We start from the raw sequence: 105,024 nt of genomic DNA, 5'->3' as shown, positions 1-105,024 counted from the left end.
AAAAGCGGCATCGTCATGACGACCTGTTGCGGTTGGCCTTCGATTTTTTGCAACTCCCGTCCGACCAGGAGATTAAACTTTTGATCGGTCCCGCCAAGCTCGACATCGGCCTTCAACGCGACAGAATCATATCCCTGAATCAGCGGATATAAGAATTCATGGATGCCGATCGGCTGCAGCTGCTGGTATCTTTTCTGGAAATCATCCCGCTCAAGTATCCGCGCAACAGTGTACTGCGAGGCCAATCGGATCAGCCCTTCCGCGTTCATCGTCCCAAACCACTCGCTGTTAAAACGAATTGTGGTTTTCTTCGGGTCGAGCACCTTGAAGATTTGAGCTTTATAGGTCTCCGCATTTTGGAGCACCTGTTCTCGGGTCAACTGTTTTCGCGTCTCGGATCGTCCGCTTGGGTCCCCGATCATTCCGGTAAAGTCACCGATTAAGAAAATGACCTCATGTCCTAAATCTTGAAACTGCTTCATCTTCTGAAATAAAACCGTATGCCCCAGATGAAGATCGGGCGCCGTCGGATCGAACCCGGCCTTGATTCGGAGGGAACGCCCTTCGGCTTTCGACTTTTTCAGTTTCTCAAGCAGCTCTTTTTTTTGAATGACCTCGACCGCCCCACGGAAGAGAAGCTGCCACGACGGGTCGATTTCATTCGGCTCTTTTTCACTGTTCGTCATTGGATCCAAATATAAGGTAAGGCGCTAGTCGACTTAATTTCTTAGGCCCGATCCCCTTCACCTCAAGAAGATCCTCCACCTTTCGAAAGGGCCCCCGCTCTTCGCGGTATCGAACAATTTCTTGGGCTAATTTCGGCCCAACGGCGGGAAGCGTTTCAATGATCTCGACAGCGGCGCTGTTCAGATCCACTTTCTCCACCGAGGGCGCCGGGCCCCGACTGGAGAGGAGAGAAGGGGACGGATCAGATGAGAAGATCGGCGCGGTTAAGACAGGCACGGACGACAGCTCGCCGTCGGGAGGAAAGCTCCCCGCCCCTCTCTCGGCCCATGTCCTGAACCAGAATGCGGTGGCTATGATAATGGAGAGGAGAGCAACCTTGAAAAAAGATGGGTGCGACTTGAACAGATCTCGGCCATTCCTAATGAGCCTCTTTCTGAAGGAACGCATCATACTCTTTCGCCGTCATGAGCTTTTCGACCTCTTTCGGATCATTCATCTCAATCACCACGATCCACCCTTCGCCATAAGGATCCTGGTTGATCAGTTCCGGTTTTTCTTTCAGCTTCTCATTGACGGCAACCACCTTACCGCCGACCGGCGCGTAAAGCGGAGAGGTCGTCTTTGTCGATTCAATTTCGGTGATTTCATTTCCGTATTGGACGTTCACCCCCGTTTTGGGAATCTCGAGATAAACAATATCGCCCAACGCCTCCTGGGCGAAATGTGAAATCCCAATCGTCGCCTTCTTTCCTTCCGCTCGGACCCACTCGTGTTCTTTATGATAACGCAAATTCTCAGGAATCATGGAAGCCTCTCGGTTAATAATCTAAACAAAAATTCGGGCAGCACCTACTGCTAGCCCAGAATAAAATCAAGGAGAGATCGGGCATGGCGCACCGAGTGTGAAAATCCGAAATCAACAGACGGCCTTCAGCGCCGGCCCCATCTATAAGATGATAGATATAAACCAGCGGTGAATGTTTTGTCAAGGACTTGGAAGGATGATCCCTTGGAAAGGGGATCTCATCACTTCAGAGAGCAACGCGCGATCGTTCGAGGTCGGCTGCAGCCATATGTCTTCTGGCCGAATCGCATATTTCGACATTGTATCGGCGAGAAGCGCCACCCCTCCGGGAGCCGACTGCGGGAAAATCAGGTGGATGTCATTCTCAGCCCGTTTGATATCGAGCAGATCGACGGAGGTCTCCGCAAGGCCTTTTACAGGATGGGTGAGGACGATTTCAGGAAAAACGGCTCCCCACAACATGTCGGGCCGGCGCAGCCGAATTTCCGTCTGGAGATCCTTTACAAAGTCGCTCAAAAAGCGGCTCCTCCAACCGATCCAATGCCAGAATTGAGATCCTCGTCCATCCCTCGTTCTCCCGACCGACCCGGCCGCCACAGAGGCGGGATCGATCGATTCGGAAAACAGGCTCTCATAAAGGCGAATGGCGGAAGGGGTCCATCCCTCTTCGGAGCCGTACGATAAATCGCTGATATAAACGCCGTCAATAGGATAACGCGCCAGATCCCGATAGAGGTCCGACACCATCTTCTTCACTTCCGTGTTGAACAAATCGAGTTTTTCGATGGAATGGAGCTCTTGTTTATTCGGATCATATCTGATATCGCGCCACTCCGGACGGGCCTGCGTCGCCCAGCGCATTTCCCGGATCGGCAAGACCGCTACGACGCGAAATCCTATCCGACGGGCCGTCTCTGTCCATTCACGAAGCCGATCGGCCAACACAGGAGCGCCTGAAGCTTGAAAGAAAACGCCGCTTCTTCCGGGCGAATTATTGAAAACTGGGATAATGACCGTATTCGCCCTTCTCCGAAACGCCCGGAGATAATCTTCCATCTCCCATCCGGACAAGGGAGACCAGATCACCGCGACGATCTTTTGGCCCGGCTGATCGAGCCGGGAGAGGAGAAAGCGCGCCTCCTCTTCGTGTAGGCTCTTCGGATAATTCTTCAGAAAAAGTCGAAGTTCCCGAATCGCCTCCGGCTTCTCACCCGCCGCATCGTATGTCCTGGCCAACAGCCACTGCGCTTCACTCAAAAGCGGAGAGCCGGGATACGACGCGATAATCCTCAAAAACCGTTGCTTCGCCTCCGAATAACGGCTCGCTTCAAAAGAACGAATCCCCTCGACCAGTTCAGCCCACCCCTGGTCATCGGTCTGAATGGACCGGGTCGGCGGCCGGACACACCCCGAGATAAAGGCCGCGAGAAAAAACCCGATCACAAAAACGCGAAAGAACATTCCCAAGAGAGTCCTTATTCTAATAAGAAAATGGAAATAGATGCCGGGCGCTAAAGGCCTTGCTCGACCGTCTGGGCGAGGGAGGTTCCGGCGAGAAAGGAGGAACCCCATGCAAGGTGATCCGACAGATCATCTTTCAGCAGAATGACATTCCTTAAATCCTTCGGCTGAAGGAAGCTCCAGGTCCCTTTCGAAATTTCGCGCGATTTGCCGCGCCACTCCGTCTGAAGCGTTTCGAGGGAAGACGGAAGCTCCCGCTTGCCGACTGTGCCGGCGACCTCCTCGATTTGCGATTTGGAAAAGGGCATCAGCCATTGAAGTCGATCGAGCACCCTCTTCCGGACCGCTTCGATTCGATCCGCCGTGACCTCCACGCCTGGGCGGAAAAGCGCCGTGACAACCAGCCCTCGGACACCGGCGGAAAATCCCTCTTCCTCCTCCGGCAGACTGAGGCGGAGGACCAACAGGTCTTCGACATCGGGGGGAATCTCTTCCCCCCAGGTCATGAGAAGACTCTCTTTCATCGGCGCCGGAATCCATTCGTTGCGAAGGGTAAAACAGAAATGAACGGGGGAATTCGGCGGAGGTTGGACGAGAATGAGGTGTTTGGTCGGAATCCGCGTCCCATCCTTCAGGACGATTTCATCGATCCGCTTCCCCTTTGTTTCGACCTGGGTGACGGTTTTGTCTCCGACCACCTCCCCTCCCCACCCCTTGATCAACTTAACGAAAAAGGAGATGAGCGTCGACGCGCCCCCTACCATCCGAACTCCCCCTTTGGATAGACTCCAGGTCAGAAGAATCAGATCGTAGGTCGAGATGCCGGTCAGCGGCCGTCGAAAAGCAAAGAGCGCTTGGAGATCGAGATATTCGAGAAATTCCTCATCAAAAGCGAAGGGGACGAGGAATTCCGTCGCGGGCTTCTTCTTATAACTTTGAACCGCCCTCTGAAAATCAAATTTCTGCTTCCAGGCCCCCAATCGGTCGACCAGTCCATGGATTTCCACCTGGGAGAAACGGCCCAGATAGGGCGCGAGGGCCGGCGTCTCTTTCTCGATCTCCTGAAAGAACGATTTAATTTTTTGGAGCTGGGGGCCGAACTCCCGTTTCAGCTCGTCGAGGTATTCTTCATTTTGGGAGGAGAGATCGATCCGATGCTGGGATTGGACGATTTGAAGAAAGGGAAGGGCCCGCTTGAATAAGAACCCTTCCTTTCTTAAGCTGGGAATGGGGAGGGGAAGCTCCGAGAAAAAACCTTCCATCGCCCCCCCTTCTTCAAAACCGAGATAGAGGAGGGGCCCCTGGGCAAACCGAAAGAGAGGAGAGGGGAAGTGAACCTCGGTCCCCGACAGGACGAGGACCGATCTCCCCCTTTTCGCCAATGCGGCGGCGGCAGCCAGTGACGTCAGGCTGCACCCCGCAAAAACGGCATCATACTTTTTTCGTTCTGTCATGATTCAACGAACGAGATCGAGTCGACTGAAGAAAAAAGGAATTTCAACGGCCGCCGATGTGGAGGAATCGGAGCCATGAACGGCATTTGCTTCAATGCTTCCTGCAAAGTCGGCCCGGATCGTCCCCTTATCGGCCTTCTTCGGATCGGTCGCTCCCATCAGGGTGCGATTCTTCGCAACGGCGTTTTCTCCCTCCAGCACCATCGCCACAACCGGCCCCGAACTCATAAAGGTGGCCAAGCTATCGAAGAAGGGGCGCTCCCGATGGACATCGTAAAACGCCTCCGCTTCCTTTTTCGTTAAATGACGCATCTGAATCGCGACAATCTTGAGTTGCGCGCTTTCAAACCGCTTGATGATCTCTCCAATGACATTCTTAGACACCGCATCCGGCTTAATAATCGAAAGTGTTCGCTCAGACACCGATCCTCCTTCTACTTCAACATGACGCGTCCTCAGAGACGCGGGAATACAACCTGAGAAATCGCGGGTAAAGATACCCCAAATGTGCCCCTAAGTCAATCTTGACGTTTCGTTTTACTTTCCCTAAGATCCGTCCGAGGCAGCGAAGAATCGGAGACGAGATGAACTCCAAGACGACATGGCGGCTGCTCTCCCATTTACCTCAGCCGCCCGAGATGAACATGGCGATCGATGAGGCGATCGCGACCGCCTTTTCGAAAGGTCAGGTCCCGCCGACCCTCCGTCTCTACGGCTGGGCCGTTCCCTCCGTTTCGTTCGGCTCCTTTCAGAAGTGGGAGCCGGAATGGGATGCGCTCATGGCGGGGGGGACGCACCACTTCGTTCGGCGGATGACGGGGGGCCGGGCGCTTCTTCATCATCGGGAGTTGACCTACTCCGTTGTCGCATCAACGAAAGATCCGCTCTTTGCCGGAGGGATCAAGGAAACTTTCTATACGATTGCGAAAGGGCTCTTGGCCGGATTGGAATCGCTCGGCGTCGAGGCCGAAGTGTATGCCCCTCCCCGCTCGCAGCGACTCGAACGACCCTCGAATTCCCTCTGTTTTGCTTCGACCTCCTGGTACGAAATCACCGCCCAAGGGAAAAAGCTGATCGGAAGCGCGCAGCGGCGATGGACGAAACATTTTCTGCAGCATGGATCTTTGATCTTGAAGAAAGAATCGGACCGGAGTTTCTCCTCCGAAAATCAGATCAGCCTTGATGCGCTTCTTCCTCTCCTGCCCGACGATGAAACCCTGTTTGCGGCGATGAAGGGAGGGTTCGAATCGGCTCTCTCAATCAATCTGGAGATGGGAAGCCTCACCCCGGAGGAAGAAGAAGTCGCCGCCCGCCTCGTCAAAGAAAAGTATGGAAATCCCGCCTGGACCCTTCGGAGAGAAACCTCTTAGCCGCTGCATCTTCCCTTATTCGGGCTTTATTCAGGCAAGCGGGTGCAGAACGCTTTATAGGCCTCGATACAATCGAAATCGCCGTTCGGACAGACCATCCCGACCAGCTTCAGCATACAATCTTCCGGTCCGGTCATGTTGGGCGGAGGCTTGAGGATCTTTTTAGGAGGAGGTTGCGCCGCGATGTTCTCGACCAGATTCATCCCGTCTTCGGAAAGATCATCCGGTTTTTCTCTCCCGCGAAACTCGATCTCCCCCTGCTCCTCCTCCCCTTTTTCGGGAGGGAAGACGGGAAACTCTCTCTTCCCTCCGAAAGGGTCGTCCCCCTCGTCAACGTCGTTGGGAGAAAGGAGTTCGATATCGAGATTGCTCGGGCCGCCGGACCCCTTCCGATCGATCAGGACCAGAAACGGATTGCCGAAGAGATAATAAAAGACAATGTAATGGACCATCACCGAATAGAGAATGATTCGAGGGAGATCCTCTTTGGCGGATTGATGCAAATCGAGGAGACGGGATTTCATCGAGCGGCCCTGTTATCTCTCACATCATATCAGGCGTAAAGAAACGGTTTCAAGCGTATTGCAATACGCCCCTACGCAACGCAAATTTAACTTCGATCGGCATGGACAAGTTCGGGCGACGTTCGAACCCCTTCCGTCTCCTCCGCCTGCCGTTTTTTCGCAAAAAAGGTATATGCCGTCGGAATGATGAAGAGGGTCAGCAGCGTCCCCAGGCTCATCCCGCCGACGACGACCCACCCGATCTGCTGGCGGCTCTCCGCCCCCGCCCCCTTCGCCAGCGCCAACGGGACCGCGGCGAGGACCGCGGTGATCGCCGTCATCAAGATCGGACGCAGCCGGAGGACCGACGCCTCGATCACCGCCTCCTGCAGCTCTTTTCCCTGCTCCTGAATCTGGTTGGCAAACTCGACGATCAGGATCCCGTTCTTGGTCACCAGGCCGATCAGCATCACCATCCCGATCTGGCTGTAGACATTCAGCGTCCCCCCGGTAAGCCAGAGCGACAGCAGCGCCCCGGTCACCGCCAGCGGCACCGAGAGCATGATGACGAACGGATCGACGAAGCTCTCGAACTGCGCCGCCAGAACCAAATAAATGAAGACCAGGGCAAGGACAAAGGCGAAGTAGAGGCTCGCCCCCGCCTCCCTGAACTCCCGCGATTGGCCGTCGAGATCGGCCTTCGCCGTCGCCGGGAGGATCTCGGCCGCCGATTTTTCCAGAAATTCGATCGCCTCCCCCAAGGAATAAGTGGGGGCCAGATTGGCGGAGATCGTCGCGGAGCGAAGCCGATTGAAGTGGTTGAGCTCTTTGGGAGCAACCGTCTCTTTCACCTGAACCAGATTCGAGAGCTGCACCAACTGCTGATCCTTTCCCCGGACGAAAATCGAGGTCAGATCGGCCGGATTGGTCCGGTCCTTGTCGGCCAGCTTGATAATGACATCATATTGCTCCCCCTGCTCCTTGTAGCGGGTCACCTGGAGCCCGCCGAGGAGGGTCTGAAGGGTCCGGCCGATCTCGTCGACCCCCACCCCGACGTCGGCCGCTTTGTCGCGGTTGATCGTGACGTTTAATTGCGGCTTGTTGAGCTTCAGGTCGCTGTCGATGTTGGCGAGATCCGGATTGGCGCGCATTTTCTCCATCAGCCGATCGGTCAGAGTTTGAAGCTCCTCATAAGAATTCGCCTGAATGACGAATTGCACCGGGGGATTCCGGAAGTTCTGCCCGAGAGAGGGGGGATTGACCGGAAACGACAATACCCCCGGCAGGCCGAACATCTTCGGCCCCAGCGCGGCGGCGATCTCCTGCTGCTTCCGCGTCCGCTCCTCCCACGGCTTCAGGCTGACGAACGAGAGGGCCGAATTGACCGGGTTCGGCCGCTCGAGACCGGGGGCGATAACCATAAAGTACGTCTTGATCTCGGGGACGTTGGAATAGAATTCCTCCACCTGCCGGGCATACTTGTCGGTGTAGGCCATCGTCGAACCTTCCGGAGCGATCATCACCCCGATAATCGTCCCGCGGTCTTCGAGCGGCGCCAATTCCGATTTGAGCAACATGAAAAGGAGAACGCTCGCCCCCGCGAAGATAAACCCGAGCAAGACCACCAACCACCGCGCCCTCAACGACCCGGCCAGGAGCCTTCGATAGCCGTTATTCATCGCCTCAAACCAGCGCTCGGTGACGGTGTAGAACCGGCCCTGCTGCGCCTGATGCTTTAAGATTCTTCCCGACAACATCGGGGTGAGGGTCAGCGCGACAAAACCGGAGACAAGGACCGCCCCCGCCACGGTCAGGGCGAACTCGATGAAGAGCCTTCCGGTGGTGCCGGTGATAAACGCCAGCGGAACGAAGACGGCCGAAAGGGTGATCGTCATGACGACCACGGCAAAGGCAATCTCGCGGCTCCCCTCGAGCGCCGCCTGACGCCGCGGCATCCCCCCCTCGATCCGGCGGTAGATATTCTCCATCATCACAATGGCGTCGTCGACCACCAGACCGATCGCCAGCACCAGCGCCAGCAGCGTCAAGATATTGACCGAAAACCCCATGATGTACATAAAAAGGAAAGCGCCGATCAGCGAGACGGGAATGGCGATTGACGGGATCAGGGTCGCCCGGAACGACCGGAGGAAGAAGAAAATCACCAGGACCACCAAAACCATCGCCTCCGCGATCGTCCGGTAAACGGCGTTGATCGACTTGTCGATGAAGACCGAGCTGTCGAAGGCGACCTGCAACCGCATCCCCTCCGGAAGCCCCGCGCTGATATTCGGCAGCTCCGCCTTGATCCCCTCGGCGACTTCCAGGGTATTGGCGGTCGATTGTTTTACGATTCCCAGGCCGACCGCCGGGTTGCCGTTGACCCGGACCGCGTTCCGGTCGTCCTCCGCGCCGACTTCGGCATAGCCGACATCGCTTAAGCGGACCGGATAACCGTTGACCTCCCTGAGAATCAGCCGATTGAATTCATCCGGCGTCTTCAAGTCGGTCTCAGTCAAGACCGTAAATTCGCGGAACCGGCTTTCAATCCGGCCCGACGGCACATCGACATTCTGCGCGCGGAGGGCCATCTCGACATCACGCGGGGTCAATTGAAACGCCGCCAGCCGGTCCCGGTCCAGCCAGATCCGCATCGCGTAGCGGCGCTCGCCCCCGATGATGACGGTCGCCACCCCGTCGAGCGTCTGAAGACGGTCTTTCACAAAGCGATCGGCATAATCGGTGATCTCCAGCGGGGTATGCCGATCGCTGGAGAAAGCGATCCACATCACCGCCTGGGCGTCAGCTTCGATCTTCTGGACGATCGACTCCAGCGCCTCCTCCGGAATGGTCGCCCGTCCGCGCGCGACCCGGTCGCGCACATCGTTGGCCGCCGCGTCGGGATCCCGATTGAGGACAAACTCGATCGTAATCTGGCTGACCTCCTCCCGGCTGATCGACTTCATGACTTTGATCCCCTCGATCCCGGCCAGGGCGCTTTCGATCGGCCGGGTGATCTGGCTCTCGATAATTTCGGCGGAAGCACCGGGATAAACAGTCCGGACCGAGACAACCGGCGGGTCGATCTTCGGATATTCCCGGACGGAGAGGCGCGTGTAGGAGATGACGCCGAGCAGGGTGAGGACCAGGCTCATCACCGTCGCGAGGACGGGACGACGAATCGATATCTCGGGCAAATACATTTCTACCCTCCCGCCGGCGCCTTTTCAGGCGCGGCCTCTGCGGCCCCCACGGTCATCACCGGGGCGCCGTCGAAGAGCTTCATCTGCCCGGCGGTGATCACCGTCTCCTCCGGGCCGATCCCTTCGACAACTTCCACCCGGCCCTCTTTCCGAAGCCCCAGGCGGACCTTCGTCAATACCGCCTTTCCGTCGACCACGCGGTAGACGAATTTATCTCCTCCCATCGGGACCACCGCCTGTTCGGGAACGAAGACGGCATTTTCCCGCTCGCCGAGGAGCAGCGTCACGCGGGCGAACATCCCCGGACGGAGCACCCCCGCCGGATTCGGCACCCGCGCGCGGACGAGAACGGTCCGCGTCGCATTGTCGATCCGCGAGTCGATCGCATAAATTTTCCCCTCGAAGAGCCGATTCGGGTAGACGTCCACCCCGACTTGAAGCGACTGGCCGTCTTCGATCCGGTTCAAGTAGATCTCCGGGACACGGAAATCGACCTTGATCGAATCGGTATCTTCCAGATTGACGATCGCCTGGCCCGGCTGAACAAAGTCGCCCGGACTCACCTGACGGAGACCGAGTTGGCCGCTGAAGGGGGCGCGGAGGATCGATTTGTCGAGGCGCACCTGCGCGAGGGAGAGGCTCGCTTCCGACTCCTTTAATCTCGATTCGGCCTCATCGTACGCCCGCTCGGCGATCAACCCCTCCGGGCGCAGCTGTTTTGCCCGCTCGAAGTTCATCTTGTTCAGCTCGACGACCGCTTTGATCTGATTGAGCTGGGCCTGGAACTCCTCCGAATTGATCGTGAGAAGAACGCTCCCCTTCGTCGCCCGCTCCCCTTCTTTAAACCGGATGGCGGTGATCCGGCCGGCGATCTCCGACCGAATCACCGTCGATTCATTCGCCTCCAGGGAGCCGACGGCGGTGACTTCCAACCGTCCCGTTCCGGTCTGAACCCGCGCCGCCTCCACCGGCATCGCCGGAGGACCCGCGGGGGCCGTCTGCGGCCCCGAAGCCTGAGGCGGCTTGGCGTCGGACTTTCCCCCCTCGCCGCATCCGGCGAAAATCAGGAGCAATAGTAAGAGCGCCCCTCCCTTCTTCAGTGTCACATACAATCGAAACCAATATTTCATGAACACCGCTCCCTACTCTTATGGAACCTGCGGATTGCCTGTCGGCCCGCTTGAACCTTCATCATCCCGCCCCGTTTTCGGCGGCATTAAATCCAGGAAAACGCCGACCGCTCTTTCCACCTGGAGGATCGCCACCTCCCGGTCATATGTGGTGTTCGTGAGCTGCCGCTCCGCGCTGATGAGGGTGGCATTCGCATCGAGGACGTCGATGTTCGTGGCAAGACCTACCGCAAACTGCCGGGAGATCAGCGAAAAGTTCTCACGCGCAAAGGCGACCTGCGCCTTCAGGACATCGAGCTGAGAGGTAAGAGCATTCAGGTTCAGCAGAGAGCGCCGCACCTCGACGGAAATTTGATCCGACAGAAACGATTTTTGCAAGAGCTGTTGACGATGACGTGACCTCGCTTGCGCCAACTCCGCGACCCGCAGGCGTCCCTCAAAAATGGGGAAGCTGAGGCTGAGGATCGCCGATCGATCGTTGGTGGTCAAAAAGGAGGTTTCCGGGTCTTGATCGATCCAGTTGTACCGTCCCTGTAGGCTGAGAGACGGGAAAAAAGTCCCCTTGGCGATGCTGATCTGCTCTTCGGAAATCTTGACGTTCGTCGACTGCAACGCGAGATCGGACCGCCGTTCGTGCGCCGTTTTGACCCACTCCGCCTCGCTCTGCTCCGAGAGGGTTAAGGAGGGAGGATCGGCGAGGTGAAACGGCCCCTCGATCCGGGCGAAGAGCGCCAGTTGATCTTTCGTCGTTTCTTGGTCGTTTCGGGCCCGGATCAATCGGGCGCGGGCGTCGGCCAGCTCCGCCTCGGCGCGCAACACCACCGTCTTGATCGCCTCCCCGACCCGAAAACGTTTCTCGGCATCGCGAAGATGGGCCTCCAACCGTTTGACCTCATTCTCCTCGATTTCGACATTACGCTGCGCCTTGAGCGCCTCGTAATAAGCGCGGGCGACATCGAAGAGAATATTTTCGGTGGTCAGACTGAGGTCGAGCTTTCCCCCTCGGACACCGAGCTTCGCGCTCCGATAGGCGGCCGACGCCCGGCCGCCGGTGTAGAGCGGCTGATCGATCGTCAGGTTAAATTGTTTTTGCTCTTCGGGGAGCAAGACGCCGAACGGCCCTTGTTTCGCCTCCGCCCGGCGGAGATAGCTCGCTTCGGTGTTGATGCTGGGATAGAGAAAGCTTTTCGCCCGGTCGATCTCCCGCTCCGCCTGCAACAAATTCTCTCGGGAAATCCCGATCTGCTCGCTTTCGGCCATCGCGGAGCGATAGGCCTCTTCGAGCGTGACGACCTCCTGCGCAAATCCCTGAAAAGGATCGACGATGATCAGTTGAACCAACACAAGAAGAAAAACGCCCCTCCGGATCATGATTCACCTTCTCCCATGTTTATAGGTCTCGCTTGAACGTTTTAATGGACAACAGAAACATCACCAGTGTGAAACCGATCAAATAAAGGATATCTCCCCGGATCGCCTGCCAATCGGCCCCTTTGAAGAGGACCGATTTTAATGCATGGACCGAGTAGGTCTCCGGATTGACCTTGCTGAACGCCTGGAGCCATTTCGGGAAACTCTCCACGGGGTAAACCGCCCCGCTCGGAAAAAAGAAGATGACATTGAGAAAACCGCCGAGCAGACCGACGATCCGGGGATGATCGACCCGGGAGAGGAGGGCGCACATCATGCTCAAGAGCCCCATCGCCGTTAAGACGATCACCAGGACCACCGCCGAGAAGGAGGCCGCCCCCCCGGCGACCGGCACCTCGGTGATCCATATCCCGGCGCCCAAGACCACCAGAGAAATCAGCGTCGTCACCAGCACCCCGCTGATCAGAATGCCGAGGATCATATCGATCTTCGTCAACGGCGTCGAGAGGTAGGCTTCGTGGACCCCCAGGAATCGGTCCATCACCAGATTGAACGCCCCGGTGATCATCGTTCCCATGAAGATCGCCATGATCACCGCCCCCGGCACAAGCGAGGCATCGTAGTCGATTTTTCGATAAAGCTCGATCGGATACATTTGCGGCGTCCTCGGATCGGACCGGATCGGAAGCGCATCTATTTTCAACGAATTGAACGCCTCCGAGAGGCTCTGCTGCAGCGCCGCCGCCGAGACGCCATCGGTATTGTCGAGGACCAGCCCCACCTGCGGGACGGTCCCCCGATCGATATTTTTTGAAAAGTCGGGGGGAATCACCACCGCCCCTTTGAACGTTCCCTCTCGCACCCCATCCTCCGCCGCCACCGGATCGGAAAGATACACCAGCCGGAAGGTGCTCGGTCCGGTCTCGATGGAACGGAGCCGGTCGAGCATCCGCTCGGCATACGGCCCATGATCCTGATCGACAAAGGCCAAGGGAAGGTTCTTGAGACTCCCCTGAAACGAGTTGCCGATGATGAGCAAATAGACCATCGGCAACAGAATGCTCGACAGAATCGCAATCGGATTCCGGAGAAATTTTCGAAGATCCCGTTCAACAAAAGCAAGGATGCGCATTGTCATAGAAAAACGTTCATCGTGAATCGATAACGATCATCTTCCCCATTTTCTCGGCACCCCGGCCCCGATGAAGTAGCTGACCTTTTTGGTATCCTCGGTCCGGATCGAGCGGCCGGTGTAGTGAATGAAGACCTCTTCGAGCGTCTGCTGCTTGACGCTGATCGATTGAACTTTCAGCCCCTGTTTCTGAATCGCCTCCATCAGGACCGGGACCGACTGAGCCCCCTGATCGGCAAAGACACGGAGCAGTCCCTCTTCAACGACGACCTTGTGGACCGAAGGAAGCGATTCGAGAGAGGCCGGCAGCCCTTCCCGCTCTCCTTCGATGGAGATCTCGATGATGTCGCTTCCGGGAATTTTCTTTTTGAGATTCTCCGGGCTGTCCATCACCACGATCTTGCCGGCATCGATGATCGCGATCCGTTCGCAAAGAAGGTCGGCCTCGTCCATATAATGGGTCGTCAAAAAGATCGTCAGGTTTTCATTCTTTCGAAATTGTTGTAAAAGGTCCCAGACCACCCGGCGCGACTGCGGATCGAGGCCGATCGTCGGCTCATCGAGAAAGAGAATCTTGGGACGGTGAATCAACCCGCGCGCGATCTCCAGCCGGCGCCGCATCCCCCCCGAGTAAGCCGCGACGAGATCGTCCGCCCGCTCCGTCAAGCCGACCCGCTCGAGAAGGTCCCCGATCCGCTCGCGCCGCTCTTTGTCGGGAACCTGATAGTACTTTCCATAAATGTCGAGGTTCTCCCGGCCGGTCAAATCAAGATCGGTCGTCATCGCCTGGGAGACGACACCGATCGACCGGCGGACGGCGTCCGGCCGCTTGGCCACGTCATGCCCCGCGACGATCGCCTCCCCCTCCGTCGGGTGGATCAACCCGGTCAAAATCCGGATAAGTGTCGTCTTGCCGGCGCCGTTGGGACCGAGCGATCCGAAACATTCGCCGAACGGCACGGTCAAATCGATATGATCGAGCGCGTTGAATGCGTCGTATCGCTTCACCAGGTTTTTGACGATGATCGCATTGGAGGCTTCGTTCTGAATCACGGGATCCTACTTCATCAACTTCGGCTCGGTCTCGACCGGCCCGACCGCCTGCCGCCGGCTCCGCCACCCTTTTACTTTCACAGCCACCCGATCGGCCACAACATAAAACGCCGGGACCACGAAAAGACTGAGCACGGTGGAGACGATCATCCCGCCGATGACCGCCATCGCCATCGGAGAGCGAACTTCCGAACCGGAGCCGAGGGCCAGCGCCGCCGGAACGGCCGCCATCATGGTCGCCACCGACGTCATCAAAATGGGCCGCAGCCGGACGGGGCCGGCGCGAAGCATCGCCGTTGCGGCGTCCAACCCTCCTTCTTCCCGGATCTGAATGGCGTAGTCCACCAGGATAATCGAGTTTTTCTTGACGATTCCCATCAAAAGGAGAAGCCCGATCATGCTGAAGATGTTCAAGCTTTTTCCGGCAATCAAAAGCGCGATGGCGGCGCCGGCGATCGAAAGGGGAAGGATCGTCAACACGGTGACCGGGTGGAGAAGCGAGTTGAACTGCGACGCCAGGATCATATACGCCACAACGACCCCCAACAAAATCGCGAAAACCAGGCTCCCCATCGATTCCTGGAATGCCACACTCGCCCCCCCTAGCACGGCGTGGTATCCGATCGGCAACTCCTTGGAGAGCTGCTTCACGAGGGTGAGCGCTTCGTCCTGAGAGCGGCCCGGCGCGACATTGGCGAAAAAGGTGATCGCCCGCTCCCGATCGCTTCGTGTGATCGCCTGGAGGGCGGGACGCTCCTCATAGGTCACCAGCGAAGAGAGCGGAATCAGCTCGTCGGTGGCGCTTCGGACCCGAAGCCGCGACAGATCCTCCGGACGGGAGCGCTGGTCGGCCAGGAGTCGCAGCCGGACGTCGATCCGCCGCCCCTCGGTGCTGTATCTTCCGACCCGGAGCCCGCCGACCATCGCATTGATCGTCTGTGCCACCTTCTCGACCGAGATCCCCAGGTCGGCCGCGCGGGCCCGGTCGGGCGAAATCCGCAGCTCCGGCATTCCGACCTGATAATCGCTGTCGAGATCGATCACCGCGCCGCTCGCCGAAAGCTTCCGCTCGATCTCCCGGCTTACCTCGACCAACCGGTCCCAATCGGATCCCCGGACCGAAAACTCCACCGGGAAACCCCGCTGCGCGGTGAACCCCTGTTGGGAGAGATCCTGGACCACCGCCCGCACCCCCGGGTAAGAGTTGATCTCCTTTCGGATCACCGCGGCGAATTCCGCCTGGCTGAGGTCGCGCTCCTTGGGAGGAACCAAGGTGATGAACATGACACCGGTATTGACGCTGCCGCCGCCGAATCCGCCAACGATCGCATAGGCCCGGGCCACTTCCGGCCGGGCGTTCATGAAGGCCTCGGCCCGATGGAAAATTCGATCGGTCTCGGCCAGGTTGGACCCGACCGCAGTTTGAAGCCGGACCAGCAGACGGCTCTGATCCTGAGAAGGGACGAACTCTTTCGGCAATCGGGTCAATACTAGGAACGAGCCGGCGAAAAGGACCGCCGCCAGACAGAGGACGGCCACCGGCCACCTCAGCCCGCGCGCGAGCAGCCCGCTGTAGGCGCGGGCGAGCCACTCGAATCCACGATCTCCCCACTGACCGAGCCGGCTTCGACCCTCCCGCGAGGTGGAGAGAAACTGGGCGCAGCGGGCCGGCGCCAGGGTGATCGCCTCCAGATAAGAGAGCATCACCGCCACGCTGAGGGTGACGCCGAACTGAAGGAAGAACCGTCCGATGACCCCCTTCATGAAAATCACCGGAATGAAGATGGCGATGACCGCCAGGGTCGCCGCCAGCGCGGCGAACTTGATCTGCTCCGTCCCCTCTCGCGACGCGCGGACCCGGTCTTTCCCCTCTTCCGAATGGCGGAAGATGTTCTCCAGAATCATGATCGCGTCATCGACGACGATCCCGACGGCGAGCGACAGGGCCAGCAGCGTAAAGGTGTTTAGCGTGAATCCGAGGAAGTAGATCGTGGCGATCGTTCCCAACAGCGACATCGGAATGGCGAGGACGACATTCAGGGTGCTCGACAGAGAGCCGAGAAAAAGCCAGCAGACGACCGCCGTCAAGATCACCGCCATTACCAGCTCGAACTCGACCTCATGGACCGACTCTTCGATGAATCGGGTGGAGTCGAAGTTGACCCCCAATTCCATCCCTTCCGGGAGGGTCGGCCGCAGCTCTTCCATCGCCTGTCGGATCCCCTGGGCAAGCGCGACGGCATTGGCCCCCCGCTGCTTCTTGATGCCGAGCCCCTGCGCCGGGGCGCCGGCGACCCGCGAGAGCCGGCGGATGTCCTCGAAGCCGTCCTCCACCAGGGCGACGTCCTCCAGATAGACGGGGGCCTCTTTCGTATTGCCGACCACGATCCGCCGGAAGGTGGAAAGCTCGAGCGCTTCCCCCAAAATCCGGACGTTCACCTCACGCCCTTCGGTTTCAATCCGCCCGGCGGGAAGCTCGACATGCTCCCGCTGAAGCGCCTCGATGACGTCGGTCACCGTCAGCCCCTTTTCATCGAGCCGGGTCGCGTCGAGCCAGACGCGGATGTTCCGCTCGACGAATCCCCCCATGATGATCTCGCCGATTCCCGGAACGGTCTGCAGCTTTTCCTTCAGCCGATAGCGGGCGAAATCGCTTAAGACCCGCGGCGGAAAAGGGCCGGAGAGGCCGACCCACATGATCGGCTGATCTTCCGGGTTGGTTTTTGAAATAACCGGAGGATCGATGTCTTCCGGCAGGCGCCGTTGGGCCTGGGAGACCTTGGACTGGACATCCTGCATCGCCAGATCGACATTCCGGGCGAGGTCGAGCTCCACCGTGATATTCCCCCCGCCCTGTCGCGACGAAGAGGTGATCGACCGGACCCCTTCCACCTGAACGACCGCCTCTTCGAGGATCTCGATCACATCGTGCTCGACCACCTCGGGGGCGGCCCCTTCCCAGGTCACGTTGATCGAGAGGGTCGGGAAGTCGACGTCGGGAAATTGGCTGATGCCGATGCGGGTCGCCGCGATCCCGCCGAAGACGACGGTGGCGGCCATCAACATCCAGGCGAAAACCGGTTTTTTGATGCAGATGTCGGTGAGATTCATCGCTGCTCCCCTCCGCGATTCGGATCGGCGGGGGTGCCGCCCCCTTGCTCCGGTCTCGATGTCGGTCCGCCGGAGGGAGTTTCCTCCTTCCCGGAGATCCGAACCTGCGCCCCGTCCCGGAGCGCCTCCGCGCCCCGGATGACGAGCACCTCACCCGGTTGGACGCCGGCGCGGACCTCGACGCGGCCTTCCGCCGTCCGCATCCCCAGGGTGAGGACCCGCTCTTTAGCAATCCCCTCTTCCACCACGAAAGCAAGGAAACCCTTCTCGCTGGGACGGATCGCCGTCTGCGGGATCACCGGGGTCTCCGCCGTGACTTCCAATGGGATGCGGACCTCGGCAAAGGTCCCCGGACGCAACTCCTTTCGGTTCGGATCGTTCACTTCGCCCGTCACCGCGACCATCCGCGAGGCGGAATCGGCCGAACCGGCCACATGGGTCAACACCGCCGAATAGGTCCGCTGACTCCCCCGAACGGTAAAGCGGGCCGACATCCCGGGACGAAGCTCCGCCGAATCTTGCTCCGGCACGCGGAAACGAAGCAGGAGCGGCTCCCGTCGAATCAACGTGGCCAATACTTTTCCGGGCTGGACATACTCTCCGGTTTGAACGGTGCGGGTCTGAATGATGCCGACAACCGGGGCCTTGGTAAAGGCGTCCCGGAGGTTGAGCTCGGCGATCTCCAGCGCGGCGCGCGCTTGGGAGAGCTCCGCCGAAGCGGTCTGAACGCGGGTCCGAAAGGTCTCGATCTCTTCCCCGATGATCAGCCCCGGATTTTTCTCATTCACCGCCTCCCGGCGGGCCAACGCCGCCTCGGCATCGACCTTCGCCGCTTCGGCCTTATCTAACACGGCGCGAGCCGATTCGACCGCCAACCGAAATCGATCCGGCTCGATCTCAGCGAGAATTTTGTCCGCCTTGACCGTTTCTCCTTCGCTGAAGTGAACCCGTTCGATCATGCCGGCGACACGCGCCGTGACCTGAACCGTTTCGAATGCTTCAACCGACCCGACCGCGGTCACCTGATATTCGACCCGGCGGCTCTCGACCTTCTCGGTCTCGACCGGAAAGGCGACCGGCGGTTTTCCCCCCTGCCGTCCCTTGGCCGTAGAAGAGCCGGCATTGTCGGCACACGCCGTCGCCGTCAAAATAAACGTAAGAAGCAACAGGGCCAAGATCGGGTTTTCAGACCTCACGGGGTCACCTCCATTCCAAAGGGATCAAATCCAAGGGCGGCTCGCAGATTCAGATGCGAAAGCCCCTGTCCATAACGGGCCTGCACCAGGGCGACCTCCGCGACAAAACGCTGAAGATTGGCGTCGGCCACCTCGAGGGCGCTTGCCAGCCCCTGTCCGTAGAGAACAGCGACCTCCTCCGCATTCCGCTCTCCCATCTGAGCCGCTGTGGCCGCCTGCCGGGTCGCCGTCCGGTTGCTCTCCAGGTCGACGAGGGCGCGGTGGACATCGAGGGCCACCCGACGCCGCGTCGCCTCCACTTCCAATGCCGAACTTCGGGCCAGGGCATTCCGCTCGGCCCGATCGGCCTGCCGCTCTCCGCCGTCGTACAACAGCCAGGTCAGATTCAGCCCGATCAGCCACTCGCGGCTTCGGCTCTCGGCCTCGGAACCGGCCTCTTGTTGAAACTGTCCGGTCAGCCCCAAGATCGGGATGATCCTCCGAGACGGCTCCTCTGCAAAGGCGCGCAGCGCCTCGGTCTGCTCATGACCGGCGGCAAGATCGAGCCGGCGCGTCTGCGCCTCCGCGACCAACCGTCCCGATTCGGCCATCTGGGGAGGGTTCAGCAACGCGTCGGGGAGCACCAACGCGCCCCGAACCTCGGAGACGATCAAGAACCCCAGCTGCAGACGGGCCAGTTCGGCCTCTCCGCGGGCCAACGTCGCTTCCCTTTCCGCGTTGGCCAGCTCCAGCTCGGCCCGGGTGACGTCGTTCGAGCTGACGAGTTTCGCCTCAAAACGGACCCGGGTGTCCTCGAGCGTCTCCCGGGCGAAGGCCTCCCTCCGCTCCGCAGCCGCTTGGACCTGTTCGACGCCAAGGGTTCTTAAGAAAGCATCGGCCGCCTCAAACGCCAGAATACGTTTATCCTCCTCGGTGCTGAAGCGGGCCGCGACATGCTCGTGTTTGGCCTGGCGATAAAGCGGAAAAGCCCGCGCATCGAAGAGAGGGAGGTTCAATGTAATCGTCCCCAACAGAGACTCGGGATCCCGATCGAACCGGCTCCCGTCGTCTTCGCCGTCGTCAAAACCGCTTCGAGAATATCCACCGGTGGCGGTGAGATCGGGGAAAAAGAAAGCGCGCGCTTTTTTCACCCGGGCCGCCGCCGCCGCGAGCTGCGCGTCGGCGATTTCTGTTCGTTCGTTCCGTGTGAGGGCGAGCCGAACCGCCTCTTCGATCGTCAGCCCTTCTTCTTGGGCCGAGGCCGCATCGATTGAAGAAAATCCGAAAAGGCTCATCAGAGAAAAAACCACCCAAAACCTCCCGCCGGCGCTCAAGCCGGCCGCTCCCATCCGCCGAAGCTGCATCCTTTGTTATTTCTCCATCTCGTTGACGAAAATTCGCACTCTCGCCGTCATCCCCGGCTTCAACAGCCCCTCCGGAGAGAGGGCGCGGACCTTCACGCGAAAGGTCTTGATGTCCTGCCTTCCCCGGGTGACATCGCGCTGCGTCGCAAATCCCCCCTCCGCCCCGACCTCGGAGACCTTTCCCTCAAATGCCCGATTTGGAAGAGAGCCGACGAAGATCTCCGCACGCGCGCCGATCCGCACTTTGCCGACCTCTCCCTCTTCCAGGTTGACCCGCGCCCAAACCGAATTCGGATCGATCAACGTCAGGATCGTCGCCCCCGGCGAGACCATCTCCCCGGCTTCGAACGCTTTTAAGGTCACTACCCCTCCGATGGGAGCATGAATCTCCGTCTCTTTTAACCGGATCTCAACAAGGTTGAGATTGGCCTGCCGCTGTTTTAGCTCCGCCGCCGCCGATCGCGCCTCCGCCTCCGCCGCCTTCAACTCCGCGCCGGCCAATTCCAGCCGGGTCCGGGCGCTGTCCCAGTCGGAATCGGAGACCAATCCCTCCTGACGGAGGGACGATAGGCGATCGATGGTCCGCCGGGCGTCTTCCAACGTCGCTTTTGCCTTTTCGATCTGGGCGCGCGCGTTGACCAGGCCCGCCTCCCCCCGCTGGACGTTCGCCTCCGCTTGGGCCACCTGGGCCGCGATCTCCCGCTCATCAAGACGAACCGCCACGGCATTCACCGGAACGGGATCTCCCTCCTCGTAGGGAAGGGACTCGATCCGCTCGGCGATCTTCGAGCTGAGATGGACCTCCGTCGCCTCGATGATCCCGACCCGCTCGATGTAATTCGATTCAGGCGGCTTTCTGAAAAAAGGAAAGGCGGCAAAGGAGAGAACCAACGTGAGCAGAATGAAGAGGACAATCATCGTGCGGGTTTTCATCGGCGCTTGTCCCGGGATCGGCGGTTTTAATTCTCACACTTTTTGATGCCGCGAAGGAATACATCGATCAAACACTTCAAAAAATGCTCCGGCGGAACGTCGGTGACGGTCTTGCCGAGCAAGATCTCTTGAAATAAAAAAAAGGCGACGAGCGATCCGCTGAACTGGCGGGCCAGCAAAACCGGCTCCATTTCACGGATCTCCCCGCGCTCCATCCGCTTCTTGAGGAAGGCACCGAATCGGAGCATGTTGTTTTCGTAGATCAATTTCGGAATGAAGTAGTCTTTATCCTTCTCGAAAAGACGGGCCTCCGCCAGCATGAGGGTGAAGATCTCTTTGCGATTCCGGAGGTTCTCCAGCAGGTGGGCGCCGATTTTCAAAACCGCTTCCTCGATCGGCAGCGACTCGACCTGATCGATCTGCTCGAAGACCACGCCGTCGCAGACCGACCCCTGAACGATCGCCTTTAGAAGGTCTTTCTTTCCCTGAAAGTAATGATAGATAAGACCTTCCGTAATCCCGGCCTCCCGGGCGATGTCGCGGATGCTGGTGGCATCATATCCATTTTCCGAGAAAAGCCGGAGGCTGACCTCTAGAAGCTCTTTTCTACGGCGCTCCGCTTTGTCCGACCGGGATGTTTGAGGTTTGGAAGGCATGATAATCCAATTTACTAAACGTTTACTCAGTAGTCAAGTGAATGTTATTTATTTGACAAAAGGGAAGAAAAAAGTATTATATGCTTGAGGTTGAGGCATTCGCTGGATGCTTAATTTTCTTGTCAGAATGGAGCCAAGATGGGTCGAACAGAACGATTTCCTCTCCGGTTCGCTTTTTTCTTATTCGCTTTTCTTTACCTTTATTCCACCCCTTCGGTTGTAAATGCCTCTCTGGAAACAAGCCATCCTTCTCCGGTCGATTTGGTTGAATCGACTTCGGAGGAAGGGGCCGTCGCCCCTCCTGACCGATCGACCCCTCTTGAAGAGATTGAAGAAGAGGAGCACCTTCCCGAGGACTTTTTTGACCTTCTGACGCTGGAGCTGCCCCCTGATGCACTCCCTTTTTCCATGCAGACGATCATGGCAGACCCCTCCGACCCCTCTATTACTTATGATGTTCCGATGGTCTTTAACGAGCTGGTCAATGATTACATCGTTTTTTTCCAGACCCGGTTGAGAGATAAATTCGAGCTCTGGCTCGCCCGCTCCGGCCAATATACCACGCTGATGCGGGACATTCTACGGGAGCATCAGCTTCCCGAAGATCTGGTCTTCCTTTCTCTGATCGAAAGCGGGTTTAACCCGAAAGCCTTTTCCAGGGCGAAAGCAGCCGGCCCCTGGCAATTCATCAAAGGGACTGGGAAAAAGTATGGATTGCGGATCGATGACTGGATCGATGAGCGGAGAGATCCGGTCAAATCGACCGTCGCCGCAGCGAAATATCTCAGAGATCTCTATGGCCTGTTTGGATCGTGGCCCCTCTCGATGGCTTCCTACAATGCGGGAGAGGGAAGAATTATGCGCGCCATGGCCCGAACGAAGGCGGAAGATTTTTGGGAGCTAAAACAGTCGCACCATATCCGTCTTGAGACAAAGAACTATGTCCCGAAATACATGGCGGCGACGATGATTGCGAGGAACCCGCAGAAATATGGATTCTCGATCGAATATCATCCCCCCTTCACTTACGACGAAGTGGAAATTCCGAAGGCGACGGCGCTGAGGACAATTGCGAAGGCGGCAGGGGTCACGGTGGCCGAGATTAAAGCGTACAATCCCGAATTGAAAAAAGAGTCGACCCCGCCGCGTTATCCACGTTATCGTCTGAAGCTCCCGACCGGAACGCGCGAAACGTTCCTGGCAAACTTTTCTCCGAATTCAAAGATGGAACCGAAGTCGACCGAGGGTCAGCGGCATCGCATTTCCAGGGGAGAAACGGTCAGCTCGATCGCCAGGATGTATGACATCAGCATCGAAAGCCTGCTTCTGGCGAATGGATTGAATCGAAAGAGCACCATCCGGGCGGGAGACTATCTGATCATTCCGACAGAGAAACACCGCATTTCGACTGGAGAGACCCTCAGCTCAATCGCACGAAAGTACGACGTCAGCGTCGGAAGTCTTCTGCGAGCCAATCACCTGCGAAGAAACAGTACGATTCAGGCGGGGCACTACCTGATCATCCCCACCGAAGACTGACCTTTCCCATTTGAGGCCGATCCGTTCCTGATTATTTCTTTCCCGTTTCCGCCGGGGCGGATGCGCCCGCCGGGGGAGTCGTTCCTTTTGTCGGTTCCGTTGCGGAAGGGGCCGGCGTCGATGCGGTCGGGGGATTCAGGAGATCCATCCGGACTTTCGCTTCAACCCCCCAGGGAGACTTTTCGAAACCCTCTGAAACCTTTTTATAGATCTCCACCGCCTCGTTCTTTTTGTCGCTCATTTCCAAGGCGCGCGCCAATTCAAAACCGGCTTGGTCTCTGCTGTTGCCCCCCTCCGCTTCATAAGAAGCCCGGAAGTGCTTCAACGCCGATTCGGGATTTCCTTTTTTCTGGTAGAGATACCCCAGCTTCAGATGCGCCAAGGAGGCGAGGTTTTTTTCGGCAGCATTTTTTTCCAGGAAAGCAAGATAACGCTTCTCCGCCGCATCATAATCCTTGAGTTCAAAATAGACGTTGCCGCTTTCATACGGCGCCATCCGCGCCACGTCGGTCCGGGGATGCTTTTCCACGATTTCATCATAGAGGCTGGCCGATTTCTTCAACCGTTCCGTTTTGTCCATGATGTCCGGCTCAGGCTCCGGCTTTCCTTCCTCGATCGGCTGCGGAAGCGGCGGGGGTTCATGGAAGAGCCGGAACGCCTCCGCTTCAATCGCGGCGGCTTTTTTCTCGGTGCGCTGGTTCACGAACCAACCGGCACTGAAGATGGCAATGAGCGCAAGCGCGACGCCGATCCCCCCCCAGATCCATTGCGGATGGGATCGGACCTGCTCGACCAACTCCTCCGATCGGGTGACCAGGCGAAGCGGCGCTTCATCCCTCTTCTTTTGAACTCGAATTTTATGGGGCATTAAAAGACTCCTTTGATCAAAACCGAGCTATCCTATGAAAATGGGGAGCGATTGTCAAGTAAACGGTGGACGAAACGAAGGACTTTCCGACTTTATCGCGGAGTCGCCCGAGGCGGCCCATTTATTGACAAGCGCAATGGCCCGTGGTACCTTGCCATTTCATTCCCGCTGATTTTACCATGAAACCCTCGAAAACGTCGCGTGATCCGATGAAGAAAGAAGAAACCGCTCCATCCGCTCCGCACACGCGTGCGGATCAAAACTCGCCACCGAAACGTCTCCTTCACCATGATGCGTAGACTCATTCAAGCGATCGGTCTCGATACCTTCTCCCCCTTCTATAAAGATCCCCCCTTTCTCCTCGCCCTCGGCGCAGGAGGTTTCTTTTGGCTTCTTCTTGCTCAGGTTCAGCCGCTCACGCCGATGGCGCCGCGCCAGATCTTCTCGATCCCTTTTTTATTCCTGGTCGTTTGGCAGCCCTGGTTTGAAGAGATCCTTTTTCGCGGTTTCCTCCAGGGAACGTGGGCCGACCATCCCTGGGGAAAGCGCTCCTTTTTTGGTATCACCGGCGCAAATGTGCTGGTCTCGCTTTTATTTACGATGATGCATTTCTGGACCCACCCTCCCCTCTGGGCCGTCTCCGTTTTTTTCCCCTCCCTCCTCTTCGGATACTTTCGGGATCGCTACGGAAGCCTCTACCCCTCGATCTTCCTCCACATGTTCTACAACGGGGGATATTTTTTTCTGACGGGACTCCCTAGTTAACTGGAAAAGGCCTTTTTGTTGACAAAGAAACCAGGGGCGTATAGAATCGGACTCGCCCTAAATTACTCATTTTTTCACTGAAATCACGATCTCATGAAAACAATCGGCATCGTCTTAAAACCCGATCATTCTCAGGGGAAAGCCGTCCTTGAGAAGCTGATCCCTTGGCTTCAACAACAGGGGAAAGAAGCCCTCACGGTCGATGTCGCCAAGAAAACCATCCCGCGCTCCCTCGACATGCTCATCGTCCTCGGGGGAGACGGAACCCTCCTCTCGGCGGCGCGACTGGTGGAAGCGCTCGATATCCCGATTCTCGGGGTGAACCTCGGCAGCCTCGGTTTTTTGACGGAGGTCACGCTGGATGAGCTCTATCCGACCCTCGAGAAAATTTTCAAAAACCAGTATGTCCTCGATCCGCGCTTGATGCTCAAATCGTTTATTCGGCGCGGCGGGAAAGAGATCCCTCAACCGCGGGTCTTAAATGATATCGTCGTCGGTCACGGAACGCTGGCAAAGCTGATCAAGCTGGAGATCACCATCAACAACCAATTCGTCACCTCGCTGCGGGCCGACGGTCTGATCATTGCCACCGCCACCGGCTCCACCGCTTATTCTCTCTCCTCCGGCGGGCCGATCGTTCACCCATCCGTCGATGCCGTCATTCTCACCCCGATCTCCCCCCATATGCTGACCAATCGCCCGATTATCATTCCTTCTAACGTTGCGGTCGACGTTGTTTTGAAAACCGCCGAGAAGGGCCCCCACGTCACGGTCGACGGACAAGAGATCTTTCCGCTGGAAGAAAACGACATCGTCCATATCGAGGCCTCGGAGCGGCGGCTCAAATTAATCCAATCCCCCCATCGGAATTATTATCAGGTCCTCCGGCAAAAATTGAAATGGGGAGAGGGGTAATGCCCGATCGCACCGGATCGCTCCGGACGGCGGCTTTCCTCCGCCCGATTCTATTTCTTTCCGCGACCCTTCTCCTTTTGGCCGCCGGGATCGGCCGGGGGCAGCCCCTTCCCCCCCCCGAAGCGGCCTCCCTCTGGACCGGCTGGCAGATCGGCCAGGTGGTGATCCGGGCGTTGGCGGTCCAAGGGGACGAGGTTTGGATCGGGACATCAAACGGCCTGATCCGCTTCAACCGGAGGAGCGAGACGCATCAGATCTACAATACGAAGTCGGGGCTCCTGTCGAACGTGGTCGTCTCGATTCGATTCGATTCGAAGGGGTCCGCTTGGATCGGCACCTACGGCGGCGGGCTGAGCCGGTTCGACGGCGGCGCGTGGGAGCACTTTACCCCTTATGGACGGGGCCCGAAGACATATGGCCCCGAGTGGGTCCTGTACAATCCGAAAAACGGATTGGGCGACCTCTGGGTCTATGATCTCCTCTTCGAGCCGAACGGAACGATGTGGGTCGCCACCTGGAAAGGGGCAAGCCGCTTCGACGGAAAAGGTTTTGTGACCTATACGATGGACGACGGCTTGGTCGATAAATGGGTCTACACGATCGAACGCGAGCCCTCCGGGGTCCTCTGGTTCGGCACCGAGGGAGGGGTGAACCGGTTCGACGGAAAAACGATGAAAGGATGGACGCACCGCGACGGACTCGGCGCCGCGGTCGGAAATTCGAAAGCGAGTCCGCCGTCCGGCGATGAATACGAAGAGGGACCGGCGCATCACCAGCAAGACCGAAAAGAAAATCAAGAGGCCAACCCCAACTATGTGATCTCCTCGGCGATCGACGGCGAAGGGACCAAATGGTTCGGGACCTGGGGGGGAGGGCTTTCTCGTTTCGACGGAAAGCGCTTCAAAAATTACACAACCGCCGACGGTCTGGCGGGAAACATCGTCAACGCCATCGAGATCGACAAACAAGGGGTGATGTGGATCGGCACCAATAAGGGGGTCAGCCGGTTCGACGGAAAAAGCTTCAAAAATTTTAACACGATGAGCGGCCTTTTAGGAGATTACGTCTATTCGATTGCGATCGATCCCGACGGGAACAAATGGTTCGGGACCTTCGGCGGGGTCAGCCGATATTCGGGAAGGTGAGAAACAGGCCGCTTCAGGAGCAAAGGAGGGAATGGAGATGGACGAAGTCGAGGCAGGACGGGCAAAGTTCTTGGAAGTTCTCAAAAAGATCGATCCGAAAGCCGAAGGGGTCATTCCGGTTCGCTCGACCAACAACAATTTCCTCATCTCCCTCTCGAAAGGAAGCGCGAGGAAGTTCATCACCGTGACGGAAGATGATCTGATCGACATGGTCGATGATGATTTGATCTGCGAAGGGGTCGAAACGCAAATCAGGGAAGCGCTGGAGGCAATGAGAAAGTCGGGATGACGATTCAACCATCGCGCCCTTTCGTTCCGATTGGAAAAAACCCTTGTTAAACCGATGAGAAAATCCTCAGTTTAGGACAGGCATTCTCGCCCTTATGTAATTCTCCGATCTCTGCGTCTCCTTCAACCGATGATCGCTTGGCGAGGGGCAACAACTCCGCCCTTTTCCAGGTGCACCTTGAACGATCGCATGACATCATGGGAATCCGCATAGAACAATGAGGTGGTAGAATGTTTATCACCCATGAAAAACAGTATCCATTTCACAATTCGTTAGGAGGGATCGACTCAGAATATGAATACGTTGTCTCTTGGGATCGAAGGATGGAGTTACGCCGACCTCTATGATCCCCTTCGGCTGAAGGAACTGGCGGAAATGTTTTACCGATCGGTTGAAGCGTCCGATCCCGATCTCGGCCGAAGCTACGCGGCATACCGTGAAAGCGGGGGGAAAGGGATCTCCGCCGTCGACGAATCGAACCTGATCGTGGCGCTCGCTCCCCACCTGGACCGATTCGTCTCGCGCCTCTTTCGAATCGAGCCGGCCCTCTCCATAGAAGTGCAACGGGCCGAGGCTGAAAAGCCGATTTTCGACTTCAAGCGCGATTTCGTGATCAAGCGGGCGTTGAAAGCAATCCCTTCTTCCGCCGTGGCGGAGTTCGACCTCAAAAAGCTCGATCGTCAGATGGAGATCTTGGAAGCGGTCATCGCCCCCCAGGTGCAAGGAGACCGCGAGCGGTCAATCGCCGTCGCCGCGGTTCAGTTGATGGAGATCGAACGGGATCTGATCCGAAAGGCCAAAGGACAGCAGCAGGTCGATGCCGAGCCGGGCCGGAAGCGGCTCGCCGAAATCTGCGACCTGCTCCGGAGCGATCCGGCGCGCCGCCCGTTTTTCGAAGACCGTCTTCCTTCCCCCTCTGCACTCGATTCAATCCCGACGGCGGCCGAAGCGGCCACCCGTCTCCTTCAGATTCCGGAGCAGTGGGTCGCCCTCCATGCCCATCGGGCCGATGCGAAGACCCGCGTCAAAGAGTGGGTCTCGTTCCGTTTCCCGGAGAAGATCGACTTTATGCATCTGGTGGAGGCCCACCCGATCAAGGAAGACCTTCCCGAAGCGATCCAGGGACCGGAGAAGCACCGGCGACGGCGGGACGGGTTCGTCCTGACCGACCCCCGTTTCAATCTCCGCCAGGTCTTCAACGAGGTCCACTACTGCATCTTCTGCCACGAGCGGGAGAAAGATTCCTGCTCCAAAGGCTTCATCGAGAAGGACGGAAAAATCAGAGAGAACCCCCTCGGCATCCCCCTGACCGGCTGCCCGCTCGATGAGAAGATCTCGGAAGCCCAGTTGCTGAAGCGGGACGGCGCGACGATCGGGGCGCTGGCGACGATGATGATCGACAATCCAACAATCCCCGCCACCGGCCACCGGATCTGCAACGATTGCATGAAGGGATGCGTCTATCAGAAACAGGAGCCGGTCAACATCCCCCAGATCGAGACCCGAATGCTCACCGACTGTCTCGATCTGCCGTGGGGGTTCGAAATCTACAATCTCCTCACCCGCTGGAATCCGCTCAACGTGAAGCGCCCTTATCTCCTTCCCTTCCACGGGAAAACGGTCCTGGTTGTCGGAATGGGTCCGGCCGGTTTCACCCTGGCCCAGTATCTCCTGAATGAAGGATTCGGTGTTCTCGGGATCGACGGCTTGAAGATCGAGCCGCTTCCGAAAGAGTGGGTCGGCGATGGGAAAACCGCTCCCAAACCGATCGAGTGGGTCTCCGAAATTTACGAATCTCTCGACGAGCGGATCATGGCCGGATTCGGCGGGGTCGCGGAGTACGGCATCACCGTCCGGTGGGACAAAAACTTTTTGAAGCTGATCTACCTCTCCCTCGTCCGAAACGCCCACTTCCGGGTCTACGGTGGGGTCCGGTTCGGTGGGACCTTGACGATTGACGACGCCTGGCGGCTCGGCATCGACCACATCGCCGTCGCCACCGGAGCGGGGCGTCCGACCATCGTCGAAATGAAAAATAATTTGATCCGCGGCGTCCGAAAAGCGAGCGACTTCCTGATGGCGCTCCAGCTGACCGGCGCGGCGAAGCGGAGCAGCATGGCGAACCTTCAGGTGCGGCTGCCGGCGATCGTGATCGGCGGGGGTTTGACCGCGACCGATACGGCGACGGAGCTGATGGCCTACTATCCGCTGCAGGTGGAAAAGATCCGGGAGCGTTACGAGGCCCTCCGCCGGGAGTTCGGCGATGAGCGCATCTGGTCGATGTACGACGCGGAGGAAAAAGAGATCTTGGAAGAGTTCCTCACCCATGCCGAAGAGTGCCGGCGCGAACGGGCGCGGGCCGCCGAGGCGAGGGAAGAGCCCGACTTCACCCCCTTGGTCCGGTCTTGGGGGGGCGTCTCGATCCTCTATCGAAAGAGCCTGTCCGACTCCCCGGCCTATCGTCTGAATCATGAAGAAATCGTCAAGTCGTTCGAAGAGGGGATCTTTTTCGTCGAGAACATGAGCCCGGTGGAGTGTGTTCCCGACGCACACGGCGCCGTCAAGGAAGTCACCTTCGAGCGTCAGAAAAAAGACGAGAAGGGAAAGTGGCGCGGCTCGGGCGAGATCGTCCCCTTCCCGGCGCGGAGCGTCTTCGTGGCGGCCGGGACCTCTCCCAACATCATTTACGAGAAGGAATGGCCCGGGACTTTCCAGCTCGATAAGAAGAATAAGTTTTTCCAGAAATACGAGCCGAAGTGGAACGGGAAGCCGGGGCCGGAGCTGATCCAGATCGAAGGATGGGATACCGTCGCAACCGACGTCCCGAGCCTCTTCACGTCGTACCAGAACGAAGGGCGCTACATCACTTTCTACGGAGACAATCACCCGATCTATGCCGGGAATGTCGTCAAGGCGATGGCGTCGGCAAAGAAGGGCTATCCCTACGTCGTCAAACTCTTCGAGAAAGAGATCGCCGCGATTGATCCCGCCAGACAGCCGGCGCGTGAAACGCAATTCAAGACACTGGCGCAGACCCTTGAGGAAAGCTGCATGCCCCGCGTCCATCAGGTGAACCGACTCACCCCGACGATCGTCGAAGTGGTGGTGAAGGCCCCGTTGCAGGCACAGAAGTTCGAGCCGGGCCAGTTCTACCGTCTTCAGAACTATGAAATCGAATCCCCCGTCATCGAAGGGACCCGTTTGTCGATGGAGGGAATCGCCCTCACCGGCGCCTGGGTCGATAAAGAGGCGGGGCTTCTTTCGTTGATCGCCCTGGAGCTCGGCCACTCCAGCCGTCTCTGCGCCGCCCTGCGGATCGGCGAGCCGGTGGTCGTGATGGGACCGACCGGCTGCCCCACCCATATTCCGGAGGGGGGTGAGACGGTCGTCCTGGCGGGGGGAGGCCTCGGCAACGCCGTCCTCTTCTCCATCGGAAAAGCGCTCCGGGCCAAGGGGAACAAGGTGATCTACTTCGCCGGATACAAAAATGGAGCCGATGTTTTCAAAATGGACGACATCGAGATGGCTTCCGATGTCATCGTCTGGAGCTCGGACATTGTCCCGGCGACGCAGCCCCGGCGGCCTCAGGATAAAAGCTTCGTCGGAAACATCCTCCAGGCGATGCAGGCCTACGGCGAGGGAAAGCTGGGCGAAACGGCCGTGCCCCTTCGCGACGCCGACCGGATCATCGCCATCGGCTCCGATCGGATGATGGCGGCGGTCAGCCGGGCCCGTCATACCGTCCTGAAATCTTATTTCAGGGAAAACCACACGGCGATCGCCTCGATCAACTCCACCATGCAGTGCATGATGAAGGAGGTCTGCGCCCAATGTCTCCAGCGCCAGGTCGATCCCAAGACCGGCGCGCAGCTCGAACCGGTCTTCACCTGCTACAACCAGGACCAGAAGATGGACGAGGTCGATTTCCCAAACCTCAATGCCCGCCTCAAACAGAATTCCGTCCAGGAAAAACTGACGAATTTGTGGCTCGATTACCTGCTGAAGAAAAAATCGCTCCACCGAGTTTAATTCCACAATTCCCCCTATGGGAGGCCTTCTAAAAGTGAAGGCCTCCCTTTGATCCTCCCTCTTTTTGTCCCTGAAAACGGGTCCAAGACGTTGCAACTAGAAGTCCCATCCCCTATCAACCTTGTTGATAATGCTTGACGAGAGACTTTTAGGCTGTGTATAAATATCTATTTGCGTTTTCCCAACCACTCACTGAGGAAGCGACGATGAAGGTAGCGATCCCTAAGGAAATTCTGGATGGAGAGCGGCGGGTGGCCGCGACTCCCGAAACGGTCGATAAAATGGTCAAAGCAGGACTGGAGGTCTGGGTCGAATCGGATGCCGGCGCGGCAGCCATGTTCCCCAACGCTGACTACGAAAAAGTCGGCGCCAAAATCGCCCCCGACGCCGCCGCGGTGTATGCCGATGCCGATCTTATTTTCAAGGTCCAGCGACCGCTTCAAAACGAAAAGCTTGGAAAACACGAAACCGAGCTGATGAAGGAGGGGGCGATCCTGACCTCCCTGCTTCAACCGTTGAATTATCCCGAGGCGGTCCAACGGCTCGCCGCCCGAAAGGTGACGGCGCTCGCCGCCGACCTGATCCCTCGAATCACCCGCGCCCAACGGATGGATGTCTTAAGCTCGATGGCGAGCATCGCCGGTTACAAGGCGGTTCTTTTGGCGGCCGCCGCATTCGGAAAGATGGTGCCGATGATGACCACCGCCGCGGGAACCCTTCCCCCCGCGAAAGCCCTGATCATCGGGGCCGGGGTCGCCGGGCTGCAAGCCATCGCCACCGCGAAGCGCCTCGGGGCGACGGTTGAAGCCTTCGACACCCGCCCGGCGGTGAAAGAGCAGGTCAAGAGCCTCGGGGCCGAATTTGTCGAGCTCGACCTCGGCCATGAACAGTCGGAAGACGCCGGAGGATATGCCAAGGAGCTCTCCGCGGAGTTCTACAAAAAAGAAAAAGAGCTGATCCATCAGCATGTCAAAGGGGCCGACCTCGTCATTACGACCGCGTTGATCCCCGGCAAGAAGGCCCCCCTCCTGATCACGGCCGACATGGTCAAAGAGATGAAAAAGGGATCGGTCATCGTCGATATGTCGGTGGAGCAGGGGGGAAACTGCGAGCTGAGCCGGATCGGCCAGGAGGTCGTCGAGAACGGGGTGACGATCATCGGCGCGACCAACCTCGCGAGCACCGTTCCGGTCCATGCCAGCCAAATGTACGCAAAAAACATGTTCAATTTTCTCTCTCTTTTCTACGCCAACAAAACCCTCAAGCTTGACGTCAACGACGAAATCATCAAAGGATCGATGGTGACCCATCAAGGAGAAGTGGTCCATCCCGTCGTCAAGCAGGCGATGGGCAAATAGGAGATATACAATGGAGTTATTGACCTCGATTACCATTTTCGTTCTGGCAACGTTCCTCGGCTATGAAGTGATCCTTCGGGTTCCGCCGCTGCTTCACACCCCCTTGATGTCGGGATCGAACGCGATCTCCGGAATCACGGTGGTCGGCGCCATCATTGCCGCCGGAACGGAACAAACCGATCTTTCAAGCATCCTCGGCTTTCTGGCGGTGATCTTCGCGACCATCAACGTGGTCGGCGGGTTCATGGTGACCGACCGGATGCTGAAGATGTTCAGAAAGCAAGAGCAATAAGGAGGGGGTGTGGCTACTTATCTCATCGAAATTCTCTACATCATCGCTTCAGTCCTTTTCATCCTGGGGCTGAAGTATTTGGGCGGGCCGACCACCGCCAAGCGGGGGATGTTTCTCGCGCAAATCGGAATGCTGTTGGCGATCGTTGGGACCCTTCTCCAAAGGGAGGTCGTCAGCTTCACCTGGGTTATCGCCGGAATCGTGATCGGCAGCGCGATCGGAGCGGTTCTGGCGACGAAGATCCAGATGACCGCGATGCCGCAGATGGTCGCCCTCCTCAACGGCTTCGGGGGGATCGCCTCCGCCTTCGTCGGGGGCGCGGAGTATCTCCGGACCATGCCGGAGATCAACGCGGCCGGAATGCTCACGATCGGCCTCACCGTCTTGATCGGCGCGATCACCCTGACCGGCAGCGTGATCGCCTTCGCCAAACTGCAAGAACTGATGCGCGGCGCTCCCGTCGTCTTTCCGGGCCAGAACGCCTTGAATGCGGTGATCGGGGTCGCCTCCCTCGGTCTGCTCGTTTATCTGATCGTCGCGCCGGGAAGCCTTCCGGCGTTTATCGCCCTTTCGATTCTCGCGTCGGTGCTCGGCGTCCTCGTCGTCCTCCCGATCGGGGGGGCCGATATGCCGGTCGTGATCTCCCTGCTCAACTCTTATTCGGGAATCGCGGCGGCAGCGAGCGGCTTCGTCCTGCACAACGACGTCTTGATCATCAGCGGGGCGCTGGTCGGCTCTTCGGGAATCATTCTCTCGAACCTGATGTGCAAAGCGATGAACCGCTCTTTGACCAACGTTCTCTTCGGCGCCTTCGGCCAGGTCCAAGCCCCCGCCCCCGCGGCGCCCGGCGCCCAGGGCGCTCCCGCGGAGAAACCGAAGGTTTGGAGCGGCAGCCCGAAAGAGGCGGCCGAGGCCTTCAAGCGGGCAAAGCAGGTGATCATGGTCCCCGGCTATGGGATGGCGGTCGCCCAGGCCCAGCATGCCGTCCGGGAATTGGCCAACCTTCTAGAGAAGGAAGGGAAAACCGTCAAGTATGCGATCCATCCGGTCGCCGGCCGAATGCCCGGCCATATGAACGTTCTTCTGGCCGAGGCGAACGTCCCCTACGACCAGCTCATCGACATGGACGACATCAATCCCGAATTTCCGCAAACCCAGGTCTCGCTGGTCCTCGGCGCGAACGATGTCGTCAACCCGGCCGCGAAGACCGATCCGAGCAGCCCGATTTACGGCATGCCGATTCTGGACGTGGAAAACTCGGAGACGGTCATCGTCATCAAGCGGAGCATGAACCCCGGCTTCGCCGGAATCGACAATGCCCTCTTCTATCGCTCTAACACGATGATGGTTTTCGGGGATGCCAAGGGAACCGTGGAAAAGATCACGGCGGCGCTGAAGGAACTCGGATAGGACCTGACCAACATTCCGATCGCTTTTACAATGGCCGCGAAAGCGGCCATTGTTGTTTTCCGGCCGTGCCTCCCCTTATACTAGAAGGTGTAAGGGGAAATGACATTGTCCAAGAAGTGGTACTGGCTGATCGGTTTTATTACTCTCTTTGCGCTCATTGCAGTCATCGTCGGCTTTTTTATCGACGAGCCGCTTCGCCGATACATGGAGCGGGAAGCAAACAGGAACCTGAAAGGGTACACTGTCCGCATCGGTGCTCTCGATTTTCACCCGATCAGCCTTTCGCTTGATTTAAAGGATGTCAAAATCGCGCAAGAGGCCCATCCTACCCCGCCGATGGTGTCGATTCAAAAGGCGAGCGCAAGCCTTCAGTGGCGGGAGATTCTCACCGGCGATATCGTCAGCAATTGGCGCATCGAACGTCCCATCCTCTACCTCAATTTCAAGCAGGCTAAAAAGGAGACGAAGGACACCACCCCGGTTGAAGAACGGGGCTGGCAAGAGGCGGTGAAGGCGATCTACCCCGTCGTGATCAATCTTTTCGAAATTGTCGACGGCCAAATCACCTACTCGGACAACAGCCCGCTGAAACAGGTCCGTATCCATGACCTCCAGTTCAAAGCGGAGAATATCCGAAACGTCCGCGCCGAAGACGACAACGAACGCTACCCCTCCCCGGTCCATCTAAAAGCGACCGTTCTCGACACCGGAAAGATGCGGATCGACGGCCACGCCGACTTTCTCTCAAAGCCGCATATGGGGGTGAAGGGAGATGCCGTTTTAGAGGAGGTCAATCTTGAAGTGTTCGAACCGTTTCTGAGGCAGATCAATATCGCGGTGAACGGGGGAACCGGATCACTCGACGGCGCGGTTGAATTTTCCCCCCACGCGAAGGTGGTGGAGCTGGAACGCCTCTCGATCCGGAACACCCGGGTCGATTACATTTACAATCCCCAATCGGGCGCCACCCAAAAGGTCGAAGAAAAAACGGTGAAGACGGCGAAAGAAGCGGGTGAAACCGCGAAAGCGCCGGAGGTTCTGTTCAAGATCAACCGATTTGAAATCCACGACAGCGACGTCGGATTCGTTAACAAGAGCACCGATCCAGACTATCGGCTCTATGTGACCGAGACCCAGTTTCGTCTTACCGAGTTTAGCAACCACAAGACACGGGGAACGAGCGAAGCAGATCTAAAAGGAAACTGGATGGGGAGCGGAAATCTCGGCGTCTCGGCTCAGTTCCGCCCGGAGAAACAAGGCCCCGACTTCGATCTCGCCATCATCATGGAAAAGGCGCAGCTCCGCTCGATGAACAACCTTCTGCGCGCCTATGGTAATTTTGACGTGAAAGAAGGACTCTTTTCGTTTTACATGGAAGTGGGGGTGAAACACGACGAAATCAGCGGCTACGTCAAACCACTCTTCAAAGATCTCAAAGTTTACGACAAGCGCCAGGACAAAGATAAAAAACTTTTCCGTAAATTATATGAAGGGCTCGTCGGCGGCATCTCGAAGCTCCTGGAGAACCGGCCGCGCGATGAAGTCGCCACCCAAGCCGACATTTCCGGAAAGGTGGAAGATCCGGAATCAAGCACATGGGAGGTGGTGGTCCGCCTGATCCGGAACGCTTTCTTCCAAGCGATCCTGCCTGGATTCGAAAGAGAAGTGAGCGGAGATCGGTAGAGCCCGGTCCGGTCTTCTTTCTCATTGCTGAGGCAACCGGGGTGTGTTAAGATTTCGCCATGCCGTCTACCTCATTTCCAAGCCGCTTAGGCCTCATTGAAAACCTCCGCAATTATCTTCTCGCCGGCCAATGGTCCGCGATGTTCGGCGGCCCCATGATCGGCAAAAGCACCCTGGCGCGGCGCCTTGCAGGAGAATTGGACGACGCCGGGGCAAAGGCCGTTTCTCTTCAACTTCCGCTGTTGATCTCCGATTCGGCCTTCTGGCCGCTGCTTCTTGAGGCCCTTCTTCACCAGGGGATCGGACCGGCCGCGCGTAATCCCTTCAAGAAGCCCCCCGCGTCACTCCCCGATCTGATGTCCCAGCTTCATCATCTCTACGAGAGGGCCCCGTCGGAAATCGCCGCCCGTCCGGTCGTCCTGATTTTGGACGACTGCGATCACCTCCTCCGCCACGAAACAATCATCCCGCAAATCGTCAATCTGGCTTTGGAATCAACCCTCCCCTCGATCCAGGCGATCTGCTGGGTGGGGGGGTCCGCTTTCGCCGATTGGATCGCCGCCCATCCTGGGACATTCAAACAGCCCCTTCGTCTATACCCCCTTTCGGTCATTCCGATCCGGGAGGCGCGGAAGATTATTCGGGAACAGCTCGGGCCGGCGAAACCGGTCGAAGAGATCGATCGAATCTGGAACGAAACCGGCGGCCACCCCCTTTTGATGGAGCGGGCCTTCAACCGGCAGGAAACCCCTTCAACGAAATCGCTTCGAGACCAGCTCCGGCAGACGCTCCGCCCCGAAGACGAAGGGATCCTCGACCAGCTCGACCCGGGAGGACGATGGATGATCCTCGACGCGTTGAAGGACAACAAGGGAGGGAAGATCCCGAAGCCGGCCCTCGACCGTCTCTGCATGCTCGGCCTGACGGTTCGGACATTGATCGACGGCGTCGCCGCCATTCGGATCACTTCTCCCCTCTTCGCCCAGGTAACCAAAAAATGATCGAGAGGCAGTCCGAACATCAAACGATCGAAACGCTTCGATCGATCTACCCGATCTTCAAGCAAGAGGTCTACAACCGCCGCGGCGCGATGATGCAGATCGCGCGAAGCGGAATGCTGACCTTCGTCTCCCTCTCCGTATTGGCCGTTCTCCTCTCCGGCGGACGCCTGATTCATCCGGGCCTCAAGGGGCTGGCTTGCGTCGGCGTCGGTCTGGTGACTTTCTTTCTCATCGATCAGATCAGACAAGAGAAATCCCGCCACGAGCGGGCCAAGCGGCAACTGATCCTCCTCGAACAGCAACTCCAATTCTTCGAGCCGGGGGCGTACGTCCAGGATGTCCCGCTCTATCCGACCGAATGGCAAGACCGGCCGTCGATCGACCGGGGGTTGGTCTTTGCAACCGTCGGTCTGGTTGCGACCGGCAGCCTTTTAGTATTGGCGATTTTGCTCGTCTAGTCCGCGGAGATCGCATTAATGATCCCCGAAAGAAGATTCGCCGTCGATTCCGACGAATACCCCTTTCGAGATCACTGGCTCGAAATCGAAGGCGCCCGGATGCACTATATCGATGAAGGAACCGGAACGCCGGTCCTCCTCCTTCACGGCAACCCGACCTGGTCCTACCTTTATCGGAATATCGTCAAAGCCCTCTCCAAGGAGACGCGGCTGATTGCGCCCGATTATTTCGGCTTTGGCTTCTCGGACCATCCGCTTCGATTTAGCTATACCCCCGCACAACATGCCGAGTGTGTAAACGCCCTCATCAATCATCTCGGGCTGACGAACATCATTCTGGTCTGCCAGGATTGGGGCGGGCCGATCGGACTTTCAATTGCCGCAGAGCGGCCGGGTGACTTTGCGGGGCTTGTGATCCTGAACACATGGTGTTGGCCGCCGACGTTCGATGCAAAGATCTTTTCATTCATCATGGGAAGCGATCTGATTGGAAGGTACGTGACCATTAAGCGGAACTTCTTCGTGGAAAAAATCATCCCCGGCGGGATCTTCCATAAAGAGAACATCACATCAGCCCTGCTCAAAGCTTATTCCGATCCTTTCCCGACGGAAGCCTCTCGCGTTCCGGTCTGGATTTTCCCCCGCGAGATTCGGCGCTCGGCCATGTGGCTCGCCCAGGTCGAAGCGAAACTTCCCGTTCTTCGAGACAAGCCGATTGAGATGGTCTGGGCGATGAAAGATGTGGCATTTGGAAAGAAGAAGATCCTCGATCGCTGGCGCCGGATCTTCCCGAACGCAGAGGTCGAAGAAAGAAACGATGCCGCGCATTACCTTCAGGAAGATCGGCCCGATCGAATCATCGCCGCGATTCGAAAGGTATTGGCGAAAGTTCATCGATAACACCCGACTCCTGAACCATCGCGTAAAGGAACTGATCGATTGTCCGGCCGTCCTTCGTAATACTCTTCCGAAGCCGCGCTTCACAGACGTAACCTACTTTTTCCAGCACGCGCATCGAAGCCCGATTCCACTCGAAGACCCCCGCATCAATTCGGCAAAGATCAAACGTCTTGAAGGCATGCTCAGTCACGGCGCGGAGCGCCTCCGTCATGATGCCGCGTCCCCAAAACGGCTCCCCGAGCCAGTAGCCGATCTCGGCCGACCGCCGGAAAACATCTTTCCGAAGTTCAAATCCAATTCCCCCGATCGCATCGCCGTCGAGAATCAAGGCGAACTGCGTCTGAGGAGAGGTCTGGCCCGGTCCCTGAATCCACCACTCCGCATCCGCAAGGATGTAGGGATGAGGAAAGCGATCGCGCAGATTGATCCAAACGTTCCGATTGTTGGCATACCGGACGAGCGGATCTTCGTCGCCCGGTCTCCACTCTCGAAGCAGAATTTGATCGAGTTCTATTTCCAGAGCCCCCTCGCTAAAGACATTCGAAATTTACCGTTCCTCCGAATTGGAGTGCTCACTTTTACATCCCACACGCAAAGGAAGGGGATACTTTAACATTCGCGGCCTCTTGGGATCGCCCCAGAGCGGGGCGAGTTCCGCCAGCAGCGGCGCAACCGGATCGCGGCCCTTTTCCTTGCTGTAGCGCTGCACCGCCGACCAGGTCTGAAGAAAGCCGCCGAACTGATCGAGTGTGAGGGGGGATTCGAGCGAGAAGAAAGGGGTCCGCAACTCGGTAAACGCAGAGGGAAAGGAAATTGACCGATATCCTTCCTCGATCATCTTCCGCTCCGGCGGCCAGTATCGTCCGACGGTCTCTGTGTAGAAGCGAAGGACGATCCGGTCGATCTCCGGATCGATCGTAAAGAGCTGATAACACCAGACGGCGAGAAGCCCACCGGGGACCAAGACCCGCTTCACCTCCTGAAAGAAAGCAGGGATGTCGAACCAGTGTAACGCCTGGGCGACGGTGACCAGATCGACCGATTCGGGCTCCAGTCCGCTCTTCTCGGCAGGAGCGACCCGATAGTCGACACGCGGGTTTGGAAGGGCGTGGGCGATCTGCCCGGCGCTGGCGTCGGTTGCAATCACTCGTTCGAAGTGTTTCGCCAGCCCAATCGCCGCCTGGCCGCTCCCCGTCGCGCAATCCCACGCCCGCGCTCTTCGCGGCGCCGCATCCGCCAAGTAATGGAATAGCGTCTCCGGATAACGGGGTCGAAAACGGGCGTAGCCGGCGGCGGTTTCCGAAAAGTGATCTTTGAAAGACATTTGATTTCGTCGCGCTCCGAGATAGATGGGCTTACGGCAGCAACGTTGATTCCAGTCTCTTTAATTTAGTATAGTGAGGATGATCTCATCAAGGCCATATTAATGTTGTTCCGATTCCGGCGGGAGGAGAAATCGATGGCGATGAAAATGATTCATGTCGAACGGATCGAAAAGGCCGAAGAGCCGCTGGAGTTTTGCGTCATCGTCGGCGAAGAACAGAGCGAGACGAAACACGAGGTGACAATGGCCGAATCGGTCTACAAGAAGTTGACCAACGGGAAGGTCACCCCGGAGCGTTGCATTCAGGCGGCGTTTCAGTTCTTGCTCGATCGGGAGCCGAAAGAATCGATCCTCTCCCGGTTCGACGTGACGGTGATCTCAAACTACTTCCCCAGCTTCGAGCGGGACCTCGGCAAATATCTCCACCCGTAGCCTTTCAGCTTTACGAGAGCGCGCCCCTCTCCCGCAGCAGAGCGGCCATGACATTGTGCTTCCCCGTTGTCGCCAGATCCAGCGGCGTCTTACCGTTTTCCGCTTTGGCGTTGACGTCGGCGCCATGATCCAGCAGAAGCTTTGCCAGGTTGATTTGACCGTGAATCGCCGCCTGATGGAGCGGTGTCCATCCGGCCGCCTGCCGTACATTCACATCCGCGCCATGCGCCACCAGCATTTCGGTGATCGCCAACGAAACCTCCGGTTGACGTTGTGCCAGCGCGCTGTGAAGCGGACAAACACGCATCGGATTCTTCGAGGCGGCATTCACATCCGCTCCCTTCTTAACCAAATAGGCCACGACCTTCGGATGGCCGAAAAACGCCGCAAGCCCCAGCGGCGAGAACCCATCGGGGGAGACGGCGTTCACCTGTGCAGGATCTCCTTGAATGAGATCCTGCACCCGCTTTAATTTTCCGAGGGCAACCGACTCGAAAAGATCCGGCTCGGATTGAAACTGAAGAAGGAGATCGACCACTTCTTGTCGGCCATGATAAATCGCCAACATGAGCGAAGAGACGCCGTTTTCATCCCGGGTCTGAATGAGGAGGGGATCTGATTCGAGAAGGGTTTTGATTCTGTCGGCGTTGCCGGATTTAGTTGCTTCGAGAAATTCTCTTTTAAAATCCATCAACAGCTCTATTATTAATAAGAGATAATCTTGGCGGCCATCTTCACGCATTAACCTTTCTTTGTATAAGCCAGATCACATCAGGAGTCAAGCTCATTCAGGCTCGCTGTCATTCAAGCTCGCCCAACCTTATCCAATATTTATGAGCTATACGCTTAACCAATAAGTCAACTTGTTCCCTATACACCCTACCCCCCCTTTTGTCTTGACGTTTTTACCCCATAACATTAAAATCTTCCCATGCCACAACAAAGCTTTGTCCACCTCCATCTTCATACGCAATATTCCCTGCTGGACGGCGCCAATCAGGTCGATCCGCTGATCGAGACGGCGAAGGGATTCGGGATGCCGGCGGTCGCCATCACCGATCACGGCAACCTCTTCGGCGCCATCGAGTTCTATCAAAAGTCGAAGAAGGCCGGGCTCAAGCCGATCATCGGCTGCGAGGCTTATCTCGCCCCGCGCAGCCGGTTCGATAAGGAAGGTGCCGGAGCGGACGACGACTACAACGAGATCGGCGGCTCCAACCCCTATTACCATCTGATCCTCCTGGCGGCCAACGAGACCGGCTACAAGAATTTGATGAAGCTCCTCACCATCGCCAACCTCGAGGGCTACTACTACAAGCCGCGAATCGACAAAGAGGTCCTCCGCAAACATAGCGAGGGTCTCATCGGACTCTCCGCCTGCCTGCGGGGGGAGATCCCCTATCTCCTCGCGCGAGGCTACGAGAAAGAAGCGGTCGCCGCCGCGCATGAGTATCAGGAGATCTTCGGGAAAGAGAATTTCTTTCTGGAGATCCAGGACAACGGTCTCGATCTACAGAAAACTGCAAACCGCCAGCTGATCGACCTGTCGAAGAAGAACAACATTCCGATCGTCGGCACCAACGACTGCCACTACCTTCATAAGGAAGACGCCCGCGCCCACGACATCATGCTCTGTCTTCAGACCGGGAAGACGGTCAACATGCCGAACCGGATGCGCTTCGAGACGCAGCAGCTCTACTTCAAATCACCGGAAGAGATGATCCGCGGCTTCCAGGAGGTCCCGACGGCAATCAGCAATACGCTGCGGATCGCCGAGATGATCAACCTCGACCTTCAGTTCGGCACCTTCCACCTGCCGCATTATGAAGTCCCCGCCGGGACCAGCCGCGAAGCCTACATCGCGGCGCTCGCTCAGCAGGGGCTGGAGCGCCGGTTCGCGCAGATGAGACCCGACCGGCAAAAACTCCGCCCCCTCTATGAAGAGCGGCTGAAGAGGGAGCTCGATGTCATCAACAAGATGGGGTATGCCGGCTATTTCCTGATCGTCTGGGACATCATCAACTATGCACGCACGTCGAATATTCCGGTCGGCCCGGGGCGCGGCTCGGCGGCGGGAAGCCTCGCCGCCTATGCGCTCGCGATCACCGACATCGACCCGATCGAATATGGGCTGATCTTCGAGCGCTTCCTCAACCCGGAGCGGATCACCCTTCCCGATATCGACATGGACTTCTGCATGGACCGGCGCGAAGAGGTGATTCGCTACGTCACACAGAAGTTCGGCGCCGATCATGTCTGCCAGATCATCACCTTTGGGACGATGGCGGCGAAAGCGGCGATCCGCGACGTCGCGCGCGTGCTCGAGCTGCCGTATGCCGAGGCCGACAAACTCGCCAAACTGATCCCGAATGTCCTGAACATCACCTTGGACGATGCGCTCATCCAAGAGCCGCGGTTGAAGCAAGCGGCCGAGGCCGATCCGAAGGTCGGCGAGGTGATCGATCTTGCGAAACGGCTCGAAGGGCTCGCCCGCCATGCGTCCACGCACGCGGCCGGGGTGGTGATTTCGGCGGAGCCGCTGACCGACCATGTTCCCCTCTACCGCGGGAGCAAGGGGGAGACGGTCACCCAATACGCGATGGGCGACATCGAGAAGATCGGCCTGGTGAAGTTCGACTTTCTCGGCCTGCGGACCTTGACGGTGATCGACCACGCCGTCCGAATTATCAACGAGAAACGCGCTCCCGAGCAACCGCTCGAAATCTCCCAAATCCCGATGGATGATCCGGAGACCTACAAACTCCTCGGATCGGGCGAAACAACCGGTATCTTCCAATTGGAAAGCGCCGGGATGCGCGATCTGCTCGTGAAGATGAAGCCGGAAAACTTCGAGGACATCGTCGCCATCCTCGCCCTCTACCGTCCCGGCCCGATCGGAAGCGGCATGGTCGACGACTTCATCAAACGGAAACGCGATCCTAAAAAGATCCAATACGAGCTGCCTCAGCTGGCCGACATTTTGAAGGAAACGTATGGCGTCATCGTCTACCAGGAGCAGGTGATGAAGATCGCCAACGTCTTGGCCGGCTTCTCCCTCGGCGACGCCGATCTGCTCCGGCGCGCCATGGGAAAGAAGAAACCGGAGGAGATGGCGGCGCAGAAGGCCAAGTTCATCGACGGAGCGGTCAAAAACGGCCACTCGAAGACAAAGGCGGAGAAGATCTTCGACCTCATGGAGTACTTCGCCGGGTATGGCTTCAACAAATCGCACTCGGCGGCCTATGCCTTAATCACCTATCAGACCGCCTATCTGAAGGCCCACTATGCAAATGAATTTATGTCGGCCATCCTCACCAGCGAGATGGGAAACGCCGATAAAGTGGTAAAATATATCACCGAGTGCCGGAACATGGGCATTCAGATCTTGCCGCCCGACGCCAATGAAAGCGACCGCGATTTTACGGTGGTCCCGGGGGGGATCCGGTTCGGGCTGGCGGCGATCAAAAATGTCGGGAGCGCCGCGGTCGATGTGATCATCGCCGCCCGGAAGGCCCAGGGGCGTTTCACCTCGCTTTTCGACTTTTGCCGGCAGATCGACATGCGCAAGGTGAACAAGCGGGTGATCGAGGGACTGATCAAATGCGGGGCATTCGACTCGACGGGAGCAAAACGCTCGGCGCTCACCGAGGTGCTCGAACGGGCGATGCAAGAAGGAACGCAGCAGCAGAAAATTAAAGAGGCGGGACAGATGACGATTTTTGGAAACGGCGCCGAGGGCGAGGCCTCGGCCGTCGCCGATCCGCCCCTCCCCGACATTCCGGAATGGGAGGATGCCCACATCTCGAAGCTTGAAAAAGAGGCGGTCGGGTTTTACATCACCCGCCATCCGCTGACCCCGTTCATCGAGTTGATGAAGAAACGGTCGGCGACCCCGACCGAAGCGTTGGCGGCGATTGAAGAGGACCGCGAGGTGCGGATCTGCGGGGTGGTCGTTCAGGAAAAGGTGGCGACGACCAAGCGGGGCGACCGGATGGCCTATCTTCGGATAGAGGACTTGACCGGATCGGTCGAGGTGATCGTCTTCCCCGATCTCTATCAGACCTCCGCCCCTCTCTTCCAGCAGGACATCCCCCTTCTTATTAACGGGATGCTCGACCGGGGCGACAAAGGCTTAAAACTCAAGGCGACTATGATTATGCCGCTAAACGTGGAAGCATCCCGAAACGTTGAGACATCCCGGCAGGACGTCTCGACAGGTGCGCCGTCGGAAAAATCGGAGAGAATCTCCGCATTCCCCGCGCGCCCCTATCTGATTCGGCTTTCCGCAGAGGCTGTTTCTCCCTCCGAGCTGACGCAGCTCCAAGGGATCCTGCAACGCTACCCGGGCTCGGTCCAGGTCCATTTGAAGATCGCCATCCCGGAACCGTCCGGGTCGTTCAGCGAATCGACGATCGCGGTCGATCCAAAACTCAAGGTCGACGGTTCCGACCGGCTGACAAAGGAGCTGGAGAACCATTTTGGAAAAGGGGTTGTCGTCCAAACGACGCCGGCTGCCCTACCATTCTGAGGTCAACGTGAACGACTTTTTGGAATTCGAAAAACCGATATTAGAGATTCAGGCCCGGATCAATCATTTAAAAGATGTTGTGAAAACCGAGCCGCGGCAGGGCGAAGAGATTAAGAAGCTCCAGAAAAAGATGGAGGCGCTGCAAGAGGAGATCTACTCCAAGCTGACCGCCTGGCAGAAGACACTCATCGCCCGGCACTCCCAGCGGCCGAACACCGACGACTACATCGAAATGTTGTTTGAGGATTTCACCGAGCTGCACGGCGACCGGCTCTACGGCGACGACAAATCGATCCTCACCGGCCTCGCCCGATTGGATGGACGCTCCGTCGCCGTGATCGGCCATCAAAAAGGGAAAACGGTCAAGGAAAGGATTACGCGGAACTTCGGCATGCCGCACCCCGAAGGATACCGAAAGGCGCTCCGGATCATGCAGCTGGCCGAGAAATTTAAAAAGCCGATCATCACCTTCGTCGATACGCCCGGCGCCTACCCCGGCGTCGGCGCGGAAGAGCGCGGGCAATCGGAAGCGATTGCCCGAAACCTGATGGTCATGTCGCAAATTAAAGTGCCGATTATCTCGGTGGTGATCGGGGAAGGGGGAAGCGGAGGGGCGTTGGCGATCTCGGTCGCAGACCGCCTTCTGATGCTGCAGTATTCGATCTACTCGGTGATCTCGCCGGAAGGGTGCGCCGCCATTCTCTGGAACGATGCCGCCAAAACAGCCGAAGCGGCCGAGGCCCTCAAGATGACGGCACAAGATCTCTTTCACTTGAAGGTGATCGACGAGATCATTCCGGAGCCTCCCGGCGGGGCCCACCGCAATCCCTCAAAGATGGCCGAAGGACTTGCCAAAACCCTCTCCAAACATCTTCGGGAACTCGAATCGCTCCCTCAAGAAGAGCGCCTTCAGGCCCGGTACAACCGTCTTCGAAAGATCGGAACCTACTCGGAGGAAGCGTCCCTACCGAAGGCTCCTCCCTCCTCCTGAACCGCCGCCTGAACCACCTGAGCCGCCGCCGGTCGAACCGCCGCTGCTAGGTCCCCTCATTCCGCCACTTCCGGTACTCCCGTTCCAGCGAGGTGCCGTGTTGAAACCACGCAGGCTGCGCGATCCCGGCTGGACCCTTCCGTCTTTGACGATATAATACGGATAATAAGGATAGCCGTAAAAAAAACTGGAACCGAAAAAGAAGCTCGGATAAGGATCATAGAAGTAGCGCGGATAAAAGGGATCGTAATAGCCGTAAGGGGCGACTCTGGCGCCGCCGTAATAGTCGGCTCGAACGGAGGTCCTCGCCCCCGTGTGGCAACCGGCCAAAGCGGTCACCCCGATCAGTAAAAAAATGAACAGTGTTCTCTTTATCATGTTGCTCCCTGTTGTTTAAAAGCCGACCCGGATTCCTCCGGTCAGCGAATATTGATCAAACATACTCCCCTCGATGAAAAGGGCCGCCCGCTCCGAGGGGGAAAGATAATAGAGCGTTCCCAAAAAGATTCCGAAGGTGTCGTCGTTATCGAGATCGAGATCGACCCGCTGGGCGGTGGCGTTGATCCGATCCTTGCCGCTGACGACTGAGAACTGAATCCCGCCGTACGGCTCGAATTCAAAATGCCTCCCCATCACCCCGATCTTGAGCACATGCTCCAGCCAGTCGATCTCCTCCCGAACGTTTTCATTGGCCAACTCAATCACATTACCGCTCGCGTCGACAATCTGAGGGCTAAAATTGACCTCGTCGTCGACTTCGTATTTGAGAAAGTGATAATCGACAAAGATGTGATAGGGCCGCCTCGGATCTCTTTCACGGAAGAGAATTACGCGAGCCCCCCCGCCGTATGCCGTTTCGAAATCGGAGCTGAAGCCGAACTCATCGATTTCCAGATCGCTCCCTCCGATCAGGCCGTAGATCTCGACCGGGTCGATCACCTGAATACTCAGCTTGCCCAACAGCCGGAGCGATTCCGCCGATGCGATCTCTTCAGGAAAGTTTTCGCCTAAAAATTGGGTCGCCTCTTCTTCTACATCGCGCTCGAGCACTTGGAAGAACGCTTCGAAATGAATCCGACTGTCTTCATTGTAAGCGGCCGCTTTTCCGGGAACCATCAGAGGAAGTGCAACCAAAAGGAGCAGCATGAAACCCTTCGCGTACGACATCGCCCACCTCCTAGAAAGAGTTTTGATCTATTCTAGGCTCTTCAAAAATTTGTTGTCAATGGCCGAAGGCGGGTAACAGTGTCGGTACTCGACGGATGGACGGCAGGAAATATCGGCTCGAACGTAAGCGCGATCACCGCAATCGGAAAGAGTTAAGGCAGCTTGGATGACGAAGAAAAATGGATCGGCGCTTAGGCCGATTCACTCCCCTGCGATGGATTGGACCCGCTCAGGATAGGCTCTTCTTCGAGCGGCTCCGGCGTTTCCGCCTCGGCCATTATTTCGGGAGCTTCAGGAGAAGCCCCTTCTAGGGAGAGCTCTTGCGTTGAATCAGAGATTGCTTCCGATGTTTCTGAATAGACCTCTCCTTCCCGTTCCGCGTCGACCACCTCCGAGAATTCTTTGAGGGTCGGAAGGCCGGTGATGTCGGCAAGGCCGAAGTACTGGAGGAATTCGCGGGTGGTGCCGTACATCATCGGTCTGCCGGCAACTTCTTTTCTGCCGACGATCTTGATCAGCTTTCGCTCCATCAATGTCTTCAAGACGCCGGCCGCATCGACGCCGCGGATCTGCTCGATCTCGGCGCGGGTCGCCGGCTGCTTGTAGGCGATGATCGCCAGCGTCTCCAATCCCGGCTTCGAAAGACGGGCCGCCGCCTTTACTTTCTCCATCTCTTTGATCCAGGGGGCCATCTCGATCCGGGTGGTGATCTGATAACCGCCCGCCACTTCGACCACCTGGAGTCCCCGATTCGACTGGGCGTAATCGAATTTAAGCTCCTCCAGGAGGGCCCTGATCTTCGCCTTATCGACCGCGGTGAGGACGTCATGAAGCCGATCGATTGTGATCGGATCGCCCGAAACGAACATCAATGCTTCTATGACCGGCTTTATCTCATGATCTTCCATCCTACTCCACCTCTCCCGAAAGATTTTTTGTTTTGAATAAGCGAAGCGGCCCGCAAACATCTCCCTGAACCACCCGAACCAGGCCGAGACGAATGATCTCCAGAAGCGCCAAGAAGGTGACCACGACGGAATGGCGCGTCCGGATTCCCTCAAAGAGATCGTCAAAGAGAATGCTTTCGATCGTCCCCATCCGCTCCATCAGAAACTGCATTCGATCTTTGACGGTCAGCTCATCGATCGTGACCTGAAGCACTTTTTTGTCGGGAATTTTCGCCAGAACATTCTTCAAGGCATCGAGAAGGTCGTAAAGATCGAGATCGACCAGCGGAACTTCCTCGGGAAGGAGCTCGGGAGAGGGGGAAGGCTCTTTTCGGAAAATCTCCCGCCAGAGGCTCTCTCTCTCCTCCAACTGTTCGGCCGCATCTTTAAATTTCTGATATTCCAGAAGGCGCGCCACCAATTCGCGGCGCGGATCTTCCTCGTCGGCTTCTTCTTCCGCGGGAGGCAGGAGTGTTTTCGATTTGATGTGGATGAGGGTCGCCGCCATGACCAGAAATTCCCCGGCAATCGAGAGATTGAGGGATTTCATGAGATCGAGCGTTTCAATATACTGCTGGGTGATCAGCGCGATGGGGATATCGTAGATATTGATCTCGTTCTTCTTGATGAGATGAAGGAGGAGTTCGAGGGGTCCCTCGAATGTCCCGACTTTTACTTCATATGCCGCTTCTGATTCCATCCAACTCCGTATACATCTGAAGTGACCATTGATAAACCTAGATTAAATGAGGGTTACGATTGATAAATCTTTATATCATTAGAAAGCCTGCGAAGCAAGGAAAAAATCAAGGGATGGTGGGAAGAAAAATAGGATGACCCAACATAAAGTATTCTGTGATGGAATGGACGTCCTGGAACTTCGTTTCAGATCAGCCCCGAAAGGAGGACTTTTGCATCCTGGAGATCGTCTTGACGAACCATGAGACGCGCCCCCATCGGGGCCGGTCCGGCGCCCGGTCCGAAGATTCCGATATCTTCGGATTGGATCAGATAAGGAATCTCCCCCTGCTTTAAGATCTCCCCTGCCATTTCCGCTTCCATCCGAGATGGAAAGCGATGGAGAAGGATGAAATCCATCTTTGATCTCCAACATTTATTGGGCCGATATGGAAAACTGAACCTATTATGGCACTCTCAATCATAATTCACAAGCGACAGAGAAGACGGCCTCATCTATTCGGGTGCCATCCTTTCGGAGGATAGGAAACTCTTTTTCGATTTTGCTAAGATAATCCCAAGACAAGGAGGAAAACTATGAGTATTCTCGGCTGGATTATCTTTGGAGCAATTATCGGCGTCATCGCAAAATTTTTGATGCCGGGTGATGATCCTGGCGGAATCATCGTCACGATTTTGCTCGGCATCGTCGGTGCGCTGATCGGCGGTTTCATCGGTCGGGCGCTCGGAATGTATGGGCCCGAACAACAAGCGGGCGGCTTTATCATGTCGATTCTCGGGGCGATTCTCGTGCTCTGGGGATATCGCGCAACGATTGGCCGCAGAACCGCTTGACGAGGAAAATTAGACTGTCCCAGATAAGCCGGTTGCAGGGAGCGATTTAATAGGAACCGTAAGGTTCTTATGAAAAAAGCTCCACGTAACCGGCTTCTTTTTTCCCTATTTCGTTCCTCTGCTTTACCTTCCCTGATCGATTAAAAAACTAAGGCAACCTCCCCGATTTTATGGTAGACTTCCGGCAGTTTCCCCCTAAGGTCATCTTGACTCCATGTGTGCATGAACGCTTACGCTTGGTCCTCACTGATCACTCTTCTTTCCGTCCTTTCTATTGGGATTGGTGTCCTCCTCCATCACCCCGAAGGAAAGGTCAATCGTCAATTTGCGCTTTTCGCATCCAGCATCGCGATCTGGGCGGGTGGTCGTGTTCTTTACCTTACGACTCCGGATTACGAAACAGCACTGTTTTGGGTCCGCTTCGCCGTCGCTGGAGTCATTTTTATTCCGACTTTCTTCCTCCACTTTGTGTATGCCTTCTTACACATAAGGCGTGACAGATCTCTTTTTCTTTCTTACGCAGCCTCGCTACTCCTTCTCGCCGTTAATTTCACACCATGGATGATTCAAGGGGTTTCCGTTAAATATCAATCGTCCTTTTTCGCAGATGCAGGGCCTCTTTATCCTTTGCTCCTGGTTCTCTTCACGATTAATCTCTCCCTCGGGTTCAACCTTTTGAGAAGACGTTACCGTCTTACCTTCGGACCGGAGCGGAACCAAATACGCCTCCTTTTTTGGTCGACACTTCTCGGTTTCGGCGGCGGCACAACCAATTTTTTAACCGACCTTAGTCTGGAAATATACTCACTCAGCGCTTACGCGACTTACCTAGTTCCTGTTTATGCCGCTCTCCTGATGTATGCGATCGTCAGACACCATCTTCTCGATGTTCAGATTGTGCTCCAAAACAGTATGGTTTATTTTGTCACCTTCCTCATCACAGCCATCCCCTTCTTCCTCTTAACCGCTTTCTTTCAAACCGTTCTTCCACTCAAAGCAGCGAATGTCACAACATTCATTCTGTTTATCTCCATTCTCCTGGTTTTCTCAAACATCAAACCACTCACACAGCAATGGGTAGAGCGGTCTATTTTCCGAGAGCGATACCGGCATTATCAGTCGATCCATGATTTTAGCGAGTCGATGGTTAAACTTCTTCACCTTGACGATCTTACTGAAAAACTCTTCAGCATCCTGTCGGAAACGTTGCGCCCCCAATTGATTTCTTTTTTTCTCCCGGACGGGAAGGGAAACTTTCAGTTTCACGGAGTACGAAACTCCGAAGACCCTACAGCGCCCAATCACATTTTCTCCTCGCAACATCCTCTCATAAGAGAATTACAGAGACAGAAGAGAATGCTGGTTTGCGAAGAAATGGAGTGGACAGGGGACTCTTCCGAAGCGCTCGAAGAGATGCGCAAACTCGGCTGTTCTCTTTCTCTTCCATTTATTTTTGACGACCACCTCATCGGGATTTGTCATTTGGGACCGAAAAAAAGCGGAAAAAGTTATTCCCCCGCCGAGCGATTCATGCTCCAGACACTTTGCGCCAATGCCTCTGTTGCCTTCGAGAATGCCCGGCTCTTCAGAGAAGTGAATCGGCATGCAGAAGAGAAGATCGAATCAATCGGGGTCCTTGCGGGGGGAATCGCGCACGATTTTAACAATATTCTCACAGTGATTATGGGTAACATCTCCCTCTCCAAAATGCAGACCGATCCGGGAAAGGAAACGTTCAACCTATTATGCCAGGCTGAAAAAGCTTCCCTCCGTGCCAAGGATTTGACACAGCAACTGCTGACCTTCTCTAAAGGGGGCGCCCCCCTGAAGAAGATCACCTCAATCACTCCGCTGCTGATGGACCGCACCGACTCCGCCCTGAGAGGAACAAATGCCCGGTGTGAGTTCTCCCTGCCGGAGAATCTCTGGTCGGTAGAAGTCGACGAGGGACAAATCAGCCAAGTGATTGATCATCTTGTAGTGAACGCGCAGGAGGGAATGCCGGAAGAAGGAGGTATTATTCGGATATATGGAGAAAATGTAACGATCACCGAGGGAAGATCGATCCATGGTCTCTCATTGCTGAAGGAGGAGAAATACGTAAAAATAACGGTGGAGGATGAGGGTGTCGGCATACCGGAAGAGAACCTGCATAAAATCTTCGACCCCTATTTTACCACCAAGATCGGCGGAAGCGGATTAGGCCTTGCAACAGTCTATTCTATTATTAGAAGACATGAGGGTTTCATTGAGGTCAAATCCAAAGTGGCAATCGGAACGACTTTCGATTTTTATCTTCCAGCCTCACGGAAAAAACCCTTTCCTCCAAAAGAAATCCAAGGGCCTCCTCATCGTCATCAGGGAAGGATCTTACTCATGGACGATGAAGAGACATTACGATACGCGACCGGAAAATTACTGGTTCACTTCGGTTTTGAGGTTGAGTTTGCTAAAGACGGCACAGAAGCCCTTACCATTTATAAGAAATTCCAAAAGCGCGGACAACCTTTTGACGTAGTGATTATGGATTTGACGATCCCCGGCGGAATGGGAGGCAAAGAAACAATCCAAAAACTCCTTGAGTTTGCTCCCCAAGCGAAGGTCATCGTCTCAAGCGGTTACTCAAATGACCCGGTCATGGCTGATTTTAGAAAGTACGGTTTCAAGGACGTTGTTGCAAAACCATACAGAATCGAAGAGTTGATTGTAATCCTGCACAAGCTCACCACTGGAGAGGACAGAGGACAAATGAGCCTTCCCTCTCCGCTCTGTTGATTATTAAAACACACGCTAGTTTTATATTACAAAACCGCTAAATAGTTACCTACGTAAAAATAGCTTGAATCTCTATTTTAATTCTGTTAGAATGTGACCCATATCACATCCTCATCATTCTTCTCGATTTGATTCCTGGTAGGCACTTCGAACTCCATCACTAAACTCCAACGGGACGACATCTTATGTTAGAGTTGACAACCCTTGATTTACATAATTTTATTGATTCCTAGGAGAAAATTATGGCAACTCATTTAAAAACGATCTCAAAGATAAAAGAAACCCCAAACAAGAAGATCGGGAATAAATTCATCTTCCGGAGAAGGGTCTATCTTTCCGATACAAACGCTCAAGGAAACGTTTATTTTGCCAAGTACTTTGAGTGGCAGGGAGACGCACGAGAAGAGTTTTTCCGCTCGGCCGTTCCCATTCATGAATCATTTTTCTCGGCTGGGTATCGGCTCCTCACCGTTGAAGCATCACTTGAATATAAGGGAGAAGCGAAACTTTATGATGAGGTCGAAATAACAGTAACGGTAGGTTGGATCAAAAGGGCGAGCGCCGAACTCAGGTTCGTCTTTTCTAATGCAGGAACAGCGAAAACCATTGCAGTCGGAAAACAAATTATTGCTTCCGCCGGAAAAGATGGAAAACCGGTAGCAGCTCCTCAAGCGATTAGAGATCTTCTCCTTCCTTACTGCGAGTCACTCCCTAATCCCTAGGAAATTTTCTTTCGATAATTTTATTTTACCTCTAGATTTCAATTTCCTAAATGTGCTACTTATTAAGTTTAGGGTGCCGCACATTCTTTTTCTATTTCCTAATCACGCTCTACTTTTAGTAAATACATCGACTGATGAATGCTTACGCATTATCCTCCTTCATAACCTTTGTCTCAGTTTTCTTCATTGGAATCGGTGTCTTTCTACATAGACCCGAAGAAAAGGTTAACAGACAATTCGTCCTCTTCTCGGCCAGCATCGCAGTCTGGGCCGGAGGGCGTGTGCTCTATCTCACCACGCCAGATGAGGAGACTGCGTTATTCTGGGCCCGGGTTACGATTGCAGGAACGGTCTTTATCCCTTCTCTCTTTCTCCATTTTGTCTCCGCCTTTCTACAAGTACGCAATCGTTGGCCGCTCTTGCTCTCCTATATGGCATCCATCTTCCTTTTTACCGCCAACCTCACTCCATGGATGGTCCAAGCCGTTTTAATCAAACATCAATCAGCCTATTTTGTCGATCCTGGTCCGCTTTATCCTCTGCTTGTCGTCTTTTTTACCGCCGACCTCTTGGATGCTTTTTACCTTCTTCTAAAACACCATCGCTATGCATCAGGCCAAGAAAGAAATAGAATTCGTCTCCTCTTCTGGTCTACCTTGATCGGCTTCGCAGGAGGAACAACTAACTTTTTGCCTGATTTCAACATGGAGATTGATTCCCTAAGCGCTTACGCGACCTATCTTATTCCCTTATATGTCGCCACTCTCACTTATGCCATCATCCGCTATCGCTTCTTTGATGTCGAAATTGTTATTCAAAAAGGAATCGTCTATTTTCTCACCCTGCTCGTCACAGCGATTCCCTTCTTTCTTTTGACTGAATTCTTTCAGCGGGTTCTCCCCCTTCAAATCGCCAACATTGCCAGTTTTTTCCTTTTTGCTGTCATTCTCCTCGTCTTCTCGAACATCAAACCACTGACGCAACAATGGGTCGAGCGATCGATTTTTCGCGAACGGGCACGCCATTATCAGTCGATTCACGAATTCAGCCAATCGGCTGTTCAGTTCCTCCACCTCGAAGATCTGACCGAGAAGTTTTTTACCATCTTGGTAAAAACGCTTCATCCTAGTTCGATTTCTCTTTTTCTTTCAGACGGGAAAGGGAATTATGGTCTCCATCGGACCACCGGACATGATGAGGATTCGGTTGACGTCCTCATTATTCGTGAACATCCTCTCGTAAAAAGGTTGGAACGGCAGAACCGGATTCTCTCCCTTGAAGAACTTGAGTGGGAAGAAGCGGCGCTTCCTCTGACTAAGCAGATGCGGGATCTCCGGAGCGTTCTCTGTATTCCTTTCAACTTCGAAACCCGTCTGATCGGAATCTGTTACCTTGGCCCAAAGCAGAACGGACACCCCTATTCCCAAGCCGAGCTTTTTATGCTTCAAACACTCGCCGCGAACGCCTCCGTTGCTTTCAAGAACGCCCAGCTCTTCAAGGAAGTCAGCCGGTACACCGAACAGTTCGGAGCGATCGGTCAGGCGATTAATCTCAGCCCCGACGTCGACCAAATTTTCGATCTCCTCCTCCGGGAAATCCAAAAATACACCCCCTTCGACTGGGGGAGCATCGCCATCTACAAAGAGGAAGGAGAAGTCCACTTTTATCGGGTGAAGGGAAGAGAAGGAAATCCGCTGCCGGAGAACTACACCTGGCCCCTGACCGATCTCAACCTCCTCTCGCGTCTGACCCTGAAGCAGGAACCGCTTCTTCAGGCCGATCTATTCGGGGAAGATGTCTCGGAGTCCGAGCGCAAACTAGCGAGGACCGGCGTACGGTCGTATCTCATTCTCCCTTTGTTGGTGCGGGGGAAATTGATTGGAACATTGAACCTATGGAGTGCGAAGGCATTAGAGCGGCCGGCGCAGGCGCTTGAATTCGTAGTTCCTCTGACGTATCATCTCGCCCCTTTCCTGGAAGTGGCTCGGCTCTTCGAAGGAATGAAGCGGGCCAACGAGGCGCTCCGGATGAAAAGCATCGAATTGGAAGAATCCCAACGCCGGCAAACACGATTCTATTCGTTTATCACGCACGAATTGCGAACCCCTCTCAACTCAATCATCGGCTATCTCTCCTTGATCCTTAACGGAACCTATGGACCGATCGAATCAAAACAGGTCTTTCCGATGAGTCGAATCAAGGAAAACGCAAATCTCTTGGGGCAGTTGATCAACGACCTGCTCGATCTTGCCCGGATCGAATCAAAGGAGATCTCTCTCCATCTGGAAGAGATCGAGCTGGAGCAATTCGTCACGAAAATGGCGATCAATCTCGAACCGCTCTTCCTGGAGAAGGGAATCGAGCTTCAGGTGGAGATCGACTATCCCGGAATGCTCTACTGTGACAGCATCCGCCTGAGGCAAATATTTCAAAACCTTCTCAGCAACGCCGCCAAATTTACGGAAAATGGTTTTGTGCGGATCTCTGCGACGGAAATCCCGGAGCGAAACGGCGTGCTCATTCAAATCAGCGATTCAGGAATCGGTATTTCCGAAGATGATCTCCCCCACATCTTCGATCCCTTTTGGCAAGGGACGTCCGAATCCCAGCGGACCTCAAAAGGGAGCGGACTCGGCTTGGCGATCGTGAAAAAGTCGGTGGAAATCTTAAAGGGAGAAATCAACGTCTCCAGTCATCCCGGCCAGGGAACCACATTTACCCTCTTCCTCCCACGGCAATATCCGGGGGGCCAATTAAAAATCGCCTAATCGTTCACAGATTGAACCCCTTCCGTTCATGCGATCCGGCGCCCGGTCGCGAGCCGGACGACTAAAATCACCAGGGCCGCGACAAGCAACATATGCAGCGCGCCGCCGAGCGTGTAAGAGCTCACGACGCCCAGCAGCCACAACACCAACAAAATAATAATGATCGTTTCCAACATCTCCATTCCTCCGAGGGTGAATGCACCGGCCTCCCCTTTTGTTTCAAGGGAAAACCCTCCCGCAAAAAGCGATCTCTACTTTTAGTATATTCAAACCGGGTAATCCGATGCAATTCCATGAGATCGATCGGACCGCGAATATCCGATCGTGCCCTTGACACGAGATGATCCATTTCTCTATGCTAAAGGCGACTCGGCCGCTTACGCTGAACTCCTTCGCAACCATTGAATGATTCAATCCATGAGAGATCATCCCGATCAACACACTATACGGCCCGCCTCCCTGAACCGAAAAATCTGCGGGACCATGATCCCCCTTTTTTCCATCCGGACCGAGACGAACTTCGGTATAGGAGAAATCCTCGATCTGCCCCCGCTGATCGATTGGATGGCCGATCACCATCTTCATCTGCTCCAGATCCTTCCGGTTTATGAAACCTCTCCGATGGAGACAAGTCCTTATCAAGCGTTGAGCGGCTTCGCGCTCGATCCAATTTATCTTTCCCTGCTCGCCTGGAATGATTTCAAGAAAAGCGATGCCGCCAACGGGACTTTCTCCTCCCCTTCCACGCAAGAGACGCTTCACCGATTACGTGCGAATAAAGATGTCTCCTATGAAGCGATCCGCCGACTCAAAACCCCCCTCATGGAGCAGACGTTTCGCTATTTTCTCGATGAAGAGTGGAAAAAGAACACCGACCGCGCGCGAGCGCTCCAACGATTCATCGACGCGCATTCCGACTGGCTCGAGGATTATGCGCTCTTTCGTCTCTTGAAAGAAAAAAACGATTGGCGCTATTGGAAGGAATGGCCGGCCCCTTACCGGAACAGAAGCAAACCGGAGTTGAAGAAGCTTCAGGACCAGGAGGAAGAACGACTCCTCTTCTTCAAATATCTCCAATGGGCCCTCGCGGAACAGTGGAAGGAGGTTCGGGAACATGCCAAACGGAGAAACGTTCTCCTCATGGGAGATCTCCCCTTCCTCGTCAGCGGAGATAGCGCAGATGTCTGGAGCCATCCCCATTCATTCAGCGCCGTCGATACGGTGGGGGCCCCGCCCGACGTTTTCAACGACAAAGGACAGGACTGGGGTCTGCCTCTCTTCAATTGGAATGTGATGGAAAAGAGGAACTTTCTCTGGTGGCGGCTTCGGATCCGGCAGGCCCGGAAACAGTATGATTTGATCCGGCTCGATCATGTCGTCGGATTTTATCGAGTCTGGGTGATTCCCAAAGAAGGGTCGCCCCATTTCGAACCGAGTGAAGAGAACGAGCAGATAAAACGCGGCCGACAGCTTCTTAGCGCAATTATCGAAGAGGCGGGAATGTGTATCCCGGTCGCAGAGGATCTCGGCGTCATTCCCGACTTTGTCCGCGAGACGCTTGCTGAATTTAAAATCGCCGGGCATAAAGTGCTTCGATGGGAAAAACGCGATCAGGTTTACTTAGATCCGAAAGATTATCCATTCATCTCACTGGCCACCACCGGCACCCACGATACCAGCACGATCATGAATTGGTGGGATGAAACCTCCCTGGAAGAGCGGGCTGCTTTCCTGGCCATGCTGGATGAAGGTTTTAAAATGACGCCGGAAGAGCCATTCTCGGATCGCTTACACCAGGCGATCTTAGAGCGGCTGATTCGCTCGGGGTCGAGTCTGGTTCTCTTTCCGATCCAGGATATCCTCGGCCTTCCCGATCAGATCAATATTCCCGCCACCGTCGGCCTGCATAACTGGCGCTTCCGACTCCCGGCCCCCCTCCACGAGCTCGACCGCATTCCTCCCTTTCATGAAAAGTTGACTTCCTTCACCTCTCTGATCGATCGGCATCTGCGCTACGCCGGATCAGAACCGTTGCTTGCCCCTCCCTCACCCCCGTAAAAACACCTGCCTCTTGACAATGACCCGCGCTTCTTATAAAGTACGTGAAAATAAACCAACCAGTCGGTTTTATGGGCCTGAAGGGCGAAACAACGAAACGAAAGATCCTTGAAACAGCGTGCAACCTGTTTTATTTAAGAGGATACAACGGCACCAGCATCGACGATATTCTCAAGGCGGCCAAGGTTAAGAAGGGGAATTTTTACTTTCACTTCAAAAGCAAAGAAGATCTCGGCTACGCGGTGATCGATGCCTACGCCGCCAGAACGATTCCGCTGCTTCAAGAAACGTTGAAACAAGATGGAAACCCGCTCCGCCGGCTCTTTGAGCTTTTTCGAAAACAAGACGGTCGGATGAAAGCCTCTCAATATCGGGGAGGTTGTCCTTGCGGAAACCTGGCGCTGGAGCTTGCAGACCACCATGACGGCTTCAGACGGCAGCTGGAAGCCATCTTCGATGCCTGGGCGCGGGAGATCACGCTCATTCTGAAACAAGCGCAGAAGGAAGGAACGTTGGAAGAGACGGTCAATCCGAAAGAAATGGCCCACTTGATCGTCGCCGTGCTGGAGGGAAGCACCCTCTTGGCCAAGACCAAGAAATCGGGCGAGGTGTATCGCTCTTGCGTGAAGAGCCTTGAATCTCTGATTAAGGGTTCAACGTCCAACAAGTCGCACAAATAGACAGAGGTGACCAGGAGGAAACGACATGGACTGTCCACGATGCAAAAGCGTCATGATTGAAGAACGATTCCAAGATATCAACGATGATACCGGGAAGATCCACTTTTTCGGGTATCGATGCCTCTCCTGCGGGGAAATTCTCGATCCGGTGATTGCCCGCAACAGAAGTCATCGGCCGGCCCGGCCTCTGCGAGGGAGAGGGCGGCATGTCAAGCCGGTCGCGGCTTGACATGCACCGCCGCTCAGGCGCTCTAAGCCTGCGCTTTCCCGCCCAAAAACACTTCGTCAAGAAATACGATACATCCGTCCTTCGACTCACCCGCTGATCACGGGCGCGTATTCCCTCTTCGGAACCGCAAGTAAAGCAATTCATTTTTAGAATACGACGATAATGATTGACAAGTTTACAAAAGGAAGGGTAGGCTAAACTTACAACCTATTGAGCCGATCTGCTAAGGAAACCTTAATGATAAAGGGCCGGGGAAGCAAATTAAATCCTCCGAACCGATTTGAGAAGACACATCGATTCGTCGAGGAAGAAGAAAGCGGACTCACACTGCCGGTCACGCAATTCCTTCAAGATTGCTCTCGAACGATCATCGCTTACAATAATAGCCCCGATGTCGGTTTTGAGGCGAGTATTAACCCTTATCGCGGATGTGAACACGGATGTGTTTACTGCTATGCGCGCCCGACTCACGAGTATCTCGGGTATTCGGCCGGTCTTGATTTTGAGACAAAAATCTTGGTGAAGGAAGACGCCCCGCTTCTGCTGCGCAAGGAGCTTCAGAGCCCCGCTTGGAAGCCGCAAGTCTTGGCCATGAGCGGGGTGACCGATCCGTACCAACCGATTGAAGGAAAGCGCCGACTCACACGTCAATGCCTTGAAGTCCTCCTTGAGTTCAGGAATCCGGTTGTCGTTATTACGAAGAACCGGCGGGTCATCCGCGATATTGACCTGTTATCTGAGTTAGCTCGTTTCCAATCGATTGCCGTATTCCTTTCGATCACAACGTTGAATAAGGATCTATGCAGCATCCTGGAACCGCGGACCTCTCCACCGGAAAGGAAACTCGAGGCCGTCTCGATCCTCGCGAAAGCCGGTATTCCGACCGGTGTTCTCATTGCGCCTATTATTCCCGGCCTGACCGATCATGAAATTCCGAACATTCTCCGTTCCGCCGTGGCTGCGGGAGCCGCCTTTGCCGGAATGGTTCCTCTCCGTCTTCCCTATGCCGTTGCATCGCTCTTCGAGACATGGCTGGAAAAACACCTTCCGGATCAAAAAGATAAAGTCCTCAATCGAATCCGATCGATCCGGGGTGGAAAATTGAACGATCCACGGTTCGGCAGCCGTATGGAAGGAGAAGGAATATTTTCGGATCAGATCAGGAGTCTTTTCGACCTTGCGTGCCGGAAATACGGGATTGCAGGGCGGTCTCCCCTACTCTCAACTGCGCACTTTCGCTCCTCCCAACCGGTGCAAGAGAGTCTTTTTTAATGAAAATTGATGCGAAATGCGGAATTTATCTATTTTTCACTTGAAAGACGGTCAAAAATTTTGTACGCTCTCAAGCGTTTCCTAAGCTCTGCCGCTTGATTGCGTTCGTTCATGAGAGGGAGGTTCTTTTGAAGAAATTGTGGTTGGAATTTGATATTTCCGGAACGCTTGGCGATGACGCCTGGGTCGATTTAGAGCAGCCGAAGGGTTTTATTGACGGAGGCATCTCCAAAGAGTCGGCGCAATCCGGATGCAATCATCCGATTGATCTTCCCCATTCAGAAGGAGAATGGCGGGAGGCGTGGGTTCAGATTGAAGATCTTCACGTCGAAGATGCGATTCGTTTTTACAAGGAAAAAGAGCGTGTTCTTTCGGTTGAAACGGATGCCTGAGAATCGATTCAGGAAGACGATCCTAGAGTTTCAGGTAACCTCTCATTGCTTGACGAAGTAATAATTTCGATAGAAGATCAGCTCGTTAATTGACTCCCTAATATCATCCAACGCTAAGTGGTTTCCCTTCTTCATCGGCGGCGGTGGTCCGTTCGGATACCACCGTCGGACCAGTTCCTTCAGGGTGCTCACATCCACATTTCGATAGTGAAGATACTCGAAGAGCGTCGGCATATACCGTTCTAAGAAGCGTCGATCGTGCCCGATCGAATTGCCGCAGAGAGGAGAGGTCCTTTCGGGACAGTAGTGCCGGATGAATTCGAGCGTCATTTCCTCCGCCTGCCTGACATCGATCGTGGACGATCCGACCCGCTTCAGAAGACCCGATTTGGAATGGGTATCCCGGCTCCATTTTTCCATCGTCTTCAACGCCTCCGGATCTTGATGAATCGCGATGGCGGGCCCTTCGGCCAAAATATTGAGCTGGCTATCGGTAATGATGGTGGCAATTTCGATGATCGCACAACATTTGGGGTCGAGCCCGGTCATTTCGAGGTCAAGCCAAACCAAATTCGAGTCATTCTGCAGATGGGACACAAACACCTCTTTATTTAGAATTTTGACCTAAGAATTATCGTATTCGGGCCGAACTGTCAAGAAAAGAAAAACAAGTTTCAGGCTTTCTCCACGATGAGGTTCAACCAGCGCCCCTTGCGCTCCCGGTTGCACACCGTCTTCAGCGAAAGGATCTTCCAGCCGGCCCGGGTGAATACCTGAGCCAACGCATCCTTCTTCCAATAGGAAAAGTACCTCCCCGGAATCCAACCCTGCGTTGCGAATCCCTCTCCCTTTCCATGGGCGAAGGTCGCCCCGAATTTCCCGCCCGATCGAATACGCTGTCGCAACGCGACCAAAACGCGATCCAGTTTTTTCTTTGGAAGATGAATCAACGAGGCGGCCGCCCAGATTCCATCAAACGCGTCAAACCGGAAAGGCATCGCCTCCAGATCGGCCATGACCAAAGAAAGACGGCGGGAGCGCCTGCGCGCGTGAGCGAGAAACGGCCACGTCCCGTCGAGCGCGATCGGACGGAACCCCTCTCTTTGAAGATAACGGCTGTCCTGCCCCGGACCGCAGCCGAGATCTAAAATCAGAGCCCTCTTCGGAAGAGGCTCCGCCCACTCTCTCAGCAACGGCGGAACACGATAGGTTCGGCCGCGGTCCCAATGCGCCAGATAATCATCCGCCCCGGCCGTATACGATGCGAGGGTTTTCCGACTCGGCCCAGGCTTCCTCTTTTTTCGATCTTGATTTTGACGAGGCATTTGCATTATTTTGCAGATATCCTTAACGGCACACGATTGCGAGAGAGCGGAAGGAACCGAATCGATGCTTGAGAAAACGCCAGAAGATACCGGCGAGGGAAACCCCCTTTTGCCGCAAGCCGCTTCGACTCCGGCGCCCGCTGTGATTCAGGAACCACCCGCCAATCCGGCCGGCGGCCGCACCCTGATTGTCGATGGAGCCGATCCCCAATCTTACCCGAGACCAAGCGCCGCGCTAAAGGACGCCAAGCCGGAGGATCAGGTCTTCATACGACCCGGGGTTTATGAAGACAAGATTTTTCTAATCCACAAACCGGTCCGGTTAATCGGCGCGGGCCGAGATACCGTCCAAATCTTCAGCCGCCGGGGCGGCCAGCTCTACCTTCAACACGTGCCGGAAGGGCTGATCAGCGGAATCACCTTCCGATACATCGGGAGCGATCCCCATTCGGCCATAAATGTTCTCGATTCGGTCTGCACGATTACCCAATGCCGAATTACGGAGGGGGTCCTCTCCGGCATTGTCGTCTACGGTCCCGAATGCCGTGCGACGCTGACCGAAAACGAAGTCTGCTACAACCGCGAATCGGGAATCTTTATCTTCGCCGGAGCGCGGCCCTACATTTCCAAAAACGACTGCTTCGGCAACCACCACTTCGGCATTGCGGTGCGCGATCCGCAGACGCGTCCCGATCTGGTGCGGAATCTCTGCCGAAAGAACATGCTCAGCGGCATCCTCCTCTTCTATCATGCAGAAGCGATGATCCTGGAGAATACCTGTCGCGATAACCACCATTGGGGACTCGTGACCACTCCGGAGTGCAAGAGTTCTCCCGATCGAGAAGCGTTGGTTTCGGCCAATCTCTTCATCCAAAATCCCCGGGGTCCTCTCTTCATTACCGAGGAGCCGCTGGCCGAAATCGGCCGTTAAATCCGGCCGCCTTGTTCCGAGGAGAGAATCAGCTTGACTCATTTTTCAAGACGGATCGGAAAAACCGCTGACCTTGCGCCATCATCGTTTCGGAAAGCTCGGAGAATAAAATCCCGCCGATAATCAGCCCCCCTCCCAGCATCCCCCATGTTCCCATCGTTTCCTGAAGAAAGAAATAACCCAAAGCGGCAGCCCAGAGCGGCTCGACGGTAAAGATCAGCGCGGCGCGGGTCGGCGTCGTGTCCCGCTGATAGCGGGTCTGAATATAACCGGTCACTACCGTCGCAAGAATCGCCGTGTAGCCGAGCGCGAATAATGCCCCCTGCGTCGGCCTGAACACCGGCGGTTCGAAAAAAGGGAGGAGAATCCAGCCGCAGACGGCGGGAAAGGATATCTGGAGGAAGGTCATCAGAAGAAAATCATACCGCCGGGTCGTCCAGTCGAGCAATACGATAAACAGGCCGAACACAATGGCGCAGAGCAGGGTGAGAAGATCTCCCCGGTTCAATCCTCCCCCGGAGGGATTCGTCAAGAACCAGAGACCGACCGAAACAACAATCACTCCCACGAGATTTCCCCATCTCGGACGCCGTTTCAAAATGAGCATTTGAAAAAGAGGGGTGAAAATGACCATCATCGTGGTGATGAAGGCCGACTTCGACGTCGTGGTCTCTTTTAAGCCGAGGGTCTGCAAGAGGAAGCCGGCAAAGATAAGAAACCCGAGAAAACACCCCCAGAAGATCGACTTTCGATCGGCACGAAGAAGCGCTTTCATGCAGAAAGGAAGAAGAACAAGCGTTGCCAGGGTAAACCGGATCGACACCATCAGAAGGGGGGAGAGATCGACCAGACCCTGTTTGATGATGACAAAGGTTCCACCCCAAATAAATGTCGTGGCAAAAAGAAACCACTCCGCCCGTCCTTTCGCCGTCACGGCTCGAACGTTCCTTTCAAAAAAATGGTTTTATGATTTAGGAAAAGCGCGCATCGCGGATTCGACTGAGGCTCTCTTCTTTGTGAACCCGCTCGTCATAGCCGATCTGACGAACCGCATCGGCCATCGATGTGAAATCCCCGAAGTCGGATTGAAACGCGCTTTCAAAGGGCTCCGACTCCAACTCCGGATGTTCTTGAACGTAGCGCATGTACTCATGCTCGGCATGGTCTTCGAACTGCGCATTCAATGCGTAGCTCATGGAGGGACGAACGACATATAAAAACCAGCAAATATGATAATAGAAAAAAGCGATAATCTGAGGAATGATTCGATAGAGGAGAAAGTTCTCCCGAATCTGCAGACGATGTACCCACTCTTCCAAAATCAGAAGATGCCACTGCTCATTGTCCTGCTGAATTCGGCTCTCTTGGATCCGATCAAAAATCCTTCGCGCAAAATCGGCCTGCTTGTAAGTGTGGGTAATCGCGATATAAGCAACATGCTCCCACGCCTGATAGGGGACCCGGGCGATCACCTCGAGCACCTTAAATTTACTAAGGCTTCTCCCCTTCCCGTATATTAGGTCCATCACCACAAAAAGGACCTTCGCGAGAAACCCATAATGCAGCTTCTGAGCGGATAGGGTATTTTCTTGCTCTTTCCTCAGCTGCTCGGCAGTCAGTCTTTCCATTCAACTTCCTTCTCTAATGGAGCCATTGAAACAAACCGGATCTTTACAAGTATAATGCCGGAACGCTGAACGATCAACCTCCCCCTCTGCGTCATGGAGAGATCTCTGGCGGGAAGATCGGGATCAGGAGAGGCAAATCAGGTATTTAGGAGCATTAATGAGTCTTCTTTAATTACGGAATATTTAAAAGACGGCTCCTCCGAGGATCGATCAGGTCGCTCAATGGGCTTTTGTAGCCGCCGAACTCTTGGATCTCCCTGAGCAGCGGAATATGCTCAATCGGTTCGTCGTCTTTTCTCTCCCACGAAAGGGTGCAGCGGGAGGTCGCCTGCTTCAGCGTCTCGATTAATGAGACACCCCCTTTCCATCCGGAGGCATCCGACGCCGAGCAGTGAAAGAGAACCCGTTTTTCCAGATCTGTCTTTTTGAAGAGGATCTCTTTGAGGGCCTCCGCCGACCAGCGCCGGGGAGCATCAAGAACGATTCTGATTTGATTTCGCTCCGACGCGTTCTTGAGCAGGTGGAGTTGAATCGTCCCCTCTTCCAGCAATGAGCGAAGCTGCTGCATCACTGTCCTCACCAACACCCCGTCAGGAAGCGAGCTGATCGAGAGGCGGGTCCGGGCCCCCTCCATCTCTGTCTGGATGTCGGCCCTCAGGATCAGCTCCCCTTTTCCATCCGCGTAGAGCGCGCGGACGGCGGCATGTCCGCCGACCACCCCGCCGGAGGCGAAGTCGGGTCCCGGCAGAAACTCCATCAGCTCATCAAGCGGCAGCTCCGGCGCTTGCCGGATCTGCTCGAAGGCGGTCCAAAGCTCTTCCAAATGATGCGGAGGGATCCGCGTTCCATCGGGCAAGCTCGCGCCGTTCAAAAGGGCGAGGGGAAGAAGCGGGGCCTTTCCGACCGGCATAACGATATGGGAAAAACGAGAGAGCCGAAGCTCGACATATTCGGGTCCCTGGGGGACCTCATCATGCGGATCGCCATACATCCCGCGCAGCTCAAAATGGGGATACCGACAGCGCCACGGAAGACCGAGCTGAAGGATCATCCGGTAGGCATATCCAAGGCTGTTCGGGGGATACGACTCGATCGGCTCGACGTAAGAGCTAAGGGCCTCGCAATCATATTCAAAGTCATTCTCGTCCATCTTCCAATCGTTGAGCGCCAAGACCTTGAGAATATCTTTCGCGTTAATCAAGATCCGATCATTCGGCGCTTCCGCGCGGCAGATATCGATCAACCGCCGCTGAAGCGGGGTCAGCCCGTCTAAAAAGAGAAAATCATCCATGTGGTCCCCTTTCTACGGAAAACCTTTTCCGAAGGAACGATTCTAACCCACTCTCCTTCCCCTTGTCATGCTCTTTCTTCTTTTTGCCAGCATCGGTCAAACCAGATCTTCTTACAGTGAACTCTGCCGCTCTTAAGATGTTTTCACTGCATATTTTAGCTTGACAATACTGACGGAAATCACTAGGATATCCCGCATCGGGTTAATCGAGCGCACTTTTTTCACCCGCGAGAAACCGCACTTCAGTTCAAACAGGATGCGAAGAAGAGCACTTCCCGATGGAAACACTCCTCACACAGGCCACCTCTCATGAATTCCAATAAATCGAGCAGCATCATTGTAGTTTTATTTTTTATCTCTGCCTTAGGAATAGGGGCCTGCGGGAGTGGCGACGGTGGAGGCACCTCGACCCCCACGGAGGTCAACTACACCGGCAAGACCGATCCGGCTCACATCACCGGCGAGAAGGCCAATCTCCTAATAGCGAACGTCCTCACCGGACCCGGCACTCTCGCTGTTTCTAAACCGAGCAACGCGTCGGCGGCACCACGTTCGGGGCAACCTCAGTTACTCTCCCGCTCGTTTATCGCTCAAACTGCTTCGGCCCGCCGCGCCTTCCTTCAATCCACCCAGGCATTGATGAAGACCTCGCTTGCTTCGGCCGCCCCGAATCCGGTGAATGAAACGGAGGATTGCACCTCCAGTGGCACGGTAACGATAACCGGCGCTATTAACGATGACGGCACGGGCACGCTCAAGTTTCATTATGTCGATTGCGATGACGGTGACGGTTTCATGACCAACGGCGATGCGACTTTCCAAGTTGATGCGGTCGACCCTGGCACGGGAATCATACTCGACGGCACAATTCAATCTACCGCACTGAGGACAGAAGACTCACTTTCTGAAGTCATTTTCAACGGCTCAATACGCAGCCAAGTCCTACTCTCTGATCAACGTGAAATCCTAATCGTCAACGGAATTTTTAAAGACAGCCGCTCCGCCAAATTATTCAAGTTGGAAAGCGTCGTCATCGTCTTCGTTTACGATGATTACTTGAATCCAACCAGGCACACTGAAAGCATCTCCGGTCGAATCTATGATTCGGTGGAAGGTTACGTCAATATCGCCACCGGCTCGCCATTGATCTTCAGCAATGAAGGATTGAATTTTCCGGACGACGGCGGCCTGCTGGTGATCATTGGCGCCGAGGGTTCACGGGCGCGGTTGCTCGCGATATCTGCGAGCAAGGCACGCATCGAAGTGGACACCGATGGTGACGGGATTTTTGAAACGGCGGCTTTTTATTCGTGGACGAACCTCACGGGCGCGCCCTCCCCCAATGAGCCTCCCACAGGCATCGTGACCCTATCTCCCGCCATGCCGAAAAGAGGCGACACCCTCACGGCAACGGTGACTGCGTCAGACCCGGAAAACGACCCGTTGACCTACGCCTACGCATGGACACGTAACGGAACTCCGATTGATGGCGCGAATACGCCGACACTCGACGGGAACCAATTCGTTAAAGGAGATATTGTCACCGTTATCGTCGGTCTTTCCGATGGTTTAGGCTCAACCTCAATTATCGCCTCAATAACTATTGGCGATTCGCCACTCGTTGCTGAACCTACAAACCCAGTTAACGCGGCGTATGGAGTTCCCTTGGAACTCCAGTTAGGAGTGAGCGATCCAGATGGGGACTCCGTCTCTTATCGGCTCGCTTATGGCCCCGGGGGTATGCGAATTGATCAGACCGGGAAGATTTCCTGGACACCCACCGGTCCCATGTTTGATGAAACGTTGGAAGTTCATTTCGGAGTACGCGCCACCTCGGGGGAAATTACAGTCGAAACTGCCGGCACCATTACGGTGACTGATCCGGGCCATCCCAAGCCTCTGGTACGCACAGGCATTCAAATCCCAGCTGCTCCAGATGGCATCGTGATCGCCGATTTTAATGGCGACCTGAAGAATGAGGTCCTGATTACCAATCAAAACCTCCTCTATACTTTAATTTTTGACGGTACCAACTATGTACAGAATTGGGTCTACCCCTTCGACCTCACCTCAATCATGGCCATTACTGCTCATGACCTCACCGGTGATGGCCACCCTGATATGATCGTTGGCGTTAGTTCTGGGATTATAATCTTGGATGGTGTCAACCGAAAAATTGTTAAAGAAATCACCGATGGCTATTCCTTCCGTTCCTCGATTCGCGTCATCGACATTGACAATGACGGTGGGGAAGAAATTATTTACCTTGGCTTCGGTGATGACTCATTTTCCTTTCTGCAAACCATCAATGTTTATGATGCCGACACTCTTCGGCAGGAGTGGCAGTCACCTCCTCTTGACCTAGGACCTTCCCTGGCAATCGGGAATGTTGATAATGACCCTACGTTGGAGATCGTTACTTCCAATGGTTACGTTTACGACGGTGCAACCCATGAAAATCAATGGGCCTATGGGGCCGGATTCGGCGCTCTTGTTGACACGGGCGATCTGAACAATGATGGTGTTGAGGAGATCGTCAGCAATGGCCTTCAATTCATACGGGTGTATAGTGCCGTTTTGAAATCACCTCTTTGGGAAATCCAGCGTGAAGTAAGTGCTTTAGTAGTAACGAATATCGATCATGATCCGCAGGCCGAAATTATCGTTGCTGATCGCCCTCTCGGAGATGTAATCGCGTACGATGGATCTAGAGGGGCCGGCTCTCAAGAGTGGAGCATTAGTGAACAGAATTATGGAGTGTGGAGTATTACCGTCGGCGATACGGACAACGATGGATCACCAGAGTTTGTATGGGGAGCGGGTGTTGAGGACAGCCTTCCGGATTCTCTCGTGATTGCTGGGTTAAACCCCTCAATCCAGGTGGAGTGGACGAATGGAACAAGATTTGATAGGTGGTTCGACGGAACAGCCCTTTTGCAACTTGATGGACCGTTCGTCGGCGGACATTGGTTAAGCACTTCCACTGGACAAAGACAAGCCATATTCGCATCACCTCGAAGCAATTCAGGCCATGGCGGCACACGTTTAATAGGTATTGATCCGGTCACCGGGAATTTCACCACTAGTTCTGAAATCGGAACTAACTTTAGTGGCATCGCCTCCCTTAGTGGAGCCGATTATGATGGCGATGGCGTTGATGAAGTGTTCCTTACAACCTCAAGCGCATATGATGGCTATTTCACAGTCTACGATTTTATCCGCGACTTGCCAGAGTGGACTTCTGCCGCCAATCTCGGTATCGGACGGGCGGTCACCCGCGGAGATTTGAACCGGGACGGACATGACGATCTGATCGCCTTAACGGTTGATGGTTATATCTATGCCTACGACGTTTTCAATTCAACACTAATTTGGAAGAGCACCCAACTACCCAGCTATGGCGCTTTTGACTTAGAGGTTGCAGACCTAGATGGAGACGGCGCTTTAGAAATCATTGCCACCGCCACTGAGTCCCTATTGGTTTACAAGAAGCAAGGAAACGTCTACCTTTTAAATATGTTAATCGGTGTAAACGCCGGCAACCACTTGGCAGTAGGTGATCTGGACAGCGACGGGACACCAGAGATCATCATTACCTCTTCCGCTTATGATACAGCCGTTTTCATCTACGATGGAGTGACTTTTGATCTAAAAGGTCAATACACGCTTTCCGTCCCGATTTCCGAATTGGCGGTTCCCCTGGATGGAAGCGGCAACCTCTTAATCGGAACTTCCAAAAACTCTTTCAACTCTTCATTCGAAACGTCAGCTAAACTCATCACGGTCGATGGGATGACCGGTACAATAATTTGGAGTTCCCCACCATTGCTCGGCGACATTGTACCCAACAGTCTCTCTTTTGCCGATATTAACAATGATGGAGCACAAGAGCTAATCTTCGGGACGACCCGTGCTATGTACATAACCCAATAGAGATCAGAGGGTTTAGATGACTTCATTTCCAGGGTCCAGTCCCTTCCGACTTTCCTTCCCCTCCACTAATTATCTCTTCTCCCCTTTGAACTCAACGCGGGTTGTGCTATAAAGAAGACTATCCGAGGAACCCAATTGACCTTCTGGAACAACATCCCCAAACCGATCGTCGCCCTCTCCCCCATGGACGGGGTGACCGATCCCTGCTTTCGGCGGATCGTGGCGACCCACGGGAAACCCGACCTGATTGTGACCGAGTTCACCAGCGTGGAAGGAATCCTCCATGGCGCCGAAAGCGAGTTGGGCGGTTTGGTCTTCGATGAAATCGAGCGCCCCATTGTCGCTCAAATCTACGGCGCCAAACCGGAATCGTTCTTTCTGATCGCTCAGCTTGTCTGCGAATTGGGATTCGACGGCCTCGACATCAACATGGGCTGTCCCGCCAAGGCGGTTTCGTCCAAGGGATGCGGGGCCGGGCTCATCGCCGATCCCCCCCGCGCGAAAGCGATTCTCCAGGCGGCCCGGCAAGGGATCGATGCCTGGGTGGCCGGCGGCGCACTTCCGATTGTCGATCTTCACCCCAAAATCGGTGAATGGCTTACCCGCAGAAAAGAGGCGGGACAGCTCCCCCCTTCCGAGCGGCGTCCCCTCCCCGTTTCGGTCAAGACACGGATTGGCGTCAATCGCGTCGTCATCCAAGAGTGGGTCTCCCACCTGTTGGAAGAAAAACCGGCCGCCATCTCCATCCATGGCCGAACCCTGCACCAGGGCTATCGCGGCGCCGCCGACTGGAAGGCGATCGCCGAAGCGGCCTCCATCGCGCGCGGCTCCGGCACATTGATCCTTGGAAACGGCGATATTCGATCGCTCAACGAGGCCGCCCAGCGCATTCGGGAAAGCGGCGTCGATGGGGTCCTCATCGGCCGGGCCGCCCTGGGAAATCCGTGGATCTTTCGAAAAAAGAGCCTTCTCCGCGAGGCACTAAGCCATCACGAACGGGAACTCATCCCGGACGAGCCGGCCTCTCCCCTGGAGCGGCTGGAGGCGGCGCTGGAACATGCCCGCATCTTTCAAGAGAGCCGTCCTCTCTCCCGGTTTGCAGAGATGAGAAAACATCTCGGTTGGTACTGCAAGGGATTTCCCGGCGCAAGCCAGCTGCGAGAGAAGCTGGTCCGTGTCCGCAACGTCGATGAGGTCGAAGCGCTGCTCGCCCCCTTCATGAGCGAAGTTTCATACCGATGAGCCCTCCTTCCGGCGCCCGGCGAGAGATCATCCTCGCCTCAACTTCTCCCCGCCGCAGAGAGATCCTCTCCCTTCTCGGCCTCCCCTTTCGAATCGTCCCTCCTGATTTCGAGGAGATCCTCAGCGAAAGGCGGTCTATTGCCGAAGAGGTGACTGCGTTTGCCGAAGGGAAGGCCCATTCGGTCCTCAAAGAATTTCCGGAAGGGGTCATTATCGGGAGCGACACCCTGATTGAGTGTGAAGGGGAAAAGGTCGGAAAGCCGCGCGACCCGCAGGATGCCAAGCGGATTTTGCGCCGGTTAAGCGGCCGCTCTCATCGAATTTTGACGGCGGTCTCCTTGATCGATCTGCATCAGCCCCCTACTGAAACAAGCGTAGAGACCATCCGGGTCTTGATGAAGCCTATCGCTGAGGCTGAGATCGACCGTTATGTCGCGGCCGGTGAGCCGCTCGATAAGGCCGGGGCCTATTCTCTTCAGGGGGAAGGGCGGCGCTTTATCGAACGGCTGGAGGGGGACTATTTGGCCGCCGTCGGACTTACCCTCAAACCGATCGTTTCCTTTCTCCGAAGGCATGCGATTGCCGTCCCGCTCGACCTGGAACGGCTCTATCGTGAAAGGGATTTCCTAAACTGGAATACGTTTTAGAGGGGGGGGGTGCAAATCAGAAAATTCTGTGTTATATTCACGGTTGAGGAGAGGCGACACACCTTTCCGAGTCCCCAACGCCTTGGGGGCGGCCTTCCGGGCGGCGATCGGCGCGACGATTCGGAGGGGGGCAAGGTCTGGGCCTTGCCGCAACGTTCCACGCCGGCGGAAGGAGGTGGTCCAGTGGGCAGTACGAACCCTACGGCAAGTGAGGTGGCGGCGTCCTGATTGACGCGTCACAGTACTAGGTAGATGCTAGGGACGCATGTCCCCGGCGCCACCGAAACCCGGAAGCGCGGTTGCTGTAGCCGCTTTGAGATCGAAACGATCTGCTTCCGGGTTTTTATTTTTAAGCGCATGCCAGCCCCCCCTTCTTCAGCCTTAAAATCAGTTGAAAATTGTTGATGCCAAAAGGGGGTCTCTCTGTGTATAATGGCAGATACAAACAGGTTAAGGAGACCCAAAATGTCTGAAGAAAAGGCAAAATCGGAAAAGAAACAGGAAGAGACGCAAGACAAGAAAAAGGAAGAAAAAAAGAAAGAAACCACCCACATCCCCCTCCGCTTTATCCGAAACGACAACGACGAGCTCGAGGAAGATATGAAAGAAATCTTCGATGAGGATAAGGTGACCCACCGCCAGGGATCAAGCGAACCCGAAGCCGACTAAACCACCTTTTCTTCCCACCAGAACTCCCGAAGAGATATCCATCCTCACTATAAACTCAGCAACGCATACTACTGTCTGAATACCCTTCTCTCCCCTCCCCCCTTGTTTGCCTTGAACCTTATTTGCTACGATTAAATTATAAATAATTAAAGCAGATCTTGAATTTCAAGAGTGTTCGCATTCCTTCAGGCATAACTTTTCTGGAATTCCCGAAGGGTGGTGAACGCTGAAAGTGTGAGAGGTAGAAAAATGATGGTAGAGAGATCCTCTAATCGCTCAATGAAAGCCCTGATATCGTCCATGCTCTTTTTACTGCTGTTTTGGACGACAGCGGCTTCGGCGCAGAGTGCAAATCCCCCGCCGACACAAACCCCACCCTCTTCCGCGGAAAACAGCAGCCCGGAAGAAGGAGGCGCCCCTGCAGAATCTCCCCAGAGAAGCCGGGCCGACAGCTGGTTTAATCGTTCCGGTTCCGGACTTTTCATTTCACTGACCCCCTTTGCCACGGCGGTCACCCTGTTGGTTCTTTTGCTGATTATTTTACTGCCCTTTCTCATTCGGGCGGCATACAAAAGAGGGACGAGAGGCTATTTTAAAACCGTCCACACAGGACAGAGGAGGGTCGCATGATCTCAGGAAGAGAGTTAATCGGAATGCCGATTTTTTCCTTGGATCGCGGAGAAGAGATCGGCGAAGTCGAAAATCTGATCTTCGATCCGGACCAGAAAAAGGTGGTCGGGTTTGTTCTGGAAGAGGGGGGTCTTTTCCGATCCCCCGAGGTGATCCCTTTTGAAAGCGTCGAGAGCATCGGCCCCGATGTGATCGTATTAAAACGAGGCGAGTCCTTAAAAACGTTCTCTGATGAGATCGATCCGAAACAGGTCAAAAAAGAGGGTTTTAATTTGACGGGACGAAAGGTGATTTCCGACCGCGGTCACGAGATTGGAACGGCATACGATTTGGAAATCAATGAGCAAACCGGCGCCGTGACCGGAATTGAGGTCAGACGCGGCCTCTTCCAAGATACGGCCGAAGGAAAAAAACGGATCGATTTCGAATACATTCAGCAGATCGGAAAAGACGCCGTCATCGTTTCAGAGGCGGCGCTGGAGATCCTTACCGCTCAGAAAGGGGGGCTTTCTGCAACCTATCAGAGCGTTAAAGAGTCCGGGGCCGCAACATACCAAAGTGTGAAAGAGTCGAGTGTTGAATCTTTGGAAAAAGTCCGAGGGAAATCAGGAACTCTCGGCGCCACGGCGCGAGAGAAAAAGGAGTCGTGGGGGAAAACCGCTCAGCAGCGGATGGAAGAGATGCGGGAGCGGAGTCGATCCGGCCTCGATCGGGGGAGAAGCGAAGCTTCGCGCTTCTGGGAAGACCTCCGGACCGGTTTCGAGCGCTTCCGGAGAAGAGCAGAGGACTATTTCGACTGGCTTCGCAGCCGGCTCCTGCAACGCCGCATCGAGCAGGCGGTCGGGCGCCGGGTCAGCCGAACGATTTTGGATCCCTCTGACGATGTGATCCTCAACCAAGGGGAGATGATCACATACATCGCAATACGACGAGCGAAGGAAGCAGGAGTTTTGGAAATTCTGCTCGATTCGGTCGTGAAAGAAAACATTTTCGCGCTCCGCCGTAAAGAGACCCAATCGGCCGCCGAGGAGATCTTCGCAAAGCGGCCTCCGCCGCCGGCGCAGACGGACGAAAGGCTTCAGAAGAGCGCTTAATCAAGGAAGGAGTCAAAGATGGTATACGTATTGGCTTGGTTATTAGGAGTTCCGTTGAGCCTGATCCTGATTTGGATGCTGCTGGCAAACGTATTCTAAAGAACTCGATCCTGAAACGAAAGAGGCGGGCCGCGGCCCGCCTCTTTTTTTGCCGAGCCATTCTATATCACCCATTCTCCGAAAATATATCCGGTGAAGACCGAAACAATCGGCCAGAAAAATCGCTGCATGATGCCGAACGGATCGATAAAAACAAGGACGATCAAAAGCAACATCCCATACGGCTCGATTTGACCGATCAGCCGCGATTGGCGCTCCGGCAGGATGCCGACCAAAACACGCCCGCCGTCCAGAGGCGGGATCGGAATCAGATTGAACACCATTAGAAGGATATTGATCGTGACCGAAAACCGAAGCATCAGAAGGAGGGGAACAAAAAACGCCGAGAGAAGTCCGTCTGAACTCCCGAAGTTTCCAATCCCGCCGAAGGTGGAAAGTTGGGGATAGATCAGGAGGATGGCCCGGTACAACACACCGCTGATAACGGCCAGCAGGAGGTTCATTCCCGGACCGGCCGCCGCCACCCAGGCCATGTCTTGCTTCGGACGGCGGAGATGAAAGGGGTTGACCGGGACCGGCTTGGCATAGCCGAAGATAAAACCGGTGGTCGTAAAAAGAAGAAGCGGAATGATGATGGTCCCGAAGAGATCGGTATGAACCCAGGGATTCAGGGTAATCCGCCCCAGCATCCGGGCGGTCGAATCCCCCTTTTTATCGGCCACCCAGGCATGCGCCGCCTCGTGCAGCGTCACCGCGAAGAGAAGCGGCAAAACCATAATCGCAATTTGCTGAATCGTTTGATTCAAACCTTTTAATCCTTTTCAGTCCGCACTTCGACGAGCACCTCGTCCGGATTCACCCGATCTCCTTCTGAAACGTAGATCTCCTTGACCACCCCTGCAATCGAGGTGTGAACTTCGCTCTGCATCTTCATCGCTTCCACAATCAGAACCGTCTGCCCCGCTTTGACCTTCTCACCCAACTGAACTTTGATGCCGACCACCGCACCCGGCATCGGCGTGGTCACATCCCCTTCATGGGCGGCCTTAGGGCGGGTCGATCGCCCCCCCGCCTTTGCATCGATCCTTCCCTCGGCGCTGGGGACCACCTCCAGGAGCGACTCGACCATCACCTCCTCAAGCTGTCCATCGACATAAAGGAAATAGGGCCGCCCGCCCTCCCCCGGATGTCCCATCCCGCCGACCTTCACATGAAACGTCTCCCCATGGACCTTGACATTGAATTCGCTGGGGGCGAGGAGAGGGGAGGGGGGAGACAGGGTCGATTCGGTTTCCTTCTCATTGGAAGGAATTTCAGGCTTGTTAATAGGATCGTTCTTCTTCGCAAAAAAGTCAAGCGCGACTTTAGGGAAGAGGGTATAGGTGATGAGATCTTCGACACTTTCAGAGATATCCTTGAGCTCCGCTTGGCATCGGCTCAACTCCGGCGCGATCAGGTCGGCGGGACGTTGCGTCACCACCTCTTCATCGCCGATCGCCCGCTTGCGGACCTGCTCGTTGATGGCGGCCGAAGGCTCCCCATAGAGTCCCTTTAGATAATTTTTGGTCTCGGTGGTAATAACTTTATAACGCTCCCCGGTCAGGATATTCAATGTCGCCTGCGTCCCGACGATTTGGCTGGTCGGCGTCACCAGCGGAGGATAGCCGAAATCTTCCCTAACCTTGGGAACTTCTTCCAAGACCTCCCTCATTCGATGGAGCGCCTTCTGCTCGGAGAGCTGGAGGGCCAAATTGGACAACATCCCGCCCGGAACTTGGTAAATCATCACGTGCGGATCGACGCTGGTGTAATCCGATTCGAACTCCTTGTACTTCTTCCGGACCTCTCTGAAATAATCGGCGATTTCGGCCAGAAGGTTGAGATCCAGTTTGGGATCGTACTCGCTCCCTTGCAACACATTGACAATCGTCTCCACCGGCGGCTGAGACGTGCCGGAAGCCATCGACGAGATCGCCGTATCGATGACGTCGACCCCCGCCTCAATCGCCTTCACATAGGTGGAAAGGGCCATCGCGCTGGTATCGTGGCTGTGAAGATGAATCGGGACACTGACCGCCCGCTTCATCTTGCCAATCAAGTCATACGCGGCATAGGGGGAGAGAAGCCCCGCCATATCTTTGATGCAGATCGAATCCGATCCCATGTCTTCAAGCCGTTTCGACAGCTCGACAAAAAGATCGTTGTTATGAACGGGACTGATCGTATAACAGAAGGTCCCCTCGACCTTTCCGCCGTACTTGAGGGTCGCCTTAAACGCCATCTTCAGGTTGCGGAGGTCATTGAGGGCATCGAAGATCCGGAGGATATTGATCCCATTGCCGATCGCCCGCTCGATAAACCGCTCCACCACATCGTCGGCGTAATGGCGATAGCCGACCAGATTCTGACCGCGAAGGAGCATCTGGAAGGGGGTCCGCGGCATCAGCGTTTTGAGCTGCCTGATCCGCTCCCAAGGATCTTCCTTCAGATACCGGATGGCGCTGTCGAACGTCGCCCCTCCCCACATCTCCACGGCGGCATAGCCGACCTGGTCGATCTTTGAGGCGATCGGAAGCATGTCTTCCGTCCGCAGACGCGTTGCGATGAGCGATTGATGACCGTCGCGAAGGGTCGTGTCCATAATCCGGATCGGCTTCGGTTTCTGCTTCGGCTTGGAATTCGGCGCCATGGGTCTCCTTATCTTTTCGAATGGGCGGCGATCGCCGCGGCGATGGCGAGCATTTTATCCATTCGAAAATAATCGGCTGCAACGTTCAACTTGTCGAAGTGTGAATCGATATAGGTCGTATCAAAGTGGCCCGTCTGGAAATCGGGATCTTCCATGATCCGCTTGTAGAAAGGAATGGTGGTCTTCACCCCCCGGATGACATATTCATCGAGGGCGCGGCGCATCCGCTGCACGGCGCCGTCCCAGGTGCGGGCCCGGACGGTCAGCTTGGCTAAAAGCGAATCGTAATACGGGGGGACGACATATCCCGCATAAACATTGCCGTCGATTCGAACGCCGATCCCCCCCGGGGAATAATAGGCGGTGATTTTTCCCGGCGTCGGAATGAAATTTTTCTGCGGATCTTCGGCATTGATCCGGCACTCAATGGCATGGCCTCTGAGAAAGACCTGCTCTTGAGGGATGGAGATCGGCCGCCCGGCGGCGATCCGGATCATCTCCTTCACCAGATCGACCCCCGTAATCTCCTCGGTCACCGTATGCTCGACCTGGATCCGGGTGTTCATCTCGAGAAAATAATAACGCCGGCTAGAATCGACCAGAAATTCGATCGTCCCGGCGCTGGTGTACCCGACCGAGCGCGCCGCCGCGACCGCCGCCTCCCCCATCTCCCGGCGCAGCCGCTCGTCTAACAATAACGACGGGGCGATTTCAATCAGCTTTTGATGTCTTCTCTGGATGGAGCAATCGCGCTCTCCCAGATGGATGACATTTCCTTGTTTGTCGGCGAGGATCTGAAATTCAATATGATGAGGGGCATGGATATATTTTTCAAGGTAGACCGCCCCTTTCCCGAACGAGGCCTTCGCCTCCGCTTGTGCGATCGGGAAAAGCTTTTTCAGCTCTTCTCGCTCTTTGCAAATCCGAAGACCGCGTCCCCCTCCGCCGGCGGAGGCCTTCAGCATGACCGGATAACCGATCTCGTCGGCAAAAGAGGCCGCGTCATGGAGGGAAGCAATCGGCTCGACTAAGCCGGGAACGATCGGAACGCCGATCTCCTTCATCTTTTGGCGGGCGGAGACCTTGTCCCCCATCGCCCGAATGGCGGCGGCCGGAGGCCCGATAAAGGTCAGCCCACTCTCTTGGCAGGCCTGGGCGAACTCCGGATTCTCGGCAAGGAAGCCGTAACCGGGATGAATCGCATCGACCCCCTTCTGCTTGGCCAGATCGATGATCCGGTAAATATTAAGATACCCTTCGATCGGTCCCGGTCCGATCAGGCAGGCTTCGTCGGCCTTCTTAACATAGAGGGTGGTCGCGTCTGCTTCCGAGTGGATCGCAACCGTGGGAATGGAAAGCTCCTTGCACGCCCGAATAATTCGAAGCGCGATCTCACCCCGATTGGCAATCAAAATTTTTTTGAACATAAATTCGTCTCGTAGGGGCGATCCTTGTGATCGCCCTGATATTCCAGTGGGGGGCGAATACAAGATTCGCCCCTACATTTATCATCTAATTCACCTGCACCAGCTTTCCCCTTTGTACCTGGATCAAGATCGGCTTCTTGAGGACCTCGCCGTCCCGGATTTCGGAAACGAGTCCGGAGACCCCCTGGAAATCTTTTGTATTTGCAAGCGCCGCCTTCACATCCCGCGACGTCAGCGCCCCGCCTTCCAACGCCGCCAAAACCAAACGGGCGGCATCGAAGGCCTGGGCTGCGAATAAATCGGGTTCCTGTTGGAATTTCGCGCGATACTGTCCGACGAACTTGCGAACCATCGGATCGGGGCTTCCCACGAAAAAACCGTCGATAAAGGTCGCTCCCTCCGCATAAGGACCGACCAACTTCAGGAACTCGGGCGTGTTCCAACCGCTGGTTCCCAGCAAAGGGATGTCTTTGATGTTGTGAAAAACCAGTTGAGGAATCATCAATCCCGCCTTGCCGGCATCCCCCGGCAAGAAGATCGCATCAAAACCGGGCGTATAGGAGACCTCCCTCTTTCTCTTTCCCTCCTGCACGATCTCCACGATTCCGTCCTTCTTTAAATCGGCTTCTTTCAACTGCCGGATCGTCGCGGTAAAATCGGTCGCATCGATGGGATAGGGTTCGGCATGAACGATTTCGCCGCCGAGCCGGCTCACCGCTTCGGAGAAGCACCGGACCCACTCGGCCCCCAGCCCCTCCTTGGGAAAGAGAATGGCGAACCGCCTCAGGTTCATTTGGGTGACCGCATACTCCGCGATGGAATGGCATTGGAAGCGGGCGGTGATCGCGTTTCGGAAAACCGATTTGCCGAGGGAGGGAAGCCGCGCCGCCGTGGCGGCGGGGGTGATCAAGACCAGATCGGCCTTCTCCGCCACCGGCGCAATCCGATCGACCTCTTTGCTCAAAAGGGGTCCGACCAGGGCGATCGGACGGAATTCATCAATCCATTCCGCCAGACTCGGCTGAGATCGGCTCCCATCTTCGTCGAGATCGCGGACAACCAGACCGACCGAGGCCCCCGGCAACGCTTCCTTGAATTGCTGCAACGCCAATTGAACGCCGTTCAACGCATTGTTCCCAAACGGGGCCAGCCGGCCGGAGAGAGGAAGCGCCACGCCAAGCAGAAAACGGTGCGCCTTGATTTTCTCCCGAATCTGGCCGATCAGCCGTCCGGCCTCCCCGGCAAAGAGATGATTCGGGAATGCGGAAAGGAACCGTTTAATCTCCCGCTCCTCGCGGTAGTAGTCTCCCCGGCTGTCGTAGATCCCGATGAGCCGGACCATCGCCTCATCGGCCGGAAAAGCGGACCCGTACTCTTTCAAGATCGTCTGAAGTTCTTTCTCAGGAAGCTTTTCCTTCAGAATCGAAATGATCGCTTCCCGCACCGCACTACTCGCAATCGGATCGACGATCAGTTCCTTTTTCTTCATCAAGACCTGAAGCGCCTCCAGGAATTCATTCCGATCAAGATAAGCCTGGGCGACCTGCTCGTAAATCAACATCTTGGAGGATTCGCGTTCAGGAAGATCGACCCAGAGGTCCATCGTTTCCCTCAAATCACCGAGCATCAGATAGAAATCGCTTAACTGGAGACGGGCCGTATCGGCCCGAGGGTGTTTCGGGAATCGATCGAGGATCGTCTTCAAAGCATCGATCGCGCGCTTGATCTCCCCCCGTTTGGAATAGAGTTGTCCCAGGGCGAGGTAGACATCGGGGAGAAGCACGCTGTCCGGAAATCTCAGAACGAACTGTTCGAAAGAAGGGAGCGCCGCCTCCGCATTGCCTGAGGCGGCGGCCGACGCCGCCTGATCAAAAAGCGCTTTTTCTTCGGGGGAGATGGGAGGGGGGGCGCCATTGTTCGATACGCCTGGAGGCGGATCGGCGCGGGAAGGACCTTGCCCCATCCCGGCGGGAGGGAACAAAAGAAGGAAAACCAAACTCAAAAAAAAACTTCCTTTTAACAATCAGACGCGCTCCTTAAACGGGAGAGGAACATCCCCTCCGGGGAAATTTCTTGATGATAAAAGAATTGATTCACCTTGTCAAGAATCTGAATTTCCGATAGAATCTCCGCAAATGGATACGCTGATCGATCGATTTATCAATCACCTCTCCGTTGAAAAGGGACTCTCACCCAATACCCTCTCCGCTTATGCTCAGGATCTTCAAAAACTGACTGAATTCGTCGACCAAAAAGGGATTTCCGGACCGGATCGAATCGAGCGGAAGGAGATCCTTCTTTTCCTGTCCGACCTGAAGCGCCGCGCCCTCGCAGCTTCTTCGACCGCGCGCATCCTCTCGACCCTCCGGACCTTTTTCCAATTCTTGATCACGGAGGGGGTCCTCCAACAGGATCCTTTCGCGCATATTCACTCGCCACGCCAGGCGTTCCGCCTGCCGAAGGTGCTCCATCCAACCGAGGTGGAAGCGCTCCTGAACTTACCTAAGGGAGACAATCCGATCGGACTCCGGAACGATGCGATGATCGAGCTTCTCTACGCCACCGGACTGCGGGTCTCCGAACTGGTCTCACTGCCGATGGGAGCGGTCAATCTGGAGAGCGGTTATTTGATCGCTCATGGAAAAGGGTCCAAGGAACGATTGGTCCCGATCGGAAAATGCGCCCGGGAGAAACTCTCGCGTTATTTGACCTTCGCGCGGCCGCTTCTCCTTAAAACAAAGATAGCGACCCCTCTTTTTATCAACCGGTCCGGAAAGGGAATCAGCCGGCAGGCCTTCTGGATGCAGTTAAAAAAGACGGCGCGAAAAGCCGGCATCCGAAGATCGATCACGCCGCATATGCTTCGCCACTCGTTCGCCAGCCATCTGTTGGAAGGAGGGGCCGATCTTCGATCGGTGCAGATGCTTTTAGGGCATACCGACATCTCGACCACGCAGATCTATACCCATGTGGCGCGGGAGCAATTGAAAAGAACACATCAGAAAACGCATCCCAGAGGTTAGTCAACGAGAGGGATGGAAGGTCACTTTATTTAGGCAGGCACTGAGAGATGTGGAAGAGAAGCTCTTCGGGAGGCAATGACTTATCGATGAATCCCGCCCCGCCGAGTTTTTTGATTTCATGCACCGCATCAAGGTCCTTGTGAGTGCCGGTGATCACCAGGATCGGCGCATCCTTTGCGAGGTTTCCCGCCTCGACGATCCGGAGGAGTTCGAAGCCGTTCAGCCCCGGCATTTCCAGATCCATCAGAATCAGATCGACTTGCTCCTGACCGAGCCGTTTGAGGGCTTCCGTCCCGTTGGTCGCTTCGATCACTTCATAACCGTCTTTTGTAAGAATCTCGGCGAGGTTCTTCCGGACGGTTTGTGAATCATCGACGACCAACACCCGCTTCCTGGATGCACCCATCTTTACTCCGTTTCATTAACTAAATGTGATCGTCAAGCTTAACGGATTTGGAGAGCCAGCACCGATCTGGTCGCACACGACACTACTATTGTCGGATGAGACCGTATTTCCAGGGCTCTCTAACGTTGACGAATTCACAATGGTCACGATACACTCTCCCGATCGAGGGGCCGTATTATCAGCATCTGTAAATGTATAGGTATCATTTTCGGCTGGAAGAGATTTAAACGTCAACGGGACGGATTGATTTCCTTGACCTTGCGAAGGGATCTCGCATCGATCAGGGTCGTTCGTATTGGTCGGTGTAGGACTCTGTGTGCAGGTAAAGTTGATTCCAGACCCTTCTACACGAATCGTTTGTCCAGCAACAACGCCTCCCCCTTGAGGATCGCCAAGAAGAATCTCAAGCGCCACGCGAATCTCGTCGTCCCCTCCCCGGCCACCGCCGCCGCAACTGGAAAATAATATAATGGAGATTAAAAAAAAGCCCAATCTTTTCATGATACTTCCCCCTTTCCGGTTAAAGAATAGCACAAAAGCGTAAATATGCAAGGGATTAAGAGCGAGCGGAACTCTGGAATGGGAATAAAAGCGAATAGGATTTCTCGGAATGATTATTCGTAGGAGATAAGCGCAGTGATCGGAATTCCCTTCAACTTGTCCCGACCTTTTAATCCTAACAGCTCGATGACAAAGGCCACCCCCTCAATATCTCCCTCGAGTTGGCGAACCAAATTCACCGTGGTAAGGATCGTCCCGCCGGTCGCCAACAGATCGTCGACGATGAGGACCCGCTCTCCCGGAGAGATGGCGTCCCGGTGGATCGCCAGACCGTCCGAACCGTACTCAAGTTTATATTTCTCTTCTATTTTATCGGAGGGAAGTTTTCCAGGTTTTCGGACAGGGATCAGGCCGGCCCCCAGCCGCTCGGCGAGCGGCGCGCCGAAGATAAACCCGCGCGACTCGATCGCCACGACTTTATCGATCCTTTTGCCGATGAAGGGGGCCGCCAACCGGCGGAGCACCTCTTGATAAGCGACCGGCTCCTTCAAGAGGGTCGTGATATCGTAGAAAAGAATCCCCTCTTTCGGAAAGTTCGGAACCTCACGAATTTTTGATTTTAAATCCAAAGTCCTCTCCTCGATTCTTTAGAGAATTTCATCCGGTCCGATCGTCTTCTCGGTGATGATGGTCCGGAGCTTCCGGAGGGCGCTCGACTCGATCTGCCGGACCCGCTCGCGCGTCAGCCCGAAGACCTTTCCAATCTCTTCGAGGGTGTGCGGCTCATCTCCTTCCAACCCGAACCGAAGAACGATCACCTGCCGCTCATTGTCCTTCAGCAACGACATCCATCGCAGAATGTCCTCTCGTCTCCGGACCCCCTCCGCCTTGTTGATCGGAGAAATTTGGCTGGTATCTTCGATGACATCCCGAAGGGCCGTTTCCTTGTTCGCGGCGATGGGGCTGTCGAGAGAGTAGGTCTTCCGGAGCAGCTGCTGGATGTGATCGACATCTTCCGGATGGATCTTCATCTTCTTCGAGATCTCATCCGTTTGGGGCTCCCGGCCGAGCTCCTGGACCAGATCTTCGACGTGCGAGAGATAGTGATTGACCCGCTCCACCACATGGACCGGAAGGCGGATCAGCTTGCTCTGATTGATGATCGCCCGCTCGATCGACTGGCGAATCCACCAGGAAGCATAGGTCGAGAAGCGGAAACCTTTTCGATGATTGTATTTTTCAACCGCCTTGATCAGGCCGATGTTCCCTTCTTCGATAATGTCCGAGAAGGGAAGGCCCCGATTCATATACCGCTTGCCGATACTGACCACCAACCGAAGGTTCGACTCGATCATCCGCTGCCGGGCCGCCTCATCCCCCTTGGCGATCTTTTTGGCGAGCATGACCTCTTCTTTAAAGGTCAGCAGCGTCGAGCGGCGGATGTCTCGGAGATAGGTCTTGACCGCATCGGCCGGCGGGGCATAACGATCTTCTTCCTCTTCATATTCGGCCGCGGGAGATTCTTCCGTCTCGGAAAATCCCTCCCCGTCGGAATCCTCGGAATCTTCCTCCAATTCCTCGCCGTCGATGTTCTCTTTCTCCTGCTCTACCCACTCTTCGCTCATGGCCTATCCTCGTCGAAGTTTTTCTTTCATTATAGTAGAAACAAAAGAGAAGACAAGCAGAATTTAATATCGAATGGAGAACGCGTGAAATCGGCTGGAGGGGGGGCCCCAGGAGACGTCGACCGCAGTGACCTTCGATCGCGGCGGACCCTGCCGGAGGAATTGAACAAACTCCTCAATCTTGGCCCTCTCCCCTTCGACCTCGATCTCCACCCGGCCGTCCGCCAGGTTTCGGGCATACCCCTTTAGCTGAAGGTCCGAGGCGCGCCGTTGTGCGAAATCTCGATATCCGACCCCCTGGACCTTTCCGCTCACATAAATGTGATTTGAAACGAGTTCCGACATAGGGAAAAGGAGGGGGACAATCGATGTCGATCGTCCCCCTGGAATGGTCGGGGCGAGAGGATTTGAACCTCCGACCCCACGGTCCCGAACCGTGTGCGCTACCAGTCTGCGCTACGCCCCGATACTACTTGAGAACTATTTGCCATTTTCCATTTATCATTTGTCAATTGAATATCCCTTCCCGAATGGAAAAAGAAAAATAACAAATGGAAAATGGCAAATCTTACTTTATCTTTTCAGCCTTCATCCCGAAGACCTTCGCCACACCCGGATGGACCACCTTCCCGTCGTGGGTGTTGACGCCGGCCGCCAGGGCCGGGTCGGCTTCGATCGCCCGCTTGAAACCGAATTGCGCCAATGCTTCAAGATAGGGGAACGTCACTCCGGTCAACGCGAAGGTCGAGCTCCTCGGCACCGCTCCCGGCATATTCGTCACACAGTAGTGCAGGACGCCGTCGACCTCGTAGACCGGCTCCGAGTGGCTCGTCGGACGGGAGGTTTCGAAACAGCCCCCTTGATCGATCGAGACGTCGACCACCACAGACCCTTTTTTCATCTTGGAGACCATCTCTCGTGTCACCAGATGAGGGGCCTTGTCGGCCGATCGGGCCACCGCTCCGATGACCAGATCACTCGCCGCAACCTGCTCCGCGATGACATCATGGTACGGGGGGAGGGTCACCACCTGCCCTCGAAAGAAATCGTCGAGATAGACCCGCCGCATGGCGTTTTCATCGATTACGGTGACCGACGCTCCAAGTGCGAGGGCGACCTGCGCCGCATTCTTCCCGACGACACCCCCCCCGATCACGGTCACCCGTCCCTTTTCCACCCCGGGCACGCCGGAGAGGAGCAGCCCCATCCCGCCCGCTTGCTTTTGCAGATACTGGACGCCGACCAGGACCGACATCCGTCCTGCGACTTCACTCATCGGCCGGAGAAGAGGACGGCTGCCGTCGGCCGACTCGATCGTCTCATAAGCGATCGACGTGACCTTTCCTTTGAGCAATGCCTCCAACAGCGCAGGGTTGGCCGCCATATGGAGATAGGTAAAAAGAAGTTGGCCGGGATGAAAGAGCCCATATTCATTGGGGAGCGGCTCTTTTACCTTGACAATCAGGTCGGCCTGATCGAAGAGCGACGCTTTCGATGTAACGATCTCAGCCCCCGCGTTCCGATACGCGGCGTCGGGGATTCCACTTCCCTCTCCGGCCCCAGTCTCCACCAGGAGTTGATGGCCTTCTCGGTAAAGGGTGCTGACGCCGGCGGGTGTAACGCTGACGCGATACTCGTGATCTTTAATCTCTCTTGGTACGCCGACTTTCATCTTCTGGACGCGTACCCTAACAGTTTTGCTCAGAAAAGTCAATCAATTCGAGAGGAAAACGTCAATGCCGCCGATGAAATTTTATCTCCCGACGGGGAGATGGCCGATTAGGTCGCCCCCTTCCACTCGCGCGGAGTGGCGGCCTTGATCGTTAGCGCATGGATCTCTTTTCCCATTTCGTCCTGCAAAGCGGAGAAGACCAACCGGTTCCGATTGAGAAGGGAGATTCCATCAAAACGGTCGGAGACGACCTGCAAAATGAAATGCCCTCCTCCCGCGGCCGCCCCCGCATGCCCGGCATGCTTCCAACTCTCATCGATGACCTCGACGAAAACCGCCCCCAACGATTCCTTCATCTTCCGCTCGATCTTTTGCCGTGTTGCCTCACTGGCGTCGCTCATTGCGCTTCCCCCATCCGACTGAGATTTGATCGCCGGCATCATAACACATCGACCTTCTCTCCTTCTACCCGGTCCGCAAGGATTTCACTTGACCCTGGTTGAAAACCACGTTATCTTTGACCAGGATCATCAAGGGGATTGACGCGGATCACCTTCGCGATTCGGTGAGGCGGGTCGTCCAACAGTCCCTTCGTTTAATCATTATAAAGGACCGGCATGAAAAAAATTTTGTTTCTTTGTGCGAGCAACGCCACACGAAGCCAGATGGCGGAAGGGATGGCGCGCAAGGCGCTCGCCGACCGTTTTGAAATTTACAGCGCGGGAATTCAACCGATCGCAATGCACCCGTTGGCGGTCAAAATCATGAATGAGATCGGGATCGATATTTCCGGGCAAAAAAGCAAGTCAATCAATGACGTTCCCTGGAAAGAGATGGACATGATCGTCACCCTCTGCGGTACCTCTTCCAAAAGCCTACCCTCCCTTCCCCCCACGATTCAGCGCTTACACTGGCCCGTTCCCGATCCGGTGACAATGACCTCCCATTACGGCTTCAAGAGTTCGGCGGAAGGAAAACAGATCGCCTTCAAAGAAGTTCGCGACATGCTTCAGAAGCGGATGGAAGAATTCGTGCAAGAACATAAATAACGAGGGGGTAGGGGACAGGGGGTAGGAAAAGACAAGGCAAGAAGAGATAAGAGGAGATTAAACAGGGGTAAGCGATCGGTTCTTAATTCTATCCTACCCCCTATACCCTATACGCTATACCCTCCCGCCACTCCCCCCTCCCGTCCTTAATATAACGAAAGCGGCGCATATCGCATCGGTATTCCGGTCAGGCGCTGCAGCCACTCCTCCATCCGTTCCTCCGGAAGGGGCGCCCGATTTAGACGGATTTCGATCTTATATCCCGATTGGCCCCCGACCACCCCGACCACGGCATACGCCTCTTCCCCTTCCGGCAAGAGCTGCCCGGTCCGGAATTCACACAGGTTCGCCAAGACCCTGGCCGTCGGTCCGATCGCCTCGACCATCTTCGGAAGATCCTTTAACGGCGCCTGAATATAACCGCGATAAAGAAGGCGGGACAACGGCTGAAGGCGGTGAAACGATTCCAAGGCTTCGGGGGTAAAACCGGAGAAGAAGGTGCGGATGGTGGCCGGACGCACCCCCCTTTTTGAGATCAACCGCGCCGCCGGCACCAGCAACTGATAGGGATCGGCGACAATCTGCTCGAATTGGCACGGTCCGAACGCATCGGGCCAGGAGCAGGAAACGGGCCAAGCCGGATCTTCGGAAGAGATGGAGAGGCTCCCCTTCTCCCACTCCACGAAGAGCGGAAGATCCAACACCTCCACCGCCGCCGCAAAGAGGGAGGCCCGCTCGCTCAACCAAGAGAACCGCCGCTGATCGCCTCGCCGCTCTCCGGGGGTGATGATCTCGTTGGGGGTCAGGCGAACGCGGATAAAGCCGTGATCTTGGCGGAAGCCAATCCAGAACATCGCCTCATGCTGGTGCAGCCGTACCTTCAGCTCGGGCGGAATCGACCAGGGGTGACTGAGGGAGAGATAAGCCTCCATCGAAAGATGCCGGCGAAAGAGATCATAATGGCTTCCCGCCAGAACGAAAAAATCTCCTTCCCATCGATCGTTGACCTGGACCAAAGTCACCTCATCCACCGGCCACGCCTCCAATCGGTTGATCTCATCGAGGCTCTTGATCCAGAACTCCTCAAAGTAGCAAGAAACCTCTTTATCGATCCCTTTTACGTCAAGTCCCTGTTCCGAGAGAGACCGGGAAAGGGCGACCACCGCATCAAAACCGATCGTCTCCTGGGATTCCCATCGACGTTCGCGCATCAATTTACTCTTTAAGATAAACGTGGAAGAGCGATTCGAGGGCGCCGACGGAATCTTCCGTCGACTCGTGGAGGGTAAAGGCGAAAACATCGAGATTGGCCGGGGCATTCAACATCTTCATTCTCCCGTCGGCAAAGGCAAAGGCGTACCGATACGTGATCATCCCTCTCTCCGAGTCATTCCGAAAAATGGTACTGGGATTTCAAAACGAAGTCAAGGAAACTCGTCGAAGCGTTTTCAATTATGCTTTTGTCTGATTGATCAGAAGACCGAGAGGGAATGTCTTGAAGATCGAATGAAAAGGGAGAACGGTTTTCCCGTTCTTCTGCTCCGCCTCTATTCGCTCCCCGGTCAGCACATTCAGATAAGCCGCGCCGGGCTCTTCCCCTTCGAGAAGAAGATCGGCCCCCTCCCACACCGCCCCGATCGGATCATCCAAACGTCCATCCATCCATACGGAGAGAAAACGCGGGGCGGCTACGACCACCCGTTCCTGATTCAATTTCCTGGAAAAGGCGATCAGATGCTCCTTGCCCGGCCCGATCACCTCATGCGGAATGTAGGCTCCGTTTAAAAACAGCCGGCGGTGCGCGCGGCGGCAATTCATCGCCCGCCAGGTGACAAAAAGTTTAATCGTCCCTTCCTCTTTTTCCCGAAGAAGGCGCTGGATCAACAAAGGGGAAGGCCGATCGGATAGGATCTCCTTCTTAAGACCCTCCAAGCGCCGCATTCGGGAAGGATAGTCGACCGGCCGCCGGTTGTCGGGATCGACCAGGCTCAAATCGAACAGCTCGCCGCCTTGATAGAGATCGGGAACCCCCGGTGAGGTGATCTTCAGCAAGACTTGCGAGAGGCTGTTGAAGATCCCGAAATGGGCCACCTTCTTTTGAAACCCTCTCAAGTCGTCCAGGAAAGGGCCCGATCGACCGGGATCTAAAATCGCCTCGATGAAGGCCGCCAGGGCTTGATCATACGCTTCGTTGGGGCTGATCCAGCTGGTATTCACCTTCGCCTCTTTCGAGGCTTTCATCATATACGCCTGAATCCGCTTCACGAATTCTTGATATTCACCGGGAGAAGGCTCCCCGAACGGCCAGGCCCCGAGCAGCGTTTGATAGAGAAGATACTCCTCGTTGGCATCTGGCGCCGGATCTCCCTCCAATTCCGACTTCTTTGAACGATTGAGATCGGCCCATCGCGTCGCCGCCGCTTGCCACGCATCCGGCATTTCGGAGAGCACATTGATCCGGGCGCGAACATCTTCGCTCCGTTTCGTATCGTGCGTCGATGTGGCGAGCATCGAATAGGGCCACCTCTCCAGCCGCTCCGCATTCTGCGCGTGAAAATCGTTCATCGAAATGCCGAAGGTCTGCGGATCTCCTCCCACCTCGTTCAGCGAGACCAGCCGGTTGTAGACATAAAAGGCGGTATCTTCCAATCCCTTGGCCATGATCGGGCCGGTGCACTGTTGGAATTTTTGGACGAAGGCGAGTTGCTCCATCCGATCTTCCTCGGTGAAGTATTCGGGATGCTGCATGAGGAGGATCCGCTTCACGTAATCGAAGATGGAGATGTCGGTCGCCGGGCTTCGCTGTTTGGCCTTCGTCACCGCCATTTCGATAAATTTCCGGTCGTGCTCTTCGAGTCTCTCGAATTTTGTAATATAGGTTCGGTAGATCGGAAAAGAGGCGATCACCTCGCGGATCGCGTCCCGTAGACTGTAGAGGGTAAAGTCGCGCGAAAGCCGGTCTTTTTCGGAGAGGCGATTCAATTGGTGGGAGAGGACGTTGATCTCGCTCGCCATCGTGGTGTTCATGATGAACTTCTTCCGTTCGTAGACAATATCGAAGAAGCGGCCCTTCCTTCCGTTGAAGTCGGCGTAGATCTCGTCGAACCGCTTGGCATGGCGGCTGTCGACGAAGAGGGCATTCACGGCGTTGAGAAATTCATACCCGACCGTCCCGTGCACCGGCCACCGCTCCGGCAGCCGCTCCCCTTTGCTGAGGATTTTCTCGACGATCACATAATACGGCAGCCGCACCCCCGGCCGGGTCCGGCTCTCCAAAAAGCGATCGGCCGCCTCGGCCAGACGCTCCTCGACACTTTTTCTCTCTTCTTCCGGCATTTCCTCCGGGATCTGCCTCACTCCGCGAAGGACAAAACAACGCTTTTGAAGCCGCCGAAAATAATCGACCGGATCGTACAAACCGTCGGGGTGATCGACCCGAAGTCCGTCGAGCTTCCCCTCTCGAATGAATTGAAAGATCAACCGGTGCGTCTCCTCGAAAACCTCCTTCCGCTCCATCGCGATGGAGGCGAGCTCGTTCACATCGAAGAAGCGCCGGTAGTTGATCTCGTCCGAAGCGACCCGCCAGTAGGAGAGGCGGTAGGACTGATCGTTGAGAAGCTGATCGAGCAGGTCGAAGCTCCGCGGGTCCCCCTTCCTTCCGTTGAAGAGCGCCACATTCGCGTCGATGAACTTCCGAATTTTCCCCTCGGCCTGATAGAGTTTCGCCAACCGTCGCTTGATCCAGTCGATCTGGCGGCGCTCTTCCGCGACCCGCTGGGGATCGGACTGGATTTCAGCGGGAAGATGGAGCAGGGCAAGCGTGATCCCGTGATACTCCTGGAGGTTCTCCGGATCATCGCCCATCTCCGTCTCCAACGCATCCAAGCGGTGCCTCAAGAGCCTCGGATAGGTCCGGGGAGAAATCGGGAAGCGGTTTTCGTAATAGGTCACCCAGAACGCCCCCTCGGAGAAAACCAGCTTCAGCTCTTGGTTCTCCAGAACCTTGCCGTACTGATCGCCCAACACGGGAAGGAGGACCTTTCCGCTCAGCTCTTTTTTGATCGGATGCCAGTCGATATCGAAATAGCGGGCGAAGGGAGAGTTCCGCCCGTTTTCCAAAACATCGAGCCACCATTGGTTTTCCGTCACCCCCATATGGTTCGGCACGATGTCGAGGATGTGCCCGAGATCATGCCGCCGCAGCGCGTCGACCATGCCGGCATGATCGGCCTCGCTCCCGATTTCCGGATTCAGCGCATTATGATTACAGATGTCGTATCCGTGAAGGCTCTTCGGCCGCGCCTGTAGATAGGGAGAGGCATAGAGGTGGGTGATGCCGAGATCGTTCAGGTACGGGATGATCTGCGCGGCATCCGAAAATCGAAACTGGTGATTGAATTGCGCCCGATAGGTTGCGGCGGGAGCGATCTCAATGTCCGAAAACCGGGCGATGAAAGCGTGAATGAAAGCATCGATCCGATCATTCCCGAACGGCGGAGTCTGCGACATCGTCATCCTGGCTAAGAAGAGAGAAACGGCAGAAGACAAACCTCAGGAGAGAACATTCCTCGCTTCTATGATCGCATATTTAATGGAAGCGGAACAAGGGAGAGGAAAGATAATCGGGTGAGTGGGGAGCCGGCCCCTACTCCCATTCGATGGTGCTGGGGGGCTTGGAGGAGATGTCGTAAACGACGCGGTTGATCCCTTTGACCTCGTTGATGATCCGGCTGGAGATCCGTTTGAGAACGTCGTGCGGGATGTCGGCCCAGTCGGCGGTCATCCCGTCTTGGCTGGTGACGGCGCGCAGCGCGACGGCGTTCTCATAGGTCCGCTCATCCCCCATCACCCCGACGCTGTGAACCGGCAGATAAACGGCGAAGGCCTGCCAGATCGCGTTGTAGAGACCGGCTTTCCGGATCTCTTCCTCGAAAATGGCGTCGGCCTCGCGCAATCGATCGAGCCGTTCCTTGGTGATCTTTCCAAGGACCCGCACCGCGAGGCCCGGACCTGGGAAGGGATGCCGATAGAGAAGCACCTCCGGAATGCCGAGCTCAACCCCCAGCCGCCGGACCTCATCTTTGAAGAGCATCCGAAGCGGCTCGACCAGCTTGAGACGCATTCGCTTCGGAAGTCCGCCGACGTTGTGATGGGTCTTGATCGTCGCGGAGGGACCTTTCAATGAAACACTCTCGATGACGTCTGGATAGAGGGTCCCCTGCACCAGGAAATCGACCTTGCCGACCTTTTTGGCCTCCTCGTCGAAGACACGGATGAACTCCCCTCCGATGATCTTTCGCTTCCGCTCCGGATGGCTGTCGGCCGAAAGCCGCTTGAGGAAGCGATCGGAGGCATCGATGAAACGGATGTTCAGCTTGAGATTTTTCTTGAAGGTATCGAGGACCCGTTTCGCCTCCTCCTTCCGCAAGAGGCCGTTGTCGACGAAGATGCAGGTCAGCCGCTTTCCGATCACCCGCTGCACGAGGACCGCCGCCACACTGGAGTCGACCCCGCCGCTGAGAGCGCAAATCGCCTTCCCTCCTCCGATCTGGGCTACGATGGTTTTCTCCGCTTCTCTGAGAAAGGAGCCCATATCCCACGTCGGTTTGCAGCCGGCGATGTGATAGAGAAAGTTCTGAAGGATCTCTTTTCCCTGCGGGGTGTGGACCACCTCCGGATGAAACTGAAGCGCGAAGAAATTTCGCCGCGGGTCTTTCATGGCGGCGGCGGGGGAGTTGTCGGTCCGGGCGATCGCTTGAAACCCGGGAGGAAGCGTTTCGATCCGATCGCCGTGGCTCATCCAGACGGACGTTCGGTTCGGCAATCCTTTAAAGAGATCGGAAGAGTCATCGATCAGCAGATCGGCCCGGCCGTATTCGCGTTTCGTCGCCCGGGCCACCTTTCCGCCGAGAAGATGGGTCATCAACTGCATCCCGTAACAGATTCCCAAGATCGGAACGGAAAGCTTGAAAAGACCCGGATCGCAGAGGGGGGCCTTCTTATCGTAGACGCTGGACGGCCCGCCGGAGAGGATGATCCCGCTCGGCTGCGCCGCTTCAATTTCTTTCAGCGGAAGATGATACGGAACGATCTCGGAGTAGACCTTGCTCTCCCGCACGCGGCGGGCGATGAGCTGGGTATACTGCGATCCGAAATCGAGGATAAGAATTTTAGGTGTGGACGATGACATCAGACCTGTGTGGCGGAAATCGAGCGCTGTTAGGACTCTCCGCCCCGTTCGTAGTTCGGAGATTCCTTGGTGATGATCACGTCGTGCGGATGGCTCTCGCGCAGCCCGGCATGGGTCAGCCGGATGAATCGGGCCTTTTCTCTAAGCGCTTCGATATCCCGCGCGCCGCAATAACCCATCCCGGCGCGCAGGCCGCCGACGAGCTGATAAACCACGGCCGAGAGGGTCCCTTTGTACGGAACCCGCCCCTCGATCCCTTCCGGAACGAGCTTCGATTCCGGCTCGAACTCCTGGAAGTAGCGGTCCTTGCCGCCGCGCTGCATGGCGCCGAGCGATCCCATCCCGCGATAGACTTTGTAGCTGCGTCCCTGGAGGAGAACGGTCTCCCCCGGGCTTTCCTCCGTCCCGGCAAAAAGTCCACCGATCATCACCGAATGGGCCCCCGCGGCGATCGCTTTGGTGATATCGCCGGAGTATTGGATCCCGCCGTCGGCGATGATCGGGACCTTGTATTTCTTCGCCCCCTTGGCGCACTCCGAGATCGCCGTCAATTGAGGCACGCCGGCCCCTGCGATCACCCGCGTCGTGCAGATCGATCCCGGACCGACGCCGACCTTCACCGCATCGACCCCCGCCTTGATCAGATCGACCGTCGCGGCGGCGGTCGCCACGTTGCCGCCGACGATCTCCACTTCGGGATAACGCTTGCGGACCGCTTTAATCGTATCGAGCACTGCGACCGAGTGGCCGTGGGCCGTATCGACCACGATCAGATCGGCCCCCGCCCGAATCAGCGCGTCGACCCGATCTTTAGAGTCGCCGCCGATGCCGACCGCGCCGCCGACGCGCAGCCGTCCGAACGTATCCTTGCAGGCGTTCGGATATTTGATCTTCTTCTCGATGTCTTTGATCGTGATCAGTCCCTTCAGCTCGAAGTGGCTGTTGACCACCGGCAATTTTTCGATCCGATTTTTGTGCAGGATCTTCCGGGCCTCTTCGAGAGTCGTCCCCTCCGGCGCGGTGATGAGGTGCTCCTTCGTCATGACGTCGGAGACCTTGAGATTCATCCGGGTCTCGAACCGCAGGTCGCGGTTGGTCAGGATGCCGACCAGCTTTCCGCTCTGTGTCACCGGAATGCCGGAGATCCGATATTGGTTCATCAGCTTGAGCGCTTCATGCAGCTGCTGATCGGGAGAGATGGTAATCGGATCGACGATCATGCCGCTTTCCGATTTCTTGACCCGGTCGACCTCGGCCGCCTGCCCCTCCACCGAGAGGGCGCGATGGATGATGCCGATCCCCCCCTCCCGCGCCATGGCGATGGCGAGTCGAGATTCGGTCACCGTATCCATGGCGGCGCTCAGGACGGGGACCTGAATTTCGATATTTCGGGTGACTCGGGTGCGAAGATTGACGTCTCTGGGAAGGACCGCCGAGCGGGCGGGAATCAGAATGACATCATCAAAGGTTAATCCCTCTTGGAGTTTATTGGACAACATGCCGGGGTCCCTCTGATTCGTTGATAAAAGTGATTATTATTATCATAACTGGGTATCGAGGTCAAGGGAAGGAGTTAAAATAAAAGAGCCCCGCAGGAAGGCTCCTGCGGGGCTCTTTGGGGTTGTTCGTCCGCTACGCAGCCAGACTGACGTTGATCGCCTGCGGGCCCTTTTTCCCCTGTTCAACTTCGAATTGAACCTTTTGGCCCTCTTCGAGCTTGCGATAACCCTCCCCCTGAATCGCTGTGTAGTGAACAAACACGTCGCCGCCATCATCGCGAGTGATAAACCCAAACCCTTTGTTGGCGTCGAACCATTTGACGCGCCCTTTAATCATGGAGCCTTCCTCCTCAATTCTCTCTTGATTGACCTTGTTCTTTGGCAGAAAGAACACTGCCGCTTGTTTGAAACAAATCTCTATTACCAGCGCCGATTTCCGTCGGCGACTTCGGACAGAAGCCGGGAGGCTGTCCGAACAGCCTCTAGAAAGCTTCCTCAAACAAGATCAATTTACCGTAGCATAAGGCAAAAATGGAAGTCAACGCGCTCGAAAGGATGGAAAGGAAGATCACATTGGATGGCTAAAAATGATCAGTCGTGATGATCTTTGTCGCCATTTGGATGATCATGATCGTCTACATGCGGCTTCTTTTTTGGGGAGCCGCTCATCTTGGAAGGGGCCGGCTTGGCCGGCGCCGGATCATGGGGGTGATCCCCTTCTTCTTCGTCGTGGTGGTCGGCCTCCTCCGGATGATCGTGATCGTCCACATGAGGCTTCTCTTCAGAGGGGCTCCCCATCTGAGAGGCCCCCCCCTCCGGTGCGGCGGGATCGTGGGAATGATCCTCCTCCTCGTGGGGATGATCGCCTTCGTCGTGGTGGTCCCCCTCCTCTCCCATGACCGCTCCCTCCTCCTCATGGGTATGCCCCTCATGCTCCTGCGCGGGCACAGCCCATCCGTAGACAGTGAGAGCGATCAAGGAGAGGCCGAAGAGGGCGCCGAGGCTCAAGATTCCTTTGCGGGCTCCCAAGCGCCGCTCCTGTCCGCGATCCAACAAGGGAACCAACGCCAAGAAGCCGAAGAGAATCATGGTGATGTAGAGAACGGCGCCGACCCCCCAGATATTCTCGAACAGATACATCCAGAGGAACGGCCAAGGGGGCTTGACCGGATCTCCATGCCCGGAGGGGGCCTCTCCGAGCGGCGCGCGAACAAAAACGGCCATCAGCGCCAGGAACCCGTAATAAGCGACGGAGAGAAGAAGGATGCTCCGAGCGTGCTCGCTGAACCGGCCTTTGACCTCCTGCGCCGGCACTTCCGGCGCATTCGACCATTTCCCCCAGGGGGTGGGGGCCAGGTTGAAAATGTGGATCAGGTAGAAATGCCCCATCAGAAGAAGAACGATCAGGACCGGGTAGACGGCGATATGCGACACATAAATCCGCAGGTTCATCGGGCTGCTTCCGGGCCAATCGGTCATCACCGCACCGACCGGACCGAGCATCCGCAACAGGCCCTTCAAATGACTCAGCGCATCGGCTCCCTCCTGATCCCATTTCAGGACCGTTCCGGAGAAGTACGAGCCCATCAACATGACCCCGAGAAGGGCGACGCCGATCCACCAGGTGACCTGGCGCGGATGTTTGTAGGCGCCGGTGATGAAGACCCGGGTGGTATGAAGGATGAGAGCGAAGATCACCCCCTGCGCAAACCAGTAATGAAGCGCGCGAAGATAACTCGCCCAGTTGATCCGTTGAATTTGCTCTAAGCTCTTGTAGGCTTGTTGAGGAAGGGGGTTATAGAGCTGCGCCAGGATAAAACCGGTGAGGACCATCAGAACAAAGCCGATAAAGGCGACCCCGCCGAAAGTATAAAGCGCGGAGCGGCCATGCTCGGGGACGGGAAAATCGAGATGCCTTAGTCCAAGCCAGGTGTCGAGCCGTCCCCACCGAGAGGGCTCCGTCGCTGATTTTCCCGAGGCTGGCGAGGAGATGACTTTTCCTCCAAATAGATAGTGGGAATAAGGGATCGGATGATGACGAATTTTTATTCTGCTTCAAAGATCCGCTTCACCAGAGCGGCGAGTTGATCGGGATCGCTTGCGACCGCCTCAACCTCTTTCTTGGCATCCGCCACGAAAGGAATCGCCGTATCAGGGAGGATCGCGGAGAGCCCTTGCAGCCTGGCCCGCTTCTCCACCATCATTCGGATGATTTCTCGTACAGCGGGGTCGAGCGCATCCAGCTCCCGGAGGGCCCCGCGGCTCCACTCCATCTCCTGATCCGGAACACGGACGACAACGTCCCCCTGAATCTTCGCCTGGCAGGAGAGCCGAAACGGCGCGGTCAGTTGGGCCTCCTCGAGCATATTCTCTTCATCCAGATCGATCTCCGTCAGATTCGTCATCCCCTCTACCACCCAAATCCGGCAGGTGCTGCAGGTCGCAAAACCGCCGCAGTCGTGCCGCATCTGAAGACCGAGCTTTTCAGCCGCGTCGAGGAGGCTGGTTCCGTCCGGAATCTCTCCACTTTTCCCGTATGGATAAAAGGTAACCTTAGACATGTCCTGTTTTTGAAGGGTTCGGCGAAGAATAAGGGGGATTATAACGTATCAGGGTATTGAAATCAATGGGAACGGCCTCGTTGCCGGCCGTCCTGTCACGCGGGAGATTTTCCGTTGCCCCCCTCATTTGGACGCTTACTTGAATGAGCGTCCTCCCCTTCGGAGGGCTCGGGATCTTCTTTTTCCTCTTCATCGTCGGGCTGCGCCGGAATTCGATAGTCCCCGCTGGCCCATCGGCCCAGGTCGATCAATTTGCATCTCTCCGAACAGAAAGGACGATAACGGCTCTCCTTCCAATCGATCTCTTTTTGACAGGTAGGACAGACTGCTTTCATATCGGAATCTCTCAGACGCTACTGATCGGGAAAAGTGTTCGGAGGAATTCGACGTCCCAGACGGATCTATTCAGGACGGTTGATAAGGCTTGTCTCCCTTCTTGAGAGGATCGCATTCGACAAGCGATTCCCCTCCCTCCTGGAGGAGAGGACGGCGGTGATAGTGCCGATCTTAATTTTCGACTGCATCATCACCGGGATCCGTTTCTCATCCTCGCTAAACCAGATGAAGACATCCCCTTTATCCATGAAGAGCCCCTCGTATTGGACCTTCGCCTGGACCTTAATCGTGTTGAAGGTTCCGACCGGCGTCGTCACCCGCTCCCTCGCCAACCCGCGAATCTCCAACACCCAATTTTTCTCGCTCTCATGGACATCGATGAAAACCGAACGCCCCACGTCGATCGTGTTCTTCACCCTGAAAAAATAAAGGGAGCTCAATGAATCCTGGACCTGAGGAGGAACCTCGAAGACCTTTTCCTTGTTGTTTTTAAACTGCACCGCCCGATGCTGAGTCTGATCAAATGAAATCACTTTTTCTCTTCTTCGCTTTCCTTGATGTTGCTTGACCTTGATGAAATGCGAGTAGAATCCTTCGACATCGATATACGATTCGACCCGATCATCCACCGGGTAAAAAAGCGAGACAAAATCGTTCGACTGGGCGGTGGAGACGATGTGGTAGACCTCGCGGCCTTTCAGCCTTGTTTTCTCCATCACCTCCATGACGGCGATTCCCGCTTTCGCGCCGAAATAGGTAATATCGTAGGTGAGGCGCTCACCCGGTCCGAAAGAGGAGTTGGCGAGATGATGCGATGAAGGGGGAACGGAAATCGGCTCTGTCGCCTCTATGGGAGAAATAAACAGCAAGCAGGCAAAGAAAATCAGTGTGACCCAAAACTTCATCGCGTCCTTTGTGATCGGGGTTTATTAACGCGTCCCTGCGGGACTGAATAAACGGACCGTTTGGTAACCTGCCTTCGGCAACATCCAATGATCACTGCCGACACCGGATGCTCCGGGAGAATGCACGTTTTGCACGTCATCTCCTTGAGATCCCAGAAAAGATGCAATCCCCGGGAATCTTATAAAAATACCAGACGTTCCGGAAAAAGGTCAAGACGAAAGTGACCCCGGATGGGTACCAGCCTGTAGTAGAATCCCAGCAATCCCTCCGACCCAATTAAAGAAGATATCTCGAAGGTCGAAGATCCGATTTGGCAGGATCCATTGGATGATTTCATCCCCGACCCCGACGGTGAAGACAAACCCAATCGGCCGTCGCTGGTGATCGTAATGGTCCCCTCCAAATCGGTCCGGTGGAGGTGCGCCCCCGTTCGTCGATACATCTCAAGCACTTCTTCTTTCGGAAGGCCGTAGGGATTCGGGCCGGCGCTTAAAATGGCCCGCTCCGGACGAATCGCCTGAACGAAAGGTTCTATCGACTCTCCCCCATGATGCGGAATTTTGGCCACATTGGCCTTTAACTTCGGACCATAAATCGCCAAGAGCTCGCGCTGCACCTAGGGACCGATATCAGCCATGAAGCAGCACGATTGCCTCCCCATATCCGACATCGAGGAAGCGGATCTCTAAAGAAGGTGATGACTCAGCGTGAATGGAATCAATACAGAAAAAGAAGAAGAGATAATAGAAGAAGAGGGAAATGCGGTTGAAGCGCGACTGTTGGAAGGAAGGTCCTCCTACGAGGCTCCGCGGCCGGCCAAGACGACGAAGATGGTTTTGATGAAAATTTTCAGGTCGAGCTTTAAAGACCAGTTGTCGATGTAGTGGAGGTCGAGCTCCATCCATTTTTTGAAATCGGTAATCTTGTTACGGCCATTGACCTGCCAAAGGCAGGTCAACCCCGGCTTCATGGAGAGCCGCCGCCGCTGCCACCGCTCGTATTTCGCAACTTCTTCAGGCAAGGGAGGGCGCGGGCCGACGATGCTCATGTCGCCGCGAAGGACGTTGTAGAGCTGTGGGAATTCGTCGAGGCTGGTTCTGCGGAGAAGGCGGCCGACCCAGGTGGTGCGGGGGTCTTTGAGAATCTTAAATGCAGGCCCCTTCATCTCGTTCAGATGCTCAACGTCATTTCTCATCCCCTCTGCATTCTCCAGCATGGACCGGAATTTGTAGAGGATAAAATGCCTCCCATTCAAACCAATCCGGTTCTGTCGGAAAAGAACCGGGCCGGCCGATGTCAATTTGATCATCAAAGCGATAAGCAATGAGAGGGGAAGAAGTGCGAGCAGTACAACGGAAGCGATGATGAGATCAAAGACCCGCTTCGCCGCCAAGAGCACTTCGTCATGCGGGGTGGTCGTGAAAGTCAATAACGGCACTCCGTGAAGATCTTCGAGGTGAACTTTCGCGATCATATGAGGGAAAAAGTTGACCGCCACGCGGGTCCGAATTCCCTGCTCTTCGCAGAGGAGGAAGATTTCTTCGAGTTCTTCCAGTCTTTTCCGAGAAACGGCAAAGATTAATTCATCAACAACAACTCTCTGAAGCATCGATGGAAGATCTGCAACATGCCCGAGAACTGGGGCTTTTCCGACTTTCTCGATCTTTATTTCCTGATTATCCGAAACAAAACCGATCAGCCTTAATCCCCAGTGTTTGTTTTTCCCGATGATTTCGGCCACCTCTCTGGCCCGTCTTCCCGTCCCGACGATCAAGATATTTCGATAGTTATAACCTCGTTTTCTGGCGGCACGGATAAAGGTTCGAAGTGTCAACCTCTCTAGAAAAATGAAAATAAAACTCAGAGATCCAAATGAGATGATGAAAAGACGGCTGATATAGTCGGCTTTGGCGGCAAAGACAATCGCCATGAGAAGGAGCGTTCCCAAGGAGGAAACCTTGACCAGGTTCCAGACTTCCCGCCAGAAGGTTTTCGTCCTTTGGGATTCATAAAAGCCGATATAGTAAAAAAGGGACGACCAAAGGGGAACGATTACATAGACGAGCCACAGATACCGATCAAAGGAGAGGAGTCTCCCGTAAGGTTCTGAAAAATAGGAATCCCTAAGGAGAAATGAAAGAAAGAACGCCCCGATCAGTAACGCGACATCTGTCAGGTAAACCCAGAGTGAGATAAGTTTTGCTTTCTGCCTTAACATTGAACCTCATTAACATACCAAAAAGTAAAATAACACGATTGATTTTCCACATGCAATAGCGATCTTCAACCTAACCTGGCATTGCCGAAACCGAAAAGACGTTAAACACTCGTGAATCGTTAAACGAATTCCATTTCTGAATCAACGGAATGTTTGAAACTTTTCGTCCACATAACTTTTTATTTTTTCTTTGAACACTTCTTTATCAAACTGTTCTGCGTGCCGCCGGATGTTCTGAGGGTCAAACGACATCTTCTCAAAAAGATGAATCGCATCGATCAGATCTTCGGTGGTTTGCCTCTTAAAAAAGGTCCCTGTCAGTCCGTCTACGACCGTTTCCAATGCCCCTCCCCGTCCATAGGCAATCACGGGCCGTCCGGAGGCCATCGCTTCGACAGGGGCAATTCCGAAATCTTCCTCTCCAGGGAATATAAAAGCCCTGCAATTCCCTAGATATTGGGCTAATTCTTCATCCGAAATCCGGCCGAGGAAAACAATATTCTTTTTTGCCATTTTTTTGAGTTTTTCCTCATACGGACCCGTGCCAATAACGACCAATGGCAGAGATAGCCGATTGAAGGCATTGATGACGAGATCGATCCGTTTGTATGTATTCAATCGCGAAACAACCAAAAAATAGTCGTCCTGCTTTTCTGAAATAGAGAATCGGGATAAATCAACGGGAGGATAGATTAGATCGGCTTGGCGGGAATAGAGCCTTCCTATTTTCCGGCAAATATGGCGAGAGATCCCGATATAGTGATGGACACGGTCAATGGTTTTGAGATCCCAGTTTCTCAAGCGCCAAAGCGCCAAAGGCAAAATCATTTTATAAAATCGATTAAACTCTTCTTGGGCAAGGTACGATTCCGTCTCCCAGACAAATCGCATCGGTGTATAACAATAACAGATATGACAAGTCCCTTGCGGCACGGAAGCCCCTTTCGCAAAGGCGCTGCTGCTACTGAGAATGACATCATATCCATTCAGGTCAAAATTTTCTATTGCAATCGGGTATAGGAGCAGATATTTCTTGAAGTGCCGGTCGAGAGATGGAAGACGCTGCATAAAGGAGGGGCGGATGTCCATCCGTGAGAAGACCGGAGGGAGCTTCGCGGGAAGAAAAATTGATGTATAAATCGGTGCATCTGGAAACACCTCGTGCATCGCCTCAACCACCCTTTCCGCCCCGCCGTATTGATTGAGATAATCATGGATGATGGCTATTTTCATCAAGATGCTCTATGAGAACCACTCAAAAAAACGAAGGGAAGGGGCGCTGATACTTCAATGTATAATGTATATGGATCGCATTACTCTTCAGATTGTCCAGGTTTAATTTTATCTGCTCCGAATCATCCGATCATAAACATCCAACGTCATGGCAGCACACTTCTCCCAGGTAAACTGCTTTGCTCGTTCTAACCCCTTTTGCCTGAAAAAACTCCTGCGCTGATCGTCATCAAGGAACGACTCTATCTCTTCGCTCAATCGATTTACATCTCCAGGATGGAGTTGAACGCCAGCGTCCCCAACGACCTCCGGAAGAGAGGAGACATTGGAGGTAATCACCGGTGTCCCGGATGCCATCGCCTCCAAGGGAGGGAGCCCAAAACCTTCATACAATGAGGGGTAGACGAAAACGACTGCGCCACTATATAAGGAGGGAAGATCTTCTCTCGGAACATAGCCTATTTTTATGGTTGTTGATCGAATGCCGAGTTTTTCGATCTCGACATCGAGCCCTTCCATCAACCATCCCATTCCCCCGACTAACACAAGAGGATACCGCTCTCTCAAACGGCTCGAAAGGACAGCATACGCTCTTAGCAGAGTCGTAATATTTTTTCTTGGTTCCAGCGTTCCGAGATACAAAACGTAAGAGCCAGGTTTCAATCCATAACGAGACAGGGTCTCATTTAAAAGATGAGAAACGATCGGTTTAAAGTGATCATCCACCCCGAGGGGCGTGACTGTGATTTTTTCGGGAGATAGGCTCAAATACTTTACCATCTCCTGCTTGATCGCTTCCGAAATCGTAATATAATGCGATGCGCGATGTAGCCTCGAATAAAAGTAACGATCCATGTAACGGATTCGTTCGCTAGGGTGGGTCTCCGGAAAAAGGTAAAAGGAGAGATCGAATACCGTCAGGACCGTAGGCCCATTGAATCTCATCGGGATGTAGTTGGTCTCATGGTAGAGATCAAACTTTCTTCGCCACTGACCAAAAGCGAAAAGAAGATCAAGGGATGTCCGATAAGCTGGATAGACCTTTCCAAGCCGACGGGCAAAATCTCTTGCGCTCACATATGACTCCAGGGGGCGATCCTTTAAATGAGGACTGCATTGGAAGCCGTAGTAGAAGAAAAAGTTGAATTGAGACCTCAAAGCCAGCAGCGCTTTGGAATTTTGATAAACATAACTCCCAATGCCGCTTCGGGGGCTTAGAAGTGGAATGCCGTTGATGATAATTCGCATAGAATATCTATTTTCTGAGAATTACCGTTAATGTTGAGTGAAACTAACTACACGGAAATAAAAAAGGCTGAGCCATGCTGAGATAATTTTTAACTTTGACTTCAAATTCCCATTTCCTGATCGCCGCGCCTTAATGAAAAACAAAGTGTTTATTCATAAAATACGAGAATGCCACATAAACAATACCGGCTAGTATTTGGCTAACCGCCTCATGAACGAAGAATACCTTCACAAGCAGGTAAAGTACCACCAAATTTGCGCCAAACGCGACTGCAAAAACTGCCAAAAAACGGACCACTTCTCCAGAAGGCGGTTTAGTCGATTTGAATGTAAAGGTTCTATTCAAAGTAAAGGAGAATAACAGTCCGGTTGAGTATCCGAACACATTACTGAGTTCGGGAGACACCCCAAAAAAATACATACAACTGAATATGGCTGCGTAACCCAACAGCGTATTCAGTACCCCAACTGCTAGAAATCTCGAAAATTGCCTCTTCACTTCGAAACATGCACGAAGTACTGGCCGCCGAACGGGAACCATCCAAGTCTAGGTTCCAACCAAGCGAGTCTTGTAAAACTTGGAGGGAAAAACAAACAGTACTCGGTACGCGGATATTTGAATCCCGTTGACTTTAGATATTGCCTCAATTCTCTCGGCAACACCAGAATGGCATCGTCATCATATGGGCAATTTGAAACAATCCGGCGTGTCACCGGATTGTAAGGGTTATGTTCGAAAATAAATAGATCCCCTGACGAATCCAGGCGCTGATATAGTAAATTAGAAACATTCCCCCGTTCACTAATCGGGATATGGTGATAGACGCCGGCCACAAAAATCAGATCAAACGTTCCGGGACTCAACGTCCCATCCCCCTCGTCAAAAAACGCAACATCTGGTTGATCCCGGCGAGCGATCTCGAGACTCGCGCGAGAAAGATCCGTACCAATGATCTCGACCTTCGGGAAAGCTTCTCTTAAGAATGGGATATTTCTTCCAATCCCGCAACCGTATTCAAGTATCCTTTTCACCGGTCTGGAAATGTGGGATCTCATCAGCTCTACTTTATATTTTGCAAAGTATGCATCATTCTTGGAGAAGAATCCTGTACTCTCCCGCAAGAGTTGATTGTAATTACCGGTGTACTTGTCAAAATCAACGCGATTCGGCACGGCGAGAAATCACCTCCTCAATAATATAGCGAGGGCGCCCTTTAACTTCCTCGTATATGCCGCCAATGTAAGCACCCATGATTCCAATTACGATAAGTTGCACGCCACTGAAAAGAAGTAACAAAGTGACAATTGTTGTCCAGCCACTCGGGATGCTCCGATCGATGAAGTAGCTGATGACGGTACCCAACATGAAAAATAATGCCAGAGCGGCAAAACCCACCCCGACAAAAATACCAATGTATAAAGGCTTTGTGCTAAACGATAGGATGCCGGCCATGGCCAACTGTAGCATCCTGGAGAGCGAGTATTTCGACTCGCCCGCAAAGCGGCGTTCGGCAACATATTCGATGCTCGTTTGCCGGAAGCCGATCCATGAAAAGACGCCCCGAAGGAACATGTTGCGTTCCTGAAAATCGTTTGTGAGCGAAAGGGCAACCCTGCGGCTGATAAGACGAAAGTCTGCAGCGTTGGCATTGATCGGCACGCGCGCGAGAAACCCAAGCAGCCGGTAAAAAAGGTTTCCCAACGTTCGCCTGAAGAAACCGATGTCATCCGTATCGCGCCGAATCGTATAAACCACGTCGGCGCCTGCACAGAACTCAGCGAGAAGCTTCGGAATCAATTCAGGCGGATGTTGCAAGTCGCTGTCCATCATTACGATCACGTCCGCAGCGGCAGCATTCTCGATTCCTGCAAGGAGCGACATTTGATGGCCAAACCGCGATGATAGTGCAATGACTTTTGAGGCAGAATCCATTGAAACAATACCCCTGAGGATATCAAGAGTTTTGTCGGTGGATCGATCTACCACGAAAATGATATCCGAGTCGACGTTTTCCAATTGGTCCAGCACCTGGCGGGTACGAGTATAAAAGTGAGAAATTACTTCCTCTTCATTAAAGACTGGGGTGACAATAGTGAGTTTCAGTCTAGGCATTCCCCCCCCCTGCTGTTTCCAATTGATTGGTTTTTGTCATGTCGGCAAAAATTGCAGGCACATCGTAACCGTTGCGGTTAGATAAACTGGGTGCCTCCCGCACAATAGAAAGATCTAAACCATGCGCCTCCAGATGACGCATCAGGATGTCCCGCACGGTGACGGGAACGCCGCTGGCTACGTGGTAGACCCTGCCGGATACTCCAAGAGCAGCGATCGTGAGCAACTGAGTTGCTGCTTCGTCTGTGGAGAGGTAATCCCGGATGGCTGATAGAGGCCCGACATCGATGATCGACCTCTTTCTCGCCACAACTTCATTAATCTGATGCTGTAGGCGCCCGACGAACAACCTGTCGGATATCCCCGGTCCGTATAAGTTGAATACGCGCGCACAGACCACTTCCACCCCTTGGTAAGCATAAAGGCCCAGCAACTGGGTTTGCCACGCCTTGCTGATCCCATAAACCGAGACAGGAGCTAATACATGATCCTCCCGAATTGGATTTTCAACCGGACTAACCACGCCATACTCAGCGGCAGAACCGATTAAGATAATGCGGGTCTTAAGACCCTTGCGCTGCACCCAATCCAGAATATGCTGCGCCGGGGCGACATTGGTTGAATAAGCTTCAGGAAGATCACCGGAAAATGTTGCCGCTAGATGGAGTACCAGGTCCGGTTTGGCTTGATCAAAAGCAGCTGAGAGCTGTTCCGGGTCGCGAACGTCGCACCGTATTCCGGACGGATCATCGTTTCGATACTGCCTCCCTGCTGCAATAATGTCATAGCTTCCTAACTTTTTCATCCTGGCAATAACAGCCCGACCGAGCGCACCCGTGCCTCCGGTCACCAGTGCTTTCTTCATAATGCAATTCCCAATTGATCGGCAAGCTCTAAAAAGTTTTCATCAGCATACTGATAGTCATCAGGACGACCGATGTCCAGCCAATATCCGGAGAACGGTTCAATGTTGATTTTTTGTCCTTTCGCCAACCCATCG

General features: G+C 55.2%; 94 protein-coding genes, 1 tRNA gene and 1 pseudogene (2 of these 96 running past the window's edge). 34 read left to right on the top strand and 62 right to left on the bottom strand.

Annotated features, from left to right (window positions below; translation table 11 throughout):
* The 5 genes from tyrS to ndk form a co-directional block, all read right to left on the bottom strand.
* A protein-coding gene (gene tyrS / locus MCM46_18010; protein MCG3113707.1) for a tyrosine--tRNA ligase crosses the window boundary here: on the bottom strand, positions 1-686 show its 5' portion. 523 nt of this gene lie to the left of the window's left edge; 686 of the gene's 1,209 nt are visible here — the first part of the coding sequence; the start codon lies at positions 684-686; its stop codon lies beyond the left edge, outside the window.
* Positions 687-1,105: 419 nt separating this feature from the next.
* Positions 1,106-1,492: a glycine cleavage system protein GcvH gene (gene gcvH, locus MCM46_18005; GenBank protein MCG3113706.1), complete on the bottom strand. Its 387-nt coding sequence runs from the start codon at positions 1,490-1,492 to the stop codon at positions 1,106-1,108.
* Between the two features lie 180 nt (positions 1,493-1,672).
* Positions 1,673-2,953, bottom strand: a complete 1,281-nt coding sequence (locus MCM46_18000) for a tetratricopeptide repeat protein (protein MCG3113705.1) — start codon at positions 2,951-2,953, stop codon at positions 1,673-1,675.
* Between the two features lie 50 nt (positions 2,954-3,003).
* Positions 3,004-4,407, bottom strand: a complete 1,404-nt coding sequence (locus tag MCM46_17995) for a hypothetical protein (GenBank protein ID MCG3113704.1) — start codon at positions 4,405-4,407, stop codon at positions 3,004-3,006.
* 3 nt (positions 4,408-4,410) lie between these two features.
* Positions 4,411-4,830 carry a nucleoside-diphosphate kinase gene (ndk, locus tag MCM46_17990; protein ID MCG3113703.1) on the bottom strand — a complete coding sequence of 140 codons (420 nt, stop codon included), beginning with the start codon at positions 4,828-4,830 and terminating at the stop codon, positions 4,411-4,413.
* 161 nt (positions 4,831-4,991) lie between these two features.
* On the opposite strand from ndk, the gene MCM46_17985 reads away from it, so the two are divergent.
* On the top strand, positions 4,992-5,777 hold the full coding sequence (locus MCM46_17985; GenBank protein MCG3113702.1) for a lipoate--protein ligase family protein: 786 nt from the start codon (positions 4,992-4,994) through the stop codon (positions 5,775-5,777).
* A 26-nt stretch (positions 5,778-5,803) separates the two neighbouring features.
* On the opposite strand, the gene MCM46_17980 is transcribed toward MCM46_17985, so the two are convergent.
* The 11 genes from MCM46_17980 to MCM46_17930 form a co-directional block, all read right to left on the bottom strand.
* Entirely contained in the window at positions 5,804-6,301 is a 498-nt protein-coding gene (locus MCM46_17980; protein MCG3113701.1) for a hypothetical protein, read from the bottom strand.
* A gap of 86 nt (positions 6,302-6,387) precedes the next feature.
* On the bottom strand, positions 6,388-9,483 hold the full coding sequence (locus MCM46_17975; protein ID MCG3113700.1) for an efflux RND transporter permease subunit: 3,096 nt from the start codon (positions 9,481-9,483) through the stop codon (positions 6,388-6,390).
* Positions 9,484-9,485: 2 nt separating this feature from the next.
* The gene (locus MCM46_17970; protein MCG3113699.1) at positions 9,486-10,613 is read right to left on the bottom strand and encodes an efflux RND transporter periplasmic adaptor subunit; all 1,128 of its coding nucleotides are present in this window, start codon (positions 10,611-10,613) and stop codon (positions 9,486-9,488) included.
* Positions 10,614-10,631: 18 nt separating this feature from the next.
* Complete coding sequence (locus tag MCM46_17965) at positions 10,632-11,984, bottom strand: TolC family protein (GenBank protein ID MCG3113698.1); 1,353 nt, start codon at positions 11,982-11,984, stop codon at positions 10,632-10,634.
* 19 nt (positions 11,985-12,003) lie between these two features.
* Complete coding sequence (locus tag MCM46_17960) at positions 12,004-13,122, bottom strand: ABC transporter permease (GenBank protein ID MCG3113697.1); 1,119 nt, start codon at positions 13,120-13,122, stop codon at positions 12,004-12,006.
* Positions 13,123-13,152: 30 nt separating this feature from the next.
* Positions 13,153-14,169 (bottom strand): ATP-binding cassette domain-containing protein, encoded by a 1,017-nt coding sequence (locus MCM46_17955; protein MCG3113696.1) that lies wholly within the window; start codon positions 14,167-14,169, stop codon positions 13,153-13,155.
* A 6-nt stretch (positions 14,170-14,175) separates the two neighbouring features.
* On the bottom strand, positions 14,176-17,280 hold the full coding sequence (locus MCM46_17950; GenBank protein ID MCG3113695.1) for an efflux RND transporter permease subunit: 3,105 nt from the start codon (positions 17,278-17,280) through the stop codon (positions 14,176-14,178).
* Positions 17,277-18,476 (bottom strand): efflux RND transporter periplasmic adaptor subunit, encoded by a 1,200-nt coding sequence (locus MCM46_17945; protein MCG3113694.1) that lies wholly within the window; start codon positions 18,474-18,476, stop codon positions 17,277-17,279. Before MCM46_17945 ends, MCM46_17950 begins: the two co-directional genes overlap by 4 nt.
* Positions 18,473-19,819, bottom strand: a complete 1,347-nt coding sequence (locus MCM46_17940; protein ID MCG3113693.1) for a TolC family protein — start codon at positions 19,817-19,819, stop codon at positions 18,473-18,475. The genes MCM46_17945 and MCM46_17940 overlap by 4 nt, the downstream gene beginning before the upstream one ends.
* A 6-nt stretch (positions 19,820-19,825) precedes the next feature.
* Entirely contained in the window at positions 19,826-20,752 is a 927-nt protein-coding gene (locus MCM46_17935; protein MCG3113692.1) for an efflux RND transporter periplasmic adaptor subunit, read from the bottom strand.
* 26 nt (positions 20,753-20,778) lie between these two features.
* The gene (locus MCM46_17930) at positions 20,779-21,408 is read right to left on the bottom strand and encodes a TetR/AcrR family transcriptional regulator (GenBank protein MCG3113691.1); all 630 of its coding nucleotides are present in this window, start codon (positions 21,406-21,408) and stop codon (positions 20,779-20,781) included.
* A gap of 138 nt (positions 21,409-21,546) precedes the next feature.
* Here MCM46_17930 and MCM46_17925 point away from each other — a divergent pair, with 138 nt between their 5' ends.
* Entirely contained in the window at positions 21,547-22,947 is a 1,401-nt protein-coding gene (locus tag MCM46_17925) for a LysM peptidoglycan-binding domain-containing protein (protein MCG3113690.1), read from the top strand.
* Positions 22,948-22,978: 31 nt separating this feature from the next.
* Here the strand turns inward: MCM46_17925 and MCM46_17920 are convergent, their stop codons facing one another.
* Positions 22,979-23,815 (bottom strand): tetratricopeptide repeat protein, encoded by an 837-nt coding sequence (locus MCM46_17920; protein MCG3113689.1) that lies wholly within the window; start codon positions 23,813-23,815, stop codon positions 22,979-22,981.
* Between the two features lie 288 nt (positions 23,816-24,103).
* On the opposite strand from MCM46_17920, the gene mrtJ reads away from it, so the two are divergent.
* The 12 genes from mrtJ (at position 24,104) to MCM46_17860 (ending at position 38,060) form a co-directional block, all read left to right on the top strand.
* A complete protein-coding gene (mrtJ, locus tag MCM46_17915; GenBank protein MCG3113688.1) occupies positions 24,104-24,580 on the top strand; it encodes a JDVT-CTERM system glutamic-type intramembrane protease in 477 nt (158 codons plus the stop codon).
* A gap of 93 nt (positions 24,581-24,673) precedes the next feature.
* A complete protein-coding gene (locus tag MCM46_17910) occupies positions 24,674-25,495 on the top strand; it encodes an NAD(+)/NADH kinase (protein MCG3113687.1) in 822 nt (273 codons plus the stop codon).
* On the top strand, positions 25,495-26,640 hold the full coding sequence (locus MCM46_17905; protein ID MCG3113686.1) for a hypothetical protein: 1,146 nt from the start codon (positions 25,495-25,497) through the stop codon (positions 26,638-26,640). The genes MCM46_17910 and MCM46_17905 overlap by 1 nt, the downstream gene beginning before the upstream one ends.
* Before the next feature lie 37 nt (positions 26,641-26,677).
* Positions 26,678-26,929 (top strand): hypothetical protein, encoded by a 252-nt coding sequence (locus MCM46_17900; GenBank protein MCG3113685.1) that lies wholly within the window; start codon positions 26,678-26,680, stop codon positions 26,927-26,929.
* Between the two features lie 294 nt (positions 26,930-27,223).
* A complete protein-coding gene (locus MCM46_17895; protein MCG3113684.1) occupies positions 27,224-30,958 on the top strand; it encodes an FAD-dependent oxidoreductase in 3,735 nt (1,244 codons plus the stop codon).
* Positions 30,959-31,164: 206 nt separating this feature from the next.
* Positions 31,165-32,316, top strand: coding sequence for a Re/Si-specific NAD(P)(+) transhydrogenase subunit alpha (locus MCM46_17890; protein MCG3113683.1), 1,152 nt, complete (start codon positions 31,165-31,167; stop codon positions 32,314-32,316).
* 10 nt (positions 32,317-32,326) lie between these two features.
* Positions 32,327-32,608: an NAD(P) transhydrogenase subunit alpha gene (locus MCM46_17885; protein ID MCG3113682.1), complete on the top strand. Its 282-nt coding sequence runs from the start codon at positions 32,327-32,329 to the stop codon at positions 32,606-32,608.
* A gap of 9 nt (positions 32,609-32,617) precedes the next feature.
* A complete protein-coding gene (locus MCM46_17880; protein ID MCG3113681.1) occupies positions 32,618-34,018 on the top strand; it encodes an NAD(P)(+) transhydrogenase (Re/Si-specific) subunit beta in 1,401 nt (466 codons plus the stop codon).
* Positions 34,019-34,123: 105 nt separating this feature from the next.
* Positions 34,124-35,701 (top strand): DUF748 domain-containing protein, encoded by a 1,578-nt coding sequence (locus MCM46_17875; protein ID MCG3113680.1) that lies wholly within the window; start codon positions 34,124-34,126, stop codon positions 35,699-35,701.
* 59 nt (positions 35,702-35,760) lie between these two features.
* Entirely contained in the window at positions 35,761-36,702 is a 942-nt protein-coding gene (locus MCM46_17870; GenBank protein MCG3113679.1) for an ATP-binding protein, read from the top strand.
* Complete coding sequence (locus tag MCM46_17865; GenBank protein MCG3113678.1) at positions 36,699-37,160, top strand: hypothetical protein; 462 nt, start codon at positions 36,699-36,701, stop codon at positions 37,158-37,160. Before MCM46_17870 ends, MCM46_17865 begins: the two co-directional genes overlap by 4 nt.
* Positions 37,161-37,178: 18 nt before the next feature.
* Positions 37,179-38,060, top strand: coding sequence for an alpha/beta fold hydrolase (locus MCM46_17860; GenBank protein MCG3113677.1), 882 nt, complete (start codon positions 37,179-37,181; stop codon positions 38,058-38,060).
* On the opposite strand, the gene MCM46_17855 is transcribed toward MCM46_17860, so the two are convergent.
* Positions 38,017-38,556, bottom strand: coding sequence for a GNAT family N-acetyltransferase (locus MCM46_17855; GenBank protein ID MCG3113676.1), 540 nt, complete (start codon positions 38,554-38,556; stop codon positions 38,017-38,019). The two genes, MCM46_17860 and MCM46_17855, sit on opposite strands and share 44 nt — an antisense overlap.
* A gap of 51 nt (positions 38,557-38,607) precedes the next feature.
* Positions 38,608-39,384: a class I SAM-dependent methyltransferase gene (locus tag MCM46_17850; protein ID MCG3113675.1), complete on the bottom strand. Its 777-nt coding sequence runs from the start codon at positions 39,382-39,384 to the stop codon at positions 38,608-38,610.
* A 135-nt stretch (positions 39,385-39,519) separates the two neighbouring features.
* Here MCM46_17850 and MCM46_17845 point away from each other — a divergent pair, with 135 nt between their 5' ends.
* Positions 39,520-39,816, top strand: coding sequence for a hypothetical protein (locus MCM46_17845; GenBank protein MCG3113674.1), 297 nt, complete (start codon positions 39,520-39,522; stop codon positions 39,814-39,816).
* Between the two features lie 10 nt (positions 39,817-39,826).
* On the opposite strand, the gene MCM46_17840 is transcribed toward MCM46_17845, so the two are convergent.
* Positions 39,827-40,507, bottom strand: coding sequence for an ankyrin repeat domain-containing protein (locus tag MCM46_17840; protein ID MCG3113673.1), 681 nt, complete (start codon positions 40,505-40,507; stop codon positions 39,827-39,829).
* A gap of 240 nt (positions 40,508-40,747) precedes the next feature.
* Here MCM46_17840 and MCM46_17835 point away from each other — a divergent pair, with 240 nt between their 5' ends.
* Positions 40,748-44,344 (top strand): DNA polymerase III subunit alpha, encoded by a 3,597-nt coding sequence (locus MCM46_17835; protein ID MCG3113672.1) that lies wholly within the window; start codon positions 40,748-40,750, stop codon positions 44,342-44,344.
* 7 nt (positions 44,345-44,351) lie between these two features.
* Positions 44,352-45,335, top strand: coding sequence for an acetyl-CoA carboxylase carboxyltransferase subunit alpha (locus MCM46_17830; protein MCG3113671.1), 984 nt, complete (start codon positions 44,352-44,354; stop codon positions 45,333-45,335).
* On the opposite strand, the gene MCM46_17825 is transcribed toward MCM46_17830, so the two are convergent.
* The 5 genes from MCM46_17825 to MCM46_17805 all read right to left on the bottom strand — a co-directional run bounded on the left by MCM46_17825 (position 45,309) and on the right by MCM46_17805 (position 48,547).
* Positions 45,309-45,713 (bottom strand): hypothetical protein, encoded by a 405-nt coding sequence (locus MCM46_17825; protein MCG3113670.1) that lies wholly within the window; start codon positions 45,711-45,713, stop codon positions 45,309-45,311. The two genes, MCM46_17830 and MCM46_17825, sit on opposite strands and share 27 nt — an antisense overlap.
* A gap of 15 nt (positions 45,714-45,728) precedes the next feature.
* Positions 45,729-46,502, bottom strand: coding sequence for a hypothetical protein (locus MCM46_17820; protein MCG3113669.1), 774 nt, complete (start codon positions 46,500-46,502; stop codon positions 45,729-45,731).
* 191 nt (positions 46,503-46,693) lie between these two features.
* A complete protein-coding gene (scpB, locus tag MCM46_17815; protein ID MCG3113668.1) occupies positions 46,694-47,410 on the bottom strand; it encodes an SMC-Scp complex subunit ScpB in 717 nt (238 codons plus the stop codon).
* Between the two features lies 1 nt (position 47,411).
* Positions 47,412-48,149, bottom strand: a complete 738-nt coding sequence (locus MCM46_17810) for a segregation/condensation protein A (protein ID MCG3113667.1) — start codon at positions 48,147-48,149, stop codon at positions 47,412-47,414.
* Positions 48,150-48,334: 185 nt separating this feature from the next.
* A complete protein-coding gene (locus tag MCM46_17805) occupies positions 48,335-48,547 on the bottom strand; it encodes a DUF2007 domain-containing protein (protein ID MCG3113666.1) in 213 nt (70 codons plus the stop codon).
* Between the two features lie 177 nt (positions 48,548-48,724).
* On the opposite strand from MCM46_17805, the gene MCM46_17800 reads away from it, so the two are divergent.
* From MCM46_17800 to MCM46_17785, 4 genes are all read left to right on the top strand, one after another.
* Positions 48,725-48,982 carry a GlsB/YeaQ/YmgE family stress response membrane protein gene (locus MCM46_17800; GenBank protein MCG3113665.1) on the top strand — a complete coding sequence of 86 codons (258 nt, stop codon included), beginning with the start codon at positions 48,725-48,727 and terminating at the stop codon, positions 48,980-48,982.
* Positions 48,983-49,204: 222 nt separating this feature from the next.
* Complete coding sequence (locus MCM46_17795; GenBank protein MCG3113664.1) at positions 49,205-51,757, top strand: ATP-binding protein; 2,553 nt, start codon at positions 49,205-49,207, stop codon at positions 51,755-51,757.
* A 242-nt stretch (positions 51,758-51,999) separates the two neighbouring features.
* Positions 52,000-52,479, top strand: a complete 480-nt coding sequence (locus MCM46_17790; GenBank protein MCG3113663.1) for an acyl-CoA thioesterase — start codon at positions 52,000-52,002, stop codon at positions 52,477-52,479.
* A gap of 134 nt (positions 52,480-52,613) precedes the next feature.
* Positions 52,614-55,247, top strand: a complete 2,634-nt coding sequence (locus MCM46_17785) for an ATP-binding protein (protein MCG3113662.1) — start codon at positions 52,614-52,616, stop codon at positions 55,245-55,247.
* Between the two features lie 26 nt (positions 55,248-55,273).
* On the opposite strand, the gene MCM46_17780 is transcribed toward MCM46_17785, so the two are convergent.
* Positions 55,274-55,423, bottom strand: a complete 150-nt coding sequence (locus MCM46_17780) for a lmo0937 family membrane protein (GenBank protein MCG3113661.1) — start codon at positions 55,421-55,423, stop codon at positions 55,274-55,276.
* A 307-nt stretch (positions 55,424-55,730) separates the two neighbouring features.
* Between MCM46_17780 and MCM46_17775 the strand changes: the two genes are divergently transcribed.
* From MCM46_17775 to MCM46_17755, 5 genes are all read left to right on the top strand, one after another.
* Positions 55,731-57,305 carry a 4-alpha-glucanotransferase gene (locus MCM46_17775; GenBank protein MCG3113660.1) on the top strand — a complete coding sequence of 525 codons (1,575 nt, stop codon included), beginning with the start codon at positions 55,731-55,733 and terminating at the stop codon, positions 57,303-57,305.
* A gap of 71 nt (positions 57,306-57,376) precedes the next feature.
* Positions 57,377-57,985, top strand: coding sequence for a TetR/AcrR family transcriptional regulator (locus tag MCM46_17770; GenBank protein ID MCG3113659.1), 609 nt, complete (start codon positions 57,377-57,379; stop codon positions 57,983-57,985).
* A gap of 25 nt (positions 57,986-58,010) precedes the next feature.
* The gene (locus MCM46_17765) at positions 58,011-58,214 is read left to right on the top strand and encodes a hypothetical protein (protein MCG3113658.1); all 204 of its coding nucleotides are present in this window, start codon (positions 58,011-58,013) and stop codon (positions 58,212-58,214) included.
* A 237-nt stretch (positions 58,215-58,451) separates the two neighbouring features.
* Entirely contained in the window at positions 58,452-59,486 is a 1,035-nt protein-coding gene (locus tag MCM46_17760; GenBank protein ID MCG3113657.1) for a PA0069 family radical SAM protein, read from the top strand.
* Between the two features lie 128 nt (positions 59,487-59,614).
* Positions 59,615-59,878 carry a hypothetical protein gene (locus MCM46_17755; GenBank protein MCG3113656.1) on the top strand — a complete coding sequence of 88 codons (264 nt, stop codon included), beginning with the start codon at positions 59,615-59,617 and terminating at the stop codon, positions 59,876-59,878.
* A gap of 42 nt (positions 59,879-59,920) precedes the next feature.
* On the opposite strand, the gene orn is transcribed toward MCM46_17755, so the two are convergent.
* Positions 59,921-60,475, bottom strand: coding sequence for an oligoribonuclease (orn, locus tag MCM46_17750; protein ID MCG3113655.1), 555 nt, complete (start codon positions 60,473-60,475; stop codon positions 59,921-59,923).
* 77 nt (positions 60,476-60,552) lie between these two features.
* Positions 60,553-61,209, bottom strand: coding sequence for a class I SAM-dependent methyltransferase (locus MCM46_17745; protein MCG3113654.1), 657 nt, complete (start codon positions 61,207-61,209; stop codon positions 60,553-60,555).
* A 58-nt stretch (positions 61,210-61,267) separates the two neighbouring features.
* On the opposite strand from MCM46_17745, the gene MCM46_17740 reads away from it, so the two are divergent.
* Entirely contained in the window at positions 61,268-62,134 is an 867-nt protein-coding gene (locus MCM46_17740) for a right-handed parallel beta-helix repeat-containing protein (protein ID MCG3113653.1), read from the top strand.
* A 28-nt stretch (positions 62,135-62,162) separates the two neighbouring features.
* On the opposite strand, the gene MCM46_17735 is transcribed toward MCM46_17740, so the two are convergent.
* The 3 genes from MCM46_17735 to MCM46_17725 form a co-directional block, all read right to left on the bottom strand.
* The gene (locus MCM46_17735; protein ID MCG3113652.1) at positions 62,163-63,068 is read right to left on the bottom strand and encodes a DMT family transporter; all 906 of its coding nucleotides are present in this window, start codon (positions 63,066-63,068) and stop codon (positions 62,163-62,165) included.
* A gap of 37 nt (positions 63,069-63,105) precedes the next feature.
* Positions 63,106-63,762: a hypothetical protein gene (locus MCM46_17730; protein ID MCG3113651.1), complete on the bottom strand. Its 657-nt coding sequence runs from the start codon at positions 63,760-63,762 to the stop codon at positions 63,106-63,108.
* A 172-nt stretch (positions 63,763-63,934) separates the two neighbouring features.
* Positions 63,935-65,053: a hypothetical protein gene (locus MCM46_17725; GenBank protein MCG3113650.1), complete on the bottom strand. Its 1,119-nt coding sequence runs from the start codon at positions 65,051-65,053 to the stop codon at positions 63,935-63,937.
* Positions 65,054-65,362: 309 nt separating this feature from the next.
* On the opposite strand from MCM46_17725, the gene MCM46_17720 reads away from it, so the two are divergent.
* The 4 genes from MCM46_17720 to MCM46_17705 all read left to right on the top strand — a co-directional run bounded on the left by MCM46_17720 (position 65,363) and on the right by MCM46_17705 (position 71,544).
* Positions 65,363-68,986 carry a VCBS repeat-containing protein gene (locus MCM46_17720; protein ID MCG3113649.1) on the top strand — a complete coding sequence of 1,208 codons (3,624 nt, stop codon included), beginning with the start codon at positions 65,363-65,365 and terminating at the stop codon, positions 68,984-68,986.
* A 135-nt stretch (positions 68,987-69,121) separates the two neighbouring features.
* Complete coding sequence (locus MCM46_17715) at positions 69,122-70,228, top strand: tRNA-dihydrouridine synthase (GenBank protein ID MCG3113648.1); 1,107 nt, start codon at positions 69,122-69,124, stop codon at positions 70,226-70,228.
* Positions 70,225-70,875, top strand: coding sequence for a Maf family protein (locus tag MCM46_17710; protein ID MCG3113647.1), 651 nt, complete (start codon positions 70,225-70,227; stop codon positions 70,873-70,875). Before MCM46_17715 ends, MCM46_17710 begins: the two co-directional genes overlap by 4 nt.
* 465 nt (positions 70,876-71,340) lie before the next feature.
* Entirely contained in the window at positions 71,341-71,544 is a 204-nt protein-coding gene (locus tag MCM46_17705) for a hypothetical protein (GenBank protein ID MCG3113646.1), read from the top strand.
* A 185-nt stretch (positions 71,545-71,729) separates the two neighbouring features.
* On the opposite strand, the gene MCM46_17700 is transcribed toward MCM46_17705, so the two are convergent.
* A complete protein-coding gene (locus tag MCM46_17700) occupies positions 71,730-72,029 on the bottom strand; it encodes a hypothetical protein (GenBank protein ID MCG3113645.1) in 300 nt (99 codons plus the stop codon).
* Between the two features lie 141 nt (positions 72,030-72,170).
* Here MCM46_17700 and MCM46_17695 point away from each other — a divergent pair, with 141 nt between their 5' ends.
* Entirely contained in the window at positions 72,171-73,268 is a 1,098-nt protein-coding gene (locus MCM46_17695; GenBank protein ID MCG3113644.1) for a PRC-barrel domain-containing protein, read from the top strand.
* 161 nt (positions 73,269-73,429) lie between these two features.
* On the opposite strand, the gene MCM46_17690 is transcribed toward MCM46_17695, so the two are convergent.
* The 4 genes from MCM46_17690 to MCM46_17675 form a co-directional block, all read right to left on the bottom strand.
* Entirely contained in the window at positions 73,430-74,134 is a 705-nt protein-coding gene (locus MCM46_17690) for a site-2 protease family protein (GenBank protein MCG3113643.1), read from the bottom strand.
* 5 nt (positions 74,135-74,139) lie between these two features.
* Positions 74,140-76,017 (bottom strand): sodium-extruding oxaloacetate decarboxylase subunit alpha, encoded by a 1,878-nt coding sequence (oadA, locus tag MCM46_17685; GenBank protein MCG3113642.1) that lies wholly within the window; start codon positions 76,015-76,017, stop codon positions 74,140-74,142.
* A gap of 8 nt (positions 76,018-76,025) precedes the next feature.
* Entirely contained in the window at positions 76,026-77,444 is a 1,419-nt protein-coding gene (gene accC / locus MCM46_17680) for an acetyl-CoA carboxylase biotin carboxylase subunit (protein MCG3113641.1), read from the bottom strand.
* 85 nt (positions 77,445-77,529) lie between these two features.
* On the bottom strand, positions 77,530-79,446 hold the full coding sequence (locus MCM46_17675) for a penicillin-binding protein activator (protein ID MCG3113640.1): 1,917 nt from the start codon (positions 79,444-79,446) through the stop codon (positions 77,530-77,532).
* Between the two features lie 133 nt (positions 79,447-79,579).
* Between MCM46_17675 and xerD the strand changes: the two genes are divergently transcribed.
* Positions 79,580-80,467 carry a site-specific tyrosine recombinase XerD gene (gene xerD, locus MCM46_17670; protein ID MCG3113639.1) on the top strand — a complete coding sequence of 296 codons (888 nt, stop codon included), beginning with the start codon at positions 79,580-79,582 and terminating at the stop codon, positions 80,465-80,467.
* Between the two features lie 25 nt (positions 80,468-80,492).
* Here the strand turns inward: xerD and MCM46_17665 are convergent, their stop codons facing one another.
* The 8 genes from MCM46_17665 to MCM46_17630 form a co-directional block, all read right to left on the bottom strand.
* A complete protein-coding gene (locus tag MCM46_17665; protein MCG3113638.1) occupies positions 80,493-80,873 on the bottom strand; it encodes a response regulator in 381 nt (126 codons plus the stop codon).
* Positions 80,874-80,888: 15 nt separating this feature from the next.
* A complete protein-coding gene (locus MCM46_17660) occupies positions 80,889-81,374 on the bottom strand; it encodes a hypothetical protein (protein ID MCG3113637.1) in 486 nt (161 codons plus the stop codon).
* Between the two features lie 113 nt (positions 81,375-81,487).
* Positions 81,488-82,003 (bottom strand): adenine phosphoribosyltransferase, encoded by a 516-nt coding sequence (locus MCM46_17655; protein MCG3113636.1) that lies wholly within the window; start codon positions 82,001-82,003, stop codon positions 81,488-81,490.
* Positions 82,004-82,021: 18 nt separating this feature from the next.
* Positions 82,022-82,999: a sigma-70 family RNA polymerase sigma factor gene (locus MCM46_17650; GenBank protein ID MCG3113635.1), complete on the bottom strand. Its 978-nt coding sequence runs from the start codon at positions 82,997-82,999 to the stop codon at positions 82,022-82,024.
* A 63-nt stretch (positions 83,000-83,062) separates the two neighbouring features.
* Positions 83,063-83,314 carry an acylphosphatase gene (locus MCM46_17645; GenBank protein MCG3113634.1) on the bottom strand — a complete coding sequence of 84 codons (252 nt, stop codon included), beginning with the start codon at positions 83,312-83,314 and terminating at the stop codon, positions 83,063-83,065.
* A gap of 74 nt (positions 83,315-83,388) precedes the next feature.
* Positions 83,389-83,465, bottom strand: a tRNA-Pro gene (locus tag MCM46_17640).
* A gap of 102 nt (positions 83,466-83,567) precedes the next feature.
* The gene (ald, locus tag MCM46_17635; GenBank protein MCG3113633.1) at positions 83,568-84,671 is read right to left on the bottom strand and encodes an alanine dehydrogenase; all 1,104 of its coding nucleotides are present in this window, start codon (positions 84,669-84,671) and stop codon (positions 83,568-83,570) included.
* 107 nt (positions 84,672-84,778) lie between these two features.
* On the bottom strand, positions 84,779-85,114 hold the full coding sequence (locus MCM46_17630) for a BolA family transcriptional regulator (GenBank protein ID MCG3113632.1): 336 nt from the start codon (positions 85,112-85,114) through the stop codon (positions 84,779-84,781).
* A 174-nt stretch (positions 85,115-85,288) separates the two neighbouring features.
* On the opposite strand from MCM46_17630, the gene MCM46_17625 reads away from it, so the two are divergent.
* Positions 85,289-85,720 (top strand): arsenate reductase ArsC, encoded by a 432-nt coding sequence (locus tag MCM46_17625; GenBank protein MCG3113631.1) that lies wholly within the window; start codon positions 85,289-85,291, stop codon positions 85,718-85,720.
* 146 nt (positions 85,721-85,866) lie between these two features.
* On the opposite strand, the gene MCM46_17620 is transcribed toward MCM46_17625, so the two are convergent.
* From MCM46_17620 to MCM46_17535, 18 genes and pseudogenes are all read right to left on the bottom strand, one after another.
* On the bottom strand, positions 85,867-86,931 hold the full coding sequence (locus MCM46_17620; GenBank protein MCG3113630.1) for a hypothetical protein: 1,065 nt from the start codon (positions 86,929-86,931) through the stop codon (positions 85,867-85,869).
* A 4-nt stretch (positions 86,932-86,935) separates the two neighbouring features.
* Positions 86,936-87,094: a hypothetical protein gene (locus MCM46_17615; GenBank protein ID MCG3113629.1), complete on the bottom strand. Its 159-nt coding sequence runs from the start codon at positions 87,092-87,094 to the stop codon at positions 86,936-86,938.
* 78 nt (positions 87,095-87,172) lie between these two features.
* Positions 87,173-90,229 carry a malto-oligosyltrehalose synthase gene (gene treY, locus MCM46_17610; GenBank protein MCG3113628.1) on the bottom strand — a complete coding sequence of 1,019 codons (3,057 nt, stop codon included), beginning with the start codon at positions 90,227-90,229 and terminating at the stop codon, positions 87,173-87,175.
* A gap of 136 nt (positions 90,230-90,365) precedes the next feature.
* A complete protein-coding gene (guaA, locus tag MCM46_17605; protein ID MCG3113627.1) occupies positions 90,366-91,910 on the bottom strand; it encodes a glutamine-hydrolyzing GMP synthase in 1,545 nt (514 codons plus the stop codon).
* A gap of 29 nt (positions 91,911-91,939) precedes the next feature.
* Positions 91,940-93,409 carry an IMP dehydrogenase gene (guaB, locus tag MCM46_17600; GenBank protein ID MCG3113626.1) on the bottom strand — a complete coding sequence of 490 codons (1,470 nt, stop codon included), beginning with the start codon at positions 93,407-93,409 and terminating at the stop codon, positions 91,940-91,942.
* A 133-nt stretch (positions 93,410-93,542) separates the two neighbouring features.
* Positions 93,543-93,746: a cold-shock protein gene (locus MCM46_17595; protein ID MCG3113625.1), complete on the bottom strand. Its 204-nt coding sequence runs from the start codon at positions 93,744-93,746 to the stop codon at positions 93,543-93,545.
* 254 nt (positions 93,747-94,000) lie between these two features.
* Positions 94,001-95,242 carry a cytochrome b N-terminal domain-containing protein gene (locus tag MCM46_17590; protein ID MCG3113624.1) on the bottom strand — a complete coding sequence of 414 codons (1,242 nt, stop codon included), beginning with the start codon at positions 95,240-95,242 and terminating at the stop codon, positions 94,001-94,003.
* Between the two features lie 212 nt (positions 95,243-95,454).
* Positions 95,455-95,970, bottom strand: coding sequence for a (2Fe-2S)-binding protein (locus MCM46_17585; GenBank protein MCG3113623.1), 516 nt, complete (start codon positions 95,968-95,970; stop codon positions 95,455-95,457).
* Positions 95,971-96,179: 209 nt separating this feature from the next.
* Positions 96,180-96,305 (bottom strand): annotated as a pseudogene (locus tag MCM46_17580) (DNA gyrase inhibitor YacG).
* Between the two features lie 66 nt (positions 96,306-96,371).
* Entirely contained in the window at positions 96,372-97,211 is an 840-nt protein-coding gene (locus MCM46_17575) for a DUF3108 domain-containing protein (protein ID MCG3113622.1), read from the bottom strand.
* Positions 97,212-97,390: 179 nt separating this feature from the next.
* On the bottom strand, positions 97,391-97,828 hold the full coding sequence (locus MCM46_17570) for a hypothetical protein (protein ID MCG3113621.1): 438 nt from the start codon (positions 97,826-97,828) through the stop codon (positions 97,391-97,393).
* A 180-nt stretch (positions 97,829-98,008) separates the two neighbouring features.
* Entirely contained in the window at positions 98,009-99,430 is a 1,422-nt protein-coding gene (locus MCM46_17565; protein MCG3113620.1) for a sugar transferase, read from the bottom strand.
* A gap of 141 nt (positions 99,431-99,571) precedes the next feature.
* Positions 99,572-100,663 (bottom strand): glycosyltransferase, encoded by a 1,092-nt coding sequence (locus MCM46_17560; protein MCG3113619.1) that lies wholly within the window; start codon positions 100,661-100,663, stop codon positions 99,572-99,574.
* A 108-nt stretch (positions 100,664-100,771) separates the two neighbouring features.
* On the bottom strand, positions 100,772-101,443 hold the full coding sequence (locus MCM46_17555) for a glycosyltransferase family 4 protein (protein ID MCG3113618.1): 672 nt from the start codon (positions 101,441-101,443) through the stop codon (positions 100,772-100,774).
* Positions 101,444-102,406: 963 nt separating this feature from the next.
* A complete protein-coding gene (locus MCM46_17550) occupies positions 102,407-103,084 on the bottom strand; it encodes a methyltransferase domain-containing protein (GenBank protein ID MCG3113617.1) in 678 nt (225 codons plus the stop codon).
* Positions 103,068-104,024 (bottom strand): glycosyltransferase family 2 protein, encoded by a 957-nt coding sequence (locus MCM46_17545; GenBank protein ID MCG3113616.1) that lies wholly within the window; start codon positions 104,022-104,024, stop codon positions 103,068-103,070. Before MCM46_17545 ends, MCM46_17550 begins: the two co-directional genes overlap by 17 nt.
* A complete protein-coding gene (locus tag MCM46_17540) occupies positions 104,017-104,889 on the bottom strand; it encodes an NAD-dependent epimerase/dehydratase family protein (GenBank protein ID MCG3113615.1) in 873 nt (290 codons plus the stop codon). The genes MCM46_17545 and MCM46_17540 overlap by 8 nt, the downstream gene beginning before the upstream one ends.
* Positions 104,886-105,024 carry the 3' end of an NTP transferase domain-containing protein gene (locus tag MCM46_17535; protein MCG3113614.1) on the bottom strand. Its footprint extends 575 nt past the window's final position, so 139 of the gene's 714 nt are visible here — the last part of the coding sequence; its start codon lies off the right edge, out of view; it ends in the stop codon at positions 104,886-104,888. The genes MCM46_17540 and MCM46_17535 overlap by 4 nt, the downstream gene beginning before the upstream one ends.

Origin of the sequence: Candidatus Manganitrophus morganii, from assembly GCA_021651055.1 — a bacterium.
Classification (GTDB): Bacteria; Nitrospirota; Nitrospiria; order SBBL01; family Manganitrophaceae; genus Manganitrophus; species Manganitrophus morganii.
This window is presented reverse-complemented; position numbering and strand designations above follow the sequence as displayed.

Excerpts from the sequence above, each read along its gene's own strand:
- gcvH (MCG3113706.1), bottom strand. The coding sequence starts at position 1,492 with ATGATTCCTGAGAATTTGCGTTATCATAAAGAACACGAGTGGGTCCGA.
- MCM46_18000 (MCG3113705.1), bottom strand. The coding sequence starts at position 2,953 with ATGTTCTTTCGCGTTTTTGTGATCGGGTTTTTTCTCGCGGCCTTTATC.
- MCM46_17995 (MCG3113704.1), bottom strand. The coding sequence starts at position 4,407 with ATGACAGAACGAAAAAAGTATGATGCCGTTTTTGCGGGGTGCAGCCTG.
- MCM46_17985 (MCG3113702.1), top strand. The coding sequence starts at position 4,992 with ATGAACTCCAAGACGACATGGCGGCTGCTCTCCCATTTACCTCAGCCG.
- MCM46_17980 (MCG3113701.1), bottom strand. The coding sequence starts at position 6,301 with ATGAAATCCCGTCTCCTCGATTTGCATCAATCCGCCAAAGAGGATCTC.
- MCM46_17975 (MCG3113700.1), bottom strand. The coding sequence starts at position 9,483 with ATGTATTTGCCCGAGATATCGATTCGTCGTCCCGTCCTCGCGACGGTG.
- MCM46_17970 (MCG3113699.1), bottom strand. The coding sequence starts at position 10,613 with ATGAAATATTGGTTTCGATTGTATGTGACACTGAAGAAGGGAGGGGCG.
- MCM46_17965 (MCG3113698.1), bottom strand. The coding sequence starts at position 11,984 with ATGATCCGGAGGGGCGTTTTTCTTCTTGTGTTGGTTCAACTGATCATC.
- MCM46_17960 (MCG3113697.1), bottom strand. The coding sequence starts at position 13,122 with ATGACAATGCGCATCCTTGCTTTTGTTGAACGGGATCTTCGAAAATTT.
- MCM46_17950 (MCG3113695.1), bottom strand. The coding sequence starts at position 17,280 with ATGAATCTCACCGACATCTGCATCAAAAAACCGGTTTTCGCCTGGATG.
- MCM46_17940 (MCG3113693.1), bottom strand. The coding sequence starts at position 19,819 with ATGCAGCTTCGGCGGATGGGAGCGGCCGGCTTGAGCGCCGGCGGGAGG.
- MCM46_17935 (MCG3113692.1), bottom strand. The coding sequence starts at position 20,752 with ATGAAAACCCGCACGATGATTGTCCTCTTCATTCTGCTCACGTTGGTT.
- MCM46_17930 (MCG3113691.1), bottom strand. The coding sequence starts at position 21,408 with ATGCCTTCCAAACCTCAAACATCCCGGTCGGACAAAGCGGAGCGCCGT.
- MCM46_17925 (MCG3113690.1), top strand. The coding sequence starts at position 21,547 with ATGGGTCGAACAGAACGATTTCCTCTCCGGTTCGCTTTTTTCTTATTC.
- MCM46_17920 (MCG3113689.1), bottom strand. The coding sequence starts at position 23,815 with ATGCCCCATAAAATTCGAGTTCAAAAGAAGAGGGATGAAGCGCCGCTT.
- mrtJ (MCG3113688.1), top strand. The coding sequence starts at position 24,104 with ATGATGCGTAGACTCATTCAAGCGATCGGTCTCGATACCTTCTCCCCC.
- MCM46_17910 (MCG3113687.1), top strand. The coding sequence starts at position 24,674 with ATGAAAACAATCGGCATCGTCTTAAAACCCGATCATTCTCAGGGGAAA.
- MCM46_17905 (MCG3113686.1), top strand. The coding sequence starts at position 25,495 with ATGCCCGATCGCACCGGATCGCTCCGGACGGCGGCTTTCCTCCGCCCG.
- MCM46_17900 (MCG3113685.1), top strand. The coding sequence starts at position 26,678 with ATGGACGAAGTCGAGGCAGGACGGGCAAAGTTCTTGGAAGTTCTCAAA.
- MCM46_17895 (MCG3113684.1), top strand. The coding sequence starts at position 27,224 with ATGAATACGTTGTCTCTTGGGATCGAAGGATGGAGTTACGCCGACCTC.
- MCM46_17890 (MCG3113683.1), top strand. The coding sequence starts at position 31,165 with ATGAAGGTAGCGATCCCTAAGGAAATTCTGGATGGAGAGCGGCGGGTG.
- MCM46_17885 (MCG3113682.1), top strand. The coding sequence starts at position 32,327 with ATGGAGTTATTGACCTCGATTACCATTTTCGTTCTGGCAACGTTCCTC.
- MCM46_17870 (MCG3113679.1), top strand. The coding sequence starts at position 35,761 with ATGCCGTCTACCTCATTTCCAAGCCGCTTAGGCCTCATTGAAAACCTC.
- MCM46_17865 (MCG3113678.1), top strand. The coding sequence starts at position 36,699 with ATGATCGAGAGGCAGTCCGAACATCAAACGATCGAAACGCTTCGATCG.
- MCM46_17860 (MCG3113677.1), top strand. The coding sequence starts at position 37,179 with ATGATCCCCGAAAGAAGATTCGCCGTCGATTCCGACGAATACCCCTTT.
- MCM46_17850 (MCG3113675.1), bottom strand. The coding sequence starts at position 39,384 with ATGTCTTTCAAAGATCACTTTTCGGAAACCGCCGCCGGCTACGCCCGT.
- MCM46_17845 (MCG3113674.1), top strand. The coding sequence starts at position 39,520 with ATGGCGATGAAAATGATTCATGTCGAACGGATCGAAAAGGCCGAAGAG.
- MCM46_17840 (MCG3113673.1), bottom strand. The coding sequence starts at position 40,507 with ATGGATTTTAAAAGAGAATTTCTCGAAGCAACTAAATCCGGCAACGCC.
- MCM46_17835 (MCG3113672.1), top strand. The coding sequence starts at position 40,748 with ATGCCACAACAAAGCTTTGTCCACCTCCATCTTCATACGCAATATTCC.
- MCM46_17825 (MCG3113670.1), bottom strand. The coding sequence starts at position 45,713 with ATGATAAAGAGAACACTGTTCATTTTTTTACTGATCGGGGTGACCGCT.
- MCM46_17820 (MCG3113669.1), bottom strand. The coding sequence starts at position 46,502 with ATGTCGTACGCGAAGGGTTTCATGCTGCTCCTTTTGGTTGCACTTCCT.
- scpB (MCG3113668.1), bottom strand. The coding sequence starts at position 47,410 with ATGGAAGATCATGAGATAAAGCCGGTCATAGAAGCATTGATGTTCGTT.
- MCM46_17810 (MCG3113667.1), bottom strand. The coding sequence starts at position 48,149 with ATGGAATCAGAAGCGGCATATGAAGTAAAAGTCGGGACATTCGAGGGA.
- MCM46_17805 (MCG3113666.1), bottom strand. The coding sequence starts at position 48,547 with ATGGATTTCATCCTTCTCCATCGCTTTCCATCTCGGATGGAAGCGGAA.
- MCM46_17800 (MCG3113665.1), top strand. The coding sequence starts at position 48,725 with ATGAGTATTCTCGGCTGGATTATCTTTGGAGCAATTATCGGCGTCATC.
- MCM46_17795 (MCG3113664.1), top strand. The coding sequence starts at position 49,205 with ATGAACGCTTACGCTTGGTCCTCACTGATCACTCTTCTTTCCGTCCTT.
- MCM46_17790 (MCG3113663.1), top strand. The coding sequence starts at position 52,000 with ATGGCAACTCATTTAAAAACGATCTCAAAGATAAAAGAAACCCCAAAC.
- MCM46_17785 (MCG3113662.1), top strand. The coding sequence starts at position 52,614 with ATGAATGCTTACGCATTATCCTCCTTCATAACCTTTGTCTCAGTTTTC.
- MCM46_17780 (MCG3113661.1), bottom strand. The coding sequence starts at position 55,423 with ATGTTGGAAACGATCATTATTATTTTGTTGGTGTTGTGGCTGCTGGGC.
- MCM46_17775 (MCG3113660.1), top strand. The coding sequence starts at position 55,731 with ATGATCCCCCTTTTTTCCATCCGGACCGAGACGAACTTCGGTATAGGA.
- MCM46_17770 (MCG3113659.1), top strand. The coding sequence starts at position 57,377 with ATGGGCCTGAAGGGCGAAACAACGAAACGAAAGATCCTTGAAACAGCG.
- MCM46_17765 (MCG3113658.1), top strand. The coding sequence starts at position 58,011 with ATGGACTGTCCACGATGCAAAAGCGTCATGATTGAAGAACGATTCCAA.
- MCM46_17760 (MCG3113657.1), top strand. The coding sequence starts at position 58,452 with ATGATAAAGGGCCGGGGAAGCAAATTAAATCCTCCGAACCGATTTGAG.
- MCM46_17745 (MCG3113654.1), bottom strand. The coding sequence starts at position 61,209 with ATGCAAATGCCTCGTCAAAATCAAGATCGAAAAAAGAGGAAGCCTGGG.
- MCM46_17740 (MCG3113653.1), top strand. The coding sequence starts at position 61,268 with ATGCTTGAGAAAACGCCAGAAGATACCGGCGAGGGAAACCCCCTTTTG.
- MCM46_17730 (MCG3113651.1), bottom strand. The coding sequence starts at position 63,762 with ATGGAAAGACTGACTGCCGAGCAGCTGAGGAAAGAGCAAGAAAATACC.
- MCM46_17725 (MCG3113650.1), bottom strand. The coding sequence starts at position 65,053 with ATGGATGATTTTCTCTTTTTAGACGGGCTGACCCCGCTTCAGCGGCGG.
- MCM46_17720 (MCG3113649.1), top strand. The coding sequence starts at position 65,363 with ATGAATTCCAATAAATCGAGCAGCATCATTGTAGTTTTATTTTTTATC.
- MCM46_17710 (MCG3113647.1), top strand. The coding sequence starts at position 70,225 with ATGAGCCCTCCTTCCGGCGCCCGGCGAGAGATCATCCTCGCCTCAACT.
- MCM46_17705 (MCG3113646.1), top strand. The coding sequence starts at position 71,341 with ATGTCTGAAGAAAAGGCAAAATCGGAAAAGAAACAGGAAGAGACGCAA.
- MCM46_17700 (MCG3113645.1), bottom strand. The coding sequence starts at position 72,029 with ATGAAAAGTCCGGAACCGGAACGATTAAACCAGCTGTCGGCCCGGCTT.
- MCM46_17695 (MCG3113644.1), top strand. The coding sequence starts at position 72,171 with ATGATCTCAGGAAGAGAGTTAATCGGAATGCCGATTTTTTCCTTGGAT.
- oadA (MCG3113642.1), bottom strand. The coding sequence starts at position 76,017 with ATGGCGCCGAATTCCAAGCCGAAGCAGAAACCGAAGCCGATCCGGATT.
- accC (MCG3113641.1), bottom strand. The coding sequence starts at position 77,444 with ATGTTCAAAAAAATTTTGATTGCCAATCGGGGTGAGATCGCGCTTCGA.
- xerD (MCG3113639.1), top strand. The coding sequence starts at position 79,580 with ATGGATACGCTGATCGATCGATTTATCAATCACCTCTCCGTTGAAAAG.
- MCM46_17665 (MCG3113638.1), bottom strand. The coding sequence starts at position 80,873 with ATGGGTGCATCCAGGAAGCGGGTGTTGGTCGTCGATGATTCACAAACC.
- MCM46_17660 (MCG3113637.1), bottom strand. The coding sequence starts at position 81,374 with ATGAAAAGATTGGGCTTTTTTTTAATCTCCATTATATTATTTTCCAGT.
- MCM46_17650 (MCG3113635.1), bottom strand. The coding sequence starts at position 82,999 with ATGAGCGAAGAGTGGGTAGAGCAGGAGAAAGAGAACATCGACGGCGAG.
- ald (MCG3113633.1), bottom strand. The coding sequence starts at position 84,671 with ATGAAAGTCGGCGTACCAAGAGAGATTAAAGATCACGAGTATCGCGTC.
- MCM46_17630 (MCG3113632.1), bottom strand. The coding sequence starts at position 85,114 with ATGATGCCGGCGATCAAATCTCAGTCGGATGGGGGAAGCGCAATGAGC.
- MCM46_17625 (MCG3113631.1), top strand. The coding sequence starts at position 85,289 with ATGAAAAAAATTTTGTTTCTTTGTGCGAGCAACGCCACACGAAGCCAG.
- MCM46_17620 (MCG3113630.1), bottom strand. The coding sequence starts at position 86,931 with ATGCGCGAACGTCGATGGGAATCCCAGGAGACGATCGGTTTTGATGCG.
- MCM46_17615 (MCG3113629.1), bottom strand. The coding sequence starts at position 87,094 with ATGATCACGTATCGGTACGCCTTTGCCTTTGCCGACGGGAGAATGAAG.
- treY (MCG3113628.1), bottom strand. The coding sequence starts at position 90,229 with ATGTCGCAGACTCCGCCGTTCGGGAATGATCGGATCGATGCTTTCATT.
- guaA (MCG3113627.1), bottom strand. The coding sequence starts at position 91,910 with ATGTCATCGTCCACACCTAAAATTCTTATCCTCGATTTCGGATCGCAG.
- guaB (MCG3113626.1), bottom strand. The coding sequence starts at position 93,409 with ATGTTGTCCAATAAACTCCAAGAGGGATTAACCTTTGATGATGTCATT.
- MCM46_17595 (MCG3113625.1), bottom strand. The coding sequence starts at position 93,746 with ATGATTAAAGGGCGCGTCAAATGGTTCGACGCCAACAAAGGGTTTGGG.
- MCM46_17590 (MCG3113624.1), bottom strand. The coding sequence starts at position 95,242 with ATGGTCCTCACCGGTTTTATCCTGGCGCAGCTCTATAACCCCCTTCCT.
- MCM46_17585 (MCG3113623.1), bottom strand. The coding sequence starts at position 95,970 with ATGTCTAAGGTTACCTTTTATCCATACGGGAAAAGTGGAGAGATTCCG.
- MCM46_17575 (MCG3113622.1), bottom strand. The coding sequence starts at position 97,211 with ATGAAGTTTTGGGTCACACTGATTTTCTTTGCCTGCTTGCTGTTTATT.
- MCM46_17565 (MCG3113620.1), bottom strand. The coding sequence starts at position 99,430 with ATGTTAAGGCAGAAAGCAAAACTTATCTCACTCTGGGTTTACCTGACA.
- MCM46_17560 (MCG3113619.1), bottom strand. The coding sequence starts at position 100,663 with ATGAAAATAGCCATCATCCATGATTATCTCAATCAATACGGCGGGGCG.
- MCM46_17555 (MCG3113618.1), bottom strand. The coding sequence starts at position 101,443 with ATGGTAAAGTATTTGAGCCTATCTCCCGAAAAAATCACAGTCACGCCC.
- MCM46_17545 (MCG3113616.1), bottom strand. The coding sequence starts at position 104,024 with ATGCCTAGACTGAAACTCACTATTGTCACCCCAGTCTTTAATGAAGAG.
- MCM46_17540 (MCG3113615.1), bottom strand. The coding sequence starts at position 104,889 with ATGAAGAAAGCACTGGTGACCGGAGGCACGGGTGCGCTCGGTCGGGCT.